The organism is Enterobacter soli (assembly GCF_964208575.1).
Lineage (GTDB): Bacteria > Pseudomonadota > Gammaproteobacteria > Enterobacterales > Enterobacteriaceae > Enterobacter > Enterobacter soli_A.
On record NZ_CAXOFU010000012.1, the window covers coordinates 57,672 to 153,326 of the forward strand.

Here is a 95,655-nt window from a genome sequence, read left to right on the forward strand (position 1 = left end):
GTCACGCTCATCACCACCAACGCGGAGGGAATTGAAGGCGGGAAAACCACCATCAAGAGCCGCAGCGTAGACGTGGGGGTTGTGGAAAGCGCGACCCTGACCGATGACCTGACCCATGTAGAAATCAAGGCGCGCCTGAATGCCGGAATGGAAAAGCTGCTGCACAGCGATTCCGTCTTCTGGGTCGTCAAACCCCAGGTGGGGCGAGAAGGGATCAGCGGCTTAGGTACGCTGCTTTCCGGGGCCTATATCGAACTGCAGCCGGGGAGCAAAGGCACCCAGCCGGGCCAGTATCAGCTTCTCGATTCGCCGCCGCTCGCGCCGCCGGATGCGAAAGGTATCCGCGTGATCCTCGACAGCAAAAAGGCGGGGCAGCTATCGCCGGGCGATCCGGTGCTGTTCCGCGGCTATCGCGTGGGGTCGGTTGAAACCAGCACCTTCGATGCGCAAAAACGCACCATCAGCTATCAGCTGTTTATCAATGCGCCAAACGATCGTCTGGTCACCAGCAACGTGCGCTTCTGGAAAGACAGCGGGATCGCGGTCGATCTGACCTCGGCCGGGATGCGCGTTGAGATGGGCTCGTTGACCACGCTGTTTGGCGGCGGCGTGAGCTTCGACGTGCCGGAAGGATTAGATCTGGGTCAGCCGGTGGCTGAGAAGACGGCGTTCAGGCTTTTCGACGATCAGAAAAGCATTCAGGATGCGCTCTACACCGACCACATTGATTACCTGATGTTCTTCAAAGATTCCGTTCGCGGCCTGCAGCCGGGGGCGCCCGTTGAGTTCCGCGGCATTCGCCTCGGTACGGTCGGCCAGGTGCCGTTCTTCGTGCCGGGCCTGCGCCAGGTGCTGGATGACGACTACCGCATTCCGGTGCTTATCCGCATTGAGCCTGAGCGTCTGGTGAATCAGATTGGCGAGAACCAGGATATCGGGGCGCATATCTCTGACCTGATGAATCGCGGCCTGCGCGGCTCGCTCAAAACCGGTAACCTGGTGACGGGTGCGCTGTACGTGGATATGGACTTCTATCCGAAAGCGCCGGCAATCACGGGCGTTCGCGAGTTCGGCGGGTATAAGATCATTCCAACCGTGAGCAGCGGTCTGGCGCAGATCCAGCAGCGTCTGATGGAGACTCTGGATAAGATTAACAATCTGCCGTTGAATCCGATGATTGAAGCGGCGACCGGTTCGCTGCACCAGAGCCAGGCGACCATGCAGCGTCTGCAAACCACGCTGGACAATATCAACAAGATCACCGCAAGCCAGTCCATGCAGCAGCTGCCGCAGGATATGCAAAAAACGCTGCGCGAGCTGAACCGCAGTATGCAGGGCTTCCAGCCGGGTTCAGCGGCGTACAACAAGATGGTGGCAGATATGCAGCGTCTTGATCAGGTATTGCGTGAACTGCAGCCGGTGCTGAAAACGCTCAACGAGAAGAGCAACGCGCTGGTGTTCGAAGCGAAAGATAAAAAGGATCCTGAGCCTAAGAGGGCAAAAGAATGAATAAGTGGCTATTGATGGTGGGCGCTCTGCTGTTAACGGCGTGCAGTTCAGGTGTAGATAACAAAAGCTACTATCAGCTGCCTGTTGCTACGCAAACCGCTGGCCAGAGCACGGCCAGCCAGGGAAACCGTCTGCTGTGGGTGGAACAGGTTAACGTGCCGGATTACCTTGCCGGTAACGGCGTGGTGTACCAGACCAGCGATGTGCAGTACGTTATCGCCACCAACAACCTGTGGGCCAGCCCGCTCGACCAGCAGCTTCGCAACACGCTGGTAGCGAATCTGGGCGGCCAGCTTCCCGGCTGGGTTGTGGCTTCCCAGCCGCTGGGCAGCGACCAGGATACGCTTAACGTCACCGTAACGGGCTTCCACGGCCGTTACGATGGCAAAGTGATTATCAGCGGCGAGTGGCTGCTGAATCATCAGGGTCAGCTGATCAAGCGTCCTTTCCATCTTGAGCTGAAGCAGCAGAAAGACGGCTACGATGAGATGGTCAAAGTGCTTGCTCAGGGCTGGGCGCAGGAGTCTGCCAGCATAGCCCGCGAGATTTCCCGGCTCCCATAAGTAAAATTCATAGTAAAAAGCCGCCTTCGCTTTCACGCTGATGGCGGCTTTTTTTTCGTTTTGAGTTCAGCTTGTTACTTGTGCCGCGTCACATTTTTTGTACAAATGATCTTCCGCATAGCTCACAAATATGACACCCGTATGAATTTCGAACGTTGACGCTGAGGCTGATTCGGGTTATTCGTTATCTGTGCTTGCACACTTTGCAATCACTGTTTTCTTTCCACCAGACAAAAGAATGAGGGAAACGAGGCATGAAGAGACAGAAACGAGATCGCCTGGAAAGGGCTCATCAACGTGGTTATCAGGCTGGCATCGCCGGACGTTCTAAAGAAATGTGTCCCTATCAGACCCTGAATCAAAGGTCTCAATGGTTAGGGGGCTGGCGAGAAGCCATCGGAGACAGGGCAGTACTTGCTTGATACCGTCTCTTTAAAAAAGAAACCTCCGCATTGCGGAGGTTTCGCCTTTCTTGCTCTGGTAAAAACAAAAATCAGAACGCGGAAGTATCCTGGAACAGGCCCACTTTTAGATCGTTCGCGGTGTAGATCAGACGACCGTCTACCAGCACTTCACCATCCGCCAGACCCATGATCAGACGACGGTTAACGATGCGCTTGAAGTGGATGCGGTAGGTAACTTTCTTCGCAGTTGGCAGAACCTGACCGGTGAATTTCACTTCACCCACGCCCAGCGCGCGACCTTTGCCTTCGCCGCCGAGCCAGCCCAGATAGAAACCAACCAGCTGCCACATGGCATCGAGGCCCAGGCAGCCTGGCATTACCGGATCGCCAATGAAGTGGCAACCGAAGAACCACAGATCTGGATTGATATCGAGTTCCGCTTCTACGTAGCCCTTATCGAAGTTGCCGCCGGTTTCGGTCATTTTCACGACACGGTCCATCATCAGCATACTTGGTGCCGGTAACTGTGGGCCTTTAGCGCCAAACAGTTCACCGCGACCAGAGGCAAGAAGGTCTTCTTTTGTATAGGATTCGCGTTTATCTACCATGTTCTCAGTAAGCCTTATTTTAGTGAAGCACGCAGGATAGCTAACACGTGTACGCTGAACAAGTCCGATCAGTTCGGACTGAACCAGCTCAGCCAGCGTAACGGCCACGGATAACGGTGACGCGCATCCTGCTGCGTCGCCTGAGCAATACGCTCCTGGATAGTCTGCATCAGGGTTGTCTGGCCTTCGCCGTCCCAGACCAGATTTGTCAGTAAGGGTAGCGCATCCTCAATGCCTTCGATGGCCCAGACGGCAAATTGTTCCTGCTCAACCGCGTCAAGAAGCGCCTGGCTCAGGCTCAAATGACGCGCATTTGGCGCAGGAATAATAACGCCCTGTTTGCCGTTCAAACCGCGCTGCTGACAGATAGCGAAGAAGCCTTCGATTTTCTCGTTCAGGCCGCCCACGGGCTGCGCGCGACCAAACTGATCGACAGAGCCGGTGATGGCGATGTTCTGATTAATCGGCACCTCGGCAAGGGCGCTGATTAACGCGCACAGTTCCGCCATGGAGGCGCTATCACCGTCGACTTCGCTGTAGGACTGCTCAAAGGTCAGCGAGGCAGAGAAGGGGATTTGCTGCTCAAGCTGCAGCTCAGACATCAGAAACGCCTGCATGATCATCATGCCTTTAGCGTGAATGTTGCCGCCGAGCTCGGCTTTGCGTTCAATGTCCGTGAATTCGCCATCGCCAATGTGCACGACGCAGCTGATACGCGACGGTTCACCAAACGCGCGCGGATGCCCGGGGAATTCAATGACCGACAGGGCGTTGATCTGCCCGATGCGTTCCCCTTCGGTTTCCACCAGGATTTGTTCCAGCAGAATTTCATCCTGCATACGCTCGGCCAGATAGCCTTCACGCCATTCGCGCTGCATCAGCATCTGGGTGAGTTGTTCGGCGTTAAAGCGCCCGTCACCGCTGATGACGCCCACTTCGCGCAGCTGTCTGCTAACCCAGAGCGGGCAGAGCGGCAGCGTTTCTTGATCGCCGGTGTAGCGCACCGCTTCACGGATCAGGCCCGCCCAGGCGTCAGCCGCCGGCGTTGGCAGTTCGTAGCGTGCCGCGACGTCGAGGATCCATTGGCACCACTGCGCCATGTCATCCGCGTCGGCAATCTGGATGTTATCTTCGTATTCGCTGTAGATGGCCTGTTCGGCCAGCTCCGGCTCCATCTCCTGGAAATCGGCCAGCGATTCGCGATCGCCGGTCAGCACTACGGTCAATGACATAGGCATTGACGGCACGGAAACCGGAAGCGGGCGAGACTCGTCGTATCCGACCCAGTCGAAACGCTGCTGGCTGACGATCGTTTTCAGACGCATCCACAGCAGCGGCTGCGCGAGCAGGGTTCTCAGGGAAACGATCAGCACGCCGCCGTTGGCGCGGTGGACGAGCCCGGGCTGAAGCGACAGCTCGCCGTTGAACTGACGAAGGCAGCCAAACAGCTGCTCTGCTTCAACCCAGTTAGCCGTAACGACCTCGCCCTGCGCGGCAAAGCGGTCGTCCGCCTGCTGGGCGGGTTCGAAAGTGATGTGTTGACCTGCGATACGATATTGGCCGCCATACACCTCATCGGTTTCTGGCTGCAGCTGGCGCACGGCATCGCCCAGAAGCGTCAAATACTCGGCTTCTTCCGGGGCTTTGAGCAGCATGAAGGGAGATGTTGCCCACGGGCTTAACACCTGCTCCAGCGCATAATGCAAACGCGGTTGTGTATCGCTAAGTATGAATTCGTGTTCTTTTGCGAGATCGGGCTGTGCAAATAGCTCCTGATAGCTTTCTGTATCGGGAACCAGGTCACGCCATGCAAGTTTCGTAATGGTCAAAGTTGATGTTTTTTAGTCAGATGTAAAACCGTGGAGTATACCGTAAGCGGCAGGCTCTGCCCAAGCAGGATCGGGGATTTCCGCGGGGGAATCTGCCGTAATGATGCACAGGATATGATTTCTTTTCAGCAGATTGTCAAAAAACTGATATTCTGAACAGAGTTACGAGGTAACACTGAGATCGCAATGAAATATCAACAACTGGAAAATCTCGAAAGCGGCTGGAAATGGAAGTACCTGGTCAAAAAACATCGTGAAGGCGAGTTGATCACCTGCTACATCGAAGCCAGCGCTGCACAAGAAGCAGTGGATATGTTGCTGACCCTCGAAAATGAACCGGTTCAGGTTAACGGCTGGATTGAAAAGCACATCAATCCTGCGCTGTTAAACCGCATGAAGCAAACTATCCGTGCGCGTCGCAAGCGTCATTTCAACGCTGAGCATCAGCACACCCGCAAGAAATCTATCGATCTTGAGTTTATGGTCTGGCAACGGCTGGCAGGGCTGGCGCAGCGGCGCGGTAAAACGCTCTCGGAGACGGTGGTTCAGCTGATTGAAGACGCGGAGCATAAAGAGAAGTATGCAAACCAGATGTCGACACTGAAAACGGATCTGCAGGCGCTTCTGGGTAAAAAATAGTTTTCCGCTTTTCTTCAGATAATAAAAAACCCCGCATTGCGGGGTTTTTTTTAAGACGATAACTTATGCCGCTGGCTGAGTTACAACGTCTTTGATGCCTTTAACTTCGATCTCAACGCGACGATCTGGAGCCAGGCAGTCGATCAGTGCTGCGCGAGCTTTAACGTTGTCACAGGTAGAACCGGTAACTGGGTTAGCTTCGCCCATGCCACGTGGGGAGATCTTGTTAGCTGGGATACCTTTAGAGATCAGGTAATCAACTACAGACTGAGCACGTTTCTCAGACAGTTTCTGGTTGTATGCGTCAGAACCGATACGGTCGGTGAAGCCCAGAACCACTACGGAACCATCTTTAGGATCCAGGTTGCTCAGCTGGGTGTACAGCTGATCCAGTGCCTGCTGACCTTCTGGTTTCAGGGTAGCTTTGTTGAAGTTGAACAGAACGTCAGACTTCAGAGTGAAGTGCTTGGTCTGTACTTCTGGAGCTGGAGCCGGAGCTGGAGCTACGATTGGAGCTGCATCTTCCTGCTGACCGAAACGATAGGAAACACCTACGCTCAGCATGCCGTTGTCTGGACGAACACCAACGGTGTTGCCGTCGCCGATGTTGTTAACCCACTGGTATTCCAGACGGGTAGCGATGTCACGGGTCATAGCCCACTCAACACCACCAGCGAATACTGGGGAAACACCAGTGTCGTGGTTGTCACCATAAACGTTGTTGCTGGAGTCTGCACGCCATACCATGCCGCCCAGACGGGTGTACACGTCCAGATCGTCAGTTACTGGGTAACCCAGTTTAGCGGTCAGCTGAACGCCTTGAGCTTTGAAGGCGCCGTTTACTTCGTTGCCTTTGTATGGCATACGACCTAACCAGTCGTAACCCATTTCAAAACCAACATACGGGTTAACCTGATAGCCACCGAACGCACCTGCACCCAGCTGGCTTTCGTGAGTTGGGCCATCGTTGTTCAGGTCTTTGTTGTACCAGCCAGTGTCATGGAACTGAGACCAGCCCAGTTTACCACCTGCATACCAGGTATTATCTTTCGGAGCGGCCTGCGCTACGGTAGCGAAGCCAGCCAGTGCCACTGCAATCGCGATAGCTGTCTTTTTCATTTTTTGCGCCTCGTTATCATCCAAAATTTGCCATGAAAATCTTCATTAAGAAATCACGGTTAAATCCTTCACCGGGGGGCGTGGTCAAATATAACTCTACCGATATCTTCGGCTTAGGCCGAGCACCCCTGGCGATGTAAAGTCTACAACGTAGCTGAAAACTTACAAGTGTGAAGTCCGTCAGGCATATGAAAAAAAAAGTTCCGTATAGCTAATATTTAACATTTTTAGTACGGAATTTGTGCAGTAAAATTAACGAGAACCGCACCAGACAAGCCTTGCCAGAGATTTGGCGAATGGAACTATTTGTGCATATCACTGTCAAAAAAAATTCCAGGAAAAGTCCTAATTTCACTCAGTGATACAAATTTGAGTGAATTTTTAGCCCAGAAAGTTGTCCTCTGCGATGAGGATCGGCACTTACCGGGCGCATAATAAACCCGATTGCATTACCTTCTTCCGCCGCTTCAGACAGACGAGAATGTTCCTCTTCCGTCAGTTCATCTGACAACCATCCAATTACTACACTGTAGTTCCCGGTACGCAAAGCGCGAACCATCGACTCCACGGTGTCGCATGGCGACAGCTGGTTAATCTGCATCACTTTTGTCAGCGGCAGCCCTGCAGACTGAACCCATTCACGGCTCAGCTTCTGCTGTGGCGTCAACCAGAGTTGCCAGCGGGATTGCTGCCCAAGCTGCTGTAATAACGGCAGTAATAAGAGTTGCGTCAACAGAGGCTGGTCTTCGCGATAAACCACTTCACTGATAAGACCTGTTGAAACGCCCTCTACGGATTTCTGCGCGACATTGCCAGCGGTAGAAGAAAGAGAGGTTGAGCGATTTGCATAGCCTGAAGTGTACATATTCATTCCAGCCCTGTAGTTACTGTATGGATATACAGTAACCCCTGTATGGCTAAAGATCAACCCTAAATTCCTGAAAGCTTCTCGCAAAATTTGCTCATGATCTGCCTCTAACTCAAATTCATCTTGCTCCTTGACGATAAGTTCCCTATTTTCCTGCTAACGGATCCGGTAGTAAGAAAAATTCACTTTATCTATTGTTTTTTAAAGAGAAATACAATGAAAAAGATATCTTATGAGAGGATTTATCAATCTCAGGAATACCTCTCGGAGCTGGGCAATATTCATCACCGTGCTCTCTTTGGTGGCTACACGCTGGCCGTTGATGATGCCGTATTTGCGATGGTGTCAGACGGGGAACTTTACCTTCGGGCCTGTGAAGAGAACGCCACGTACTGCGTTAAACACGCCTCTTCCTTTTTAACGCTCCTGAAGCGTGGTCGTCCGGTGCTGCTGAACTACTTCCGCGTCGATGAAGGTTTATGGCAGGACAGGGAAAAATTACTCCAGCTTTCCTCATACGCACTGGCGGCGGCCAGGCAGGAGCGTTTCCAGCGGTATCATCGCAACCGGCTTAAAGATCTGCCAAACCTGACCTTTCAGATCGAAGTTCTTCTCTATGAAGCCGGGATCACGAATGAAAAGACGCTACGGGAGCTCGGGGCGAAGGGGAGCTGGCTGAAAGTGCGCGCCCTAAATAAGCAGATCGGGATAAAAGTTCTGTTTGCGCTCGTCGGCGCTCTGGAAGGGCTGCATGAAGCGGCACTCCCGGCGGATACGCGCCGGGAGTTGACCGAATGGTTTAATGGGCTGCCTGACCCGAAGGAGAATCATTCCGCCATGTAGCGATGAGCTGCTGAAGACGGCAAATTTCCGGCAGCAAAGCGATGAGCAGGCCAATCTGCTGAAGCACCAGCGGTGCTTTGCTGTCGGAGCCGGGATCGAGATGGGCAATACGCTCTGCGAGCTCATCCAGCGCCTGACGAACGCGGGGTTCATCGGCCGGGCGATGGTGAAGCGCATCGTCAACGTAACACACGGCATCGTCCAACAAAGCAAGAATGCCCGGGTTGGTGAGCTTTTCACGGTGGGCGCCCAGCGTAGAGATATAGCTGGTGAACGTATGGTTCAGGCAAAGCAGGCGGAAGGCGGTTTCCCTGATCTCCGCGGTGGCGCCGGGCTCCGTCGACATATTCGACACAACGGAAGCCAGCTCCGCATCGCTATTGTGCGCATCGCGGCGGGCGATACGGTACGGGAGCCGGTTGTCCCGCCCCTGGTGATACTGCTCCAGGATGGCATCCAGATACCGGCAGTTTGCGTTCATCGCCCGGTCCAGCACGCGGGGTAGATTGCGAAAACGCCAGTCTGGCCAGATGAAGCTCACCGCGGCCCAGGCTATCGCACAGCCTATCAAGGTATCAATGACGCGCGGCAGGGCGACTTCGAAACCTTCACCCAGCAGGTTAAAGCAGAGCAAGACCAGCAGGGTAATGAACATGGTGGCGTGTGCGTACTGCACGTTGCGGAAGGCGAAGAACAGCACGCCGGTTATGACGATCAGGATAAGCTGTCCTTCTATAGAAGGAACGAAGTAAAGCACCGGCAGCCCGATGGCAACCCCGACCAGCGTACCGATGATACGCAGCGCGAGGCGGTGGCGGGTGGCGTTATAGTTTGGCTGGCAAACAAACAGGCTGGTCAGCAGGATCCAGTAACCGTGATGCAGCCCGGTTATCTGTATAAACGCATACCCCACGCAGAGCACCAGCGACATGCGCACCGCATGGCGAAACAGCGCCGACTCCGGCGTGAAGTTGCGGCTCAGGCGTAGCCACATATCGCTAAAGCTGTGGACGCTGTCGTCGGAAAGCTGGCTGTTCAGATCGTTGTTCGGCATCGCGATGGCCTGCTCGGACTCGATGGTCGCCAGCTGCGCATCAATTGCCCGCAGGTTATTGAGTAAAAACCCCAGCGCTTTTATCTGTTCAGGGGAGGTTCCGCTGGCCTGCACGCGATCGAGCGCCGCATCCAGATGAGTGAACGCGCGCTCGAAACGCTGATCGTGCTGATAAGGCGTGCGCAGCAGAATGGAGCGGGCGAGCTGCTGGCAGGCCTGAGACTGCATAGAGAGCAGGCGCTGGAAGCGGAACATCACGTCGCTGTAGCGGAATTTTTCACGCAGGGCCGCATACTGAACGTGGGAGGAGCTGGCACGCTCGTGAATATCCTGCGCGGCAAAATAGTAGTGCAGGGTGCGACGGGTGCCGCGCTGGCCGCGATCGCCGCGCAGTCGGGTCAGAAGGGAAGCCTTCGTCTGGTTTAAGGTCGCCACCAGCTGGCCGTTTGCCAGCGCCAGGTCGTAGAGCGGCGCCTGGCTCTCTTCTTCGATATCCGGATCGAACAGGCGGGATTTCAGCTCCAGATAATGCGCGAGCTGCTCGTAGCTGCGGGCAAGGTTGTCCTGCAATGGCCGCACGGGAAAGATAAGGTGCCCGGTCAAGGTGAGCAGGTTATACCAGATTGCCCCCAGCAGAAGCAGGACCGGCTGTTGATACCACTGGTCGTAAAGCGAAACGCCAAGCATGGTATAGACGGCGATCAGCAGCGCGCCAAACGCGATAGTGGCATAGCGCTGGCCCAAACCGCCCAGCAGGATAAAGCCGCTGGTGGACAGGGTAAGCCCGATCGCAAACATCCACGGCCACGGGAAGAGCAGCTCCACGGACGCCGAGGCGATGAAAAAACAGATAAGCGTAATGACGAGGTTGCGCAGGCGTCCGGCAAGACGGTCATCCAGATCCGCCAGCGCGCCTGCAACCACGCCCAGCGTCAGCGGGATCGTGAGCTTGACGTCGTCTATCCACCACGGCAGGGCAACCGTGCCGCACAGCGCGATAAAAATCCTGACGTTGTAAAGCCAGGTACTGTTCCATGTGTAGCGGCGAAGCAATGGGCTTAGCATGAGCAATGCCTGTCCTTAATTACTGAAAACGACGGCGGGCATTGGCTTCGCGCGCGGCTTGCGCCACTTCAACCGGGACTACGCGGCGTCCGACCGGCCACAGGGCGATGGCGGCGATTTTAAAATTCGCGATCCCGACCGGAATACCAATGATGGTGATGCACTGGGCGATACCGGCGAAAATGTGCATCAGGCACAGCCACCAGCCGAAGAAAACCAGCCACAGAATGTTCAGCAACGTCCCGCCCGTGTTCATCAGCGCGCTCTTTCTTTCCGGGTTCAGCTCGTCAACGTGAACGGCCTCATTACCATAAGGAAGCAGCGAGAGTTTGGTGATTTCCCAGCAGGAGCGGGTGAGAGGAAGCGTGAAAATGAGCACGATGCTCACCAGCGTGGCGAAAAGCCAGGACAGCGTGGTGGCAAAACCGCCAAGGACAAAATTCAAAATATTCAGAACGGTACGCATAAACCCTCAGTTCCTTTCGATATGATTAACCCCCGGTGATTGTAACGTTTTTTTAGGCTGGAGCACCTTAAAACTGGCAGTTAAACTATCAGACAAATTATCTCTTCGTGGATACGGCTGGACATGGAACTGAAAGCAACCTCATTGGGCAAACGCCTGGCGCAACACCCTTACGACAGGGTCGTCCTGCTTAATGCAGGGGTAAAAGTCTCTGGCGAACGCCACGAATACCTCATTCCGTTTAATCAGCTGTTGGCTATCCACTGCAAGCGCGGGCTGGTGTGGGGCGAGCTGGAGTTTGTCCTGCCCGCTGAAAAGGTGGTGCGTCTGCACGGCACGGAATGGGCCGAAACCCAGCGCTTTCATCACCATCTCAATACCCTGTGGCGCCAGTGGAGCGAAGAGATGAGCGTCGTTGCGGCGCAGGTTTTACAGCAGGTTGTTGATGAGATTGCCCACAGCAGCGAGCAGCAAAAATGGCTCACGCGTGCGCAAACGGCGGGACTCCAGCAAAAAATCAGGCAGGCGCTTGCGGCGCTGCCGCTGCCCGTATCGCGCCTTGATGAGTTTGAAAACTGCCGCGAGGCCTGGCGCCAGTGCCAGGCGTGGCTGAGCGATATCGATAAAAGCCGCCTTGCCCATAACCAGGCGTGGACGGAAACCATGCTCACCCGCTATGCCGATTTCTTTAGCCAGATTGAGTCCTCGCCGCTCAACCCTGCTCAGGCGCGGGCGGTGGTGAACGGCGAGCAGTCTCTGCTGGTGCTGGCAGGGGCGGGGAGCGGTAAAACCTCCGTGCTGGTGGCGCGGGCGGGCTGGCTCCTCACCACCGGCGAAGCCGTACCGGATCAAATTCTGCTGCTGGCGTTTGGTCGCAAGGCGGCCCAGGAGATGGACGAGCGCATTCAGGCGCGGCTGCATACCCGCGATATCACCGCCCGCACCTTCCATGCGCTCGCCCTGCACATTATCCAGCAGGGAAGCAAAAAAGTTCCTGCAATCAGTAAACTTGAAAACGACGCGCAGGCGCGACAGGCGCTGTTTATCAAAACCTGGCAGCAGCAGTGCAGCGAGAAAAAAGCTCAGGCGAAGGGCTGGCGCCAGTGGCTGGAAGAGGAGCTTAGCTGGGACGTGCCGGAAGGCAGCTTCTGGCAGGATGAAAAGCTCGCGCGGCGTCTGGCTTCGCGCCTCGACCGTTGGGTAAGCCTGATGCGGATGCACGGCGGCTCGCAGGCGGAAATGATTGAAAGCGCGCCGGAGGAGATCCGCGCCCTGTTTTCAAAGCGGGTTAAGCTGCTGGCACCGATGCTGAAGGCGTGGAAAACGGCGCTGAAAGAGGAGAACGCGGTCGATTTCTCCGGGCTTATCCACCAGGCGATTATCATCCTGGAAAAAGGCCGCTTTGTGAGTCCGTGGAAGCATATCCTCGTGGATGAATTCCAGGATATCTCGCCCCAGCGCGCCGCGCTGCTCTCGGCGCTGCGTGCGCAAAACAAACATACTTCGCTGTTTGCGGTGGGCGATGACTGGCAGGCTATCTACCGCTTCAGCGGGGCGCAGCTTTCGCTCACAACCGCGTTCCACCACTACTTTGGCGAAGGCGATCGCAGCGATCTGGATACCACCTACCGCTTCAACTCGCGTATCGGCGAAATCGCCAACCGCTTTATCCAGCAAAACCCGCACCAGCTGGCCAAGCCGCTAAACAGCCTGACTGCCGGGGATAAAAAAGCGGTCACCCTGATGGCAGACGATCAGCTTGAGCCGCTGCTGGACAAACTGAGCGGCTACGCAAAGCCCGACGAGCGTATTCTGGTGCTGGCCCGCTATCACCACCTCAAACCGGCGGCGCTCGAAAAAGCCGCGACCCGCTGGCCAAAGCTGCAGCTTGATTTTATGACCATTCACGCCAGTAAGGGGCAGCAGGCCGATTACGTTATTGTGCTGGGCTTAAAAGAGGGCAGCGATGGCTTCCCGGCCCCCGCGCGCGAGTCGGTGATGGAGCAGGCGCTGCTGCCCGCGCCGGAGGATTTCCCGGATGCGGAAGAGCGTCGTCTGCTGTACGTGGCGATCACCCGCGCCCGTCACCGCGTCTGGCTGCTGTTCAATAAAGACGAGCCGTCGTCGTTTGTGGATATTCTGAAGAGTATTGACGTGCCGGTGGCGAAGAAGCCGTAAAAGCATTGCCCGGCAAGCGCGAGGCTTCCGGGCAGCGTTTTACTTCAGTCTTTCCGCAAGATAGCGCTGATAGTCGGGGATGAGGATATCCACCGGGGAGCTGAACTGCGGCGATTCGATGATAAAGTCTGCGGTCGACAGGTTGGTCGCCACGGGAATATTCCACACCGTCGCCAGACGCAGCAGCGCCTTCACATCCGGATCGTGCGGGACGGCATTGAGCGGATCCCAAAAGAAAATCAGAACGTCGATTTTCCCTTCCGAGATCTGCGCCCCGACCTGCTGATCGCCGCCCATCGGGCCGCTCAGCATCGCGTTCACGTCTAACCCCGTTTCGCGCTGGATCAGATTGCCGGTGGTTCCCGTTGCCGAAAGGGTATGGTTTTCCAGCACCGACCGGTGATGGCGAACCCAGTTCAGAAGCATCTGTTTGCAGTGATCGTGTGCTACCAGCGCAATGTGTTTGCGCGCCGGGAGCGTGCGTGTTGTCAATTCCATAATCTTTTCCATCAGGTTAACTGGCTACAAGATGACGGGAAGCGCCTGATGCTGCAAGAGAAAGGGCATAAAAATGTGGATTAAGACGACGGCTGTTGCTTTGCCCACTGGAGGAACCGCGCCCGGGTATCGGCATCCGCCTGCTGGAACCAGAACTTCAGACGCTGCTCGGTGAGGGGCTGGGACTGGGGAGGAATCACGTCAAGCTCGGACACGCCGGACAGCAGCGTGCTGTCGTCGGCCATCATGGTGGCAAACTGCGGCAGCGACGCGCGTTTGCCCGCTTTGTTATAGATTTCCGTATCCGCCTCATAGTCTATGCCGTTTGGCGTGGTCGTCAGCGCCAGAATATCCAGCTTCACGGGGATGGTTATGGCGTCGCCATCCAGCAGCTCAAGCCGCGGCGCCGACTCAAACGCCTGTGCCTCTTTTTCTGTCTCCAGGCGGGGGAGGCTGAAATTAACCTGGCTGATGCGCTGGGTGTTAAAGCTCAGGATCAGCGGCGGGGAGATGTACATCCGCTGCTCGTGGTTGGCGGCGCGGATGGTCTTCTCGACCCGAAACACCACCTGGTGCGGCCCGTTGTCCAGCTCGATGCTGTCTGCACCGCGAAGCAGCGAGCTGGAGACCTTTTTGCCGTCCAGCACCAGCAGATCGATATCGGTGGAGAGCCGCAGCGTGGTGGCAAAGACGCAGACCGGCATCACTAATGCAATCACAGCGGAGGCAATGCCGGTTTTCATAGGGGGCTCCTGTTAAAAATAGCCTTTCTCAATAATGTATCTAAATTTTTCGATAATCACGTTTACTAACATATAGACATATTCTGCGAGTTTGCCCTCATACATCTGTATGGGATGGATGGTTGCGATGTCTGCTTTGACGTACACTTTGAAAAAAGCCTGGAGGAAGATTATGAAAGACAACGACATTGCCGACATTCTGACATCGACCCGAACCATTGCGCTGGTGGGCGCGAGTGATAAGCCCGACCGCCCGAGCTATCGGGTCATGAAGTACCTTCTTGACCAGGGCTATCACGTTATCCCGGTGTCGCCAAAAGTGGCGGGCAAAACGCTGCTGGGCCAGCAGGGCTATGCCACGCTGGCGGACGTGCCGGAAAACGTGGATATGGTGGATGTGTTCCGCAATTCCGAAGCGGCGTGGGGCGTTGCGCAGGAAGCCATCGCGATTGGGGCAAAAACCCTGTGGCTGCAGCTGGGCGTGATCAACGAACAGGCCGCGGTGCTGGCGCGTGAAGCGGGGCTGAACGTGGTGATGGACAGATGTCCTGCGATTGATATTCCCCGTCTGGGACTGGCGAAATAATAAAAAAGCCCGGTTGCGATACCGGGCTTTTTTTCACCTCAACGCGCTCGTGGCGGTGGCGAGCGTCAGGCTTTAGTTCCGCAGGCGCGGAGCCTGGAGCTGCTTGCGGATAGTCTGGGCAAGCTCATCCATCGTGGGTTGTTCCGGATGTTCGTCCTGAATTTCTCCGCTGAGCTGCGCTTCGGCAAGATAGGTATGGACAGGCTGCCCATCGTCATCTTCCATCACCACGTGGTACCAGGGGGCGGCGCGAAGCTCTGCATCAACCGCCAGCTCGTCGGCTGACGGTTCATCGAGGGAATATTCCGGGTCGATATCCACGACCACACCCAAATACCCAAGCAAGGTGTGGCGGACCTGCTGGCCGATACCGAATTTGCTGGCAATCATAGTCACCTCCCGGGAAACATCACTTACACTCTATGTGCGGGCAATATTTCTCTTTTCAAGTTACATGACGCGACAGGCAAACCCTTTCAGATACAGCCCTTCCGGGTAGGTGGCGATCACCGGGTGATCGGCGGCCTGACGGAACTGCTCTATAAATTGTACATCACGACCGGCATCTATAGCGGCGTCGGCGATGATTTTCTGAAATAAATCTGTGGTCATCAGGCCGGAGCAGGAGAAGGTCAGCAGGACGCCGCCCGGGTTCAGCAGCTGGATAGCCAGCATGTTGATATCTTTATAGCCGCGGCACGCGCCCATCAGCTGGCTTTTGTTCTCAACGAACTTCGGCGGATCCATCACGATAACGTCGAACTTCTCGCCCCCATCGCGATACTTGCGCAGCAGTTTGAACACGTCATCGCGAATAAACTCCGCTTTGCTCAGATCCAGCTTGTTCAGCTCGATGTTCTGTTTCGCCACGTCCAGCGCTTCCTGGGAGGTATCGACGCTGACAACCTGAGCGCAGCCGCCCATCAGGGCCGACACCGCAAAACCGCCGGTGTAAGAGAAGCAGTTCAGCACGCGCTTGTTTTCAACGTACTGACGGGTTGCCAGACGGCTGTCGCGCTGGTCGAGGTAATAGCCGGTTTTGTGGCCGCCCTGAATATCCACCAGCAGCTTCATGCCGTGCTCTTCGATAGGCAGCAGGGCAGGCGGCAGTTCGCCGGTTACCGGGCCCTGCGTCAGCTCCAGACCCTCTTTCTTACGCACCGCCACGTCGCTGCGATCGTAAATCGCGCATTCCGGGAAGAGGCTTTGCAGGGCGCTGATTAACGCCGCGCGCTGATATTCAGCCCCGGCGCTCAGCAGCTGGAGGACGAGGAAATTGCCAAAGCGGTCGATGGTGACCCCCGGCATCCCGTCGGATTCCCCGGCGATCAGACGATAGCTGTCCAGCCCGTCGCGTTTGGCCAGCCATTCGCGCCACTGCTGCGCCTGCTGCAAACGGCGGGTAAAGAAGGCGATATCGACAGTTTCGTCTTTGTCGAACGTCCAGACGCGCGCGCGGATCTGTGAGGCCGGCGAGTAGGCGCCGCGCGCTAACCATTTCCCCTGATGGTCAACGATATCGATGGTTTCACCGAGGCTGGCTTTGCCTTCCATACGGGCAACGGCGCCGGAAAAGACCCAGGGATGGCGGCGTAACAATGACTTCTCACGCCCTTTGGCTAACACTAAACGTACGCTCATAATTTGCTATTCTGTCGATTCCAATAAAATGGCCGCCATTTTCCCGAGTTCAGTAAGGAAATGCAACGCGCCAGTCGGATAAGGAGAAGGAAGATGTCAAAAGTCTGCACTATCGCCTGGGTTCACGGCATCGTTCAGGGCGTGGGGTTTCGCTACAGCACCCAGCGTGAAGCGCTCCAGCTTGGGCTGACGGGATACGCGCGCAATATGGATGACGGCAGCGTCGAAGTGGTGGCCTGCGGGGAAGCGGAGCAGGTTGAAAAGCTGGTAGCGTGGCTGAAAGCGGGCGGGCCGCGCAGCGCCCGGGTTGATAAGGTATTAACGGAACCGCATCAACCCGGCCGGGAATACGTGAACTTTGGCATTCGCTATTAAATGCACTTCACCGGTTTAGGCAGGCCGGCGATTTTGGTCGCCTGTTTTGCCGGGCCTTTCGGGAACAGGCGATACAGATAGCGGCTGTTGCCTTTCTCTTCGCCGAACGTATTCGCCATCGCCTTGACCAGCATACGGATCGCCGGAGAGGTATTAAATTCGAGGTAGAACTTGCGCACGAAACGCACCACTTCCCAGTGTTCGGGGGAGAGGGTAATGCCTTCGTTTTCGGCAATTTTCTCCGCCAGCGGTTCGCTCCAGAGGGTGGTGTCTTTCAGATAGCCTTCGCTATCGGTCTCAATTTCCTGGCCTGCAAAAATGAACATAGTGCTCTGTCGATTAAGTAAAAACCGCCCCCAGTGTAGCAAATAAGGGGCGGCGTGAGAAACCTCGACCTACAGGAGCAGCTGCAGCAGATTGCTGGCGTTGAGCTTCTTCAGCGCGTTGCATTTATGGGTCGAAACCTGTTTTTCAGACATCTGCGTCGCAATAGCAATGTGGCGTACCGGCAGCCCGGCAAGCATAAGATCGAGCACGTTGAATTCCGGATCGCTAAGACAGCAGTCCAGGCTTCGAATGCGGCGCGGCTCTTTTACCAGCAGATAGGCCGCATCCGCGACGGCGATCCGGTCATCGAGGATATACAGGGTGAGCGCCCCGAAACGCTTGCGTAAATGGGTCGCCAGCGCCCACCCCTTTTCGTTGCACACCAGATAAAGGCTCCCTTTCCAGCGGGCGGCCTCCAGCCGGAGTAAAATGTTGATCAGCGCCTGATGCGTAGCCGCCACGGAAAAGCGGCAGCGGACGACAATCACCCGGCGGGTCAGCAGCGTTGGCTGCCATTGCACGGTGTCGCTTTGCACCTCCAGCTGAACGCCCCGACGCAGCAGCGCATAGCGCAGCCCTTCGGCGTAAAATCGATTATTGTCGAGAATGGCGTAACTCACGGTAACCTCGTTATAACGTGCTGGGCGTATAGATAACGCGCAGCGTGCCGGTATAGTCCCCCGCGTTTTTGCTGCTGGCGGCAAACGCAGGGGTTTTCAGGATAATGGGCGCAGGAATGCACAGCACGCTCTCGCGTCCGCCGGGCAGCACAACCTGACGCAGATACTGTGGATCGTTGGTGCCTTGCCAGACCAGGGTTTTGCCGTTCGCGACGGTCTCGGTTGCGCCCGTGACGGGATGGGTGACGAGCACCTGGTAATCAAGACGATCCCGCGCGTCGGTCTGGCTTCCGCCGCGCCGGCGGATAGAAAACGCGCCCTCGGCACGTTCCGCGGACGGGAGCCCGTCATCCTCAAAGCGCAGATAGGCGCGGGTGCTGGTACTGTTTTTGCCGTCGTACAGGCACATATCCAGCGTGTTTTCGCCCTGGATCTCGCTGCCGCCTGGTCGCCCCGGGAAGTTGGTCAGGTTGAGGTTCACGATCGGCGTCGAGTGCGGGAAAGCCGGCAGATAAATCTGCTGGTTGCCCGGGTCGACCACCTCAATGCGAATATTTGCCTGCCAGCTGGCGATGGAGAGATAGCCCGGACAGCCAACATTCACGTCGTTGAAGTTCCCGCCGCAGTCGGCGCTTCCCCACTGACGCAGGTTTTGCTTTAGCGTGGCGGTCCAGATCCCCGGCAGGGCGAGCTTGTCCAGTTCGCTTTTCACGATGTAGTAATCGAAGTAGGGCTCCCGGTTCCAGGCTGCGGTATCGACCGTTCCCCCGGTCACGAAGCTGGCAAAGGTAAACACTTTGTTGTTGATAAACATGTAGTGATCGCCATACACCTTGATATCCACCGTCCTGGCGGTGAGGGCGTGGGTAAAACGTAAGGTGATGGCATAGGGCGAGGCCGGGTTCGCCGAGAACCAGACCGGTGCGGTCATGCAGGCCCCGTTAGCGGTGTCCGTGCGGGACAGGCAGGTCAGGGTGTTGCGCCCCCACTTTTGCGGATCGGCGGGGTCATAGCCGCTCGGTTCATGAAACCAGATATCGAAACGCGCGGGCGGTGCCGTGCGATCGAAGCTGATCCCTGCGCTGGTGTTTCGCCCCGCGGGGGCACCCGCCAGCGTCTGGCCAGCCCACAGGCTTAGGAGCAGTAAAATAAAGAGGCACGTTTTCACATCATTTCCCTTTCGTGAGGTTGTCGGCGTTCATGGCGGTCGGCCCCGTCGGAACCGTTCGTCCGGCGAGCATCAGCTGCGCCTGCTGCTGCACGGCATCCGGCAGGGCGGAGAAGGTGAGCTCCCGGCAGGGGATCGCCCCGACGTAACGCACAACGTCGCGCATGCTTTTCACGTTCAGCGCGCACTGATAAAACTGCTGCTGACGCACCAGGTAGAGGTTATGCAGCAGGGCGTCGCTTTGGGCGCTAAACCCGCCGTTGCCCAGATCGCTCCAGCCGTTCACGTTCAGCGGCACGCCGCCAATGAACGGCGAATGACTCTCGTCGGTTAACTGGCCGAGCCAGGTGTAGCTTGCGGTGGTTTGCACGTCCCGGCGCAGCAGCTTGCCCGGCACCATAAACAGCGTTCTGCTGCCTGAACCCTGCGTGATTTCGCTGCTGGCCCCGCGCGAAACGTCCAGCGATTCGTTGATCGTCAAGGTTGTCTGCTGGTAGCCCGGCACGGCGAAGAGGGCGCGGCTGTTCCCCGGAATGTTTGCGCTGCCGCCGTTATCCAGCGACACCGCGACGCCCGAATCCTGGGTATCTTCCGGCGTGGCAACCTTAACCGCGACGGCTGAAGCAGGACGCCCGTCGCTCCAGCGGCCCAGCCACAGGCCGGATCGCGACAGCGCAAGGGTCGAGCTGTAGTTGCCGCTGCTGCTCAGGGTATGGCGACCTTCGTTACGATCCCAGGCATCGCTGACGGTCAGGCTGCCGTTGCCATACCGTCCGCCCTGGCGCGTATAGGCCGAGGTGTTCAGCGAATCGCTGTTAATGCCCGACGCGCTCAGACCATACTCATTTTCACCCCGCGCATCGGCGTACCAGTTGTGCGCCACGCTGTAGCTCATCTGGTTCTTTTCGCGCTGCTGGTGCTGCCAGGTTGCGCCCATGGAGGTGTAGCTCGACGCATCGCCCCGACGGTTATGCGCCATGGACAGGCTCACGCTCAGGTAGCCGCCTTTATCCCTGCCAGCGCGGGAGTCATCGTCACGCATAAACAGGTTAATGCTGCTGTTAATGTTCAGGCCGCGGGTGCTAAACGCGTTGCTCAGCCCACCCTGCCACGCCCGGGTGCGGGAGCGGGTGACATAGACCGATTCCCACGGCAGGCCCGCATCGTGGCGATCGTCGCTGTCCGGGAGCGCCCGGCGTGAAACGTATCGTCCTTCGTTGCGGTTATCCGAATAGCCGAGGCTCGCATACCAGGCGCCGACGGGGACGGAGAACATCACCGAGAGGGTGCGGTAGCAGCCGTTAACGGCGTCAAACCCCGCGCTTCGGGTATTGCAGTTTTCCGCTGAAAGCGCGTTGCGATAGACGCTCAGCGAAAAGCCGTCGTTGTAGCTGATTTGCTGAATATTGCCGCGCTGGCCTTCGCTGCCGTAGAGGTAGCTAAAGCGGGTGCTCAGCACGCCGTCGATCGGCCCCGCGTTGAATCCCCGGCTCCAGTCGAGGGCATTTTCCACGAAGCGCTGGTTTTTCTTTATCGTTGCGCCGCTGGTGAGCGCCAGCGTTGGAGTGACGGGCAGGCGCACGCCCGCATGCGCAACCGCGCTGCGCGCTTCGTTTTGATCGCTGTTGTCGGTTTCACCCGCCTGCAGGAACCACTCGACGCGGTCGAAGGGCGTAATGCCGGTACGGGTAAACGGCACCTGCTCGGTGCGCGTCAGGCGGTTATTCTCATAGACGGAGAGCGTCACGGTGTAGCTCCCGTCCGGGAAGGATCGGGTGTCCAGGGTTTGCGCCCCGGCATTGAGGTAAAAGCTGGCCAGCAGCTGATTGCCCCGGCGGGCGTCGATACGCGCGTCGTGGGAAAGCAGCACGGTGATAGGCGTGCCCTTCGACTGCTGAACCGGATTCATCCACGCCCTTGTCGAACCGGTGCGCAGGCCGCGAATTTTGCCCAGCGGCAGCTGGCTGAGGTTGATATTCCCCCCGGCGTTGCTGAACAGGTCGCGGGTGTCCATCTCGCCGAGCTGGACATAGTACTGGCGCAGGATATCCTGGCGGAACCAGGCGTTGTTGACGGTGACCTCCTGCTGCTGCTGGTGCCTTGAGCGCTGTCCCAGCCAGGTCCAGTCGAGGTTCAAATAGCCGTCCTGGGTCAGCGCCAGCGCGCCGTTGCCCTGCACGGTGGCGGACTGGTAGTCCCTGTCGGCCACGAAATTGATATTCTGCTGATGGATGAGGGCATTTTCGGTGTCCTGCGTGGGCTGATACCACTGCTTTTCCGCATTGGGTTTAGGCAGAAATTTCTTGTCCAAAAACAGGCTAATGCGGGCGTTATTCTCGTCATAAATAATGGCCGCGCGGTCGGTATCAATGTAGTCGCATCCCGCGGCGGAGCCGTTGCTGCTGCAGGCCAGGTTGCCGTTACGGGCAAGCGGAACGGCCAGCGCGGCAGACACGGTGGCCACCAGCGCAGGATCGTCATTAAACCGGCGTTTGATGGCCGCTATCACGGTTTCAGGTGCGACAAAGCTTACCGTTTCAAGGGTAATATCCGTTTCAAAAAGGCCCAGCGACTCGCCGTAGAGGTTTACCTCTGTCCAGAGGCGCTGCGTTTTCGCCAGATCTTCAAAGCCCGGTGGGACGGCCATCCCGGCGCAGGCGAGTTGGATGGATGCGGGTAGCAAAGCAACAAAGAGGAGAGTATTTCTGTGAAACGCCATGAACGAGCCTCGACATCATCCTGACGTGAGAGGGTGGGCACCCTCTCACGTTATTCCTTAGGTGCTGTGGTGTTACGCACCGCCTTCCGTGGTAGTAGCCTGCGTCAGCATCAGGCTAACAACGCCGCTGTACTGACCGGTTTTCAGAATGCCTTTGGTGGTCTGAGAAATGGTCAGAGGCAGTACCGCTGAACCGTTTTCAACGCTCCCCGGGAACAGTTCGGTGCCGGTGAATTCAACATCGGCGGTGGACAGGGTTTTGTCGCCCAGCATTACCGTCATTGGCACGGACTCAGCGCCGTCGGCGTTCGCCAGCTTAGCCGCGCTAACCAGACGGACCTTCACGTTGCTGGTGGCGGAGTTAGACCATACCTTGGTGTTCAGGCGGTAGCTTTCCAGACCGCGACCAGGCAGGTACTGCATGTCGATGCTTGCTGGCAGCGGGGTGTTATCCGCCTGAGTCATATCCAGCTGTGAATCCACGCTGGCGTTAACGGTGATGTCTTTTTGAATCGCCAGCGCGCTCAGGGACGTGGTCATCGCGGCAACAATCAGCAGGGGTTTAAAATACTTACGCATTGATATCTCCATATTTACAAATGAGCACCTTGGCTCTTTAAACAAACCCAATGGGTTTTTACAGTGACGTCGTGTTATTGCACGACGGGTAAATCAGCTTCTTCAGGGGTTTTATTCACCCAGTTGAAGTAGCGGAATCTATATTTCTGGCCTTGTATATTTGTAAGCGTTTTTAATTTCCGGACGGTGTCCGGATAAATCGTCGCGTCTTCTTTAATCCATTTACACGACGCGTCTGCATTACAAATTCCAATCTCCCTGAGCGGTACCCGCAGCGTGCCGCTGTTTTTTAGCGTCCCCTTGAGGGGGTCTATCGACAGTGACACCACGCTTTTTTCCGGGGCGAGGTGGATCAGGGCGCCCCAAATAACGTTGACGCCCAGCGTCGCCGTTGCTGCCGGGGTTTCCGACTTGCCGGGAATAATGCTGTCAGGCTGCTTCACTCCCTCAAAATAGACGCGCCAGGTGGTCTCTTTTTCCGGAGGCGTAAGCGATACCAGACGAACCACGCGCATTGCGCCTGCCGCAAGGGCAAATTTTTCGGGGGTGACGACAACGCCACCTTCTTTCCACGAGGCCACATCAATCTCTTTTTCCTGAGCCGTGCCGGGATTAAGAATTTTCTTTTGCCTCACCCGAATGAACTGAATATCATCCGTTTTTGAAGCCACCTTAATTTGCGCCGCACCGGAGCTATCTACATTCAGCTCCATGGGGTACACGCTCATATTGGCCATTGTCATTTCTGAGAAAAATGGCAATGACAGCGCGGCGACATAAAAGGCGGTTTTCATGTTCACGCTATTTTTCTGTTTCACAATGTGTCTGCCTGCTCTGAATTTATCGGCGGTGCGTTAACACCAGCATGCCGTCTGCTTTCGTATCGCTTCAGGGCAGGGAAACTTTAACCAGAACAGCGGTTTGTGAAAATTTGTATTAATTAACTCGTAAAATACAGTTTTTTATCCTGTCTTTCTGGCTTTAAGGTTGTATAGTTAAGCGAAAATACCGCGACCAGGGATGGGGAGAAAATTCCTTCTGATTAAAAAAGAAGCAAGTCAGAAGGCGGTTTTCATGTCGATGTACCAGGGATTAAAAAAGCATGCGGTAACAGCCGAGAATAAAAGATGTTTTTTATATGCAATAATTCGTTGTTATTCGATCCTGAAGCACATGCAATAAGTCTTGTTGGACAACCAGAATCTGTATTAACGCTTTCGGCACCGGCCGTTCGGCTTTTGCAGGAATTTATTAAACACAAAGGACGCGACCTGAGTCGGGAGGAATTGATCACTCGCGTGTGGGAAGAATTTGGCTTTACGCCGTCGGGAAATAACCTTAATAAAGCGGTCAGCGAATTACGTAAAAACTTCCAGGCGCTGGGAGAAGGGCACGAATTTATCGTGACCGTGCCCCGGTTTGGATTCCGCTTTGAAGCCGACGTTATTTTCCAGCCCACCGAGAGCGCTCCTCCTGCCGTTCCGGAGGCGGCGCCTGAGCCAGCGGTTGAACAGCCGGCAGGATATAAACGTTTATCCAGAAAATGGTGGCTGGTTTTAGCGATATTAACCCTGTCGGCAATGATGGTTGGCCTGTATTTCAGCCGACGGCTTGAAATAACCGTACCGGCGACGCTAAAACCCGTGCAGGAAAAAATAGCCGGCTGCCGCTTCTGGCTGGTTAACGATCATGGCCGACCGCTGGTGCTATCGAAAATGGCCGAGCTGCTAAAGCAAAATAACGTGGCCTGCGATCGCGAGCAGTACAACATTTATTATTTCAGCGCCCATTTTTCGCTAGCCGCTGCCGATGAGGTGTTTATAGGTGCCTGTCCGGTAAGTGAAACCAGCCTGTGTAAAACGATTCGCTACAAAAGCGGGGCGGAAGAATGAAAATCAAACTTCTGTTCGGAGTGGGTGGTGCGCTCGTCGGCGGCGCGGTTGTTCTCTTTGTCTGTACGGGCGGAGTCTTTAAGCGCGATGCGCTGGCCTGCAGCACGGAGTTCAATTTTACGCGCAATGAAGGAAAGCCGAATGAAGTGAAGGTCAATGCCGTTGCCCAGTTCTATTTTCATCGCAACGGGACCGGGCTGACCACCTATAAAGGTGCGGCAAAGTATGAAGGCCGGAACCTGATCGTTGACAGGGATATCGATTTTACGTGGGCGCGACGGGACGATGATAAGGTCATTGTGTTGAGCTACACCAAAACCTGGCGTCGGCACAACGACAATACCCCTGATGCTCAGTGGGGCAGCTTTGCCTATCCCACCGCGCGTTACTATTTGACGATCGCTGAACTTTCGCCTTCCGTATGGCTGATTCAGGACCGGCATTATCCCACCTATATTTGCCGGGGTGAGTAGGGCATAAAAAAAGGAGAATGCCGGGGGCATTCTCCTTTTTATTTCAACGGGTCTGTTTAGTCGCGGCTGGCGAAGCCCAGGATGCTCAGCAGGCTCACGAAGATGTTGTACAGCGACACATACAGGCTCACGGTGGCGCGGATGTAGTTCGTTTCGCCGCCGCGAATGATGTTGCTGGTCTCAAACAGGATTGCGCCAGACGAGATCAGGATAAACACCGCGCTGATTGCCAGGTGCAGGGCAGGCAGCTGCAGGAAGATGTTCGCCACCATACCCACCAGCACAACCACGATACCCGCCATCAGCATACCGCCGAGGAAGGACATGTCCTTGCGCGTGGTCAGCACGTAGGCCGAGCAGCAGAAGAACACCAGCGCCGTACCGCCCAGCGCCATGCCGATAAGGTCACCCATACCCGCAGACAGATAGGCGTTCAGGATTGGCCCCAGGATGTAGCCCAGGAAGCCCGTAAAGGCGAAGGCGGACAGAATCCCTACCGGCTTATCGGCGGTTTTGTAGGTCAGGAACATCAGACCGTACATGCCCACCAGCGTCAGGATCAGCCCCGGGGAAGGCAGCATCAGCACGGTGCTGGCGGTTGCGGTGATCGCAGAAAACGCCAGCGTCAGGCTGAGCATGAAATAGGTGTTGCGCAGCACTTTGTGGGTGCTGAGTAGCGATGTGCGGTCGCGTGAAGAACTAATAATACGATCCATGAGTCACTCTCTTATGACAGATGTAATTAGCGGCAAGAATAGGAAAAGGTGCGGCAGTTACAAAGTGGTTTTACCCATCTTTACTCATCATCTTAGCGCTGAAGGCGGTTGTTTCTTCTGTAGAAATCAATTTCATCAGAATGAACCACGCTTTGACGCGTTTGTTCAGATCAACCTCTTATAGGTTACTGAAAAATATTGCGTTATTACAACCGGAGCGCTAAGAGTTATCACGGATCGTCCTAAAACAAACAACAAGGCGAAGGAAATGAAACCACAAGCACGCAACATCTTTACACTTTCTTTGTTAACCGCCGGCATTCTGTGCGCGAGCACGGCAGCCTGGGCGGCGAACGTGCCGGCAGGGACAGTGCTGGCAGAAAAACAGGAGCTGGTCAGGAATAATGGCAACGAACCGGCCTCGCTCGACCCGCACAAAGTCGAAAGCGACGTCGAATTCAATATTATCAGTGATTTATTCGAAGGGCTGGTCAGCGTTTCTCCGACCGGCGAAATCGAACCGCGCCTCGCCCAGAAGTGGGAAAACAAAGACAACACCGTCTGGACGTTCCACCTGCGTCCGGGCATCACCTGGAGCGACGGCACCGCCATCACCGCGCAGGACGTGGTGTGGAGCTGGCAGCGTCTGGTGGATCCGAAAACCGCCTCACCGTACGCCAGCTACCCGGACAACATGCATATGGTGAACGCCCACGAGATCGCCGAGGGCAAAAAAGCGCCGGATACGCTGGGGGTTAAGGCCATTGACGATGCCACTCTGGAAGTGACGCTCACCCAGCCGAATGCCGCGTTCCTCGCGATGCTCGCCCACCCGTCCCTGATCCCGATTGATAAAGTGCTGGTCAACCGGTTCGGCGAAAAGTGGACCAAGCCGGAGCACATCGTGACCAGCGGGGCGTACAAGCTGACGCAGTGGGTCGTCAATGAACGCCTCGTGGCGGAGCGTAATCCGCTCTACTGGGACAATGCCCATACGGTGATCAATAAAGTGACCTATCTGCCGATCGTGTCGGAAGCGTCAGACGTGAACCGCTACAAGGCGGGCGAGATCGATATCGTCTACACCGTGCCGATTAACCAGTTTGCCCAGCTCAAGAAAACGATGGGCAGCGAGCTGGACGTCTCTCCGCAGCTGGCGACCTATTACTATCAGTTCAACACCGCGCGCCCGCCGTTTAACGACGTTCGCGTGCGCAAGGCGCTGAATCTGGCGCTCGATAAAGACATCATTGCCAATAAGGTACTGGGGCAGGGGCAGCGCCCGGCGTGGCTCATCAGCCAGCCGGATATCGGCGGCGTCACGCTGAAAGCGCCGGACTACGCCAGCTGGCCGATGGACAAACGCATTGCCGAGGCCAAAAAGCTGCTGGAAGAGGCCGGGTACAACGCCAGCCATCCGCTGAGCTTCAACCTGCTCTATAACACCTCGGAATCGCACCAGCGCATCGCGATTGCCGCCAGCTCCATGTGGAAGAAAAACCTCGGCGTGGACGCGAAGCTGCAAAACCAGGAGTGGAAAACCATGCTCGACGCGATGCACACCCACAGCTTTGACGCGGTGCGCTACGCGTGGATTGCCGATTACGACGACGCCACCACCTTCCTGAACAACTTCCGAACCGGCGACAGCCAAAACACCACCCAGTACACCAACCCGGACTTCGACAAGGCGCTGGTTGAGGCGGCAAAAGCGAAAACCACGCAGGAGCGCGGCGCGTATTACCAGCAGGCGGAAGATCTGCTGGGGCGCGATGTCCCGGCGATCCCGCTCTATCACTACGTCCGCACGCACCTGGTGAAGCCGTGGGTCGGGGGCTTCACGCCGGATAAGCTGGGGTATTACTACACCAAAGATATGTACATCAAAAAACACTGAGCCGCCTGACCAGGATTTTGCGCTGGCAAAATAGCCAATTCGCTGTTGTTTCAACCGATTAAACGCGTTTTGGCTGTTTTTCAGGCAAATGAACAGGTCGCCTCTTTACAGGGGGCAAGGGGATGTTTATAGTGCGCCTCACTTAGGAAGCGTGGCCGAGCGGTTGAAGGCACCGGTCTTGAAAACCGGCGACCCGAAAGGGTTCTAGAGTTCGAATCTCTACGCTTCCGCCAAATTCGAAAACCCTGCGATAGCAATATCGCAGGGTTTTTTGCTTTTATGCAGCCTGAAACGCCGCAGATGAAATTTAGAAAAATTCCTGCTTTACAAGGCGCTAATAGATGTTTATAGTGCGCCTCACTTTGGAAGCGTGGCCGAGCGGTTGAAGGCACCGGTCTTGAAAACCGGCGACCCGAAAGGGTTCTAGAGTTCGAATCTCTACGCTTCCGCCAAATTCGAAAACCCTGTGATAGCAATATCACAGGGTTTTTTGCTTTTCCGGCGCGGCTAAATCACTCCAGCCCCAGCGTGTACTGCGCGATTTTGAAATAGATAATCAGCCCTGTGCCGTCGATAAGCGTCGCGATAAAGGGCGCGGAAACCACCGCCGGATCGATGCCGCAGCGCTTAAGCACCATCGGGATCACGGACGACACAATCGCGCTCCACAGCGTAATGCAGATTAACGTCAGGCTGACGATAAGCGTGATCTCAAGCCCGATCCCCATCATCCAGGCGCGGAGACAGCCCGCCAGCCCCAGCGTGACGGCAATCATCAGCGAGGTGCTCATCTCTTTGCGCAGCACGCGTCCGACGTCGCGCAGATGCACTTCCCCCAGCGCCATCGCGCGCACCAGGGTCGAGGTGATCTGCGTGCCGCTGTTGCCGCCCGTGCCAATCAGCAGGGGAATGAAGAACGCCAGGGCGATGGCGGACTCCAGCGCCTCTTCGAAATGCTGGATCACCGAGCTGGTGTAGGCTTCTGCGACGAACAGCAGCAGCAGCCAGACGGAGCGCTTTTTCCAAAGGCTGAACGCGCTGGTTTCCAGATACGGTTTTTCCAGCGGCAGCGTGGCGCCCTGAAGCTGGGCATCTTCCGTCACGTCATCTTCCAGCAGGTGCGCAATTTCGCGCTCGGTCAGGCAGCCGACCACCTTGCCGTGAGTAACCACGGGCACCACGTCCGCGCTGCCGTGGGCCAGCTGCACGGCGACGTCCGCGCGTTCATCTTCCGGCTTAACCTGTAAAAACTGCGACACCATCAGCGCCTTCACCGGCTGGAGCGTATCCGTGGCTTGTAATAATTTACGCACCGCAATCAGGCCCGCCAGGCGGCCATTATCCTCAATGAAAATATGCGACGGAATATCATCGTCTTTTAATTTCTGGAAAAACTGCTCGCGCGCCAGCGCCACGCATAATGAAATATCGAGGACGATAAAATCGGTATTCATATATTGCGCGATAGCGCTGTCGTTGAATGCCGGATTATTGTTGTGAATGGAGTAAGACATAGTAAATTCCCTTTGAATAATAAAATCTCTCAGGGGCGAGCAAGACAGGGCATGTCGAAGAGGAGATCCCCACGTCCTGGGTTCAGCACTGTACACCGTATCCTCAATGAGGAAGTTATACTGACAAAGCCTTGATTCGACAGTGCCTGTTTTACCCTGTGCCGGTTCTCTCGAACCCACCAGAGCGATAACGTGTATTTGTACAGGAGCCTCGCCATAACGAGATCGTTGTAAACCAGCGGAATAATACGCCTGTTTTATTTCTGCGTGATGAAATTTAAATAATGTTTAGGAAGTGTTTAGAGGATAATTATTTGAGGGCGCGTTGAGCTTTTATTTAGCCTTATTCACTTTTAATACAGGATTAAATGGCAATAAGGAGAGCGACGTGGCGTGGTTTGATACTCTGATGAATCACTTTGCGCAGTATCCGACACATCTCTTTGCGCTTCTTTTCGTGCTGGCGCTGAGTAAATCAACGGTGCTGATCTCCTCCGTGCTGCCGCCCGCCTCGGTAATGCTGATGACCGGGATTACCCTCAGCCAGGCGAGCCTGCATCCGGCGCTGGCGTGGCTGGCGGTGGTGCTGGGCGCGACCCTCGGCTCGCTGCTGAACTATCATATCGGCCAGCTGATGGGCCATACCCGGCTGGTGACGCGCATAACCTCGAAGTACGCCGATAAATTCTTGCGGGTGCAGCATCAGCTGCAGAAAAACGGCGTGCTGGTGCTGTTCACCGCGCGCTTTCTGGCGGTGCTGCGCTACATTGTGCCGCTGGCGGCCGGGCTGCTGCGGATCAACCCGGCGAAGGTTTACGCGGTGAGCCTGGCCTCAGCCGCCGCGTGGGCGGCGCTGTATGTCGGCATTGTCATCGGCATCAGCGCCTTTTGAACTACAAACTTCCCATACCGCCGTCAACCAGCAGCTCGGTTCCCACCGTGTAGCTCGACTCGTCGGAGGCCAGATAGACCGCGGCTTTCGCCAGCTCCGTCGTCGTGCCCATTCTGCCCAGCGGCACCAGCCTGATAACCTCTTCCACCATCGCGTTCAGCGAGTCTTCGCTTAAGCCGGTTTTGGTGAAGGCCGGGGTTTGCACCGGTCCGGGGCTCAGGCCGTTAACGCGAATGCCGCGCGGCAGCAGCTCGCCGGACAGCGTGCGCGCCAGCGACAGCAGGGCGGCCTTGCTTGCGGCATACGCGCTGCTGGTGGGCAGGCCGATGCGGGCGCTCACGGAGCCGCAGAGGATCACCGAGGACGGATTATTCAGCAGCGGGAGCAGCGCCTGCACGAGGAAGAACGGCCCCTTCAGGTTGATGCCCATCAGGCGATCCCAGGCATCTTCCTGCCAGGCTTCCAGGGGCGCGTGCGTGACGTCGCCGGCGTTGAGAAATACCGCGTCCAGGCGGGGCCAGCGGGTAGCGATGGTCTGCGCCAGGGCTTTTTGCGCGGCGATGTCTCCCGCATCGGTCGGAATGACCCAGGCGTTGTCGCCCAGAAGACGCTGCGCCTCGGCGAGGGTGTCCAGGTTGCGTCCGGTGACGGCGACGTGCGCCCCTTCGGCGATAAACGCCTGCGCGGTAGCCAGGCCAATGCCGCTGGTGCCGCCGGTAATCAGCGTATATTTATCTGTTAAACGACCCATGTTCTTCTCCTGAAATGTCTCTGGAGAAAGCACTATAGAAACGTTAGTATCGAAAGGAAACCAGGTACCAAATGGATACTAATGCGGCAAGAGGTGTGCTATGGCGGAAATACTCAATGTGCCCTGCGAAAAAAATTCTGAGCTTTACGTCTGCCCGATGACGCAGTTCGTAAACCTGATTTCCGGCAAGTGGGCGATCCCGATCCTTTATCGCCTTATTGTGATCAATTCGCCCGTGCGCTTTGGCGATCTGCTGCGGGCGGCGGCACCCATCACGCAAAAAGAGCTGACGAAGCAGCTTCGCCTGTTTGAGCAGCGCGGGCTGGTGACGCGCACCGTGTTTCCGGAGATCCCGCCGCGCGTGGAGTACCAAATCACCGCGCTGGGCTTAACCCTGCAAGGCGCGCTCTCTCCGCTGGCCGCCTGGATGAGTGAGTACGGCGACCAGCTGGAGCGTTAAGCTAGCGTTTGACGTAGCGCGGCGCCGGAATGCCGGTGCGCGCGCTGTTGAACAGCGCAAGGCGTGCCGTTTCGTAGGTCTCCCACAGGCCTTCGTCGTGCATCGGTGGGATAGTAATCAGCTCGCCCCGATCCAGTCCCGCCAGCGACGCATCCACCATATCGTCGGTGGTCATCACCGACCCTTCCGGCAGGTCGTTCACCGTCACGCCCGAATGGCTCCAGATCTCCGTGGCGGTGGCGGCTGGCAGCACCGCCTGAATACGCACGCCGCTGTCGGCAAACTCCTCCTGCAACCCGCGGGTAAAGCTCAGCACCCACGCCTTGGTGGCGCTGTACAGCGCGCTGCCTGCCCGCACGTGCAGGGCCAGCACCGAGGCAATGTTGATCAGCGTGCCGCGATTATTCTGCGCCAGGCGCGGGAGGATAGCGTAGGTCAACCGCATCAGCGCCGTGGTGTTCAGCGTGTTGATGGCCTGATGCTGCGCCACATCCCCCGCAAGGAAAGGGGCCATCTGGGCGGTGCCCGCGTTGTTGATCAGCGTATCGATCGCGGTATTGCTGCGCAGCGCCTCTTCGACGGCGCGGATCCCGGCATCATCCGTGAGATCGGCCACCAGAATCTCTACCGCCACGCCGTAACGCTCGCGAAGGGCGGCGGCCAGCGCCTGTAGCCGTTCTTCACGTCGGGCGACCAGCACCAGGTTGAGGCCACGACGGGCAAGACGATCGGCATAAACGGCGCCAATGCCGGAAGAGGCACCTGTGATCAGGGCGGTAGAGCGTTGCGTAGTCATTGTGTGTTACCTCGAAGCGATAGTGGGTTATTTGGTTTCAATATGAAACTGAATTAACTCTCGGCTATTTGGTTTTATAATGCAACCACTCTGGCGACAATTTTTTACTTTTGCCCAGGCGGGCGATCAGGAGGGGAGTTTAGGGACGATCTCGTCGGGGGTCAGCTCGCGGCCGTCGTCGGCGATCAACGCCAGCTTGCGCAGGGGCTTACGCTGTGCGGAATCCACCAGCGTGGTGCCGAATTCGTTCTCCGCAAACAAAAATTCATTGCCCCACTGCGACAGGGCCACCAGTACCGTTTGCAGCGCGCGCCCTTTGTCGGTCAGGACATACTCCTGCCAGGCGCTGCCGTCGGAGGCGGGCTGCAGGGTGAGAATGCCTTCATCCACCAGCAGCTTGAGGCGGGTGGTGAGCATGTTTTTGGCAATACCGAGGCTTTTCTGGAACTCGCCAAAGCGCCGGATCCCCCGCAGCGCGTCGCGAACAATCAGCAATGACCACCAGTCGCCGATAATATCCAGCGAACGGGCGACGGGGCAGGTGCTTTCTTCAAGGCGGGTGCGTTTCACGGTGAATTCTCCGGTGGGCGATGGTTTTATTATAAAACTATTCTCCCCATCGGGTAAGCCTGTTATTCATCAGTTTGAGAAATGCTTCCGGGAAAATTGTTATCAATCTGTCACACTTAACGAACTATTAAAACCGAGTGAGGATTTAGGGATGAGAAAAGCACTACTCGCTGTTGCTGTAGCAGGCACCCTTTCAATGACCTTTGGCGCGCAGGCGCAGGACGCACCGGACGGATACCAGCTAGAGCAAGTTTTGATCATGAGCCGCCACAACCTGCGCGCGCCGCTTGCCAATAACGGCAGCGTGCTGGAGCAGTCCACGCCGAAGCAATGGCCGGAATGGGAGGTGCCGGGCGGGCAGCTCACCACCAAGGGCGGCGTGCTTGAGGTGTACATGGGGCACTACATGCGCGAGTGGTTGGCCCAGCAGGGGATGGTGACCACCGGGGAGTGTCCGCCGGCCAACGCGGTATACGCCTATGCCAACAGCCTGCAGCGCACCGTGGCCACCGCGCAGTTCTTTATCACCGGGGCGTTCCCGGGGTGCGATGTTCCGGTCCATCATCAGGAAAAAATGGGCACTATGGACCCGACGTTTAACCCGGTCATCACCGACAACAGCCCTGAATTCCGCGATAAAGCCCTGAGCGCGATGACCGCCGAGCGGCAGAAAATGCAGCTCGACGAGAGCTACAGGCTGCTGGAGCAGATGACGAATTACGCCGGGTCGCCGTCCTGCAAGGAGAAAAAGGTCTGCTCCCTGACCGACGCGAAAGACACCTTTAGCGCCGATTACGAGAAAGAGCCGGGCGTGTCGGGCCCGCTGAAGGTGGGGAACTCGCTGGTGGATGCCTTTACCCTGCAATATTACGAAGGCTTCCCGACCGATCAGGTTGCCTGGGGTGAGATCAAAACCGATCAGCAGTGGCGGGTGCTGTCGAAGCTGAAAAACGGCTATCAGGATTCGCTGTTTACCTCGGGGGAAGTGGCGCGCAACGTGGCGAAGCCGCTGGTGAAGTACATCGACAACGCGCTGGTGACGGATCAGGCGAAAGCGTCGAAAATCACCCTGCTGGTGGGGCACGACTCCAACATCGCCTCGCTGCTGACGGCGCTCGATTTCAAGCCTTACCAGCTGCACGACCAGTACGAACGCACCCCGATTGGCGGCAAAATTGTCTTCCAGCGCTGGCATGACAAAACCGGCAATCGCGAGCTGATGAAAATCGAGTATGTCTACCAGAGTACCGAACAGCTGCGCAATGCGGACGTGCTGACGCTGAAAAACCCCGCGCAGCGCGTGACGCTTGAGCTCAACGGATGCCCGATTGATGCGAATGGTTTTTGCCCGGTGGATAAATTTAATACGGTGCTGAACAACGCGGCGAAATAGAAAATACCCCCCGCGCGAGCGGGGGGAAACGGTCAGACGTTTTTACGTTCGATGGTTTGCTCACCCCAGAAGAGGGAGTCTTTGTCGGTTTTCTCGAAGGCGCGTACCAGTACCTCGTCACTGCCTTCTTCCCAAATTTGCTCTGCCAGCTTCTCGTCATACTTCGCGACTTCAAAAATGGCTTCGGCGATCTCCGGGGAGGTATTGCGTAAGCTTGCCCATTCACCTACGTGATGAGCTTTAGATTCCTGAGTTGGCATGGTTGTCCTCCTGTTGGGTTAGCCGTTCAGTTTTTTGGCAAGACCCGCGACATATTCACCCTGATAGCGGGCGATAGAGAGTTCTTCATTGCTTGGCTGGCGTGAACCATCGCCTCCGGCAATGGTGGTGGCGCCGTATGGTGTACCACCGCGAACCTGAGACACGTCAAACAATTCCTGTGCGCCATAACCGATTGGCACAATCACCATCCCATGATGCGCAAGGGTTGTCCAGGTCGAGGTGATGGTTTGTTCCTGACCACCGCCGGTGCCGGTTGAGCTGAACACGCTGGCGAGCTTGCCGTACAGCGCGCCGGATGCCCACAGTCCCCCGGTCTGGTCGAGGAAGGTACGCATCTGGCCGGACATATTGCCGAAGCGGGTTGGGGTGCCGAAGATAATGGCGTCGTAGTCGGCCAGCTCCTGCGGGGTGGCGACCGGGGCGTTTTGGGTTTTGCCGCCGGCTTTTGCGAACGCTTCGGCCTGCATGGTTTCCGGTACGCGTTTCACCACAACCTCAACGCCATCCACCCGGTTTGCACCTTCTGCAACTGCGTGAGCCATGGTTTCAATGTGTCCATACATGGAATAATAGAGCACCAGAACTTTTGCCATTTTGCATCACTCCTCGTTTGTGTTTTCTGACAGCGGATCGCTGCGTTCATTTAAAGATAAGACCTGATAGCCAGACTGCAACTTTTACCGCCACTTCTTTGATTTATAACAATTTATTAACCAGCCTGCGCTGTAGCAAAATGAAACATATTTACGACAGTTATATTTTGGAATGATAAGAAAGACTTATGGATAAGCGGCAGGGACGCGATTAAGAATCGCCTGAATCATGTTGCAGGATATTACTTCTGGCTTGCCTGGTGGGCGCATTTTACTAAGCTTAGTTTCACGCGACGCAGATAAAGGCGCTGGCCTTTTGTCGCCAGGTGAAAGAATCCTCTTTTACTGAATGCAGTATGATGTCTAATGTTTCACACTCTGGAGGTTAGAGATGGCAAACCATCGTGGTGGTTCGGGTAATTTCGCTGAAGACCGTGAAAGAGCATCAGAAGCAGGTCGTAAAGGTGGCCAGCACAGCGGGGGTAACTTCAAAAATGACCCTCAGCGTGCATCTGAAGCTGGCAAAAAAGGGGGTAAAAACAGCCACGGCAGCAGTAGCAAGTAGTACGCCGGGTTGATACCCAGCCGCCGGGTCTCCCGGCGGTTTTTTTATGTTCGCAACATTGAACTGTAACCAAAGGCAACGCACACTAGAGCATTGTTCCCTGCTGCTGGTGCCCCATGTCGTCTTCTCGCTTCACATTCTCCGTTAAACCTCAGGAAGCCATCCTCATTCTGATCACCATGTTCTGGGGTGGAACCTTCCTCGCCGTCCAGTATGCGGTGACGCTGAGCGATCCGTTCTTCTTTGTCGGGTTGCGCTTTGCAACGGCGGCGGTTGCCGTGGCGCTGATTTCGCTGAAAACGCTGCGGGGGCTGACGCTGAAGGAGCTAAAGGCGGGGGTGGCGATCGGCGTTGCCATCGCGATGGGCTACAGCCTGCAAACTTGGGGGCTGCAAACGATCCCCAGCAGCAAGTCTGCCTTCATCACGGCAATGTATGTTCCGCTGGTGCCGCTGCTGCAGTGGCTGTGCCTGGGCCGAATGCCGGGGCTGATGTCCTGCATCGGCATCGTGCTGGCGTTCATCGGCCTGATTCTCCTCGCCGGGCCGGAAAACAACCTGCTGGCGCTGGGGCCGGGGGAAATCATCACCCTGGTGGGGGCGATTGCCATTGCCGCGGAGATTATTTTGATTAGCGCCTGGGCGGGCAAAGTGGACGTTAAGCGCGTCACCGTTGTGCAGCTGGCTACCGCCTCGCTGGTGGCGTTTGCGACCATGGTTCCGGCGGGCGAGTCCGTTCCGCCGATGTCCACCGGGCTGATTGTGGTGGCGCTGGGGCTGGGTATTTTTAGCGCCATTATTCAGGTCACCATGAACTGGGCGCAGCGCAGCGTGTCGCCAACCCGCGCCACGGTTATCTACACCGGCGAGCCGGTCTGGGCGGGGATTTTTGGCCGACTGGCCGGGGAACGTTTGCCGCTGCTGGCGCTGGTGGGCGCGGCGTTTATCATCGCCGGGGTGCTGGTGAGCGAGCTCAAGCTCAGAAGGAAGAAAAAAGCGCTGCCGCAAGACGACAGCGCCGTGGTCGATCACGGATCCTGACGGACAACCTCGCCCTGCGGTTCAGCGGCCATCCGGCGGCTCAGCAGGGCGTTAAGTAAAATCGCCCCAAACGTCGCCGTTCCAATCCCGCCGAGGGTGAACCCGCCGAGGGTCAACGCAAAATCCCCCGCGCCCAGCACCAGCGTCACCGCCACCATGATCAGGTTTCCGTTCTGGCTCAGATCGACATGGTGCTGCACCCAGATACGCGCCCCCGCAACGGCAATCAAGCCAAACACCACAATCGATGCGCCGCCGATAACCGGCGCCGGAATGGTGTGGATCAGCGCGCCAAACTTCGGCGAGAAGCCTAGCAGGATCGCCATCACCGCCGCCGCGACGAAGACCAGCGTCGAATAGACTTTGGTCACCGCCATGACGCCGATGTTCTCCGCGTAGGTGGTGACGCCGCTGCCGCCCACGGAGCCGGAGAGCATGGTCGCCAGCCCGTCGCCAACGAACGCCCGCCCCATATACGGATCCATATTGCGTCCGGTCATGCCTGCAACCGCCTTCAGGTGCCCGAGGTTTTCCGCCACCAGGATCACCGCCACCGGCGCGATAAGCATGATCGCCTGCCCGCTAAAGGTCGGGGAGGTGAGCTGCGGCAGGCCAAACCAGGCGGCCTGATGAACGAGGGTAAAATCCACCGGCTTGCCGAGCCCCATCACGTTGGCCAGCACGGCGTAAATCAGGCACGCGGCGATAAGCCCAACCAGGATCAGCAGGCGCTGGATCATCCCGCGGGTAAACACCGCCACCAGGCCGATGCACAGCACGGTGACCACCGCCATCCAGCTTTCAAACGGCGAGCCGGATACGCTCCTGACCGCAATCGGCGCCAGGTTCAGGCCAATCGCCATCACTACCGCCCCCGTTACCACGGGCGGCATCAGGCGTTCAATCCAGCGCGTTCCGGCCTTCATCACCACGAAGCCGGTCAGGGTGTAGACCAGCCCGCAGGCAACGATCCCCCCGAGGGCCACGCTCAGGTTCGGGTTGATCCCCTGTCCGGTAAACCCGGTGGCGGCAATCACCACGCCGACAAACGCCGCGCTGGAGCCGAGATAGCTCGGCACGCGCCCGCCGGTAACGAAAAAGAACAGCAGGGTGCCGATACCCGACATCAGAATGGATAAGTTGGGATCCAGCCCCATCAGCATGGGCATCAGCACCGTTGCGCCAAACATCGCAACCGCGTGCTGAACCCCCATTACCAGGGTTTGTACAGCCGGGAGTCTCTCATCCGGCGCGACCACGCCGCGTTCTGTAGAGGTCGATTTCAACTGCCAGTGGGGAAATCCGAACAAAGCCATGAGCGGTCTCCTTAAGGAGGGTTAACAGGCCGGGCGTATAAGTGCGTGATAGCCGCGGTCAAACCACACCAGCCCCTGCGGCGCGGGGTGGCGAACGATCGAAACGATGTCGCAAAACAGGATGTCGTGCGTGCCCACGCTCACCACCTGGCTGATGCGGCAGTCGAAGGAGGCCAGCGCCGCCTCCAGACGTGGGCACCCGGTATCGCCGGTCTGCCAGCGCGCGGCGGCGAAGCGCTCCGCCATCGGCGTTTTGCCGCCGAACAGGTTTGAGAGCGGCTCCTGCCCGGCGCTCAGCGTGTTAACGCACAGGGTGCGGTTCTCGCTGAACGTCGGCCAGACCGAGGCGCCGCGGTTGAGGCACACCAGCAGCGTGGGCGGGGAATCGGTAACGCTGCACACCGCGCTGGCGGTGAAGCCCGCCTGCCCGGCGGGGCCGTCGGTGGTGATGATATTGACCGCCGCGCCCACGCAGGCCATGGCGTCGCGAAAGGTTTGTTTATCCGGTGCGTTCATGGTTGCTCCTCAGGCCAGGCCGCAGGCGTCGTCAAAGGCCAGGCGCGGCAGGCGCCCGTAGAGTTTGCCGGTATCGCCATAGCCGATGTTGATCAGCAGATTGCTCTTTAGCGTGGTTCCGGTGAAAAAGGCGTCATCGACCTTTTGCCTGTCGAAGCCGGACATCGGCCCGGTATCGATCCCCAGGGCGCGGCAGGCGAAAATCAGATACGCCGCCTGCATTGCGCTATTGCGAAACGCGGTTTCCTCGGCGAGCGCCGGGCTGGAGGTAAACCAGCTTCGGGCATCGCCGTGCGGGAACAGTTCGGGCAGGCGCTCATAAAACTCGCCGTCCCAGGCGACGATGGCGGTCACCGGGGCGGTGAGGGTTTTCTCCAGATTGCCGCTGGAGAGCGCCGGGCGCAGCCTCTCTTTGCCCTCCGCGCTGCGGACAAACACGATGCGCGCGGGGGAACAGTTGGCGGAGGTCGGCCCCCATTTCATCAGGTCGTAGATCTTATGCAGGGTTTCATCGCTGACCGGAATATCGCGCCAGCCGTTATGGGTTCGCGCCTGTGTGAACAGCGTTTCCAGCGCGGTGGGGTTAATGGCTTCACTCATGACGGCTCCTTACAGCGCGTGTTCTGGGCTGTGCAGCAGGCTGGCAAGCCCGTTCAGCAGCAGGGTGTTAAAGGTGTCGGGTTCGGTCACGTTGCAGGCGTGTCCGCCGTGTCGCATCACCGCCTTGCAGCTGCCGGGGATGGCGGCCTGCAGTTCAGACGAACAGACGGCGGGCACCAGCAGGTCGTCCGCTGAGCAGATAATCTGTACCGGGCAGCGAACGCGGTCGGCATGGCGGCGAAAATCGGCCTGTTTAAGGGCGTTTAAGCGGCGAAGCAGGTTGGGTTTGCCCTGAAAATGCGCCAGTGCCAGCGACTCTTCGGCCTCCATGCGCGGGGCGCGGGCGGCCATCCAGTCGGCCGGGTAGAGAAACAGCGGCTGTGCCTCTACCCACGCCTGAGCGCCCCCGGCGTGAAGCAGGCGCTCGCGGATCTGGAAGCAGCGCCGGGTGTGGTGATTAAGGGTCAGCCAGCCGTTGACGCACACCAGCGCGGTCACCGCGTCGGGCGCATCCAGCGCCAGCTGTAGCCCAACCAGCGCCCCGAGCGCGTGGCCCACCACGCAGTAACGCGTAATGCCCGCCTCGGTCAGCGCCTGCGCAAGCTCCTCAGCCATCTGCGCCAGGCTGTACTCCTCCGGCAGCGCATCGGGGTTATTCCCCGTGCCCCGCTGGTCGTAGCACACCACCTGATACTCCTGCTCCAGCGTGGCGAGCTGCGGCAGCCAGTAGCTGCCGCTTCCGCCGAGCCCGGCGATGAGCACCACGGTGGGCGCGCCCGCAAAGGGGGGCGGTGATACGGATATTTTCACGGCAGCCTCACTTAGCGATGTGCGCAACGGTGGCGATTTCAACCAGCGCGTCGGGCTTCACCAGCCCGCACTGAATGCAAAACCGCGCCGGCTTATCGCCGGGGAAAAATTCCGCGTAGATCTCGTTAATCGCGGCGTAGTTTTTCCAGTCGGTGATAAAGATGCTGTTGAAGGTCACATCCTCCATCGTGCCGCCCGCCGTTTCGATAACGCTCCGGATGGTGTCGAGAACGTGGCGGGTTTGCGCCTTTGGGTCATTCGGGTAGACCACGTTGTTGTCCTTATCGAAAGGCAGCGTGCCGGACACGTACACCACGCCGTCGGCAAGCGTACCGGGGACGAACGGGGCAATCGGGGTGCTGGTGCCCGGGGGAATAATCACGGATTTAGGCATGGCGGCTCTCCTCAGGCGATACGGGCTAACGGGGGATTCAGCGCCGCGCAGAAGTCGCTCACGTTACTGACCCAGCCGAAAAAGGTTTCGATATTAAACAGCGCGGCCTTCTGGGCGAACTCCGGCCCGGCCTGGTGGGTTGCGTCTTCCAGCACCACGCCGAAATACTCCAGGAAGAAGCCGTCGCGCAGGGTCGATTCCACGCAGACGTTGGTGGCAATTCCGGTGAAGACCAGGTGGCGAATGCCCCGACTGCGCAGCAGGCTGTCGAGCGGGGTATTGAAAAAGCCGCTGTAGCGCGGTTTGGGCAGCACGATATCGCCCGCCTCCGGCACCAGTTCGTCCACCAGCTGATAGTCCCAGCCGCCTTTCGCCAGCAGCTTGCCCTGCAGCTCGGGCTGCTTGCGCATGGTTTTCAGCGCGTTGGACTTATGGAAGTTGGGCGAGCCGGGGCCGCCCGCCTCAACGTACTGGTCATCCCAGCCGTTCTGAAACCAGACGATCAGCATCCCCGCCGCGCGGGCGGCGGCAACGGCGGTTTTGATGTTCTCGATCACCGGTTTGGTGGCTGAGACATCAAAGCCCGCCAGATCCAGATAGCCGCCCTGGCTGGCGTAGGCATTTTGCATATCCACCACAATCAGCGCGCTGCGCTGGGCGTCAAAGGTGATGGCTTCCGGGCGTGCGGTGAGCGTGGTCATTACGCGACCTCCTGAGTTATTGCGGGTATGTGGGAGCGGCACTGCATCAGCGGCTGAATGCGCTCGCCGAAGGTCTCAACGCCCATAAGGAAGTCGTCAAAGGTCAGCAGGACGCCTTCGGCACCGGGCACGGCGGCGACTTCATCGAGCATTCTGGCCACGCTGGCGTAGGAGCCCACCAGCGTACCCATGTTGATATTGACCGCCGAGGTGGGGTCGGCCATCTGGCGCACGTTGGTGTCCGCGCCGGAGCGGGTGTCCTTCTGGCTCTGCTCGGTGAGCCAGCTCAGGGCTTCGTGGTCGGCTCCCGCTTTATAGCTCTCCCATTTGGCGCGGGCGGCCTCGTCGGTTTCGTCGGCAATCACCATGAACAGCACGTAGGAGCCAACGTCGCGCCCGGTTTTATCGGCGGCCTCTTTCATGCGCGCGGCGGTAGGGGCGAAGGCGGCGGGCGTGTTAACCCCTTTGCCAAAGCAGAAGTTGAAGTCGGCGTATTTCGCTGAGAATTCCATTCCGGCGTCGCTTTGCCCGGCGCAGATCACCTTCATCGGCGCCGACGGCTGCGGGCTGACGCGGCAGTCGTTCATGGTGAAGTAGTCGCCTTTGAAATCGCTTTTGCCCGTGCCCCACAGGTCGCGCAGCACCTGCACGTATTCGGTCAGGTAGTCGTAACGGCGCGAGAAATATTCATCGCCCGGCCACAGGCCCATCTGCTCGTATTCCGGCTTCTGCCACCCGGTCACCAGGTTTACGCCAAAGCGGCCGCCGGAGATGGAGTCGATGGTCGAGGCCATCCGCGCCACAATCGCCGGGGGCAGGGTGAGCGTGGCGGCGGTAGCGTAGATCTGGATGCGGGACGTCACCGCTGCCAGACCCGCCATCAGGGTGAAGGACTCCAGGTTGTGATCCCAGAACTCGGTTTTCCCGCCAAAGCCGCGCAGCTTGATCATCGAGAGCGCAAAGTCGAAGTGATAGTGTTCCGCTTTTTGCACGATGGCCTTGTTCAGCTCAAAGGTCGGCATGTATTGCGGAGCCGCGGTGGAGATAAGCCAGCCGTTGTTGCCGATAGGAACGAATACGCCAATTTTCATCACGAGCCTCTCTTTGTTACGTCGCAGGTGAGAAAGGTTTTGCAAAGCGAGTGCCAGTTTTGAAAACGCCATTGTTATTAATGTGTTAAGTAATGGTTGTGAAAATTCGCCCGATTAAAGTGGACTGAATGGTCAAAAACATTGCACACAAAGCAGGCAGCGCTGCCCGATGGCAGTGCAGGTGGCATCGGCGTCGCGCAGAAAAGGGCTGGGGCGGTGCCTGCGACCCCGGGCGGGAAGGGATCGCAGGACTTTCCTTTACAGGGACTTCATCTGTTCGCGCATATTTTTCGACAGCGGCACGTCCCCCGTATCATTCAGCGCCCCCGGAAACGTCGCCAGCCAGGCTTTCATCTTTGGCTTGTTGGTATAGGCAACGCTTAACCCCTCCAGGCAGCCCCACAGCTCGCGGGTATGTTGCGGTGTGATGACAATGCAATCCGGCATAACGCGGATCTTCACCGCAATACCCGCGGCAAATCCGGCGCGGGAGAGCCACTCCCCGGACAGCGGCAGATAGTTGCGCTCCATTCGCGTATACAGCTCCCCGCAGGCATTTCCCTCTTCATCCCTCGGGTGAACGCGTCCGAAATGTGTATGCTCCCCATGCAACGAGCGCGCGCTCTTTTTGCGTACCCGCTCGTGAATTTCTGCATCATTTTTAAATCCTGCATTTTCCGTTTGGGCAACAGCCCGCTCTGGCATAGAATTCTTCGCAGCCATATTCAACTCCTTATAAGTTGCTTTGTGGTTAGCGGTATAAAGGTGTTCCACCACCTTTATACCGCGATCTCGTTTACCTGATTTCTTCTCTACTATTCACAGCACACTCCGCTGGGTTTCAATGCGCCTATTATACCGATATGGATAAATGTACAGGGGGGATATTTTAGGGAAGTTTAATAAATGCGAGGCGGCTCGAGGAAAAATGGTAGGTGTGAGTAGTGTTTGCAGATACTGATATTTTGGGATATAAGTTTATAGATGATTTCAAAAGGTTTATTCAAATTTACTATTATCATTTGATCTGTAGATAATTATCGGAATGTGTTTTCAATGTTTTATCAAGAACCGCCAGTATTAGGAGGGCTGGGTGCCCTCCATCAGAAGTATCTACTATTGCACAACTCTGATAATTAATAACTGGAATCACCCTTATGCAATAATTTACAAAATTCTAAACTTCTAAATCATGCGATGAATTTTCATTTACTTCATAAATTAAACTAAAAGAAAATCCTTGTCTGGTACGGATCATACCAGCGTTTTCGTACTCTCTGGCATACCATGATTGATCATAATTTAGATGGTCAAATGTTTCATCAGTAGCAATGAACTTATTATTCAATGCAAATATAGCAGGCTTTCTTGATGTGATGGTATTTATAATATTAAAAATATTGCTGTCAATTTTACTGGCGAATTTAATGTCGGATATACCGCCTTTAGGTGGGTGGCGAATTTTATGATGGAACACCCGTTTCCCCCGGGAATATGATTTTATTTCATCAGTGGATTGTTGAGAAAATTCAAAATGCTGTCCAATAACATAACGGGATAGCTCATTTGCAGCATTATTTGCACCAGCAAGATATAATTGCTTTATGACAGCACCTCTAATGATGGCCTTGGATATATCTTCAGAAGAGATTGAAGAAATAATTTCGTTAAATTCATCCCAGTCAGGATCGCGAAAGTGCATTAATGCATGATCATGATTGTGATACTGAGGAATGAAAATTCCTCCTACTAGCCCAGTTTTGATTGGGCCACTAGGATTATCTGTGAGGTTTTTCTTTTGGGCAATTCCCTTTGTTATTGCTTTATGCAAATCCTTAACTGTGTTTTGTGTTCCTTTACATTCAAGTGCGACAATATTTCCAAAAGCATCCAGACCAATATAATCAGGAGTTTTTCCTTGACCATTTTTAGATTTTTTTAAAATAAGATGAGTCAAGTTCAGTGTTTCTAATAAATAAATTGAATCAACAAAACCCTGGAAGTGGAGGGTGTTGATTAAGGTAAAGGTTGTTGAGCCGACGCCTATTTCGTCACTTAAAATGGTCTTTTGATGGGGATCGATATCGAACCATTCTTTTCGAAGTCGTAAATCACTTGAATTTTTGGAAAAGGCGGGCAGGTATCTTAGCCATGCCCAAAAGTCAGCCAGATGGAAACCTGTGAGTTTAGGGGGGCGAGTCCACAACGCTGTGTGAATTAACATACAATTCACATTTATTTTGTCAATTTTGCTAAGTCGATTGTAATAGCGATGTTTATTTTTAGGGAACGAGTTTTTATCAATAGTAACTCTTATCTTTTTTTGCATAAAACATCCTTTTTCAAAAGTTATAATTTTAAGTGTAATGAGTGAAAGCCGTAGAAAGATAATGTATTACAGTTTTTAATTTTATTCTAGCTACTAATAATTAGTAAAAAATTAGCCTTGGTGATGTTTAAATAAAAGTAGTACTCGCACTTTTCGCTTTAGCTGTGTCCATAGCAGACTTAAGGAAAACTTTTATCCATTCTTATACTATTGTTTGAAGTCCCTTTGGATCAATCCCTATCGATTAAAGCTTTTGTGACATTAAGAATGTACTCGCCTGGCATAAACAAGTACCACGCTGTTACTCGAACATTTACGGCTTTTATGCCTGGTTTGAACTCAACCCCACGTCTTATTCTGCAAAACCACCCTGTATCCGTCGGCGTCAACGAACGTCCTGCCGTTTACGTCCCAGTAAGGGTTGAAGGAGGTGGTTAATTTAAAATCCGCCGCCACCATTCTTTCGCAGGCCTGGCGCCACTCCGTTTCGTCCGGATAATAAAGCACGAGTAAATCCTCTTCCGTGTGCAAAGGCTGAACGGGATGGTACTGGCACAGCGTGAACTCCAGGTGCCAGCCCAGGCCTTCTCTGCCCATCATGATCCCGTTGAAGCCGTCGTGATCGTTGAATTCCGCGATTTTTTGCAGACCCAGGCCCTGGCTGTACATCTGAAACGTTCTGTCGAGACGGGTGACGGGCCTGGCAATACGCATATGGCTAAACATCGGCGGTTCTCCTGAAGAAGGTATTTTTCGTTGAAATCCTGGCTGAGTTTACCTGCGATAAGGTTTTGCATTTGTCCATAAGGGCACTGGCACGCTTCAGCGCGGGCGCGTGAATGTCGAGACGCATCACGGGTTTTGCTATGCTATGCCAAACCAATAAGGAGAGCGCAGATGACACAAGGCGCAGTGAAAACAGCGGGTAAACGCTCGCGGGCGGTGAGCGCCAAGAAAGAGGCGATTTTGAGCGCGGCGCTGGATACCTTTTCCCAGTTTGGCATCCACGGCACGCGTCTGGAGCAGGTCGCGGAGCTGTCCGGGGTGTCCAAAACCAACCTGCTGTACTACTTCCCGTCGAAAGAGGTGCTCTACGTCGCGGTGCTCCAGCAGATCCTCGACGTCTGGCTGGCGCCGCTCAAAGCGTTCCGCGAAGAGTTTACCCCGCTGGTGGCGATCAAAGAGTACATCCGCCTCAAGCTTGAAGTGTCGCGCGACTACCCGCAGGCCTCGCGGCTGTTCTGCCTTGAGATGTTGCAGGGCGCGCCGCTGCTGAAGGCCGAGCTGACCGGGGATTTAAAACAGCTGATTGACGAGAAATCGGCGATCATCGCCGGGTGGATCGCCAGCGGCAAGCTGGCGCCGGTAGAGCCGCACCACCTGATCTTCATGATTTGGGCCTCAACCCAGCACTACGCTGACTTTTCGGCCCAGGTCGAAGCGGTGACCGGGAAGACGCTTCAGGACGAAACGTTTTTCCAGAGCACGCTGGAAAACGTCCAGCGGATGATTATCGAAGGGATCCGCGTGCGCTAGTCCCCTCACCCTAACCCTCTCCCCGTAGGGGAGAGGGGACTGTTCAGTGCGAGCATTATTTTGTGGGATCCCTTAGCCTTAAGGGTAAAGGGGACTGTGCTGTCTTTTCTCCCTCGCCCCTATGGGGAGAGGGCAGGGGTGAGGGGACTGTTCAGCGCGAACATTATTTTGTGGTTATCCCTCAGCTCCAAGGGCAGAGGGGACTGTGCTGTCTTTACTCCCTCTCCCCTATGGGGAGAGGGCAGGGGTGAGGGGACAGCTTAAGTCGCCTTCTTCGCACTGCATCAGCGAGGCCAGAAACGCCTCGCGCTCAACGGTTTTCTCCGTCATGCACTGGCTGACGATCATCGGCTGCACGCTGCCGCCTTCCGTACCGGATCCGATAAACGCGCAGTCGGCATCGCGCAAGGCAATCCACGCCAGCTGGGCCTTTTTCAGCAGCGCCTGCTGGGGCGCGGCGGCGCGCTTGAAGGCGGCCTGGTAGGTCTGGTTAAGCTTTTTATCTTCTGCCTGATACTGCTTTGCGGTGCAGGTGTTCAGCTCAAGCTGGGTGCTGGCGCTGGCGCACTCGTCCGCCAGCGCGCCGGTGCTAAGTAGCAGAGCGGCACTTGCCAAAAGATAGCGTTTCATCATTCTCTCCCTATAAAAAAAGCCGGATGCGCTGTGCATATCCGGCTTCTGATTTGTAGCCCCGGTAAGCGTAGCGTCACCGGGGAAAGTGTACACGATTAACCGATTGTCATCAGGCTGGCGTTGCCCCCCGCCGCCGCGGTGTTGACGCTCAGCGAACGCTCCACGTACAGGCGCTCCAGCAGCAGGTTGGTTTCGCCGCGGGCGAAGCCCTGCACCGAGACAATCGCGCCGCTGCGGGACGCGACCTGCTCGCACAGCTCGCGAAGCTGGTCGGAATCCCCGTGGTAGATCACCGCATCAAACGGCTGGGCCAGCAGGGCGTCGGCTTTGGCAAAGTGAATGCGCGAAGAGACCTCCTTCGGCAGCTGCTTCGCCAGGTCGCGGTGCAGGCCGTCTTCCGGCCACAGCACCTCACAGCCCGTTGCGGCCGCGGCGGCCAGTTGCACCAGCGCATCCTGCTCGTTATCCGCCACGCACAGCACGCGCTCGCGCGGCATCAGCGTCCAGGTGTTGCGCTCGCCGGTTGGCCCCGGCAGCAGACGCTGGGTGCCCGCCTGCGCCAGCTCGCCGTACTGCTTCGCCACGTCGCGAAGTTCCGGGCGTTTTTCGGCCCAGCGAATCAGCGCCTCCAGCGGCTGGGTCAGCACGCTCTTCAGCTGCGCGTCTACCGCATACTCGCTGTCCTGACGCGCCAGGGTAACGCCCAGCGCGTTTTCCGGACGGTTTGCCAGCAGGCGGTACAGATAGAGCGGGCCACCCGCTTTCGGCCCCGTGCCGGACAGGCCTTCGCCGCCGAACGGCTGCACCCCGACCACCGCGCCGACCATGTTGCGGTTCACGTACAGGTTGCCCACTTTGGCGCTGCCCGTCACCTGAGCGATGGTTTCGTCGATGCGGGTATGCACGCCGAGGGTCAGACCGTAGCCGGAGGCGTTAATCTGCTCGATCAGCTGATCCAGGTTGTTGCGGTTGTAGCGCACCACGTGGAGCACCGGGCCGAAGACCTCTTTTTTCAGCTCGTCGAAGCTTGCCAGCTCGATAAGCGTTGGCGGCACGAACGTCCCGGTCTGCCATTCGCGGGCGTCTTCACCGTTTTCACGCACCGCCTGGAACACCGGACGGCCCTTGGCGCGCATCGCCTGTATGTGGTTTTCGATATTGGCTTTGGCTTCTTCGTCGATAACCGGCCCGATATCGGTGGTCAGACGGCCAGGGTTACCCATGCGGCATTCGGCCATCGCGCCGCGCAGCATTTTCAGCGTGTGGTCGGCAACGTCATCCTGCACGCACAGTACGCGCAGGGCGGAGCAGCGCTGTCCGGCGCTGTCGAACGCCGAGGCCAGCACGTCCACCACCACCTGCTCGGTGAGAGCAGAGGAGTCGACGATCATGGCGTTCATCCCGCCGGTTTCCGCCACCAGCGGCGTCGGGCGACCCTGCGCGTCCAGGCGCGTGGCGATGTTGCGCTGCAGCAGCGTGGCCACTTCGGTGGAGCCGGTGAACATCACGCCGCGCACGCGGGTGTCGGACGTGAGCGTCGCGCCCACCGTTTCACCCCGGCCCGGCAGCAGCTGCACCACGCCCGGCGGCACGCCTGCTTCCAGCAGGATGTTGATCCCCTGAGCGGCAATCAGCGGCGTTTGCTCGGCAGGTTTCGCCAGCACGCTGTTGCCCGCCGCCAGCGCGGCGGCGATTTGTCCGGTGAAGATCGCCAGCGGGAAGTTCCACGGGCTGATACAGACCACCGGGCCAAGCGGGCGATGGGTTTCGTTATCGAAATCGTCGCGCACCTGTCCGGCGTAGTAGTGCAGGAAATCCACCGCCTCGCGCACTTCGGCGATGGCGTTGCTGAAGGTTTTACCCGCCTCGCGCACCAGAATGCCGATAAGCTGCTGCATCTGATCTTCCATCAGCACCGCCGCGCGTTCGAGAATGGCGGCACGCTCCTGCGGCGGGGTGGCAAACCAGATCGGCGCATTGTTTACCGCGCTGTCGATGGCCTGAGACACTTCCTCTTCCGTGGCTTCGCGCACGTAGCCGACGATATCTTTCGGCTCGGCCGGGTTAACCACCGGCTGCATTTCGCCGTCAGCCACCGGCATCTCGAGGATCGGCTTCGCCTGCCACTTCTGCAATGCGCTGTTGAGCAGGGCGGAGGAGAGCGACGCCAGACGGTGTTCGTTCGCCAGATCCAGACCCGCCGAGTTGACGCGGCCTTTGCCGTACAGCTCGCGCGGCAGGGCAATCTTCGGATGCGGCAGGCCGATCTGGCCTTCCTGCGCCGCCATTTTCTCCACCGCCTGCACAGGGTCGGCCACCAGCTCGTCCAGCGGCAGGGTGGTGTCGGCAATGCGGTTTACGAAGGAGGTGTTCGCGCCGTTTTCCAGCAGACGACGCACCAGGTACGCCAGCAGCGTTTCGTGGGTGCCGACCGGGGCGTAAATACGGCACGGACGGTTCAGCTTGCCGTCCGCCACTTTCCCGGTGACCTGCTCGTACAGCGGCTCGCCCATGCCGTGCAGGCACTGGAACTCGTACTGGCCCGGGTAGTAGTTCTGCCCGGCCAGGCTGTAAATTGCCGCCAGGGTGTGGGCGTTGTGGGTCGCAAACTGCGGGTAGATCAGGTTCGGCACGCCGAGCAGCTTTTTCGCGCAGGCGAGGTAGGAGACGTCGGTGTACACCTTGCGGGTATAGACCGGATAGCCTTCCAGGCCGTCCATCTGCGCGCGTTTGATTTCGCTGTCCCAGTAGGCGCCCTTCACGAGGCGGATCATCAGTCGACGGCGGCTGCGGGAGGCGAGGTCAATCAGGTAGTCGATCACGAACGGGCAGCGTTTCTGGTAGGCCTGGATCACGAAGCCGATCCCGTTCCAGCCCGCCAGCTCCGGCTCGAAGCACAGTTTTTCCAGCAGATCGAGGGAGATCTCCAGGCGGTCGGCCTCTTCGGCGTCAATGTTGATGCCGATATCGTACTGGCGCGCCAGCAGGGTGAGGGACTTCAGGCGCGGATAGAGCTCGTCCATCACGCGGTCGTACTGGGCGCGGCTGTAGCGCGGGTGCAGGGCGGAGAGCTTGATCGAGATGCCCGGGCCTTCATAAATGCCGCGGCCGTTAGAGGCTTTGCCGATGGCGTGGATCGCCTGCTGGTACGAGACCATGTACGCCTGCGCGTCGGCGGCGGTCAGGGCCGCCTCGCCGAGCATATCGTATGAGTAGCGGAAGCCTTTATCTTCCAGCTTGCGGGCGTTCGCCAGTGCTTCGGCGATGGTTTCCCCGGTCACGAACTGCTCGCCCATCAGGCGCATCGCCATGTCCACGCCCTTGCGGATCAGCGGCTCGCCGCTCTTGCCGATAATGCGGTTCAGGGAGCGGGAGAGGTTGGCTTCGTTGTGGGTGGAGACCAGCTTGCCGGTAAACAGCAGGCCCCAGGTCGCGGCGTTAACGAACAGCGACGGGCTGCGGCCAATGTGCGACTGCCAGTTGCCGTTGCTGATCTTGTCGCGGATTAGCGCGTCGCGGGTGGCTTTGTCAGGAATACGCAGCAGCGCTTCCGCCAGGCACATCAGCGCCACGCCTTCCTGAGAGGAGAGGGAGAACTCCTGCAGCAGGCCCTGCACCATCCCGGCGCGTCCGGTGGCGGTTTTCTGGTTGCGCAGCTTGTCGGCAAGCTGATACGCCAGGCTGTGGGCCTGGGCGGCAACGGCTTCCGGCAGGCGGGCCTGCTCCAGCAGCATCGGCACGGCGTCGGTTTCGGCGCGGCGGTACGCCCCGGTAATGGCGGCGCGGCTCACGGACTGCGGCAGGATCTGCTCGGCAAAGTCGAGGAACGGCTGGTGGTTCTCTTCTGCGGCCGCGGCGGCTTCTTCGCTTTCATTGGCGGCCCCCGCCAGCAGGGCAGGCAGCTCCGGCAGACCGTCTTCGCTTTCGAGTCTTTCCAGATAATTAAAAATGGCCTGCTTAATTAACCAGTGCGGTGTGCGGTCAATGCGGGTTGCTGCGGTTTTGATGCGTTCGCGCGTGGCGTCATCCAGCTTAACCCCCATGGTGGTCATGCCCATGCCAAAACTCCTGTTTATTTATTGTCGGCTTATATTGATAGCGTGAAATATCCACCATGTTGCAACTTTGTGCAACCGTGTTAAATGTGACACGGTTTGCAAGCTGGAAAATGAATGGATTGTTAACGCCTGGTTAGCTGGAAAAAATTGCTGGCTTATGTTTGTAAAGCCTGTTTTTATGCGGTGCTTAACACTTTTTAAAGGTGCAACCCGTAAAAGCGTGAGCGAGTGCAACCTATACGAAAGACGTATAAAACCAGGGATGAATTTGATGTAAATGCAGTGTTAAATCGTTTGTGTGCGGAGTCTGCTTACGGCAGGATACGCGCGGCCAACAGAAATACACATCTCATCACCCCGTTCCGGTGATGTAATAAAAGGCAGCCGGGAAGGTTGTCGATCAATATTTATTGGAGTCTTTAAATGGCAATTAGCACACCGATGCTGGTGACATTTCTCGTTTATATCTTTGGCATGATCCTGATAGGGTTTCTTGCATGGCGATCAACAAAGAACTTTGACGACTACATCCTCGGGGGGCGTAGTTTAGGCCCGATGGTAACGGCCCTTTCGGCGGGCGCGTCGGACATGAGCGGCTGGCTGCTGATGGGGCTACCGGGCGCGATTTTCATCTCCGGTATCTCCGAAAGCTGGATCGCCATCGGCCTGACCGTGGGCGCGTGGATCAACTGGAAGCTGGTGGCGGGGCGCCTGCGCGTTCACACCGAAGCGAACAACAATGCGCTGACGTTGCCGGACTACTTCACCGGGCGCTTTGAGGATAACAGCCGCATCCTGCGCATTATCTCCGCGCTGGTGATCCTCGTGTTCTTCACCATCTACTGCGCGTCCGGCATCGTGGCCGGGGCGCGTCTGTTCGAAAGCACCTTTGGCATGAGCTACGAAACGGCGCTGTGGGCCGGTGCTGCCGCCACTATCCTGTATACCTTCGTGGGCGGGTTCCTGGCGGTGAGCTGGACGGACACCGTGCAGGCGAGCCTGATGATTTTCGCCCTGATCCTGACGCCGGTGATCGTGATTTTCACCGTCGGCGGCTTCGGCGATTCGCTGGAAGTGATCAAGCAAAAGAGCATCGAAAACGTCGATATGCTGAAAGGGCTGAACTTCGTTGCCATCGTTTCCCTGATGGGCTGGGGCCTGGGCTACTTCGGCCAGCCGCACATTCTGGCGCGCTTTATGGCGGCGGATTCTCACCACACCATCGTTCACGCGCGTCGTATCAGCATGACCTGGATGATCCTCTGCCTGGCGGGGGCGTGCGCGGTGGGCTTCTTCGGTATCGCCTACTTCAGCAATAACCCGGCGCAGGCCGGCGCGGTAAACCAGAACGCCGAGCGCGTGTTCATCGAGCTGGCGCAAATTCTGTTTAACCCGTGGATTGTCGGTATTCTGCTCTCCGCGATCCTGGCGGCGGTGATGTCCACCCTGAGCTGCCAGCTGCTGGTGTGCTCCAGTGCGATCACCGAAGACCTGTACAAGGCCTTCCTGCGCAAAGGCGCGAGCCAGAAAGAGCTGGTGTGGGTAGGGCGCTTTATGGTGCTGCTGGTGGCGCTGGTGTCCATCGCGCTGGCCTCTAACCCGGAAAACCGCGTGCTGGGCCTGGTAAGCTACGCCTGGGCGGGCTTCGGCGCCGCGTTTGGTCCGGTCGTGCTGTTCTCCGTGATGTGGTCTCGCATGACCCGCAACGGCGCGCTGGCGGGGATGATCATCGGTGCGGTGACGGTTATCGTCTGGAAACAGTTCGCGTGGCTGGGTCTGTACGAAATCATCCCGGGCTTCATCTTCGGCAGCATCGGGATTGTGGTGTTCAGCCTGCTGGGCAAAGCGCCGTCTGCGGCGATGCAGAAACGCTTTGCGGAAGCGGACGCGCACTACCACTCCGCGCCGCCGTCTAAGCTGCAGCCGGAATAAGTTTTCTCTCTGGTCTGTAAGCCGGGTAAGCGGTAACGCCACCCGGCTTTTTCTTGCAAATTTTCTGGAATTACGCTGATATCGCTGCGCTTATAACAACGAGGATAGCGAACAATGATGATGAAGACAGGGTTAATGGCGGCAGCATTACTGATGCTGGCTGGCTGCACTGCGCCCTCGCAGCGCGCGGCGGTCGAAACCTGCAGCGCCGATAGCCAGATGCAGCAAACCACGCTCTATTTCGGGCTTAACCGTCCGGCCGGGGCGCAAATCACCGCTAACGAGTGGCAGCAGTTTGTTGACCAGGACGTGACGCCGCGCTTTCGCGATGGCTTAACGGTGTTTGACGCGCGCGGGCAGTGGCTGGGGAATGACGGAAAAGTCGCCCGCGAGCCGAGCAAGGCGCTGATGCTGATTCACGGGAAAGATGCCGCCAGCGAGAAGAATATCGAAGCGCTGCGCGGGATCTATAAATCACGCTTCGCCCAGGAGTCGGTGATGCGCGTTGACCAGCCGGTGTGCGTGCAGTTTTGATTGACTGGCTGGGGTGCGGGCTGATGCCCTCACCCTAGCCCTCTCCCACGGGGAGAGGGAACCGATCGAGCGTGAATGTAATGCAGCGATTCAGTTGCCAGCACAGAAGAAAAGCTAAAAGCGACACCCTGTTCCGGCTGAAAATCGCCGAAGCGTTTACGGAAGGCCGGGGCGACGCGCATGGATGCGCGTCGAGGGCGGCTTTACAGGGACGTTTCATCCGCCCGCCCCCGATTAGCCTGGAGCAAACGCTGAGGACATCGCGAAGCGACGATTTTCTTGCCGGGAGCCCGGGTTGTCAGGGCGGCGGCGACTGAGCCGCCCTGACACGTTCACAAGTGCAGTGATATCAGAGAAGCAGAAAACGTAAGGTGAACGGAACGACCTCTACAGCTGTATGTTCCCCTCACCCTAACCCGATATTATGCTTGAAGCGCCGCCGGGTATCTGTTTACAGCACCAGCCCCGCAAAGCTCGCCGACAGCAGGCTCACCAGGGTTGCGCCGTACACCAGACGCAAGCCAAAGCGCGACACCACGTTCCCCTGCTGCTCGTTCAGCCCTTTAATCGCCCCGGCGACAATCCCGATAGACGCAAAGTTAGCGAACGACACCAGGAACACGGACAGAATGCCCAGCCCGCGCGGGGTCATCTGATGGGCAATTTTCTGCAGCTCGATCATCGCCACAAACTCGTTGGCGACCAGCTTGGTGGCCATAATGCTGCCCGCATTTAAGGCGTCGCTCAGCGGAATACCAATCAGCCACGCCAGCGGATAAAACACGTAGCCGAGGATCTGCTGGAAGCTGATGCCAAATACGCTGGAGAAGAGGGCGTTCACCGCGCTAATAAGAGCGATAAAGCCAATCAGCATCGCCAGAATAATCATCGCCACCTTGAAACCGGCCAGAATATATTCCCCGAGCATCTCAAAGAAGCTCTGGGATTCGTGCAGTTTTTCCAGTTTGATATCCGGCTCCGCTTCCGGACGCGCCGGGTTGATGACGGTGAGAATAATAAAGGTGCTGAACATGTTCAGAATCAGCGCCGCGACGACAAATTTGGCGTCCAGCATGGTCATATACGCGCCGACAATCGACAGCGACACGGTGGACATTGCGGTTGCGGCCATGGTGAACAGGCGGCGGGAGGAGAGATCCCCCAGAATCCCCTTGTAGGCAATAAAGTTTTCCGACTGACCGAGGATCAGCGAACTTACCGCGTTAAAGGATTCCAGCTTGCCCATGCCGTTAAGCTTCGACAGGATTGTCCCGATCAGGCGAATAAAGATCGGCAGAATTCGCCAGTGCTGGAGAATACCGATCAGCGCCGAGATAAAAATAATCGGGCAGAGCACGCCGAGGAAAATAAAGGCCAGCCCTTTTTCACCCATTCCCCCAAAGACGAAATTCGTCCCTTCGGCGGCGAATTTAAGCAGCGACTCAAAGAAACCTGAAACGTATTTAATAATGAACAGGCCGCTTTCGGCGTGCAGGAAAAAGAACGCCAGCGCAATCTCAATGACAATCAGCTGTAAAACATAGCGAATACGAATTTTTCGGCGGTCAAAACTCACCAGCCAGGCAAGGGCAAGAATAATCACCAGCGCCAGCAGGAAATGGACAATGTTATACATAGTTTATTTTCGGTTGGTTTTTGAGGCGCATATTTAGCCACAGCCGTGATTAACCGTAAATGGGCATTTACGTTATAAGTTATAAACATACAAGTAACGTCTGAAACTATTAACCCGCGACGGGTTTACATCTCGTCATTAAAACTCAACACATTTCGCTTGTCTTTCTCTTCGCCGTAATGATAATCACTATCACAAGAATTTACCTTTCTTTGCAACAGTTGACCGCGACTAACATTTAAGGTGTCGGCATGTTTGTTCCATTTCTCATTATGTTACGTGAAGGACTCGAAGCGGCCCTGATCGTGAGTCTGATTGCCAGCTACCTGAAGCGCACCCAGCGCGGACGCTGGATTGGCGTGATGTGGGTCGGGGTTTTCCTCGCCGCCGCGCTCTGTCTGGGCCTGGGCATTCTCATCAACGAAACCACCGGGGAATTCCCGCAAAAAGAGCAGGAGCTGTTCGAAGGCATCGTGGCGGTGATTGCGGTGGTCATCCTCACCTGGATGGTGTTCTGGATGCGCAAAGTGTCCCGCAACGTCAAGGTGCAGCTGGAGCAGGCGGTGGATAACGCTCTGCAAAAGGGCAATCACCACGGCTGGGCGCTGATTATGATGGTCTTTTTCGCCGTGGCGCGCGAAGGGCTGGAGTCGGTGTTCTTTCTGCTGGCGGCCTTCCAGCAGGACGTGGGCATCTGGCCGCCGCTCGGGGCGATGCTCGGGCTGGCGACCGCGGTGGTGCTTGGTTTCCTGCTCTACTGGGGCGGCATTCGCCTGAATCTGGGCGTGTTCTTCAAGTGGACGAGCCTGTTTATTCTGCTGGTGGCGGCCGGGCTGGCGGCGGGGGCGATCCGCGCCTTCCACGAAGCCGGCCTGTGGAACCACTTCCAGGACGTGGCCTTCGATCTCAGCAACGTGCTTTCCACACACTCCCTGACCGGCACCCTGCTCGAAGGCATCTTCGGCTATCAGGAAGCGCCGAGCGTCAGCGAAGTGGCGATGTACTTTATCTATCTGGTTCCGGCGCTGGCGCTGTTCGCCATGCCGCCGCGTGCCAGCGCACAAACGTCGCGTATTGCGCCGTAAAATTTACTTTGAAAGGGAAGAGTCATGGCAATTCAGTTTCGTCGTAATGCGTTGCGCGCAGGCATTGCCGCGCTGATCGCTTCTGCATTTTCCGTGCAGGCCGCCGAGGTTCCGCAGGTGAAAGTCACCGTGAACGATAAGCAGTGCGAGCCGATGACCATTACGGTCAACAGCGGTAAAACCCAGTTTATTATTCAGAACCACAGCCAGAAGGCGCTGGAGTGGGAGATCCTCAAAGGGGTGATGGTGGTTGAGGAGCGCGAAAACATCGCCCCGGGCTTTAGCCAGAAGATGACCGCCAACCTCCAGCCGGGCGAATACGACATGACCTGCGGCCTGCTGACCAACCCGAAAGGCAAGCTGATTGTGAAGGGTGAAGCGACCGCCGACGCCGCGAAGGGCACCGCGCTGCTGAGCCTGGGCGACGCGATTACCGCCTATAAAGCCTACGTCACCAAAGAAACGGCGGACCTGGTGACCGGCACCAAAGCCTTTACCGACGCGGTGAAAGCGGGGGATATCGAAAAAGCGAAATCCCTCTACGCGCCGACCCGTCAGCACTACGAGCGCATCGAGCCGATTGCCGAGCTGTTCTCCGACCTCGACGGCAGCATCGACGCCCGTGAAGATGACTACGAGCAAAAGGCCGCCGATCCGAAATTCACCGGCTTCCACCGTCTGGAAAAAGCCCTGTTTGGCGATGGCTCCACCAAAGGCATGGAGAAGTACGCCGGGCAGCTGAACGCCGACGTGCTGGAGCTGCAAAAGCGCATCAGCGAGCTGGCCTTCCCGCCGTCAAAAGTGGTGGGCGGCGCGGCTGGCCTGATTGAAGAAGTGGCGGCGAGCAAAATCAGCGGCGAAGAAGATCGCTACAGCCATACCGACCTGTGGGACTTCCAGGCGAACGTCGACGGCGCGCAGAAAATTGTCGATCTGCTGCGTCCTCAGCTGCAGAAAGATAACGCCGCGCTGCTGGCGAAGGTGGATGCCAACTTCAAAAAAGTGGACACCATTCTGGCAAAATACCGCACCAAAGACGGCTTTGAAACCTACGACAAGCTGACCGATGCCGACCGTAACGCGCTGAAAGGCCCGATTACCACGCTGGCGGAAGATCTCTCCCAGCTGCGCGGCGTTCTGGGGCTGGACTAAGCACGATGAGCAAGCAAGATGAATTCGACGTGGCTGAACCTTCACGACGTCGTTTGCTGAAAGGGGTAGGGGCGCTGGGCGGCGCGCTTGCCCTGGCCGGCGGTTGCCCGGTGGCGCACGCGGCGAAGCCGCAGAGCGCTCCCGGCACTTTGTCGCCGAACGCGCGGATGGAAACCCAGCCGTTCTACGGCGAGCATCAGGCGGGCATTCTGACCCCGCAGCAGGCGTCGATGATGCTGGTGGCGTTCGACTCGCTGGCGAGCGACAAGGCGGATCTGGAGCGCCTGTTCCGCCTGCTCACCGCGCGCATCGCGTTTCTGACCGCGGGCGGCCTGGCTCCGGCCACGCCAAACCCGCGCCTGCCGCCGATGGACTCCGGTATTCTTGGGCCGTTTATCGCCCCGGATAATCTGACCATCACCGTGTCGGTGGGCAGCGCGCTGTTCGACGAGCGCTACGGTCTGGCGAAGCAAAAGCCGATATCGCTGCAAAAGATGACGCGCTTCCCGAATGATTCCCTGGATGCCGCCCTGTGCCACGGCGACGTGCTGCTGCAGATATGCGCCAACACGCAGGACACGGTGATCCACGCCCTGCGCGATATCATCAAGCACACGCCGGATCTGCTGAGCGTGCGCTGGAAGCGGGAGGGGTTTATCTCTGACCACGCCGCGCGCAGCAAGGGCAAAGAAACGCCGGTCAACCTGCTGGGCTTTAAGGATGGCACTGCTAACCCGGACAGCAGCGATGCGGCGCTGATGAAAAACGTGGTCTGGGTCACCGCCGATCAGGGGGAACCCGCGTGGGCGGTGGGCGGCAGCTATCAGGCGGTGCGGATCATTCAGTTCCACGTGGAATTCTGGGATCGCACGCCGCTCAAGGAGCAGCAGACGATCTTCGGTCGCGACAAGCAGAGCGGGGCGCCGCTCGGCATGAAGCACGAGCACGACGTGCCGGACTACCAGAGCGATCCCGACGGCAACGTGATTGCGCTCGACAGCCATATTCGGCTGGCGAACCCGCGCACCAAAGAGACGCAGTCCAGCCTGATGATGCGCCGCGGCTATAGCTACTCTCTCGGCGTAACCAACGCCGGGCAGCTGGACATGGGGCTGCTGTTTGTTTGCTATCAGCACGACCTGGAAAAGGGCTTCCTGACCGTGCAGAAGCGGCTCAACGGCGAAGCGCTGGAGGAGTACGTGAAGCCCGTCGGCGGCGGCTATTTCTTTGCCCTGCCGGGCGTGCGTGAGCCCAATGCGTATCTCGCCCAGGGGCTGATCGAAGCCTGATAATCGTCCCTGCGATAGTTCGCGGGGACATTATTTTTTTGTATGCCTATCTTCTTGTTATAATTCTGTAATATTCCTGTATGAGACTGATTTCAGCTGCAGGAGTTGTCTCAAAGTTGCGTTAAAGTAAAATAAATGTTGCATTTGTGATAACTCCTGATGTACTTAAGATAAGACAGCGGTAGTTCCCGGCAGTGATGCTGTATCACTATGGAGATCGCGAATGGTTGCGTCCTGTACTGGACAAGGTAAACATAACAACCGCAGCACCCGGCGCGGAGGCTCAGACTCCGGCAGCGATTTCTTCACCACTAAATTTACCCCCTCGACTCAATCTCCTCCTTCTACCGGTGTGCAAAATGGTACGCGTAGCCGTTCTGTATCGCCATCCGGAAAAGCAAGCAATGGCTTACAAGGAAGCCAAACCTCAGATGTTCGTGCGCATAATCGTGCCGAAGCAGGCACGTGTGATGAATACCAACAACTCAAGGTGCTATCCATGGGAAGACAAAAAGCAGTGATCAAAGCTCGTCGCGAAGCAAAACGTGTGCTGAGACGGGATTCACGTAGCCATAAACAGCGTGAAGAAGAATCGGTCACCTCGCTTGTGCAGATGAGTGGCGTAGAAGCAATTGGCATGGCGCGGGACAGCCGTGATGCATCTCCAATTGTGGCGCGCAATGAGGCTCAGGCGCACTACCTGAATGCTATCGAGAGTAAGCAGCTCATCTTTGCAACCGGTGAAGCCGGATGCGGGAAAACCTGGATCAGCGCCGCCAAAGCGGCGGAAGCGCTGATACATAAGGATGTGGAGCGGATTATTGTCACCCGTCCGGTACTGCAGGCTGACGAAGATCTCGGGTTCTTACCCGGCGATATTTCAGAGAAGTTTGCCCCGTACTTCAGGCCCGTCTACGACGTGCTGGTAAAACGTCTGGGTGCATCCTTTATGCAGTACTGCCTGCGACCAGAGATTGGCAAGGTGGAAATCGCGCCGTTCGCCTACATGCGCGGACGTACATTTGAAAATGCGGTCGTCATTCTTGACGAGGCTCAGAACGTGACCGCTGCGCAAATGAAGATGTTTTTAACGCGCCTCGGGGAGAACGTGACGGTGATTGTCAACGGCGACATCACCCAGTGCGACCTGCCGTCCGGCGTCAAATCCGGACTGAGCGACGCCATGGCACGTTTTGAAGAAGACGAGATGATTGGGGTGGTACGCTTCACCAAAGACGACTGCGTGCGCTCGGCGCTGTGTCAGAGGACGCTGCAGGCGTATTATTGAAAGTGTTGTTGCGCGCAAGGCCCGGGAAACCGGGCTTTGTTTTTTGTGCGGGCATGATGTCGGGTGGCGCTGCGCTTACCCGACCTACAAAAGCCATATTGAATCCCCTGGTGGCGATCCAAAAGAAAAAAGCCCGTACTTTCGTACGAGCTCTTTCTCAAATATGGCGGTGAGGGGGGGATTCGAACCCCCGATACGTTGCCGTATACACACTTTCCAGGCGTGCTCCTTCAGCCACTCGGACACCTCACCATATTGTATTGCTGCCTGACCGCTTGGGGGCAACGGGGCGCTACTATAGGGAGTTGCGCTAAAACGGTCAAGCAGATTTTCCGCTTTAGTGCTTGTTCGGTTAAGCAATAATCAGCTCCACGGTTTTTACACCGTGGAGCAGGTGATTAACGCTGAGAATCGAGCACTTCGCTGTTTTTCACCACATCCTGCGCTTTGCTGTAGCTTTCGATCAGCAGCTGATAAGCCGGGAAGATGTGGGTATAAACCTCAGCCCACGCCGCGGCATCTTCACGATTCCAGGTGCGCTGAATTTCAGAGGCCACCGCCGCGGTATCCATCGGGACAACGCCAGCCTGAACCACGCGCGCCAGTGTGATCTCTTGCGCCATTTTGCTGTAGGTGCCCGAGGCGTCAATTACCGCAAATACCTTATAGCCGTCAGCCACCGCGCTGATAGACGGGAACGCCATGCAAACGCTGGTGATGGTGCCCGCGATAATCAGCGTTTTACGCCCGGTGGCTTTGACCGCAGCCACGAACTCCGGGTTATCCCAGGCGTTGATTTCACCTTTGCGCGCCACGTATTGTGCATGTGGCGCGTTAGCGTGGATCTCCGGGATCAGCGGGCCGTTTGGCCCTTGCGGTACGGACGCCGTGGTGATCACCGGCATGTTTGCCAGAGTCGCGATTTTGGCCAGCGCCGCAGCGCGGGCGCGCAGTTCTGGCATCGGCATATCGCCCACGGTCTGGAACAAACCGCTCTGATGATCGATAAGCAGCATCACCGCATCGTTTGCATCAATGACCGGACGTGCTCCGTTAAAATTTGCAGGTGTGGACATCGTGTTTCCTTTATTAGCATCAGATCTGGCCGAAGCGGCCTGAGTTGAAATCGCTTATCGCCTGTGCGATTTCGGTTTTACTGTTCATCACAAACGGGCCGTAGCCAACGATGGGCTCATTCAGCGGCTCGCCGGCCATCAGCAGCACTTTGGTATCGCGGCTGGCTTCAAGATGGACTTTTCCACCTTCCTGGCTCAGGACCACCAGCTGCGCTTCACCCGCCTGCGCCGTGCCGTTTACCGTCACGTTGCCTTCGGACACCACCAGCGCGGTGCTCCAGCCTTCGGGCAGTTCGAGCGTAAGATGGCTCCCCTGGCGCAGCGCGATGTCCCAGACGTTCAGCGGCGAGAAGGTATGCGCAGGCCCGCTAACGTCACCGTATTGCCCGGCGATCACGCGCAGTTCGCCGCTGTTATCCGGCAGCGTTACGACCGGGATCGCCTCTTTGGTGATGCTCTGGTAGCCCGGGGCGGCCATTTTGTCTTTCGCAGGCAGGTTGACCCAAAGCTGCATCATTTTGAGTTCGCCGCCTTTTTGCGAGAATCCGCTGGAGTGGAACTCTTCGTGCAAAATACCCGCTCCCGCGGTCATCCACTGCACGTCGCCCGGGCCAATCACGCCCCCTTTACCGGTTGAGTCGCGGTGCTCCACTTCGCCGGAATAGACGATAGTGACCGTTTCAAAACCGCGGTGCGGGTGCTCGCCCACGCCGCGCTTCGCCCCATCCGCCGGGAAGGTATACGGGCCCGCGTAGTCCAGCAGCAGGAACGGACTCAGCGGCTCCCCGTGGGTCTGATACGAAAACATTGAGCGAACCGGGAAGCCGTCGCCGACCCAGTGCTGGCGCGGAGCGGTATAAACGCCTGTTACATTTTTCATTGCTTTCTCCTGATGTTCTGTTGATGTGTATTAGCTTATATTCAGGTTTAATATCCCGGTAGACGGTGAAAATGACACTCACTGTTCCATAAACAGAACGATGGGGTTTTATGCAGGATCTCAATGACTTTGCCTGGTTTGTGAAAGTGGTCGACTACGGTGGCTTTGCCGCAGCAGGCAGGGCGCTCGATCAGCCGAAATCTAAGCTAAGCCGCCGGATAGCGCAGCTTGAGGAGCGGCTGGGGGTCAGGCTGATACAGCGCACGACGCGACAGTTCACGGTGACCGAGGTGGGGCAGACTTTTTACCAGCACTGCAAGGCCATGCTGGTGGAAGCTGAAGCGGCGCAGGAGGCGGTTGCCGCTCTGCAGGCCGAGCCGCGTGGGATCGTCAGGATTACCTGTCCGGTTACGCTGCTGCACGTGCACGTCGGCCCGATGCTGGCGCGCTTTATGGCGCGCTACCCGGGCATCAACCTCCAGCTTGAAGCGACCAACCGACGCGTCGATGTGGTGGGCGAGGGCGTTGATATCGCGATCCGCGTGCGTCCCCGCCCGTTTGACGACAGCGATTTGGTGCTTCGGGTGCTTGCCGATCGCGGGCATTGTCTGGTGACCGGGCCGCAGCTTCTTGAGCGTCTGGGAACCCCTGTGAAACCCTCCGAGCTGAGCCAGTGGCCCGGACTGAGCACCGGCGCAGGAAAGCAGGTGCATAAATGGGAGCTGACCGGTCCGCAGGGGGCTAAAGCGGAGATCCACTACTCACCGCGGTTTATCACCACCGATATGCTGGCACTGCGGGAAGCCGCAGTCGCAGGCGTTGGCGTTGTTCAGCTTCCTATACTGATGGTCAAAGACCAGCTTGCATCCGGAGCTTTAGTCAGGGTGCTGAATGACTGGGAACCGCGCCGGGAAGTGATTCACGCGGTTTATCCGTCGAGAAGAGGGCTACTGCCATCTGTCAGAACGCTGGTGGATTTTTTGACGGAGGAGTATGCGCGGATGGTGGAGGAGTGATGGGGGATTACGGGTAGGGCTAGCGGAAAATATCATGGTATTTAGAGGCAAGGTGGAACTGCGAGGGGGCGGTAGCATCCTGCGGCTTCTCATCACGGTGACGTTATAGGCGGTGCAGATGCGTGCCGTCTGGGTAAGAGGTGCGGATGCAGCGCACGCCCGATGATGTCGGTTTCAGGGCTCGCTCAGTATGGTAGCTGTTGTTACCTTCCTGTTTCTACTCTAACCGGCTTTTATAGTAGCCTTTTAATATAAATTAACTCGTTTCTATAGAAAACTCATCTTACTTTCCCTGTGCTTATGAGTTTTATCTTATCATATATAAACAAGCAAGCATCATCTTCATGGATAAATTCAGTTAACCCAGTACGACAACCTCTTTCAGAATAATATACCATCCATTTTTCATTGTAATAATCCAGACAAAGTTTCTCATTAGGCAATCCACCATCTAAAGAGTACAATGATTTAGATATTTTTTCTGACTCTAATTTTTTAGATAATTCGATTTTGTTCATTTATTTAAAGCTTTACAAGCTTTCCGTTATTAATAAGGTTAATAACTGAATCAGGTAATTCATATTGTATGCCACCACCTTAGTAACCGAACCAGGGAGCAGTCTCACCAGAAGTAACTGTTATTGGTTCAATGACTTCATAAACATTATATGGTTTTCCATCTGTACCAAGTTTCAATGATCTTGCTCTATATGGGACACCTTGTGGTGATGTAAAAGTCCCATATTCACTGCCATACCGATCAATTCTTGTTCCAGGTAGTAATGTAAATTGAGATGGATCACCTCAAAGGCCTCTATTTGGTGGCCATTCATTGAAATTTTTAAAGTTAGAGGACTCTCCGTCATTTCTGCTGGCATTTATATTGCCTAATATTTTCTGCTTATTAAATAGATCTTTGCATAATCCCAACGGATCTATATATTTCAGTGGATTAGGTACGTATGCGTAAAGGTTTAATCCACCTCTTAGCCCTATCGGATCCGCACACAAATACTGACCCGAGTCCGCATCATAGTACCTGAAACGGTTGTAGTACAGTCCCGATTCTGCATCTTCGTACTGCCCCGGAAAACGCAGGCGGCAGGCGGGTGCTCCTTCTTTATTCCGGCTCAGCTCCTGTCCCCACAGCTGCTGCTCGCCGTGCCACGCAACCGTGCCGTCCTCGCACATCAGCTCCTGAATGCGCCCGACCGTGTCCGTCACCGCATAGTGCAGCTGCCCGTTTTCATACCGCGCCAGCGGCGTGAAGCTGCCCGGCTCGTACACCCAGCGAATGGCGTTTTCATCCACAGGAACGCCGTCAGCACCGACCGGGATTTCTCGGTGAGCTGGTCGCCGTTCCAGTGGAAGTCGGTGCCGGGTTTATCCCGGTTCGTGCAGCGCTTGCTGATGCGCCTGCCGAACGGGTCGTAACGGTACTCCCAGCGCTCACCGTCGGGAGTGTCCAGTCCGGTGAGCTGGCTTTTTGCATCCTACCGGTAGCGCCACAGGAGCGGGCGGTAGCCGCCTTTGTCGAGGCGCTTTTCCACCAGACGCCCGTTGACGTCGTACTTCCAGGTGGTCCGTTCATCCCGCACGACCCGGACAAACTGGCCCGCCTCGGGCAGCCCGCTGCCGAGGTTGATGCGGGAGGTGGTGTGCCGCCACGCCTTGTGGTCGCGGGAGGTGACGCGCCATGCTCATCGTGGGTTGTTTTGCCTTGGCAGTCCGGGAATTTGAACAAAAACCGAGAAGACCTTCTATATTCTCGGTTTTTATTTTTTAGATGCAGTATAAATGAATTTGGTCATCATCCACATAACAAACGTAGTCAAATTCATTATTAATTGCAGGCGAAATTAAGTAACTTCTTATATCATTTATAGCTCTTGATTTATTTAAAAAAGAAATTAATTTATCCCTTTTGGAAATAAATACGCGACCTTTAAATATTTTTTTATTTCCTTTTCTTATAATGAGGTTATGAGCAATATAGTAATCATTAAGGGAAAGTTTATTATACAGCTCATCTAGGCTGTTAAATGAGTGCTTAATTTTTCCTGTTTCGATAACATGTAACATTTTAAAATAAACAGACTCTTCTTTCTCGCTTGAAGGAAGTCTCTGTTTTTCTAAGAAGTTAAGAGAATATTCATTTTTCATAATTAATTAGGAGTATCATAAAATATATGACCATCCGTCCCATTATTGTACCATTTTATATGAGGTGAATCGCCAAATCCACCCTCCGGAGCCATATGCTGCTCATATCCTTTAGGATATTTAGGAACGCCATCAGGGCGCGCACTTTGCGTATGTGCTTTGTAACGATTCATATTTCCTTGTGCTTCCTGCAAGAATGCTTTGGCATCTGTGCTGGAATGAACTTTTACCTGGAATTTCTCGCCTTTAGCCAAAGCAGTTTGCATATCCTTAATAGCTTGACTCCATGCTTTAGAACCACGAACTAATGGAATCATTTCCGACGCTTTACCGGAAAGTTTACCACTGTAAAATGATTTACAGGACAGACCTAAGGGATCAATAAAACCTAAAGAATTAGGCACATATTGATAAAGATCTAATCCACCTTCCAGCCCCACCGGATCCGCACACAAATACTGACCCGACTCCGCATCATAGTACCTGAAGCGATTGTAGTACAGCCCCGATTCCGCATCTTCGTACTGCCCCGGAAAACGCAGGCGGCAGGCGGGTGCGCCTTCTTTATTCCGGCTCAGCTCCTGTCCCCACAGCTGCTGCTCGCCGCGCCACGCAACGGTGCCGTCCTCGCACATCAGCTCCTGAATGCGCCCGACCGTATCGGTCACCGCATAGTGCAGCTGCCCGTTTTCATACCGCGCCAGCGGCGTGAAGCTGCCCGGCTCGTACACCCAGCGAATGGCGTTTTCATACACGGGCACGCCGTCAGCACCGACCGGGATTTCTTCGGTGAGCTGGTCGCCGTTCCAGTGAAAGTCCGTGCCGGGTTTGTCCCGGTTCGTGCAGCGCTTGCTGATGCGCCTGCCGAACGGGTCGTAGCGGTACTCCCAGCGCTCGCCGTCGGGAGTGTCCAGTCCGGTGAGCTGGCTTTTTGCATCCCACTGGTAGCGCCACAGGAGCGGGCGGTAGCCGCCTTTGTCGAGGCGCTTTTCCACCAGACGCCCGTTGACGTCGTACTTCCAGGTGGTCCGTTCGTCCCGCACGACCCGGACAAAATGTCCCGCCTCGGGCAGCCCGCTGTCGGGGTTGATGCGGGAGGTGGTGTGCCGCCATTCCTTGTAGTCGCGGGAGGTGATGCGCCCGTGCGTCTGGCGCTGGTGCGCTTCGCTTTCCATCACCCCGTTAAGCCAGGTCTGGCATCCGGCGATGTTGAGGTTTTTGTCGTAGGTGAAGCGCTCTTCCCGCATGGGGATGCGGCTGCCGGTCCAGGTGGCGTGGCTAATCTGGTCGTTTACCGTGAGGCTGTTGACCAGGGTGCCGCGCAGGGAGTCGGCAACCATCGTCAGGTTGCAGGCCCTGTCATACAGCCACTGGCGGCTGAGGGTGTCCCCGGCCCGCTGCTCTGACAGCAGCCCCGCAGGGGTATAGCTCTGGCGGAGGCTGAACCCGGCGTCGCTCCGGCGGGAGACCTCCTGGCCGCGCAGGTCATACTCAAAGGCCAGCGGGGCGTGGTCAGCTATCTGCCACTGCGTGAGCTGTCCGGTAACGCCACGAATAAAATGCTCGGTAATCCCCGCCGTGGTGCGCCGGGAGACGGTATCGCGCTGCGCATCATACTGATACGCCGTCCGCCTGCCGTTAATGGTTTCGGCCACCATCCGTCCGGCGTCATCGTACTCATACGTGACGGTGGCCGCGTCGTTGCGGGCCTCCACCAGGCGGCAGAGCGCGTCGTAGCGGAAGAGGGTGGCGCTGAGGATGCGGTCGCTGTCGCCCCGGGTCACCTCCTCGTTCGTCACCTGGTCGGTGATGCTGTAGCGGCGGTTCAGGTGCGTGCCGTCCGGATAAGAGGTGCGGATGCAGCGCCCGGCGGCATCGTATGCATAGCGCAGCGTGCGCCCGGTGAAGTCGGTTTCGGCGATAAGCTGCCCGGCCATGTCATAGATCAGGCGGTACTTTTCCCCTTCGGCGTTGGTGATTTCCGTCAGGCGCAGCAGCCTGTCGTAGCGGCACTCGAGGCGTTCACCGTCTGGGCGGACCACCGCGGTCAGCAGGTCAAACGCGCCGTACTCATAGCGGGTGGTTTTACCTTCGCCGTCGGTGACGCTCTCAGGGAGCTTTTCGCTGTTCTGACGCATCAGCTCCCGCACGCCGTCCGGGCGGTGGATTTCTTCGACGCTGCCCTGCGGCCCGGCATGGTGCTGGCTGTGACGCAGCCGGGTGGTGAAGCCGAGCGGATCCTTCACGCTCAGCAGGCGGCCGAGGAAATCCGTGTCGGTGCGGGTCACGCCGCCGTCCGGGGCGGTGGTGGCCTGCAGGCGGTGCAGGGCGTCGTAATCCCACTGCCAGGTGGCACCGCCGGGAAGGATCTGGCGGAGCAGCTCGCCCTGTTCGCCGTAGCCGAACGTCTGCTCGCGCCCCTGCGGGTCGGTCAGGCAGACCAGACTGCCGTGGTCGTCATACGTCCACTGCCATACCCGGCTGCCCGGGGTGGTCAGGCGGGTAAGCTGGCCCCGGGCGTTGTAGTCGTAATACAGGCTGTAGCCGCCGGGCAGGGCCACCTGGCGGATGTCGCCTTCGTCGTTGTAGCGGTACTCCGTTTTGCGGCCCAGCGCATCGGTGCGGGAGTGAAGCTGCGTGTTCTCCCAGACCGTGAGTTCCTCGCGGCCCAGCGGGTCGAGGCTGCGGGTGACCAGGCCGTCATCGTTGTACCAGAAGAGGGATTCTCCGCCTTCGGCGTCCAGGTAGGTGGTGCACCGTTCGTCATTGTTATAGATGAAGCGGTCGTTGTAGTAGCCCTGCGGCGTGGTGACATGGGTCACGCGGCCTGATTCATCATAGCGATAGCTGACCTGCGTTTTATCCGTATCCCGCCAGCGGGTCATCAGGCCTTCCGGGGAATATTCATGCCACAGATGCGTGAACTGGAAGGTGTCGCACTCCGCCAGATAGCCATTGTCGTCGTACTGACAGGTGACCAGACGCTGCGCATGCGGAACGACCAGGTCAATATGCATCAGCTGCCGTTGCTGCCAGCTGAGCGCCAGCCTGTAGCCGTCGGTGTGGCAAACTTCGGTCAGCAGGCCGTCGGTGCGCAGGAAATCTATTCTGTTGTTGTAGCCGTCGTGAAGGGCGGTGAGGAGGTAAACGCCGGTACCTGCCGGGGAAAAGACCCGCGTTTGCTGTGAGCGCCTGTCGAAAACGGTCAGTTCGCTGCCCATGTCGCCAGACAGGCGGTAGCAGGGCTGGCGGGAGTTGGCGGCGCCGGTAAACTTCCCGTCCTGTGGGATGGAAAAGCTGAGCACCACGCCCTCGTGGTCGGTGAAGTGAAGGCTATCGCCGCATACGGTCAGCGATTGAGACCAGTCATCTGACCACATGTCGCCGAAAAGGCCCTGTTTGACCGAACGTGAGCGATAAAGCCGGGACAGCTCGAGCGGCAGGATGCCGGGGATATGAAGGACATTAAGCTGCTGGATCATACTGCCGGTTACTACGTCGACCGGGTCGGTACGGCATGTCAGGCTTTTACATTCGAATTCCTGACCTTTGTCGGGTTTTGCCTTTGATTTACCTTTAACGTTTGCGCCATCCATATGCACGCCACTATAGGTTCTGAGCGGTAATGCAATAAATACGCTTTGAGCGGCGGTCATCATTCCCTGATTTTCAGAAGTGCTCAACGTGTTAAAGGTTTCTAGCGCTTCCCCTCCAATCTGCTCCGCCATATTCTGCGCAGCTTCGGCCGATGTGTTGTAGTAGGCGGAGGCACTGAGCATGGCCCCGTGAATTGAGCTATTCATGACGCCGTCAGGTGTATGATCTGTGAAGAAATCCTTAAATGCGTTTGCACCATTCGACAGCGCTTGTGTTCCCTGATGTCTTGAATTCGCTTCATTTTCAAAGGAGCGGAAAAGCGTGTCCCACAACGACTCTTCCTCCTCGGTTTCAGGTTTAACCTCGGGATCGGCCTCCTTCGCCATTACTTCTGCCGCAGGCGGCTGCCCAATAATGATCCCGGTCGTATTCCTGGCGTTCATCCAGAAGGTATCAAAATGGCGCAGAACCGATTTGCCGCCGGCGAAAAAGGTTGAGCTGTGCGCCAGAGGCTCGCAAATATCGCCCACCGTGCCGCTTTTAATGCCTTTTGCCACGCCCGGCTCATCGCCTTTGGTTGAAGGCACAAAGCTTTGATCGAGAACCAGCACCGGACGGTCATTCGCGTTGACCGACGGCACCGTTAGCACCGCTTCATTGAGATTGGCGGTGACGGGGTAGGGGATCGGCGGTGTCACGGGGCCGATTGGGGTCTTACAGACATCCGGGGTCAGGCTGACGACGACCCAGGTTCCGTCCTGACGGGCAATGTAATTCTGCGCCATCATAATTCTCCTGAAATGTAATAGCGGGCTTCCATGACCCTGAGCGATGGCGCAACGGGCAACACGTAGCGGCAGGTCTGCTCGACAGTCAATTCATCGGTATCAACGAGTAGCGTATCGGTCCACATCATCTGGGGTATCAGTTCCCCTGACGTCATCCGCAGCAGGATCCCGGCCCGACTGGCGGGCAATGAAAACGAGATATCGCCATCGGAACGCAGCCCGCTCAGGGTGATTTTTGTGCCGGGAGCCAGAAAGGGGAGCTGCTGAGCCTGCGGCGCGCAGTTCCAGTAGCTGAATTCAAAATCGTCCGGCAGGGCAGGATGACGGTTGTTCAGCCACGCATCATCGTAGGTTCCTGCCAGCGGCAGACGGGGTAGCCAGGTACGTCCGATGACGCCAAAACCCGCGGGTCTAAACGCCGGGGCAGACCAGTCGGCTTTGCCGCTCACCGCATCGGTAAAATGGTGCAGGGTAAAGGGGGCGTCCACGGCGATTATGCGGGGCGCCTCAACCGACTTTATGCCGCAGGCGTCGAGATACCAGGGGGGCGAATAGCCCTGGCCTAAGGGATTCGTCGGGCAAAAAGCGTGCGCCAGCGGCGGGTTATTTTTATCGGGGTGCTCGCTGCGCTGCGCGTCAGTCAATCGATTTTCATTCGGAACCCGTTCAGCATATTCACTGTCCGCCTCGACCCGACATTCGCCGCCAAAAGCGGAACGATAGTCCAGCCGAAGAGAGGTAAAAGGTTCTGGCTTTGTTTCGTACCATTGCCCGGTCAACGCCTGCTGACGAAAATAACGCTGACCGGTTATCCGCAGCCTCTTGTCCAGTAAGACCGCGTCGGAAGATGTGCGCAGACATATTCCGGCGGTCATTTCCGACGTTGCGATGCCCCCTGGCGCCCGGGCGGTGCCGTTAACGATGATGTCGCAGGCGGGTTTGAAAGGGGCAAGATCGCTTTCGCACAATACAGGGGAACGATTTACCTCTCCCAGGAACACGTCTTTAACGCTTAACGGGAGAGCCGGATTTTCCATCAGCTGTGCCAGCCACTGGCCTTCTGCATCCTGCACAAGGCGATAGCCGATTTTCATCGCGATGACGTGATGGCGCTTGTTTTGTTTGTCATCCATCGCGTAGGCCATTACCGAGAACGGCGTCAGATTACGAAATTCCATTTTCGGGTCTCAGTTGATGTAGACGTCTTTGCCTTTGATGTTGGCCGGTCCGGAGGCTGAAAAATCAAACTCAGTGCCTGCGATGGTCACCTTTCCGCTGCTTTCCAGGGTGATGGAGCTCGCACCGCAGATCAGTTCGATTTTGTCGCCCGCATTAATGCTGGAAACGTTTGTCACATTCAGGGTGAAGTTTTTCTGCACCGTCACGCTCCGATCCTTCATCACCGTTTCCGTATCATTCCCCGCGATCGTTACCGTCTGGTTCCCGCCAACGCTCTTCTCGCGATCCTGCAGCACATCAAGCTTCTGGTTGTTTTCCACGGTGACCGTCTGGTCGTTAGCCACCGTCACCGTCTGGTCATGACCGCCTTCTTTCTTGCTGCCGACGTTGACCGTTTGACCCACCACTACCGTGACCGTCTGATTGTTTTTCACCGTTTCGCTATGGTCATGGTTCACCGTCGTCGTGCGGTCATTCAGCACTTCGGTCACCATGTCCTTCTGGGCGTGCATGTAGATCTGCTCGTTTGCCGTGGCGTCCTCAAAGCGCAGCTCGTTGAACCCGCTGCCCTTGTAGGTTTTCGAGCGGATGGTCATCTGCGTTTTTGTGCCGGGCAGGCTGCCGGGAGAGCGGTTGTCCTGGTGGTAGGTGCGTCCCATGACGATGGGCTGATCCGGGTCGCCGTTTAGGAAATCGACGATCACTTCCTGGCCCACGCGGGGGATCGCGAGATTGCCAAAACCGGCTCCTGCCCACGCCTGCGATACGCGCACCCAGCAGGAGCTGTCTTCAGGGTTTTTCGGGCTGTTTCTGTCCCAGTGAAATTGCACCCGGACACGGCCATGCTCGTCGCAGAAGATCTCCTCTCCGACGGGGCCGGTGACGATGGCGCTTTGTGGGCCGTCGACTTTAGGTTTTGCTAAAGGCTGAGAGCGCCAGGTTCGGTCTGCGGGGATGGCGGTAAACTGATTGTTTAACGTGGTGCCACGCCCCTTGCTGCCGTGCAGGGACTGAGGCTGATGCCCGGAAAGTACGCAGCTAACGACCTGCCACTCGCGATTCAGGGTCTCCTGCGGATGATTTCGCAGGGTGAAACGAGTACCCGGTGAAAGTTTCGGGGAATTGCTGCAGCCGCTGGCCCGCTCTGCATTGTTGCGCAGGCCGTCCATCTGATAGCGGCTGAAGGCTTGCCCGTGCGATTCATCCTTAAAGCGGCCGGGATAATCAAAGATTTCATACTGCGAAAGCTGGTTATTTAGATTCTCGCCGTTCTGGGCGTACTGACCCTGCCAGCCCGGCATTTTGAAGGTGTAATCCTGGCTGATAAGGGAAGATGGGCGAACGTTCGCTTCATACTGAAATACGCTGACGCAGGCCTCGGTCACTTCGGTTGAAACGTTGGGGTTGAAGGTCAATGCTTCAGCGATCTGATCCAGGCCCGACACATCATCACAGAGCGTCAGTTTTTGCTCAGCGCTGTCCGGCTGCAGCTTGTCATAAAAGAAAATGCCTTCCTCTGCCCACAAGCGCGATAAAAACACCAGGTCCGATTCGCCGTACTGCACGCAGAATTCCCGGGACGGGTGATCCTCATTGAAGGCGGGAAGCCATTCCGTTACGCCATTTTCATCGAGCAGGGTGGCTGAGATGGTTTTGATATCCTGCTGCTGGAAGATACGAAAGTTTTTGCGCAGACCACAGCGCCACAGCGGAGGCTGGATCCCGAAGCGATACTGAATCTGCCAGTCGCTGTTTTCTTTTATCTGGAAGCTCGAAACGATACCTTGCACTGAATGCAGGGCTTCCGGCCCTTGCCAGACGGTAAGCGTGGCATTTTTATCGAGCAGATCTTTCGCTTCCAGAGCAAATGACTGGCTGGCAACATCCACGCCAAGTACAAACGGGAAGGAGAGACTTTGATTTAAACGGAAACTGACGACAGCGAAGGTATCTGATTTCTGGCCATCCACATCGAGCGTAAAACGCAGGCCTTTTAAAAACATAGTAATTCCCCGATATTCAGGAAAAAACAGCACTTCGCCCGTCAGGACGAAATGCTGTGGATTTAATCTTAGGCTTCCAGCGGCGCACGCCAGTCGTCGGCACCGGAAGTGCCGGCGGAAACGTGTTCCCATTCGATTTTGCGATAGGCCAGTGAGACTTTAACCAGTTGCGTGAATTCGCGTTTGGTGTCGTCCTGGCAGTGCGGCATCGTGCAGTCGATATTCACGATGGTGGAGTCGGTCAGGCGAGTCGTGAAGAAATGCTCCTGCTTGCCTTCGATAGAGGTGCGGTACCAGTGCAGCTCGGTCGTTGGCAGCATTTCACCGGACGCCAGCGCGTTATACATCAGCGGAACGGCTTTGTTCAGCGCAACGGTGAAGATAAACGGCTTGTGCGCACGCTGACCGGAAGGCTGACCAGACTGCGGGTCGGTTGGGACGGTGACGTTATGGCTGAATTCCTGCACCAGCATTTCGTTTTCGTGACCCTGGACATAAATATTGCCCACAGACTCTGCGGTAAAGGCGCCGTCAGTAATCAATCCCTGGGTTTGGCCTTTAATTGAAATATAACATGGGGTTGGCATGTAAAACTCCTTTTCGTAATTAACGTGGTGTGAACTTTATTTCCTGAAGCCATTTTCATAGCGTCCATGACATAAGGTCGTATTTAATACGTCCTTTAAGAAAGGAACTCAACGTACGCAAACGGACATAGGTTTTATTAAATGGAGCTAGCTGGGGGGATTTTGGGTTTAAATCTAAGTCTATAATTTAAATTAATGCTTGAGAAAGGTCTGCAAAACAATCGTTGTCTTTATGAATTAGGTGGTGTTATTGCTCAGAACAATGTCTTGTTTTTGTTATCTTATGATGAGATGCAGGTATAATGACTGCCCGTTCATCCATGTAAACACAAGTATATTGATTTATAAAATGTGAAATATAGAATTCGAATGGAATGTAATAATATAAATCAAAGGAATGATAATGAAACCAGTCAGTGACGCGGTCAAAGAGCACATAGAGAACAGCGGATTTAGCCGAAGAGAGCTGCGGATGTTTAAACAAGAACTACAGACGGAAAATCCTGAACGTAAGATTACCGCAATCGATCTGCATCATAAGCTTTGCCGTTCCGCCTGGAAAGCATTCAGGGAATCAATCTTTGCACTGTCAGGGATGACCTTTTTTCAAATTCCCTTTTTCGCATCCCCAACGGCCAGCAGTCTCGACTGGGGATTTATATCATTCGGCGTAGTGTTTCAAATCTGTTTATCCATTTCTATTTCGGCCAGATTAAAGGATCAACCGGTATGGACACAGTTTAAGCTGGTTAAACTGGCGGTCGGGCTTATGTTTACCTTTCGTAGATGACGGCGGATGGGTTAGCTGATTGGGTTATCTGTTGCGCTCTTTTTTGATTGTTTTAATAACCTTTCTGGCTTTATATCCTTGAGCTAGTGGTGCAAGTATATGAAAAATCGAATACATAAATAATAGAAAACAGACGGAGAATATTATTCTTTCAGGAGCTGTTCTATGCTCCTCACCGAGCAGGAAATGGGCGAATAAAACAAAAAAGAACATTAGCACGTGCATAAATAATGATCGATAGAACCGTCTTGAGAGTTCATAGACTGTTTCGTGTAACGATGAGGAGTATCTATCTGACAGTTTTTTAAGTTTATCGATCTGTTTCTTTGAGAATTTCTCCTCAAACATTATCTTTATTAATTCTTTTTCATTCATCTCTTATTGTCTCTGGGTCGTATTATAAGTTATTTTTTTGAATAGTATCATTTAAATTAAGCGATTTTTTCACTGAGAGTTTCATTACATGACGTGATTAATATATTCTGTAACTTATTTGAATGTTGTTTTTCCCTTAATGTTTTTTATTACGTTTCTGGCTTTGTATGCATAGGTTATTGGTAAAATCATATTCAAAATAAAATATATTAAGCACAAGAAGCTAATGGAAAATAAAGCTCTCCCAAATGGAGTTCCATGATTCTCGCTGAGAAGAAAGTGTGATTGCAGCACAAAGAAAAACATTAATACATGAAGGAATAGGGATCTTAGGAAACGCCGTGAAAGTTCGTACACGGTGTCGTATAACATAATTGACTGTTGATCGGAGATTTTTTTTAATCTACAAATTTGATTTTTTGAAAATTTGTGTTTATACATTATTTTTATTAATTCGTGTTCATTCATATCTTATATCTTTCAATCGGATTAAGTATTTTAATTTAATAGGGTTGTAATAAATGTTTTTACACGTTTTTAACGAAACTCCATAATGAATCGTAATAATGGTTAGCATAAACTCATTTTTGAATTTTTTTATTCTTTATGACATTAATAACTTTCCTGGCTTTGTAGGCTTGCAGTAATGGAGCAAAAAAATCAAATATCACATATGCGACTCCTAGAGTACCAGCGGCAAGCAATACTCCGCCAAACGTATGCCCTTGATTTTTACTATGGTAGATGTAGGAATGAAAAACCATTAAAAATGAGAATATATGAACTAACAATGAGCGAAAGAAGCGATCTGCAAGTTCATGAACGGTAACATACAGCGAAGTTGAATATCGTTTCGAAAGTTTTTTTAAATTGTCGATTTGTTTTTTTGAGAAATTTTTCTCATACATTATTTCGATTAATTCACTTTCATTCATTTAAATCCCCAATATTAGATTGATAATTTAGAATAACAATTGGAATATATCACAATAATATATTATTGCAACTAATAATCACTAAGAGGAATCAGTGGATGCCTGGGCGAAGTAGGTTCAGATTCTGGTAATGATAATAAAATTTGAGTGCCTGAATATAAAGTACCTGCATCGGGAAAGAATTCTGCTAGCAATTCCATTTTACTCATTGTTCTGAAACCCATTGTATAGTCTGAAGGTAAATAACGAAACAATCTCCAGGCATCAGGAAGTAGTTTAACCGATAATAATGGGATCGCGGATAATGTGAGATCAATACCGGCAAATGCTAACTTACCGTATACTCTGTCAAAACCTAAAAACTCCGCAGTTTCTTCATATAAATAAGTCATTTTTCCTATAGCATTCTCATTTCCATAAAACAGACCGTTACCATTCTCATAAATATTATTTAACCCATGTGCAATGAGCATTATACCGATCACAGAACCTATAACAGTAGGTGAACCAGCCAGAATTAAAAAGCTACCCGACACAACTTGAAGCACTCCCCCGATCAACCCAACACTTTTTACAACATAAGATACCACCCCATTTATAATCCGTATCTCAACCGACGCCGCAGGTTGAACCTGCTTTGACTGCAACCAACCAATCTGCTTTTCAAGATAATCTTGTTCTTCTCGCAAATATGCCAGCGCCTGTGTTTTCTCAGTACGGGAACTATTACCGTTGATGCATTCTAGCTGTGCTTCGGTAAACGCTTCGACGTTTCTGATAAAGTCATAACGAACTTCATCATTATTAATAAAACCCGAGGCGGTGATAGTAATTTGCCTTAATGCGCCGGCCTCAAAGTTAGCCTGAGATCTAATAATATCCTCAAGGATCCCTCCATTGCCATTTCTCCCCTGAATATATCCACCCATCTCACTACTTCCTGACATTATCAATCAAAGGGCGAATTAAATACCGCCGTGGCTGCAAAATCTCAACGTACGCAATCGGACATGTTTAATCATCATCATTAACCGTATCATCCCGCCAGAATTACCCCTTATTTAACTGCCGTGAGAAAACTATCCGGGCTATTTTGCTGTGCGGATTATATCTATTTCTTATGGGCAAAATGGAATTCACAGATAACCAGACGGACACATCCTGATGAGCAACAATAAAGACGGCAGTATCGCCCCGAAAGAACGTATTAATATCCGCTACCTCCCGAAAACAGACGGTCAGATTGCCGAAGTGGAATTACCGCTTAATTTGCTGATCACGGGCGATCTGAAAGGCAAGGCCGACGACACGCCGCTGGATGAGCGTCAGCCGGTTTCCATTAATAAGAACAATTTCGATGCGGTGATCGCCGAGTCCGGCATTGCGCGTGAATTCTCCGTGCCGTCGGCGCTCAGCGAAGCGCCGGACGCCCGCATGGAGATCAACCTGAAGGTTAAATCGCTGGCGGATCTCTCCCCGGACAACGTGGCCGCGAGCGTGCCGGAGCTTAAAAAACTGCTGGAACTGCGCGAAGCGCTGGTCGCCCTGAAGGGGCCGATGGGCAACATCCCCGCGTTTCGCGCCCAGTTACAGGCGCTGTTAGCCAACGAAGAAACCCGCGAACAGCTGATTCAGGAACTGGGTATCGCCAGTCAGAAATAATTTGCACAAGGATTGCACTATGTCTTTACAGGAAGAAATCACTCCCGCCAGCGCGGCGCCGCTCGTCGCCGGTTCTCTGCTGGATAACATCATGGCCCAGAGCCGCTTTCAGCCGGAGTCGGAAAGCTACGACATTGCCCGCCAGGGGGTGACCGCCTTTATCGCGGCGCTGCTGCAGCATGAGGCGGAGTCCGTCGATATTCTGGCGGTCAACGCCATGATTGCCGATATCGACGAGCGCATGGGGCGTCAGATGGACCTGATTTGCCACTCCCCGGAGTTCCAGGAGCTGGAGTCATTCCTCCGCTCCCTGAAGCTGCTGGTGAGCCGCGCGGACACGCGTGAAAACATCAAAATCCATCTGCTGCACGTCACCAAAGAAGAGCTGCTCGACGATTTCGAGTTCGCGCCAGAAATTACCCAGTCCGGCTATTACAAGCACGTTTATTCCACCGGATACGGTCAGTTTGGCGGGGAGCCCGTTGCGGCTGTGGTCGGCAACTATGCCTTCGCCAATAACGCGGCGGACATGAAGCTGCTCCAGTACGTCAGCGCCGTCGGGGCGATGGCCCACGCGCCGTTCCTGTCATCGATTGCCCCTGAGTTCCTCGGGCTGGACTCCTGGACCGAGCTGCCGGGCATTAAGGATATCAGCGCGATATTCGAAGGCCCGGCCTACACCAAATGGCGCTCCCTGCGCGAAAACGAAGACTCCCGCTACCTGGGCCTGACGGCGCCGCGCTTCCTGCTGCGCCAGCCGTATGCGCCGGGCGACAATCCGGTGAAAAGCTTTAACTATCGCGAAGACGTCAGCCGCAGACACGACGACTACCTGTGGGGCAACACCGCGTTCCTGCTGGCGGCGAATATGGCCGAAAGCTTCGCCAAATACCGCTGGTGCCCGAATATCATCGGCCCGCAGAACGGCGGCGCGGTAAAAGATCTCCCGGTCCATCTCTACGAGGCAATGGGGCAGCTGCAGGCTAAGATCCCGACCGAAGTTCTCATAACCGACCGTCGTGAATACGAGCTGGCGGAAGAGGGCTTCATCACCCTGACCATGCGCAAGGGCAGCGACAGCGCGGCGTTCTTCTCAGCGAACTCGGTGCAGAAGCCAAAAAACTTCCCCAATACTCCGGAAGGCAAAGAGGCGGAAACCAACTATCGCCTCGGCACCCAGCTGCCGTACCTGTTCATCATTAACCGCCTGGCGCACTACATCAAAGTGCTGCAGCGCGAGCAGATCGGCTCATGGAAGGAGCGCGGCGATCTGGAAAACCAGCTTAACACCTGGATCCGCCAGTACGTTGCCGACCAGGAGAACCCGCCGGCGGACGTTCGCAGCCGCAAGCCGCTGCGCCAGGCAAAAATTGAAGTGCTGGACGTAGAGGGCGAGCCGGGCTGGTATCAGGTCGCGCTTTCCGTGCGTCCGCATTTCAAATACATGGGCGCAAGCTTCGAGCTGTCCCTGGTTGGCCGTCTGGACAAGGAGTAATCCGATGACGGAACGGCGTATCAGGGGAAGTTTGTTCGAGCGTATCGGCGACGCGGCGCAGACGTCGCCGCGCCGCGCGTCGAAGACGGCGCTGCTGTCGTCCATCCGGCACAACCTGCACAACATCCTCAATACCCGTTCCGGCAGCTGCTATGGCTCACCGGAGCTTGGGATCGACGATTTGAACGACGACGCGCTCTCCTCCAGCGATTTTCGCAAGGAGATTGGGCGCGGCATTCGCGACTGCATCCTGCGCTACGAGCCGCGGATCGCCCAGGTGGATGTCACCGCCGCCAGCGCGCAGGGCTACGCCCCTATGGAGCTGCGTTTTCACATTGTGGCGCAGGTGAATTTCACCCACGCCGCAGATGTCCTCGAGTTTGACATCCTGCTGGAGAACCACCAGCGCTATCGGGTTGAGTAACAGAATGGCTTTTGAAGAACGTTATTATCGCGAAGAGCTGGACTATCTGCGCCAGCTGGGAAAACTGCTGGCGCAGGAAAAGCCCTACCTGGCCCGTTTTCTGGCGGAGAAAGAGGGCGATCCGGACGTTGAGCGTCTGCTGGAGGCGTTCGCCTTTCTCTCCGGCGGCCTGCGGCAAAAGCTGGAGGATGAGTTTCCCGAGTTTACCCACGGCATTATCCGCATGCTGTGGCCTAACTATCTGCGCCCGGTCCCGGCCATGACGGTGATTGAACACACGCCTGAAAATACGCTGAAAGCGCCGGTTCAGGTTTTACGCGATGAGCTCATCACGACCCGCCCGAATGCCTCCGGCGCGTCAGTGCACAGAGGCGCGTTAACCTACGGGGCAGGGGACGGTGTGCCTACCTGCCACTTCACCCTGGCGCGCAATACCTGGCTGCAGCCGCTGCGGCTTGTGGATGTGCACAACAACAGCACCCTCAAAGAGGGCATCATCGACGTGGATTTCGTCATCGATGCGGGCGTGTCTCCCGGCGCGCTGGATCTGAATAAAATCACCTTCTGGCTCGGGAATGACGACGATTACACCCGGCATCAGCTCTATCTCTGGTTCAGTGAACGGTTGATGGATGCCGAACTGGTGACCAGTGAGCGCTGCATTCCGCTGCCGAACTTGTGGCTGAAGGCGGGCGGATTTGCCCGCGACGACGCGCTGCTGCCGTGGCCGAAGAACGTTCACAACGGCTACCGTGTGCTGCAGGAGTATTTCTGCTACCCGGAAGGGTTCTTTTTCTTTCACCTGCGGGACGTCGCGCCGCTGCCGGAGGACTTCCCTGGCGGTGCCTTCACGCTGCGCCTGCGCTTTAACCAGCCGCTGCCCGAGGACATCAAGCTGCGCCGCAGTTCGCTGCGCCTGCACTGTACGCCCGCGGTGAATCTGTTTGTTCACCATGCGGAGCCGGTCAGGCCGGACGGCAGCGCCGCGCAGTATCCGCTGCGCGCCAGCCATCAGCAGCCGGAGGCCTACGACATTTTCCGCGTCAAGTCCGTGTCCAGCAAGACCGCCGCCTCCGGGAATACGCTGCGCGACTGGCCGGAGTTTGAAAGCTTCAATCATCAGATTGAATACAGCCGCCAGCGCGAAGTCGTTTACTGGCACCACCGCACCAAAACGTCCCTGTTCCACCGGGGGCTTGACCACGCGATTGCCTTTGTGCACGCCGATGGCGAGGTGCCGGAAGCCTCCCGGATGAAAGGGGAGGTCATCACCGCTTCGCTGGTCTGCACCAACCGGATGCTGCCCGAGCAGCTTCACGCCGGGGATATCTGCGTGGCGATCGGGAAAAACCCGGCGGTCGCCTCGTTCAGCAACATCACGCGCCCGACGCGGCCGCTCTATCCGGTAACCGACGGGGACATGCACTGGTCGCTGATCTCCAGCATGAACCTGAACTATCTCTCGCTGCTGGACCGGGACGTGCTGGTGCAGATCCTGCGCACCTTCGATCTGCCGGGCATTCATCACCCGCAGCAGGCGCGGCTTTCCCGGCAAAAGCTGGACGCCATCAGGAGCATGGAGACCCGGCCGGTGGATCGCCTGTTTAAGGGCGTGCCGATCAGGGGGCTGGCCACCACGCTGTGTATCGATCCGGCGCCGTTCGTCTGCGAAGGGGAGGTGTATCTGCTGGGAACGGTGCTGTCGCAGTTTTTCTCGCTGTACGCCAGCATCAACTCGTTTCACTGTCTGAAAATCATTAACACGGAAAGTCAGGAGGCCTGGGAATGGCAGAACAACGGTCAGCACGACCTGATGTAGCGCACCCGACTGACGTGCGGGGCATCAATTTCTATGTGCTGCTGGAGTCGCTGTATCGCCGCCACGGCGGGCCGGGCCAGGAGCCTTCCCTGCGCACCGAGCCGGGGAAAGAAGTGGTGCTGTTCAACGCCGACGCCAGCATCGCCTTTCCGGGAAGCGATTTGGCCTCGTTGACGCGGGACGTGCGCGGACAGTTCACGCTGACCACCCGGTTTCTTGGCTTTTCCGGCAGCCAGTCGCCGCTGCCGGGCTACTACCTCGACCGCATGGCGCGGGAGTCGGCACAGCACGAAGAGGGGATGAAGGCTTTTCTCGATCTGTTCAGCCACCGCTGGACGCAGTTTGCATACCACGCCTGGCGCAAGTACCGCTATCACGTCTGCTTTCGTAACGGCGGCACGGACCGGTTTTCCCAGCGCATGTACGCCCTGGTGGGGCTGGGCAACCCGGCGGTGCGCAACAAGCTCGCCATCAACCACAGCAAAATGCTGGCCTATGCGAGCGTGCTGGCGACGCCGGGGCGCGCGCCGGACGTGGTATGCAACCTGGTTTCCCACTGTTTCGATCTGCCGGACGTCACGGTGGAGAGCTGGCAATTTCGCAAGGTTGCCATCGCGCCGTCGCAGCAAAACCGACTGGGAGAGCGCTACCCGAAGACGCGTACCGCCGGGCATGTGGCCGGGCGCTCCGTGCTGGGCGTCAACTTTACCCTCGGGGCGCGGGTGCCGGATCGCAGCGGCAAGTTTCTGCTGCGGATAGGCAATCTGTCGATGGATCGCTACCTGTCGTTTCTACCCGACGGCGAACACCATCAGGCGCTGCAGATGTTCATCTCGTTTCTGCTGCGCGACCAGTTTGCCTGGGATTTACAGCTGTGCCTCGCGCCTTCGCAGGCGATGGGAATGCAGCTGGGAGATAGCACGAATACCCGTCTGGGGCGCACCGCGTTTATCGGTCAGCCGCAGACGCCGCCTTACGTCACCCTCCACATCAGGGAGTAATTTTATGGAGCAGTCTGGGGTTGCGGAACACCATCAACGCGGCAAGGTATCACTGACCTTACAGGTGATGAATGGCAACGAGCTGGAAAGCGGACGCGCCGCGCGATGCCTCTTTTCCGACAACGGCGGTGAAATAGGCCATGCGGAAGGCTGCCACTGGCCGCTGCAGGATCGCGCCGGGTCGATTGCCGGGCGCGCCTGCGCCATCGTGCGTCACGACGGGGCCTTTTGCCTGCGCAGCCTGATGCCCGGGCTGATGATTAACCTCGCGCCGGTCTCAATGGATGCCGGGCTGGTGCGCCTGCGTCAGGGGGATGAAATCAGCCTCGGCGCGCTGGCGCTGAAAGTGTTCCTGCATGAGGGCAAACGCGTCAGCTACGACGAGCAGATGGCGACGCCGGAAAGCATCGTCACCCAGCGCGACGGTCTGGTGGACGCGCTGATTTCCACCGACGGGCAGCCGGAATATCCGGGAATGCAGATGCGCCACCAGCTGAACGCCACGGTGGTGAACGCCTTCTCCTCCGATCCGCTTCAGGTGCTGCAAAGCGAAAACCTGACGACCGTGGCCGCCGACGCGGACTACGGGCAACGCACCGTACCGCTGTCCGATCTCAAGGCCAACGGCGGGATCGACGTCGCCTTTATGGATCTGCCGCCGGTGTATGCCGACCCGCGGGATGAGGACGAATTTTCCCCGTCGGCGATGGCGCCTAAACATCTGGCGCTGTCGCCGCTGCTGCGCGGGCTGGGCAGTTCCCTCGTCGTCCACACCTCCGACGACGCCGACGCGTTTCTGGAGGAGACCGGGCGCGCCCTGCAGGCCGCTATTAAAGGGCTGCTGGATTTGCAGCACAGCCAGAACAGCCTGTCGGACAAACATCTGCGCCCGCTGGAGGATAACCCGCTGCGCCTCGGCCTGGACTACGCCACCGCGCTGGGGGTGATGTTTGCCGACGGCAAAAGCCCGGTGCATCTCGCCGCGCCTGCGGCCATTCGCGAAAGCCTGCGCAACATTCGCCACCACGAAGAGGCCAACCGCGCGGCAATCGCCGAGGCGCTGGGGGGGATGCTGGACGCGTTCTCGCCCCAGAGCCTGCTGCGCCGCTTCGTGCAGTACCGGCGCAGCCACGAACTGCGTCGCGAGCTGGACGACGCCGGGGCCTGGAGCATGTATCGCCACTATTACGATGAGCTGTCCTCGGACCGCCAGCAGGGTTTCGCCATGCTGTTTAACGAGGTGTACGCCCAGGTGTACGACCGGGTGCTGCGCGAAAAGCAGCGGGAGCCGGAAGCATGACACGGGTTTTCGCCATGCTGGTGGTGGTGCTGGCGAGCGCGTTGGGCGGCTGTGAGATGAGCAAGAAAATAGGCCAGGTCATTGCCGATCCCGGCATTCAGGTCGGGGACCGCAAGGATCAGCCCTCGGAGCTGACCGTCACCCTGCTCACCGAGCCGGACGCCAACCTCAACGGCGAGGGGGAGGCCGCGCCCGTCGACGTGCAGCTGATCTACCTGAGCGACGACTCGAAGCTGCTGGCGGCGGATTACGACCTGCTGGCGACCACGCCGCTGCCGGAGGCGCTGGGGAAAAACTATCTCGACCATCAGGATTTCACCCTGCTGCCGGACACCCTGAAAACCCTGCCTGCGGTCAAGCTGGAGGCAAAAACGCGGTTTATCGGCGTCGTCGCCTACTTCTCCGACGACCAGGCCAGCGAATGGAAACAGCTGGAGCCCGTGGAGGGCGGCGGGCACAACTATCGCCTGCTGGTCCACGTGCGACAGAACGGAATTGAATTGAAAACAGAGGACAACTGACGATGGCCACTATGAAAAACCGGGTGCTCTGGCAGGAGGGCATGTTTGCCCTGCCGCAGCACTTTCAGCAGCAGCAGCGCCATAACGACGCCATGCTGTGCGAACGGCTGGAGGCGCTGGGGGATTTTGCCTGGGGATTCACGGCGCTGTCGCTGAATATCGAGCTGCTGGCGCAGGGCAAGGTGATGATTGACCGCGCCGCGGGCTGTATGCCGGACGGCACCCTGTTCCGCATTCCCGACCAGGATCTGCTCCCGCTGCCGTTTCAGCCGCGCGAGCTCACCACGCCGGAAAGCCGCGATATCTACCTGGCGCTGCCCGTAGCCGTCCACAACATCAGCGAAGTGCAGGGGCTGCGCAGCGCGGGACAAAGTTCGGAGCGCTACAGCGCGACCCGCACCGACGTGCGCGACGTCCACACCGACGAGGGGGACGTGCAGTCGCTGACCCTGGGCCAGCTGGCGCTGAAAATTGTCAGCGGGGCGGACGATCTCAGCGCGATGGTGGTGCTGCCCCTGTGCCGGATCCGCAGCTATCAGCCCGGCGGCGCGCTGGTGCTGGACGACGAGTTTATCCCCACCTGCCAGACGCTGCGCGTCAGCCCGGTGCTGAACCGCTTTGTCGGCGACGTTCAGGGGATGATCGCCACCCGCGCCACCGATCTGGCGAAGCGCATCGGCTCGCCGGAGCAGAGCGGGATCGCGGACGTCGCCGAATTTATGATGCTCCAGCTGCTGAACCGCAGCCAGATGCATTTCTCGCACCGCGCGCGCCTGCACACCCTGCACCCGGAAAGCTTCTATCTGGATCTGGTGCGCCTGCTGGGCGAGCTGATGACCTTCACCGAGAACAGCCGTCTGCCCTGCGAGGTCGAGCCTTACGACCACCGCAACCTGACACGATCGTTCAAAACGCTGATTCCGGAGCTGCGTCGGGCGCTGAATATCGTGCTGCAGCCGCGCGCCCAGAACCTGCCGCTGATCTTCAGCGAAGGGGTCTATCTGGCGACGGTCAACGACGCCGGGCTGCTGCAGTCCGGAGCGTTCGTGCTGGCGGTTCGCGCGCGAATGCCGCACAGCCAGCTGATCCTGCAGTTCACCCAGCAGTCGAAAATCGCCGCGACGGACAAAATCCGCAACATGGTCAGCGTGCAGGTGCCGGGCATTCCGCTGCGCGCGCTGCCGGCGGCGCCTCGCCAGCTGCCGTATCACGACGGCTACGTCTATTTCGAACTGGAAAAAGGCACGGCCGCCTGGCAGGACGTGGTGAAGGCAGGGGCGCTGGCGATGCACATCTCCGGCACCTTCCCGGAGCTGGATATGCAGCTGTGGGCGATAAGAGGGTAAGGCAATGAGCGAGCATGTTCACCCGGGGAGCGCCGACGGCGTCTCGTCCGGCCGTCAGTATCGTCTGACGCTGCGCGGCAACAGCCTCAACCCGATGATCGACGCCGCCACGCCGCTGCTGGGCATGGTGATGCGCCTGTCGGGCATGAACAGCCAGACGATGCCGGAGCACCTGTTTGCCCAGGTGGTGACCGACGTGCAGGCCGTCGAGCAGCTGTTGCAGGAGCAGGGCTACGAGCCGGGCGTCATCGTGTCGTTCCGCTACATCCTCTGCACCTTTATTGATGAGGCGGCGCTCGGCAACGGCTGGTCGAACAAAAACGAGTGGATTAAGCAGTCGCTGCTGGTTCACTTCCACAGCGAATCCTGGGGCGGAGAGAAGGTCTTTATCCTGCTGGAGCGCCTGATGCGCGAGCCGACGCGCTACCGGGATTTGCTGGAATTTTTATACCTCTGCTTCTCGCTCGGCTTTCGCGGACGCTACAAGGTGGCGAACCAGGGGCAGGACGAGTTCGAGCAGATTTACCGCCGCCTGCACCACGTCCTGCACGGGCTGCGCGGCGACGCGCCGTTCCCGCTGCTGCACCAGAACCAGAAAACGGCGGGCGGGCGCTACCGATTGATAAAACGCCTGACCATCAAACAGATCCTGCTGGGCGGCACCGTCGTTCTGGCGCTGGTGTATCTGTTTTACCTGCTGCGTCTGGACGCGCAGACCCAGGACATTCTTCACCAGTTAAACCGGCTGCTTGCCCGGTAAGGACACCGAATGATTCAGATTGAGATCTCCACGCTGGTAAAACGGCTGAACGCGTTTTCCCGCCAGTCGCTGGAAATGGCGGCCACCGCCTGCATGAGCCAGCAGGCCACGGAAATCACCGTTAGCCACGTGCTGCTGCAGATGCTCGCCATTCCGCGCAGCGATCTGCGCGTCATTATTGAGAAAGCCGACATCGGCGTCGCCGAGCTGGAGCAGGCGCTGACGGTGGAGCATTACGCGACCCTGCGCCACAGCGACAGCTACCCGGCCTTTTCCCCGCTGCTGGTGGACTGGCTGCGCGACGGCTGGCTGCTGGCCTCGGCGGAAATGCAGTCCAGCGAGCTGCGCGGCGGCATTCTGCTGCTGGCCCTGCTGCATTCCGTTTCGCGCTACGTGCCCCCCGCGGCGGCCCGCCTGCTGACCGGCATTAACCGCGATCGCCTGCAGCAGGACTTCGCCGACTGGACGCGCGAGTCGGCAGAGTCGGTCGTACTCAGCGACGGCGAGCCTGCGTCGGCGCGTGCCGACGACAACCTGCTGGCCCGCTACGCCAAAAACATGACCGAAGAGGCGCGCAGCGGCAGGCTCGATCCGGTGCTGTGCCGGGATCCGGAGATCGACCTGATGATCGACATCCTCTGCCGCCGCCGCAAAAACAACCCGGTGGTGGTGGGGGAGGCCGGGGTGGGTAAAAGCGCCCTGATCGAAGGGCTGGCGCTGCGCATCGTCGCCGGACAGGTGCCGGACAAGCTGAAAAATACCGACATCATGATGCTCGATCTCGGGGCATTGCAGGCCGGGGCGTCGGTGAAGGGCGAGTTCGAGAAGCGGTTTAAGGGGCTGATGTCCGACGTTACGCACTCCCCGGTGCCGGTGATCCTGTTTATTGACGAGGCCCATACGCTCATCGGCGCGGGCAACCCGCAGGGCGGGCTTGATATCTCGAACCTGCTGAAGCCTGCCCTGGCGCGCGGTGAGCTGAAAACCATCGCCGCCACCACCTGGAGCGAGTACAAAAAGTACTTTGAAAAAGACGCGGCCTTGTCCCGCCGCTTCCAGCTGGTGAAGGTGAGCGAGCCGACGGTGGCCGAGGCGACGGTGATTCTGCGCGGGCTGGCGGCGGTGTATGAGCAGGCCCACGGGGTGCTGATCGACGACGATGCGCTGCAGGCCGCGGCAGGCCTGAGCGACCGCTATCTTTCCGGTCGCCAGCTGCCGGACAAGGCCATCGACGTGCTGGATACCGCCTGCGCGCGGGTGGCGATAAACCTCTCCTCGCCGCCGAGGCAGGTTTCGGCCCTGACCACGCAGTGCCACCAGCTTGCCGCGGAGATCCGTCAGCTTGAGCGGGAGCTGCGCATTGGCCTGCGCACCGACGGCGGGCGGCGGGATGAGCTTCAGGCGCAGCATGACGAGGCGCAGGCCGGGCTGCGCGCGCTGGAGGCGGCGTGGCAGCACCAGCAGACATTGGTGCAGGAGATTATCGCCCTGCGCCAGGCGCTGCTGGCAGAGGACGACGCCCCGCAGGACGCGTCCGCACGCCTCGCCGCGCTGGGCGCGGAGCTGGAGGCGCTGCATCAAAACCAGCTGCTGGTGTCCCCGCACGTGGACAGCACGCAGATTGCGGCGGTGATCGCCGAATGGACCGGGGTGCCCCTCAACCGACTGTCCCAGAGCGAAATGTCGGTCATCACCGATCTTCCGCAGTGGCTGGGCGAAACCATCAAAGGCCAGCCGCTGGCGATTGCGCACCTGCACAAACACCTGCTGACGGCGCGGGCGGATCTGCGACGACCGGGGCGTCCGCTCGGCGCGTTTCTGCTGGCGGGGCCTAGCGGCGTGGGGAAAACGGAAACCGTGCTCCAGTTGGCGGAGCTGCTCTACGGCGGGCGGCAGTATCTCACCACCATCAATATGTCCGAGTTCCAGGAGAAACATACCGTTTCGCGCCTGATCGGCTCCCCGCCGGGCTACGTCGGCTACGGGGAGGGCGGCGTGCTGACCGAGGCCATCCGCCAGAAACCCTATTCCGTGGTGCTGCTCGACGAGGTGGAAAAGGCCCATCCGGACGTGCTGAACCTCTTCTACCAGGCGTTCGACAAGGGCGAGATGGCTGACGGGGAAGGGCGGCTGATCGACTGCAAAAATATTCTGTTCTTCCTTACCTCCAACCTCGGCTATCAGGTGATTGTCGACCATGCGGATAACCCGTCGGCGCTGCACGACGCGCTCTGGCCGGTGCTGGCGGACTTCTTCAAGCCGGCGCTGCTGGCGCGTATGGAGGTGGTGCCGTACCTGCCGCTGTCGCGGGACACGCTCGCCACCATCATTGCCGCAAAACTGGCGCGGCTGGACGGCGTGCTGCGCACCCGCTTCGGCGCGGACGTGGTGATTGCGCCGGGCGTGAGCGACGAAATCATGCAGCGCGTCACCCGGGCGGAGAACGGCGCGCGCATGCTGGAGTCCGTTATCGACGGCGAAATGCTGCCCCCGCTCTCACTGCTGCTGCTGCAGAAAATGGCGGCGAATATCGCCGTTGCCCGCATCACCCTCGACGCGCGGGACGGGGCGTTTATCGCCGACGTGGAAGATCGGCTGACAGAGGAAGGCGAGGCGGTATGAGACTTTGCGCCCGCTGGCTGCTCCCTTTGCTGACCGGCGTTTCTGCGGCGTATGCCGCCGATCTCCCGGACGCCCGGACGCGGCTTGACGCCATGCAGGCGTGCCGGGAGACACCCGCGCCGCTGGAGCGTCTGGACTGTTACGACCAGATCCTGACCCCGGTGAAGGCCAGAGGCTTTGCCGGGGCGCTGGTGAAGGCGCGCTACGACGGCGAAGCCTGGACCCGCGCGCTGGCGCAGGAGAAGCAGCGCGCGGATAACTCCACAGGGCTGCGGCTGACGCGCACCGACGGCGAGCGCCCGATGGTGATCGTCACCGCGCCCGCCATCGGCAGCCTGCCGCCGCGCCCGGTGCTGATGTTCAGCTGCGTCGACAACATCACCCGGATGCAGATGGCGCTGAACTCGCCGCGGGAAGAGCACGACGTCGCGGTGGTGCTGAGCACGGAAAAACGCCAGCTACGCACCCGCTGGTTCGTGCGCGAGAACGGCGCGCTGCTGGAGTCCAGCCGGGGGCTGTCGGGCATCGACGAGATCAAGCAGCTGTTCGGCGCTAAAACCCTGACGGTCGATACCGGGACGGGGAGCGACGCGGGAAAATTCACCTTTAACATCGACGGGCTGGCGCAAACCCTCGCGCCGCTGCGAGAAGCCTGCCACTGGGCGGGAGAGTAACGCTATGGACAGACAAAACCCGGCGGCCTGGCTTTCAGCGCTGCTGGAAACCCTGCCGGAGGACAAGCTGGCGAGCAGGCTCGGCGATGACAACCCGGAGTGGGAGTACGTTGACGGCGAAATCGTCAAGCTCGGCTCGCTCAATCATGCCCAGCTTGACCTGCCGGAGCTGCAGCGCCGGGGGCTTCGGCTGCTGGCCTCTGAAAGCAAGGATTTTCGCCTGGTGTCGCACCTGCTGCGCACCCTGCAACACGCGGGGGATCACCTGCTGGCGGTGCAGATGCTGGCGCAGTACGTGAGCCATTACTGGGGCGCGGCCTGGCCGCAAAGCGCGGCGAATAAAACCCGCTTTGCCAGCCAGATCCTTAAGCGCTTTGAGCCGGGGATCGCGACCGTCGCCCCGGCGCTGCGCGACGACCTTTCCGGAGCGCTGGCGAAGCTGGCGGTGTGCTGGCAGGAGGCTGGGGAACCGGCGCTGGCGAGTGCCGTGGACGCGCTTTCCGCCCTCTGCCAGCGGGCGTTTCGCGACGCCGCGCCGCCGCCGGAAAGCGTCACCGCCGCACCTGCGCCCGCCGTTGCGGTTCAGGCCGCGCCGACGGTCTCCGTCGACAGCCATGACGAAAAGGCCTGGCGCGACACGCTGCTGAAGGTGGCCTCCATTCTGTGCGAACGCCATCCCGCCCAGGGGCAGGGGTATCGCCTGCGCCGCCATGCGCTGTGGCAGGGCATCACCAGCGCGCCGCTGGCGGAAAGCGACGGTCGCACGCCGCTCGCGGCGGTGTCTGCGGACAGGGTCGCGGACTACGAGGCGCGCTTCGCCCGCGCGGATATGGCGCTATGGCAGGAGGTGGAGCAAAGCCTGCTGCGGGCGCCGTACTGGCTCGACGGGCATCATCTTTCGGCGCGCATCGCCCAAAGCCTGGGATACCGCGAGGTGGCCCAGGCTATCCGCGACGAAGCGCGCGGGTTTCTCGCGCGTCTGCCCGGGCTGGTCGAACTGCTGTTTACCGATCGCACCCCGTTTGCCAGCGAGACCACCCGGCAGTGGCTGAGCGATGAGCCTGCCGCCGCGGCGGCGTCGGACGTGGCGCAGCAGGTCTGGCAGCGCCATCAGGAGCAGGGGCTGGAGGCGACGCTCGCGTGGCTGGAACAGCAGCCCGAGGGCAACCCGCGCGCGCGGTTTTACCGGGAATACCTGACGGCGCAGCTGCTGGACGCCTCCGGCATGGCAGCCCTTGCCCGTCAGCACTATCACACCCTCTACCAGTCTGCCCGGCACGTCGCGCTGGCGGAGTGGGAGCCAGAGCTGTTGCAGCAGCTGGAAGATCGGGTCAGAAAATAACAAGGAGCGTTTGTGTTCAAAATACCTACCCCCCGGATGTTCAGCGGGCTGAGCGCCATGCTCAAACCCGCCATGCCCCGGCTTAAGGTGTCCGCGGCCTGGCTGCTGGCGCTGGCATGGATTGTTCTGCTGGTGTGGATCTGGTGGAAAGGCCCGGCGTGGACCCTGTACGACCATCAGTGGCTAAAGCCGCTGGCGAACCGCTGGCTGGCCACCACCGTCTGGGGGCTGCTGGCGCTCGTCTGGCTGACCGTCCGGGTGATCAAGCGCCTGCAGGTGATGGAAAAACAGCAAAAGCAGCAGCGTCAGGAAGAGCAGGATCCGCTGGCGATTGCCGTTAACCGCCAGCAGCGCTACCTCGACCGCTGGCTGCTGCGCCTACAGCGCCATCTGGATTCACGCCATTATCTCTGGCAGTTGCCGTGGTATGCGGCGATCGGCCCGGCGGGCAGCGGCAAAACCGCGCTGCTGCGCGAAGGGTTCCCGGCTGACGTGATTTATACCCCGGACGCCCTGCGCGGCGCGGAGCAGAAGGTGTACATCACCCCCTACGTGGGAAAACAGGCGGTGATTTTCGACATCGACGGCGCGCTGACCGAAACCGGGGAGGGGGACGTGCTGCACCGCCGCCTGCGAGAGCACTGGCTCGGCTGGCTGCTGCAAAAACGCACCCGCCAGCCGCTGAACGGGCTGATCCTGACGCTGGATCTGCCCGATATTCTGGTTGCCGATAAGCATCGCCAGGAGCAGATGGTGCAGACGCTGCGCAGCCGCCTGCAGGAGATGCGCCAGACCCTGCATACCCGGCTGCCGGTCTACGTTGTGCTGACCCGGCTGGATCTGCTTACCGGATTTGCCGCCTGGTTCCGCGCGCTGGACAGGCGCGAGCGCGACCGCGTTCTCGGCGTGACCTTTACCCGTCAGGCTCATGAAAACGATGACTGGCGCCTCGAGCTGGAGGCGTTCTGGCAGGCGTGGGGAGGGCAGATGAACCAGGCGCTGGCAGACCAGATGCTGAGCCAGTCCGCCGCGGCGCGCGGCGCGGCGTTCAGCTTTTCCCGGCAGATGCAGGGGGCCGGAGAGGTTATCGCCTCGCTGCTGAATGCGCTGCTCGACGGCGAAAACCAGGACGTGATGCTGCGCGGGGTGTACCTCACCTCGTCCCTGCAGCGCGGGCAGATGGACGACATGTTCACCCAGTCCGCCGCGCGTCAGTATGGCCTGGAAAGCGGCTCGCTGAGCGCCTGGCCGCTGGTGGATTCGGTGCCCTATTTTTCCCGCAGCCTGTTCCCGCAGGTGCTGCTTGCCGAGCCGAACGCGGCGGGCGAGAACCGCCTGTGGCTGGCGGTGGCGCGCCGCCGCCGCACGATCTTCTGCGGCTGTGGGGCGGTGGCGGCGCTGCTGCTTATCGGCGGCTGGCACCACGGTTACAACGCGAACTATCGCGCCGGGCTGAAGGTGCTCGCTCAGGCGAAATCGTTCATGGACGTTCCGCCGCCGCAGGGCATTGATGAGTCCGGCCTGCTCCAGCTGCCGCTGCTGAACCCGGTGCGCGACGCGACCCTGGCCTATGGCGACTGGGGCGACAAGAGCTGGATTGCGGATATGGGGCTGTATCAGGGGCGTCGCGTGGGGCCTTACGTGGAGCAGACGTATCTGCACCTGCTGGAGCAGCGCTACCTGCCCGCGCTGTTTAACGGCCTGATTAAAGATCTCAACAATGCGCCGCCGGAATCGGAAGAGCGGCTCGCCATTCTGCGCGTGGTGCGGATGCTGGAAGACAAAAGCGGGCGCAACCCCGAGGTGGTGAAGCAGTTTATGGCTAAGCGCTGGAGCGAACAGTATCACGGCAAGCAGGGCGTGCAGACGCAGCTGATGTCCCATCTCGACTACGCCCTGCGGCACACGGACTGGTACGGAAAGCGGCAGCAGGGCGACGCGGATGCGATCCATCTCTGGACGCCGTACGACCGTCCGGTGGCGGCGGCGCAAAAAGATCTGAGCAAGCTGCCGGTGTATCAGCGCGTTTACCAGAGCCTGAAAACCCGCGCGCTGGGCGTGCTGCCGGCGGATCTCAGCCTGCGCGATCTGACCGGGCCGACATTCGATCGGGTGTTTGTGTCGGCTGACGATAATCGGCTGGTTATCCACCAGTTCCTGACCCGCTACGGCCTGCAAAGCTACTTTGTGAAGCAGCGCGACGAGCTGGTGGCGCTCACCGCCATGGACTCCTGGGTGCTGGCCCTGACGCGCAACGTCTCCTACAGCGACGCCGACCGCACCGAGATCCAGCGTCAGCTGACCGAGCAGTACCTCAGCGACTACACCGCCACCTGGCGGGCGGGGATGGACAACCTGAACGTGCGGGAGTTTGACTCCCTGACGGCGCTGACCGGGGCGCTGGAGCAGATCGTCAGCGGCGAGCAGCCGTTCCAGCGCGTGCTGACCGCGCTGCGCGACAACACCCGACCTCCGGTGCTGTCGGAAAAGCTCAGCGATAAAGAGCGCGCCGAGGCGCAAAGCGAGCCCGACTGGCGGCTGCTGAATCGCCTGGGGCACGAGTTTGCCCCGGAAAACGGCTCCCTCGAGGAGCAGAAAGACAAGGGCAGCACCCTGCAGGCGGTGTATCACCAGCTGACCGAGCTGCACCGCTATCTGCTGGCGATCCAGAATGCTCCGGTGACCGGGAAATCGGCCCTGAAAGCGGTGCAGCTGCGGCTTGACCAGAACAGCAGCGACCCGATTTTCACCACCCGGCAGATGGCGAAAACCCTGCCTGCGCCGCTTAACCGCTGGGTCGGCAAGCTGGCGGATCAGGCCTGGCACGTGGTGATGATTGAAGCGGTTCACTATATGGAGCTGGACTGGCGCGACAACGTGGTGAACACCTTTAACAGCCAGCTGGCGGATAAATATCCGTTTAACCCGCACGCGAAAGAGGATGCCTCGCTGGACGTCTTCGAGCGCTTCTTCAAGCCGGACGGGGTGCTGGATACGTTTTACCAGCAGAACCTGAAGCTGTTTGTGGGAAACGGTCAGGGGATGAACGGCGAGGACAGCGTGGCGATCCGCGAGGACGTGCTCAGGCAAATTGAGGTGGCGCAGAACATCCGCGACATCTTCTTTAGCCACCAGAACGGGCTGGGCACGCAGTTTGCGGTGGAAACCGTGTCGCTGTCGGGCAACAAGCGGCGCAGCGTGCTGAACCTTGACGGTCAGCTGGTGGATTACGCCCAGGGACGCAACTACACGGCGCATCTGGTATGGCCGAACAACATGCGCGAAGGCAACGAAAGCAAGCTGACGCTGATTGGCGCGAACGGCAGGGCGCCGCGCAGCATCACCTTTAACGGCCCGTGGGCGCAGTTCCGCCTGTTCGGTGCCGGACAGCTGACCAGCGTGCAGGAGGGCAGCTTTACCGCCCGCTTCAGCGTAGACGGCGGCGCCATGACCTACCGGGTTCACACGGATGCGCAGGACAACCCGTTTGCGGGCGGACTGTTCAGCCAGTTCCGGCTGCCGGAAACGTTGTATTGAGGATATTTATATGAGCAGGGATGTCCAGACTATCGTCACCGGGCAGGATCCGCGCGGCCTGCCGGAGTTCAGCGCCATGCGCGATGAAATTAACAAAGCCAGCCATCCCGCCCAGCCGGCGATGGACTGGAAGCTGGTTGAAGCGCTGGCGCTGCGCATTTTCGCCAGCAACGGGGTGGATCTGCATACCGCCACCTATTACACGCTCGGCCGAACCCGCACCCAGGGGCTGGCGGGATTTTGCGAAGGCGTGGAGCTGATGGCCGCGCTGATTGGCCGGGAGTGGGATAACTTTTGGCCGCAGGAGCCGCAGGCGCGAACGGAAATGCTCGACTGGTTCAACGCCCGGACCGGCAACATCCTGCGCCAGCAGCTCTCCTTTTCGAAGGCCGATTTGCCGCTGCTTTACCGCGTAGAGCGGGCGCTGCAGGCGATCTGCGACACGCTCCAGCAGGCCGGGCTGAAGCGGACGCCGCGAGTCGAAAATCTGCTCTATTTTGTGCAGAACACGCGTAAACGCGTTGAGCCGCCGCCCGCGTTGAGCGCGGCAGCGGAGGCGGCAAACGCGCCGGTGCGCACCCTGGTCTATATGCCGGATGGCGCCGAGCCGGTGAGTATTCCTGAGCCGCCTGCTCGGCGTGTCAAACCGGGGCGGATGTCGATCGGCGTGGCTATCGGGGCGCTCTGCGTGGCGGCCGTGGCGGCGGCCGTCTGGTGGGGGCGGGCCTTTCCCCTCCCGCAGGAGACCCCGGCGCAGCGGATTGCCACCCTGCAGGCGCGGGCGGCAAACAGCCCGCAGATGCTCGGCTGGCAGCAGACGCGGGACGACCTTCGCGCTTTCGCGGAGCTGCTGGTGGAGCGTGAAAAGGCGAAATCCGGCTTCACGCTCTCGTATATCAAGACCGTGATTTATCAGGCCGAGCGCACGCTGAATCAGGAAATCCCGCTGGAGTATCTGCTCACGCAGTACCAGCGGGCGCGCGCCGCCGGGCAAAGCACCGGGATGCTGGAAAACCAGATTAACGAACGGCTGGATGGCGTTGTCAGCCGCTGGCAGTTGCTGACGCAGAACCCGCAGCCGGATGCCCCGGGCGGTGAAACAGGGAATGAATAAAGGAGTATTACTATGGCAAATGTTGTTTATCTGACGCTTAACGGCCAGTCGCAGGGACTGATTTCCGCCGGGTGTTCGTCGCTGGCGTCCATCGGCAATAAGGCGCAGATATCCCATCTGGATCAGATTATGGTCACCAGCCTGACGCACGGCCTGAGCCGGGCGCAGAACGTCAATCATCAGACGCTGGATATTACCAAGCCGGTGGATAAATCCACCCCCTTATTAAGCAAAGCGATCAATGAAAATGAGTGTCTGCTTTGCGAGTTTGAGTTTTATCGCACTAACCGCTTTGGTATTAACGAGGTGTACTACAAGATTAAACTGATCAACGCCCGAATTTCGCGCATCAGTTTACAGGTGCCCCATACCATTCAGGACAGCAAGGGGCAGCCGGAAGAGGCCATTTCCTTCAGCTATGAGAGCATTACGCAGGATCACTGCGTGGCGGGAACCAGCGCGTTCAGCCTGTGGAACGAGCGGATCTTTTAACGATGACTACCGCCGTAAATGACTGGCGGTAGACTGCGTTTATTACTGATAGCGATTCACCAGGTCTTTGACCATTGCCGCATAGCTTTTTTGCTTAAGCTCAGAAATATGCTCTTCAGTGGTATCTGAAGCTGGCTGGATATCTGCAAGCGGTGAAAGCACTTTATACTCATGATTGACGGGCGACCAGGTGGCCCATTCACCCGTTGCCACGTCGACCAGCGTAAAACGCACCAGATAACGCAGCGATGTGCCGTCGGTGAGTTTTTCATTTTTATAATCTGACCAGATAACGCTTTTGGTCGCGCCATTATATTTACCCGCCTGTAGGGTATCGTGATAAACAATAATCGCCTTCTGATGGCCTTTTGCCGCGACGTAACGCAGCGCCTGCATCCAGTTCATATTCTCCGCAGCGCCGCTTTCCTGCTCGTCATCTTTATTCTTATTACAGCTCAGGGGCTTTTGCCTGTCCGGAATGCCGGAGAAGGTGGCGACGGTATAATATTTACTCATCTCCTGCTGCATTAATACGTCCGGCGCCCGGTTGCCGGACTGCACCAGAATAACCGGCGAATTTACCGGTACGCGAAATTCGTCGCTCTCCAGCGCTGCCTGAATATCGTCTTCGGATACGGCAAGCGTGGTTTCGTTGCCGAAAATATCTTTATCGGTGAGCTGCGCGGAGAGAGAGGGGCGGGGGTGATGTTCCGCGCGGGTAACGCCTTTCTTTTTGTCGTCTATGGGGGAGTTAGTGCATCCATTAAGGAAAAACAGGGCGGCGAGGGAAAGTAATATTGTCGTGTGAGCTGTTTTTTTCATGGGGTAGAGGTTTGTGTAATTGCTGATAGGGCAATTTTCCCATGCGGGGACGTAGGGTAACAAATGAAGATGCCAATAACTCCGGAAACATAGCAATTGGGTGGGATGGGTTGTCAGAACCCCGGTATGAAATGGGGGACAGGTGATTTTCTTTAAAGAAGCGATAGAGATTTTACATAAGGATAATCACTGACAGCGAC

Annotated in this window: 87 protein-coding genes, 3 tRNA genes, 2 pseudogenes and 1 riboswitch (1 of these 93 cut by a window edge); of the genes and pseudogenes, 42 read left to right on the forward strand and 50 right to left on the reverse strand. The window is 57.4% G+C overall.

Annotated elements, in window-relative coordinates:
* The 3 genes from pqiB to rmf form a co-directional block, all read left to right on the forward strand.
* Window positions 1-1,509, forward strand: partial view of an intermembrane transport protein PqiB gene (gene pqiB / locus AB6V08_RS13780; protein WP_368543420.1) — the 3' portion only. 132 nt of this gene lie to the left of the window's left edge; the window shows 1,509 of its 1,641 coding nt (coding positions 133-1,641); its start codon lies off the left edge, out of view; its stop codon occupies window positions 1,507-1,509.
* Window positions 1,506-2,072 carry a membrane integrity-associated transporter subunit PqiC gene (gene pqiC, locus AB6V08_RS13785; RefSeq protein ID WP_368543421.1) on the forward strand — a complete coding sequence of 189 codons (567 nt, stop codon included), beginning with the start codon at window positions 1,506-1,508 and terminating at the stop codon, window positions 2,070-2,072. The genes pqiB and pqiC overlap by 4 nt, the downstream gene beginning before the upstream one ends.
* 254 nt (window positions 2,073-2,326) lie before the next feature.
* Window positions 2,327-2,494: a ribosome modulation factor gene (gene rmf / locus AB6V08_RS13790; protein WP_010429337.1), complete on the forward strand. Its 168-nt coding sequence runs from the start codon at window positions 2,327-2,329 to the stop codon at window positions 2,492-2,494.
* Between the two features lie 71 nt (window positions 2,495-2,565).
* Here rmf and fabA read toward each other — a convergent pair whose 3' ends face one another.
* Together fabA and AB6V08_RS13800 are read right to left on the reverse strand one after the other, a co-directional pair.
* Window positions 2,566-3,084 carry a bifunctional 3-hydroxydecanoyl-ACP dehydratase/trans-2-decenoyl-ACP isomerase gene (gene fabA / locus AB6V08_RS13795; protein WP_010429339.1) on the reverse strand — a complete coding sequence of 173 codons (519 nt, stop codon included), beginning with the start codon at window positions 3,082-3,084 and terminating at the stop codon, window positions 2,566-2,568.
* A gap of 68 nt (window positions 3,085-3,152) precedes the next feature.
* On the reverse strand, window positions 3,153-4,913 hold the full coding sequence (locus tag AB6V08_RS13800; protein ID WP_368543422.1) for an AAA family ATPase: 1,761 nt from the start codon (window positions 4,911-4,913) through the stop codon (window positions 3,153-3,155).
* A 186-nt stretch (window positions 4,914-5,099) separates the two neighbouring features.
* Here AB6V08_RS13800 and matP point away from each other — a divergent pair, with 186 nt between their 5' ends.
* On the forward strand, window positions 5,100-5,552 hold the full coding sequence (matP, locus tag AB6V08_RS13805; RefSeq protein WP_368543423.1) for a macrodomain Ter protein MatP: 453 nt from the start codon (window positions 5,100-5,102) through the stop codon (window positions 5,550-5,552).
* 63 nt (window positions 5,553-5,615) lie between these two features.
* On the opposite strand, the gene ompA is transcribed toward matP, so the two are convergent.
* Window positions 5,616-6,671: a porin OmpA gene (ompA, locus tag AB6V08_RS13810; protein ID WP_368543424.1), complete on the reverse strand. Its 1,056-nt coding sequence runs from the start codon at window positions 6,669-6,671 to the stop codon at window positions 5,616-5,618.
* Window positions 6,672-7,026: 355 nt separating this feature from the next.
* A complete protein-coding gene (gene sulA, locus AB6V08_RS13815; protein WP_368543425.1) occupies window positions 7,027-7,536 on the reverse strand; it encodes an SOS-induced cell division inhibitor SulA in 510 nt (169 codons plus the stop codon).
* 219 nt (window positions 7,537-7,755) lie between these two features.
* Between sulA and AB6V08_RS13820 the strand changes: the two genes are divergently transcribed.
* On the forward strand, window positions 7,756-8,382 hold the full coding sequence (locus tag AB6V08_RS13820) for a TfoX/Sxy family DNA transformation protein (protein ID WP_368543426.1): 627 nt from the start codon (window positions 7,756-7,758) through the stop codon (window positions 8,380-8,382).
* Here AB6V08_RS13820 and yccS read toward each other — a convergent pair.
* Both yccS and AB6V08_RS13830 read right to left on the reverse strand, forming a co-directional pair.
* On the reverse strand, window positions 8,339-10,501 hold the full coding sequence (yccS, locus tag AB6V08_RS13825) for a YccS family putative transporter (protein ID WP_368543427.1): 2,163 nt from the start codon (window positions 10,499-10,501) through the stop codon (window positions 8,339-8,341). The two genes, AB6V08_RS13820 and yccS, sit on opposite strands and share 44 nt — an antisense overlap.
* 19 nt (window positions 10,502-10,520) lie before the next feature.
* Window positions 10,521-10,967, reverse strand: a complete 447-nt coding sequence (locus AB6V08_RS13830) for a YccF domain-containing protein (protein WP_368543428.1) — start codon at window positions 10,965-10,967, stop codon at window positions 10,521-10,523.
* A gap of 123 nt (window positions 10,968-11,090) precedes the next feature.
* Here AB6V08_RS13830 and helD point away from each other — a divergent pair, with 123 nt between their 5' ends.
* Window positions 11,091-13,145, forward strand: a complete 2,055-nt coding sequence (gene helD, locus AB6V08_RS13835) for a DNA helicase IV (protein WP_368543429.1) — start codon at window positions 11,091-11,093, stop codon at window positions 13,143-13,145.
* Window positions 13,146-13,184: 39 nt separating this feature from the next.
* Here helD and mgsA read toward each other — a convergent pair whose 3' ends face one another.
* A complete protein-coding gene (mgsA, locus tag AB6V08_RS13840; protein ID WP_368543430.1) occupies window positions 13,185-13,643 on the reverse strand; it encodes a methylglyoxal synthase in 459 nt (152 codons plus the stop codon).
* Window positions 13,644-13,723: 80 nt separating this feature from the next.
* A complete protein-coding gene (gene csgI / locus AB6V08_RS13845) occupies window positions 13,724-14,386 on the reverse strand; it encodes a curli synthesis inhibitor (protein WP_368543431.1) in 663 nt (220 codons plus the stop codon).
* A gap of 172 nt (window positions 14,387-14,558) precedes the next feature.
* On the opposite strand from csgI, the gene AB6V08_RS13850 reads away from it, so the two are divergent.
* Entirely contained in the window at window positions 14,559-14,972 is a 414-nt protein-coding gene (locus tag AB6V08_RS13850; RefSeq protein WP_368543432.1) for a CoA-binding protein, read from the forward strand.
* Between the two features lie 72 nt (window positions 14,973-15,044).
* Here AB6V08_RS13850 and hspQ read toward each other — a convergent pair whose 3' ends face one another.
* Together hspQ and rlmI are read right to left on the reverse strand one after the other, a co-directional pair.
* Window positions 15,045-15,362, reverse strand: a complete 318-nt coding sequence (gene hspQ, locus AB6V08_RS13855) for a heat shock protein HspQ (RefSeq protein ID WP_368543433.1) — start codon at window positions 15,360-15,362, stop codon at window positions 15,045-15,047.
* Between the two features lie 60 nt (window positions 15,363-15,422).
* Window positions 15,423-16,613, reverse strand: a complete 1,191-nt coding sequence (gene rlmI / locus AB6V08_RS13860) for a 23S rRNA (cytosine(1962)-C(5))-methyltransferase RlmI (protein WP_368543434.1) — start codon at window positions 16,611-16,613, stop codon at window positions 15,423-15,425.
* A gap of 93 nt (window positions 16,614-16,706) precedes the next feature.
* On the opposite strand from rlmI, the gene yccX reads away from it, so the two are divergent.
* On the forward strand, window positions 16,707-16,988 hold the full coding sequence (gene yccX, locus AB6V08_RS13865) for an acylphosphatase (protein WP_368543435.1): 282 nt from the start codon (window positions 16,707-16,709) through the stop codon (window positions 16,986-16,988).
* On the opposite strand, the gene tusE is transcribed toward yccX, so the two are convergent.
* The 6 genes from tusE to AB6V08_RS13895 all read right to left on the reverse strand — a co-directional run bounded on the left by tusE (window position 16,985) and on the right by AB6V08_RS13895 (window position 23,219).
* Window positions 16,985-17,314, reverse strand: a complete 330-nt coding sequence (gene tusE / locus AB6V08_RS13870; protein WP_368543436.1) for a sulfurtransferase TusE — start codon at window positions 17,312-17,314, stop codon at window positions 16,985-16,987. The two genes, yccX and tusE, sit on opposite strands and share 4 nt — an antisense overlap.
* A gap of 69 nt (window positions 17,315-17,383) precedes the next feature.
* Window positions 17,384-17,935, reverse strand: a complete 552-nt coding sequence (locus AB6V08_RS13875) for a helix-turn-helix transcriptional regulator (RefSeq protein WP_368543437.1) — start codon at window positions 17,933-17,935, stop codon at window positions 17,384-17,386.
* Window positions 17,936-17,945: 10 nt separating this feature from the next.
* The gene (locus tag AB6V08_RS13880) at window positions 17,946-19,103 is read right to left on the reverse strand and encodes a CfaE/CblD family pilus tip adhesin (protein ID WP_368543438.1); all 1,158 of its coding nucleotides are present in this window, start codon (window positions 19,101-19,103) and stop codon (window positions 17,946-17,948) included.
* A 1-nt stretch (window position 19,104) separates the two neighbouring features.
* Window positions 19,105-21,822, reverse strand: coding sequence for a TcfC E-set like domain-containing protein (locus tag AB6V08_RS13885; protein ID WP_368543439.1), 2,718 nt, complete (start codon window positions 21,820-21,822; stop codon window positions 19,105-19,107).
* Window positions 21,823-21,894: 72 nt separating this feature from the next.
* Window positions 21,895-22,401 carry a CS1 type fimbrial major subunit gene (locus AB6V08_RS13890; RefSeq protein ID WP_368543440.1) on the reverse strand — a complete coding sequence of 169 codons (507 nt, stop codon included), beginning with the start codon at window positions 22,399-22,401 and terminating at the stop codon, window positions 21,895-21,897.
* 74 nt (window positions 22,402-22,475) lie between these two features.
* Window positions 22,476-23,219 carry a fimbrial protein gene (locus AB6V08_RS13895; protein ID WP_368543441.1) on the reverse strand — a complete coding sequence of 248 codons (744 nt, stop codon included), beginning with the start codon at window positions 23,217-23,219 and terminating at the stop codon, window positions 22,476-22,478.
* A 309-nt stretch (window positions 23,220-23,528) separates the two neighbouring features.
* On the opposite strand from AB6V08_RS13895, the gene AB6V08_RS13900 reads away from it, so the two are divergent.
* Together AB6V08_RS13900 and AB6V08_RS13905 are read left to right on the forward strand one after the other, a co-directional pair.
* A complete protein-coding gene (locus AB6V08_RS13900) occupies window positions 23,529-24,293 on the forward strand; it encodes a transcriptional regulator (protein ID WP_368543442.1) in 765 nt (254 codons plus the stop codon).
* A complete protein-coding gene (locus AB6V08_RS13905) occupies window positions 24,290-24,766 on the forward strand; it encodes a hypothetical protein (protein ID WP_368543443.1) in 477 nt (158 codons plus the stop codon). Before AB6V08_RS13900 ends, AB6V08_RS13905 begins: the two co-directional genes overlap by 4 nt.
* A gap of 56 nt (window positions 24,767-24,822) precedes the next feature.
* Here the strand turns inward: AB6V08_RS13905 and yccA are convergent, their stop codons facing one another.
* Window positions 24,823-25,482: an FtsH protease modulator YccA gene (yccA, locus tag AB6V08_RS13910; protein WP_234673923.1), complete on the reverse strand. Its 660-nt coding sequence runs from the start codon at window positions 25,480-25,482 to the stop codon at window positions 24,823-24,825.
* Window positions 25,483-25,750: 268 nt separating this feature from the next.
* Between yccA and AB6V08_RS13915 the strand changes: the two genes are divergently transcribed.
* From AB6V08_RS13915 to AB6V08_RS13925, 3 genes are all read left to right on the forward strand, one after another.
* Window positions 25,751-27,379, forward strand: a complete 1,629-nt coding sequence (locus tag AB6V08_RS13915) for an ABC transporter substrate-binding protein (protein ID WP_368543444.1) — start codon at window positions 25,751-25,753, stop codon at window positions 27,377-27,379.
* A 145-nt stretch (window positions 27,380-27,524) separates the two neighbouring features.
* Window positions 27,525-27,612 (forward strand) — tRNA-Ser (locus tag AB6V08_RS13920).
* A 131-nt stretch (window positions 27,613-27,743) separates the two neighbouring features.
* Window positions 27,744-27,831, forward strand: a tRNA-Ser gene (locus tag AB6V08_RS13925).
* A gap of 60 nt (window positions 27,832-27,891) precedes the next feature.
* Here AB6V08_RS13925 and AB6V08_RS13930 read toward each other — a convergent pair.
* On the reverse strand, window positions 27,892-28,893 hold the full coding sequence (locus AB6V08_RS13930; RefSeq protein WP_368543445.1) for a magnesium transporter: 1,002 nt from the start codon (window positions 28,891-28,893) through the stop codon (window positions 27,892-27,894).
* Between the two features lie 60 nt (window positions 28,894-28,953).
* Window positions 28,954-29,124, reverse strand: a riboswitch (M-box (ykoK) riboswitch).
* A gap of 157 nt (window positions 29,125-29,281) precedes the next feature.
* On the opposite strand from AB6V08_RS13930, the gene AB6V08_RS13935 reads away from it, so the two are divergent.
* Entirely contained in the window at window positions 29,282-29,785 is a 504-nt protein-coding gene (locus AB6V08_RS13935; RefSeq protein ID WP_368543446.1) for a DedA family protein, read from the forward strand.
* A gap of 1 nt (window position 29,786) precedes the next feature.
* Here the strand turns inward: AB6V08_RS13935 and AB6V08_RS13940 are convergent, their stop codons facing one another.
* Window positions 29,787-30,536 carry an SDR family oxidoreductase gene (locus tag AB6V08_RS13940; protein ID WP_368543447.1) on the reverse strand — a complete coding sequence of 250 codons (750 nt, stop codon included), beginning with the start codon at window positions 30,534-30,536 and terminating at the stop codon, window positions 29,787-29,789.
* A 100-nt stretch (window positions 30,537-30,636) separates the two neighbouring features.
* Between AB6V08_RS13940 and AB6V08_RS13945 the strand changes: the two genes are divergently transcribed.
* The gene (locus AB6V08_RS13945) at window positions 30,637-30,996 is read left to right on the forward strand and encodes a winged helix-turn-helix transcriptional regulator (protein ID WP_368543448.1); all 360 of its coding nucleotides are present in this window, start codon (window positions 30,637-30,639) and stop codon (window positions 30,994-30,996) included.
* A 1-nt stretch (window position 30,997) separates the two neighbouring features.
* On the opposite strand, the gene AB6V08_RS13950 is transcribed toward AB6V08_RS13945, so the two are convergent.
* Both AB6V08_RS13950 and AB6V08_RS13955 read right to left on the reverse strand, forming a co-directional pair.
* The gene (locus AB6V08_RS13950; protein ID WP_368543449.1) at window positions 30,998-31,792 is read right to left on the reverse strand and encodes an SDR family NAD(P)-dependent oxidoreductase; all 795 of its coding nucleotides are present in this window, start codon (window positions 31,790-31,792) and stop codon (window positions 30,998-31,000) included.
* Window positions 31,793-31,918: 126 nt separating this feature from the next.
* Window positions 31,919-32,362 carry a winged helix-turn-helix transcriptional regulator gene (locus tag AB6V08_RS13955; RefSeq protein ID WP_368543451.1) on the reverse strand — a complete coding sequence of 148 codons (444 nt, stop codon included), beginning with the start codon at window positions 32,360-32,362 and terminating at the stop codon, window positions 31,919-31,921.
* 151 nt (window positions 32,363-32,513) lie between these two features.
* Here AB6V08_RS13955 and agp point away from each other — a divergent pair, with 151 nt between their 5' ends.
* Complete coding sequence (gene agp / locus AB6V08_RS13960; RefSeq protein WP_368543452.1) at window positions 32,514-33,755, forward strand: bifunctional glucose-1-phosphatase/inositol phosphatase; 1,242 nt, start codon at window positions 32,514-32,516, stop codon at window positions 33,753-33,755.
* A gap of 32 nt (window positions 33,756-33,787) precedes the next feature.
* On the opposite strand, the gene AB6V08_RS13965 is transcribed toward agp, so the two are convergent.
* Complete coding sequence (locus AB6V08_RS13965) at window positions 33,788-34,015, reverse strand: YccJ family protein (protein ID WP_047346821.1); 228 nt, start codon at window positions 34,013-34,015, stop codon at window positions 33,788-33,790.
* Window positions 34,016-34,033: 18 nt separating this feature from the next.
* Complete coding sequence (wrbA, locus tag AB6V08_RS13970) at window positions 34,034-34,630, reverse strand: NAD(P)H:quinone oxidoreductase (protein ID WP_006809323.1); 597 nt, start codon at window positions 34,628-34,630, stop codon at window positions 34,034-34,036.
* A gap of 391 nt (window positions 34,631-35,021) precedes the next feature.
* Between wrbA and AB6V08_RS13975 the strand changes: the two genes are divergently transcribed.
* Entirely contained in the window at window positions 35,022-35,195 is a 174-nt protein-coding gene (locus tag AB6V08_RS13975; protein ID WP_024909630.1) for a general stress protein, read from the forward strand.
* Between the two features lie 116 nt (window positions 35,196-35,311).
* Window positions 35,312-36,235, forward strand: a complete 924-nt coding sequence (locus AB6V08_RS13980; protein WP_368543453.1) for a DMT family transporter — start codon at window positions 35,312-35,314, stop codon at window positions 36,233-36,235.
* On the opposite strand, the gene rutG is transcribed toward AB6V08_RS13980, so the two are convergent.
* From rutG to AB6V08_RS14030, 10 genes are all read right to left on the reverse strand, one after another.
* Window positions 36,223-37,551 (reverse strand): pyrimidine utilization transport protein G, encoded by a 1,329-nt coding sequence (rutG, locus tag AB6V08_RS13985; RefSeq protein WP_368543454.1) that lies wholly within the window; start codon window positions 37,549-37,551, stop codon window positions 36,223-36,225. The two genes, AB6V08_RS13980 and rutG, sit on opposite strands and share 13 nt — an antisense overlap.
* Before the next feature lie 21 nt (window positions 37,552-37,572).
* Window positions 37,573-38,067 (reverse strand): NADH-dependent FMN reductase RutF, encoded by a 495-nt coding sequence (rutF, locus tag AB6V08_RS13990; protein WP_368543455.1) that lies wholly within the window; start codon window positions 38,065-38,067, stop codon window positions 37,573-37,575.
* Window positions 38,068-38,076: 9 nt separating this feature from the next.
* A complete protein-coding gene (locus AB6V08_RS13995; RefSeq protein ID WP_368543456.1) occupies window positions 38,077-38,667 on the reverse strand; it encodes a malonic semialdehyde reductase in 591 nt (196 codons plus the stop codon).
* Between the two features lie 9 nt (window positions 38,668-38,676).
* Window positions 38,677-39,477, reverse strand: a complete 801-nt coding sequence (rutD, locus tag AB6V08_RS14000) for a pyrimidine utilization protein D (RefSeq protein ID WP_368543457.1) — start codon at window positions 39,475-39,477, stop codon at window positions 38,677-38,679.
* Between the two features lie 7 nt (window positions 39,478-39,484).
* Window positions 39,485-39,871 (reverse strand): pyrimidine utilization protein C, encoded by a 387-nt coding sequence (gene rutC / locus AB6V08_RS14005; RefSeq protein ID WP_368543458.1) that lies wholly within the window; start codon window positions 39,869-39,871, stop codon window positions 39,485-39,487.
* 11 nt (window positions 39,872-39,882) lie between these two features.
* On the reverse strand, window positions 39,883-40,572 hold the full coding sequence (rutB, locus tag AB6V08_RS14010) for a pyrimidine utilization protein B (protein ID WP_368543459.1): 690 nt from the start codon (window positions 40,570-40,572) through the stop codon (window positions 39,883-39,885).
* Window positions 40,572-41,663 carry a pyrimidine utilization protein A gene (rutA, locus tag AB6V08_RS14015; RefSeq protein WP_368543460.1) on the reverse strand — a complete coding sequence of 364 codons (1,092 nt, stop codon included), beginning with the start codon at window positions 41,661-41,663 and terminating at the stop codon, window positions 40,572-40,574. Before rutA ends, rutB begins: the two co-directional genes overlap by 1 nt.
* A gap of 258 nt (window positions 41,664-41,921) precedes the next feature.
* Entirely contained in the window at window positions 41,922-42,386 is a 465-nt protein-coding gene (locus tag AB6V08_RS14020; RefSeq protein ID WP_368543461.1) for a SymE family type I addiction module toxin, read from the reverse strand.
* A gap of 454 nt (window positions 42,387-42,840) precedes the next feature.
* Window positions 42,841-43,992 (reverse strand): hypothetical protein, encoded by a 1,152-nt coding sequence (locus AB6V08_RS14025; RefSeq protein WP_368543462.1) that lies wholly within the window; start codon window positions 43,990-43,992, stop codon window positions 42,841-42,843.
* A 339-nt stretch (window positions 43,993-44,331) separates the two neighbouring features.
* Entirely contained in the window at window positions 44,332-44,718 is a 387-nt protein-coding gene (locus tag AB6V08_RS14030) for a VOC family protein (RefSeq protein ID WP_368543463.1), read from the reverse strand.
* 171 nt (window positions 44,719-44,889) lie between these two features.
* On the opposite strand from AB6V08_RS14030, the gene rutR reads away from it, so the two are divergent.
* Complete coding sequence (gene rutR / locus AB6V08_RS14035; protein WP_368543464.1) at window positions 44,890-45,528, forward strand: HTH-type transcriptional regulator RutR; 639 nt, start codon at window positions 44,890-44,892, stop codon at window positions 45,526-45,528.
* 228 nt (window positions 45,529-45,756) lie between these two features.
* Here rutR and AB6V08_RS14040 read toward each other — a convergent pair whose 3' ends face one another.
* Both AB6V08_RS14040 and putA read right to left on the reverse strand, forming a co-directional pair.
* Window positions 45,757-46,158: a lysozyme inhibitor LprI family protein gene (locus AB6V08_RS14040; RefSeq protein ID WP_368543465.1), complete on the reverse strand. Its 402-nt coding sequence runs from the start codon at window positions 46,156-46,158 to the stop codon at window positions 45,757-45,759.
* A gap of 98 nt (window positions 46,159-46,256) precedes the next feature.
* Complete coding sequence (putA, locus tag AB6V08_RS14045; RefSeq protein WP_368543466.1) at window positions 46,257-50,219, reverse strand: trifunctional transcriptional regulator/proline dehydrogenase/L-glutamate gamma-semialdehyde dehydrogenase; 3,963 nt, start codon at window positions 50,217-50,219, stop codon at window positions 46,257-46,259.
* 423 nt (window positions 50,220-50,642) lie between these two features.
* On the opposite strand from putA, the gene putP reads away from it, so the two are divergent.
* Window positions 50,643-52,151 carry a sodium/proline symporter PutP gene (putP, locus tag AB6V08_RS14050; RefSeq protein ID WP_368543467.1) on the forward strand — a complete coding sequence of 503 codons (1,509 nt, stop codon included), beginning with the start codon at window positions 50,643-50,645 and terminating at the stop codon, window positions 52,149-52,151.
* Window positions 52,152-52,265: 114 nt separating this feature from the next.
* A complete protein-coding gene (locus tag AB6V08_RS14055) occupies window positions 52,266-52,685 on the forward strand; it encodes a DUF3574 domain-containing protein (protein WP_368543468.1) in 420 nt (139 codons plus the stop codon).
* Window positions 52,686-53,136: 451 nt separating this feature from the next.
* On the opposite strand, the gene AB6V08_RS14060 is transcribed toward AB6V08_RS14055, so the two are convergent.
* On the reverse strand, window positions 53,137-54,321 hold the full coding sequence (locus AB6V08_RS14060) for a NupC/NupG family nucleoside CNT transporter (RefSeq protein WP_368543470.1): 1,185 nt from the start codon (window positions 54,319-54,321) through the stop codon (window positions 53,137-53,139).
* Window positions 54,322-54,572: 251 nt separating this feature from the next.
* Here AB6V08_RS14060 and efeU point away from each other — a divergent pair, with 251 nt between their 5' ends.
* The 4 genes from efeU to phoH all read left to right on the forward strand — a co-directional run bounded on the left by efeU (window position 54,573) and on the right by phoH (window position 59,135).
* Window positions 54,573-55,406 (forward strand): iron uptake transporter permease EfeU, encoded by an 834-nt coding sequence (gene efeU / locus AB6V08_RS14065; protein WP_368543471.1) that lies wholly within the window; start codon window positions 54,573-54,575, stop codon window positions 55,404-55,406.
* Window positions 55,407-55,430: 24 nt separating this feature from the next.
* Window positions 55,431-56,558 carry an iron uptake system protein EfeO gene (gene efeO, locus AB6V08_RS14070; protein ID WP_368543472.1) on the forward strand — a complete coding sequence of 376 codons (1,128 nt, stop codon included), beginning with the start codon at window positions 55,431-55,433 and terminating at the stop codon, window positions 56,556-56,558.
* A gap of 5 nt (window positions 56,559-56,563) precedes the next feature.
* A complete protein-coding gene (efeB, locus tag AB6V08_RS14075) occupies window positions 56,564-57,847 on the forward strand; it encodes an iron uptake transporter deferrochelatase/peroxidase subunit (protein WP_368543473.1) in 1,284 nt (427 codons plus the stop codon).
* 499 nt (window positions 57,848-58,346) lie between these two features.
* Window positions 58,347-59,135 carry a phosphate starvation-inducible protein PhoH gene (phoH, locus tag AB6V08_RS14080; protein ID WP_368543474.1) on the forward strand — a complete coding sequence of 263 codons (789 nt, stop codon included), beginning with the start codon at window positions 58,347-58,349 and terminating at the stop codon, window positions 59,133-59,135.
* A 164-nt stretch (window positions 59,136-59,299) separates the two neighbouring features.
* Here phoH and AB6V08_RS14085 read toward each other — a convergent pair.
* The 3 genes from AB6V08_RS14085 to AB6V08_RS14095 all read right to left on the reverse strand — a co-directional run bounded on the left by AB6V08_RS14085 (window position 59,300) and on the right by AB6V08_RS14095 (window position 61,091).
* A tRNA-Ser gene (locus AB6V08_RS14085) sits at window positions 59,300-59,387 on the reverse strand.
* A 146-nt stretch (window positions 59,388-59,533) separates the two neighbouring features.
* Window positions 59,534-60,211, reverse strand: coding sequence for an isochorismatase family protein (locus AB6V08_RS14090; protein ID WP_368543475.1), 678 nt, complete (start codon window positions 60,209-60,211; stop codon window positions 59,534-59,536).
* Between the two features lie 19 nt (window positions 60,212-60,230).
* On the reverse strand, window positions 60,231-61,091 hold the full coding sequence (locus AB6V08_RS14095; protein ID WP_368543476.1) for a pirin family protein: 861 nt from the start codon (window positions 61,089-61,091) through the stop codon (window positions 60,231-60,233).
* 110 nt (window positions 61,092-61,201) lie between these two features.
* On the opposite strand from AB6V08_RS14095, the gene AB6V08_RS14100 reads away from it, so the two are divergent.
* Complete coding sequence (locus tag AB6V08_RS14100) at window positions 61,202-62,107, forward strand: LysR family transcriptional regulator (RefSeq protein ID WP_368543477.1); 906 nt, start codon at window positions 61,202-61,204, stop codon at window positions 62,105-62,107.
* A 278-nt stretch (window positions 62,108-62,385) separates the two neighbouring features.
* On the opposite strand, the gene AB6V08_RS14105 is transcribed toward AB6V08_RS14100, so the two are convergent.
* The 8 genes and pseudogenes from AB6V08_RS14105 to AB6V08_RS14145 all read right to left on the reverse strand — a co-directional run bounded on the left by AB6V08_RS14105 (window position 62,386) and on the right by AB6V08_RS14145 (window position 72,424).
* On the reverse strand, window positions 62,386-62,625 hold the full coding sequence (locus AB6V08_RS14105) for a hypothetical protein (RefSeq protein WP_368543478.1): 240 nt from the start codon (window positions 62,623-62,625) through the stop codon (window positions 62,386-62,388).
* Between the two features lie 79 nt (window positions 62,626-62,704).
* Window positions 62,705-62,881: pseudogene (locus tag AB6V08_RS14110) on the reverse strand (TNT domain-containing protein); the annotation flags it as partial.
* Between the two features lie 147 nt (window positions 62,882-63,028).
* Window positions 63,029-63,280, reverse strand: a pseudogene (locus AB6V08_RS23240) (RHS repeat-associated core domain-containing protein); the annotation flags it as partial.
* Window positions 63,281-63,889: 609 nt separating this feature from the next.
* Window positions 63,890-64,270: a hypothetical protein gene (locus tag AB6V08_RS14125; protein WP_368543480.1), complete on the reverse strand. Its 381-nt coding sequence runs from the start codon at window positions 64,268-64,270 to the stop codon at window positions 63,890-63,892.
* A gap of 2 nt (window positions 64,271-64,272) precedes the next feature.
* Window positions 64,273-68,652 carry a PAAR-like domain-containing protein gene (locus AB6V08_RS14130; protein ID WP_368543481.1) on the reverse strand — a complete coding sequence of 1,460 codons (4,380 nt, stop codon included), beginning with the start codon at window positions 68,650-68,652 and terminating at the stop codon, window positions 64,273-64,275.
* Window positions 68,652-69,833, reverse strand: a complete 1,182-nt coding sequence (locus AB6V08_RS14135) for a DUF2169 domain-containing protein (RefSeq protein WP_368543483.1) — start codon at window positions 69,831-69,833, stop codon at window positions 68,652-68,654. The genes AB6V08_RS14130 and AB6V08_RS14135 overlap by 1 nt, the downstream gene beginning before the upstream one ends.
* Before the next feature lie 9 nt (window positions 69,834-69,842).
* Window positions 69,843-71,837, reverse strand: a complete 1,995-nt coding sequence (tssI, locus tag AB6V08_RS14140; RefSeq protein ID WP_368543484.1) for a type VI secretion system tip protein TssI/VgrG — start codon at window positions 71,835-71,837, stop codon at window positions 69,843-69,845.
* Between the two features lie 68 nt (window positions 71,838-71,905).
* On the reverse strand, window positions 71,906-72,424 hold the full coding sequence (locus AB6V08_RS14145) for an Hcp family type VI secretion system effector (protein WP_368543486.1): 519 nt from the start codon (window positions 72,422-72,424) through the stop codon (window positions 71,906-71,908).
* Window positions 72,425-72,827: 403 nt separating this feature from the next.
* Between AB6V08_RS14145 and AB6V08_RS14150 the strand changes: the two genes are divergently transcribed.
* Complete coding sequence (locus AB6V08_RS14150) at window positions 72,828-73,214, forward strand: hypothetical protein (RefSeq protein ID WP_368543487.1); 387 nt, start codon at window positions 72,828-72,830, stop codon at window positions 73,212-73,214.
* Window positions 73,215-74,170: 956 nt separating this feature from the next.
* On the opposite strand, the gene AB6V08_RS14155 is transcribed toward AB6V08_RS14150, so the two are convergent.
* Both AB6V08_RS14155 and AB6V08_RS14160 read right to left on the reverse strand, forming a co-directional pair.
* Window positions 74,171-74,524 carry a hypothetical protein gene (locus AB6V08_RS14155; RefSeq protein WP_368543488.1) on the reverse strand — a complete coding sequence of 118 codons (354 nt, stop codon included), beginning with the start codon at window positions 74,522-74,524 and terminating at the stop codon, window positions 74,171-74,173.
* A 71-nt stretch (window positions 74,525-74,595) separates the two neighbouring features.
* Window positions 74,596-75,453 (reverse strand): DUF4225 domain-containing protein, encoded by an 858-nt coding sequence (locus AB6V08_RS14160; protein ID WP_368543489.1) that lies wholly within the window; start codon window positions 75,451-75,453, stop codon window positions 74,596-74,598.
* Window positions 75,454-75,688: 235 nt separating this feature from the next.
* On the opposite strand from AB6V08_RS14160, the gene tssB reads away from it, so the two are divergent.
* The 15 genes from tssB to AB6V08_RS14235 are packed head-to-tail and all read left to right on the forward strand — an operon-like array spanning window position 75,689 to window position 94,633.
* Window positions 75,689-76,186 carry a type VI secretion system contractile sheath small subunit gene (gene tssB, locus AB6V08_RS14165; RefSeq protein ID WP_368543490.1) on the forward strand — a complete coding sequence of 166 codons (498 nt, stop codon included), beginning with the start codon at window positions 75,689-75,691 and terminating at the stop codon, window positions 76,184-76,186.
* 19 nt (window positions 76,187-76,205) lie between these two features.
* Complete coding sequence (gene tssC / locus AB6V08_RS14170; RefSeq protein ID WP_368543491.1) at window positions 76,206-77,681, forward strand: type VI secretion system contractile sheath large subunit; 1,476 nt, start codon at window positions 76,206-76,208, stop codon at window positions 77,679-77,681.
* Window positions 77,682-77,685: 4 nt separating this feature from the next.
* Complete coding sequence (tssE, locus tag AB6V08_RS14175) at window positions 77,686-78,105, forward strand: type VI secretion system baseplate subunit TssE (RefSeq protein WP_368543492.1); 420 nt, start codon at window positions 77,686-77,688, stop codon at window positions 78,103-78,105.
* 4 nt (window positions 78,106-78,109) lie between these two features.
* The gene (gene tssF, locus AB6V08_RS14180) at window positions 78,110-79,924 is read left to right on the forward strand and encodes a type VI secretion system baseplate subunit TssF (protein ID WP_368543493.1); all 1,815 of its coding nucleotides are present in this window, start codon (window positions 78,110-78,112) and stop codon (window positions 79,922-79,924) included.
* Window positions 79,891-80,925, forward strand: a complete 1,035-nt coding sequence (gene tssG, locus AB6V08_RS14185) for a type VI secretion system baseplate subunit TssG (RefSeq protein ID WP_368543494.1) — start codon at window positions 79,891-79,893, stop codon at window positions 80,923-80,925. Before tssF ends, tssG begins: the two co-directional genes overlap by 34 nt.
* Before the next feature lie 4 nt (window positions 80,926-80,929).
* Window positions 80,930-82,225 carry a type VI secretion system-associated FHA domain protein TagH gene (gene tagH / locus AB6V08_RS14190; protein ID WP_368543495.1) on the forward strand — a complete coding sequence of 432 codons (1,296 nt, stop codon included), beginning with the start codon at window positions 80,930-80,932 and terminating at the stop codon, window positions 82,223-82,225.
* Entirely contained in the window at window positions 82,222-82,746 is a 525-nt protein-coding gene (gene tssJ / locus AB6V08_RS14195) for a type VI secretion system lipoprotein TssJ (RefSeq protein WP_368543496.1), read from the forward strand. The genes tagH and tssJ overlap by 4 nt, the downstream gene beginning before the upstream one ends.
* A gap of 2 nt (window positions 82,747-82,748) precedes the next feature.
* On the forward strand, window positions 82,749-84,092 hold the full coding sequence (gene tssK / locus AB6V08_RS14200) for a type VI secretion system baseplate subunit TssK (RefSeq protein WP_368543497.1): 1,344 nt from the start codon (window positions 82,749-82,751) through the stop codon (window positions 84,090-84,092).
* Window positions 84,093-84,096: 4 nt separating this feature from the next.
* Window positions 84,097-84,852 carry a type IVB secretion system protein IcmH/DotU gene (gene icmH, locus AB6V08_RS14205; protein WP_368543498.1) on the forward strand — a complete coding sequence of 252 codons (756 nt, stop codon included), beginning with the start codon at window positions 84,097-84,099 and terminating at the stop codon, window positions 84,850-84,852.
* A gap of 9 nt (window positions 84,853-84,861) precedes the next feature.
* Window positions 84,862-87,474: a type VI secretion system ATPase TssH gene (gene tssH / locus AB6V08_RS14210; RefSeq protein WP_368543499.1), complete on the forward strand. Its 2,613-nt coding sequence runs from the start codon at window positions 84,862-84,864 to the stop codon at window positions 87,472-87,474.
* Complete coding sequence (gene vasI, locus AB6V08_RS14215) at window positions 87,471-88,148, forward strand: type VI secretion system-associated protein VasI (RefSeq protein ID WP_368543500.1); 678 nt, start codon at window positions 87,471-87,473, stop codon at window positions 88,146-88,148. Before tssH ends, vasI begins: the two co-directional genes overlap by 4 nt.
* Window positions 88,149-88,152: 4 nt before the next feature.
* Window positions 88,153-89,490: a type VI secretion system protein TssA gene (gene tssA, locus AB6V08_RS14220; RefSeq protein WP_368543501.1), complete on the forward strand. Its 1,338-nt coding sequence runs from the start codon at window positions 88,153-88,155 to the stop codon at window positions 89,488-89,490.
* 12 nt (window positions 89,491-89,502) lie between these two features.
* Window positions 89,503-93,027 (forward strand): type VI secretion system membrane subunit TssM, encoded by a 3,525-nt coding sequence (tssM, locus tag AB6V08_RS14225; protein ID WP_368543502.1) that lies wholly within the window; start codon window positions 89,503-89,505, stop codon window positions 93,025-93,027.
* A gap of 10 nt (window positions 93,028-93,037) precedes the next feature.
* The gene (locus AB6V08_RS14230; protein ID WP_368543503.1) at window positions 93,038-94,141 is read left to right on the forward strand and encodes a type VI secretion system ImpA family N-terminal domain-containing protein; all 1,104 of its coding nucleotides are present in this window, start codon (window positions 93,038-93,040) and stop codon (window positions 94,139-94,141) included.
* Between the two features lie 12 nt (window positions 94,142-94,153).
* Window positions 94,154-94,633, forward strand: a complete 480-nt coding sequence (locus AB6V08_RS14235) for an Hcp family type VI secretion system effector (RefSeq protein ID WP_368543504.1) — start codon at window positions 94,154-94,156, stop codon at window positions 94,631-94,633.
* Window positions 94,634-94,675: 42 nt separating this feature from the next.
* On the opposite strand, the gene AB6V08_RS14240 is transcribed toward AB6V08_RS14235, so the two are convergent.
* Window positions 94,676-95,455, reverse strand: coding sequence for a hypothetical protein (locus AB6V08_RS14240; RefSeq protein ID WP_368543505.1), 780 nt, complete (start codon window positions 95,453-95,455; stop codon window positions 94,676-94,678).
* Between the last annotated feature and the right edge of the window lie 200 nt (window positions 95,456-95,655).

Coding starts and splice junctions, on each gene's coding strand:
- pqiC (WP_368543421.1), top strand. CDS start 1,506: ATGAATAAGTGGCTATTGATGGTGGGCGCTCTGCTGTTAACGGCGTGC.
- rmf (WP_010429337.1), top strand. CDS start 2,327: ATGAAGAGACAGAAACGAGATCGCCTGGAAAGGGCTCATCAACGTGGT.
- fabA (WP_010429339.1), bottom strand. CDS start 3,084: ATGGTAGATAAACGCGAATCCTATACAAAAGAAGACCTTCTTGCCTCT.
- matP (WP_368543423.1), top strand. CDS start 5,100: ATGAAATATCAACAACTGGAAAATCTCGAAAGCGGCTGGAAATGGAAG.
- ompA (WP_368543424.1), bottom strand. CDS start 6,671: ATGAAAAAGACAGCTATCGCGATTGCAGTGGCACTGGCTGGCTTCGCT.
- sulA (WP_368543425.1), bottom strand. CDS start 7,536: ATGTACACTTCAGGCTATGCAAATCGCTCAACCTCTCTTTCTTCTACC.
- AB6V08_RS13820 (WP_368543426.1), top strand. CDS start 7,756: ATGAAAAAGATATCTTATGAGAGGATTTATCAATCTCAGGAATACCTC.
- yccS (WP_368543427.1), bottom strand. CDS start 10,501: ATGCTAAGCCCATTGCTTCGCCGCTACACATGGAACAGTACCTGGCTT.
- AB6V08_RS13830 (WP_368543428.1), bottom strand. CDS start 10,967: ATGCGTACCGTTCTGAATATTTTGAATTTTGTCCTTGGCGGTTTTGCC.
- helD (WP_368543429.1), top strand. CDS start 11,091: ATGGAACTGAAAGCAACCTCATTGGGCAAACGCCTGGCGCAACACCCT.
- mgsA (WP_368543430.1), bottom strand. CDS start 13,643: ATGGAATTGACAACACGCACGCTCCCGGCGCGCAAACACATTGCGCTG.
- csgI (WP_368543431.1), bottom strand. CDS start 14,386: ATGAAAACCGGCATTGCCTCCGCTGTGATTGCATTAGTGATGCCGGTC.
- AB6V08_RS13850 (WP_368543432.1), top strand. CDS start 14,559: ATGAAAGACAACGACATTGCCGACATTCTGACATCGACCCGAACCATT.
- hspQ (WP_368543433.1), bottom strand. CDS start 15,362: ATGATTGCCAGCAAATTCGGTATCGGCCAGCAGGTCCGCCACACCTTG.
- rlmI (WP_368543434.1), bottom strand. CDS start 16,613: ATGAGCGTACGTTTAGTGTTAGCCAAAGGGCGTGAGAAGTCATTGTTA.
- yccX (WP_368543435.1), top strand. CDS start 16,707: ATGTCAAAAGTCTGCACTATCGCCTGGGTTCACGGCATCGTTCAGGGC.
- tusE (WP_368543436.1), bottom strand. CDS start 17,314: ATGTTCATTTTTGCAGGCCAGGAAATTGAGACCGATAGCGAAGGCTAT.
- AB6V08_RS13885 (WP_368543439.1), bottom strand. CDS start 21,822: ATGGCGTTTCACAGAAATACTCTCCTCTTTGTTGCTTTGCTACCCGCA.
- AB6V08_RS13890 (WP_368543440.1), bottom strand. CDS start 22,401: ATGCGTAAGTATTTTAAACCCCTGCTGATTGTTGCCGCGATGACCACG.
- AB6V08_RS13900 (WP_368543442.1), top strand. CDS start 23,529: ATGTTTTTTATATGCAATAATTCGTTGTTATTCGATCCTGAAGCACAT.
- AB6V08_RS13905 (WP_368543443.1), top strand. CDS start 24,290: ATGAAAATCAAACTTCTGTTCGGAGTGGGTGGTGCGCTCGTCGGCGGC.
- yccA (WP_234673923.1), bottom strand. CDS start 25,482: ATGGATCGTATTATTAGTTCTTCACGCGACCGCACATCGCTACTCAGC.
- AB6V08_RS13915 (WP_368543444.1), top strand. CDS start 25,751: ATGAAACCACAAGCACGCAACATCTTTACACTTTCTTTGTTAACCGCC.
- AB6V08_RS13930 (WP_368543445.1), bottom strand. CDS start 28,893: ATGTCTTACTCCATTCACAACAATAATCCGGCATTCAACGACAGCGCT.
- AB6V08_RS13940 (WP_368543447.1), bottom strand. CDS start 30,536: ATGGGTCGTTTAACAGATAAATATACGCTGATTACCGGCGGCACCAGC.
- AB6V08_RS13945 (WP_368543448.1), top strand. CDS start 30,637: ATGGCGGAAATACTCAATGTGCCCTGCGAAAAAAATTCTGAGCTTTAC.
- AB6V08_RS13950 (WP_368543449.1), bottom strand. CDS start 31,792: ATGACTACGCAACGCTCTACCGCCCTGATCACAGGTGCCTCTTCCGGC.
- agp (WP_368543452.1), top strand. CDS start 32,514: ATGAGAAAAGCACTACTCGCTGTTGCTGTAGCAGGCACCCTTTCAATG.
- AB6V08_RS13965 (WP_047346821.1), bottom strand. CDS start 34,015: ATGCCAACTCAGGAATCTAAAGCTCATCACGTAGGTGAATGGGCAAGC.
- wrbA (WP_006809323.1), bottom strand. CDS start 34,630: ATGGCAAAAGTTCTGGTGCTCTATTATTCCATGTATGGACACATTGAA.
- AB6V08_RS13975 (WP_024909630.1), top strand. CDS start 35,022: ATGGCAAACCATCGTGGTGGTTCGGGTAATTTCGCTGAAGACCGTGAA.
- AB6V08_RS13980 (WP_368543453.1), top strand. CDS start 35,312: ATGTCGTCTTCTCGCTTCACATTCTCCGTTAAACCTCAGGAAGCCATC.
- rutG (WP_368543454.1), bottom strand. CDS start 37,551: ATGGCTTTGTTCGGATTTCCCCACTGGCAGTTGAAATCGACCTCTACA.
- rutF (WP_368543455.1), bottom strand. CDS start 38,067: ATGAACGCACCGGATAAACAAACCTTTCGCGACGCCATGGCCTGCGTG.
- AB6V08_RS13995 (WP_368543456.1), bottom strand. CDS start 38,667: ATGAGTGAAGCCATTAACCCCACCGCGCTGGAAACGCTGTTCACACAG.
- rutC (WP_368543458.1), bottom strand. CDS start 39,871: ATGCCTAAATCCGTGATTATTCCCCCGGGCACCAGCACCCCGATTGCC.
- rutB (WP_368543459.1), bottom strand. CDS start 40,572: ATGACCACGCTCACCGCACGCCCGGAAGCCATCACCTTTGACGCCCAG.
- rutA (WP_368543460.1), bottom strand. CDS start 41,663: ATGAAAATTGGCGTATTCGTTCCTATCGGCAACAACGGCTGGCTTATC.
- AB6V08_RS14020 (WP_368543461.1), bottom strand. CDS start 42,386: ATGGCTGCGAAGAATTCTATGCCAGAGCGGGCTGTTGCCCAAACGGAA.
- AB6V08_RS14025 (WP_368543462.1), bottom strand. CDS start 43,992: ATGCAAAAAAAGATAAGAGTTACTATTGATAAAAACTCGTTCCCTAAA.
- AB6V08_RS14030 (WP_368543463.1), bottom strand. CDS start 44,718: ATGTTTAGCCATATGCGTATTGCCAGGCCCGTCACCCGTCTCGACAGA.
- rutR (WP_368543464.1), top strand. CDS start 44,890: ATGACACAAGGCGCAGTGAAAACAGCGGGTAAACGCTCGCGGGCGGTG.
- AB6V08_RS14040 (WP_368543465.1), bottom strand. CDS start 46,158: ATGAAACGCTATCTTTTGGCAAGTGCCGCTCTGCTACTTAGCACCGGC.
- putA (WP_368543466.1), bottom strand. CDS start 50,219: ATGGGCATGACCACCATGGGGGTTAAGCTGGATGACGCCACGCGCGAA.
- putP (WP_368543467.1), top strand. CDS start 50,643: ATGGCAATTAGCACACCGATGCTGGTGACATTTCTCGTTTATATCTTT.
- AB6V08_RS14055 (WP_368543468.1), top strand. CDS start 52,266: ATGATGATGAAGACAGGGTTAATGGCGGCAGCATTACTGATGCTGGCT.
- AB6V08_RS14060 (WP_368543470.1), bottom strand. CDS start 54,321: ATGTATAACATTGTCCATTTCCTGCTGGCGCTGGTGATTATTCTTGCC.
- efeU (WP_368543471.1), top strand. CDS start 54,573: ATGTTTGTTCCATTTCTCATTATGTTACGTGAAGGACTCGAAGCGGCC.
- efeO (WP_368543472.1), top strand. CDS start 55,431: ATGGCAATTCAGTTTCGTCGTAATGCGTTGCGCGCAGGCATTGCCGCG.
- efeB (WP_368543473.1), top strand. CDS start 56,564: ATGAGCAAGCAAGATGAATTCGACGTGGCTGAACCTTCACGACGTCGT.
- phoH (WP_368543474.1), top strand. CDS start 58,347: ATGGGAAGACAAAAAGCAGTGATCAAAGCTCGTCGCGAAGCAAAACGT.
- AB6V08_RS14090 (WP_368543475.1), bottom strand. CDS start 60,211: ATGTCCACACCTGCAAATTTTAACGGAGCACGTCCGGTCATTGATGCA.
- AB6V08_RS14095 (WP_368543476.1), bottom strand. CDS start 61,091: ATGAAAAATGTAACAGGCGTTTATACCGCTCCGCGCCAGCACTGGGTC.
- AB6V08_RS14100 (WP_368543477.1), top strand. CDS start 61,202: ATGCAGGATCTCAATGACTTTGCCTGGTTTGTGAAAGTGGTCGACTAC.
- AB6V08_RS14105 (WP_368543478.1), bottom strand. CDS start 62,625: ATGAACAAAATCGAATTATCTAAAAAATTAGAGTCAGAAAAAATATCT.
- AB6V08_RS14125 (WP_368543480.1), bottom strand. CDS start 64,270: ATGAAAAATGAATATTCTCTTAACTTCTTAGAAAAACAGAGACTTCCT.
- AB6V08_RS14130 (WP_368543481.1), bottom strand. CDS start 68,652: ATGGCGCAGAATTACATTGCCCGTCAGGACGGAACCTGGGTCGTCGTC.
- AB6V08_RS14135 (WP_368543483.1), bottom strand. CDS start 69,833: ATGGAATTTCGTAATCTGACGCCGTTCTCGGTAATGGCCTACGCGATG.
- tssI (WP_368543484.1), bottom strand. CDS start 71,837: ATGTTTTTAAAAGGCCTGCGTTTTACGCTCGATGTGGATGGCCAGAAA.
- AB6V08_RS14145 (WP_368543486.1), bottom strand. CDS start 72,424: ATGCCAACCCCATGTTATATTTCAATTAAAGGCCAAACCCAGGGATTG.
- AB6V08_RS14150 (WP_368543487.1), top strand. CDS start 72,828: ATGAAACCAGTCAGTGACGCGGTCAAAGAGCACATAGAGAACAGCGGA.
- AB6V08_RS14155 (WP_368543488.1), bottom strand. CDS start 74,524: ATGAATGAAAGTGAATTAATCGAAATAATGTATGAGAAAAATTTCTCA.
- AB6V08_RS14160 (WP_368543489.1), bottom strand. CDS start 75,453: ATGGGTGGATATATTCAGGGGAGAAATGGCAATGGAGGGATCCTTGAG.
- tssB (WP_368543490.1), top strand. CDS start 75,689: ATGAGCAACAATAAAGACGGCAGTATCGCCCCGAAAGAACGTATTAAT.
- tssC (WP_368543491.1), top strand. CDS start 76,206: ATGTCTTTACAGGAAGAAATCACTCCCGCCAGCGCGGCGCCGCTCGTC.
- tssE (WP_368543492.1), top strand. CDS start 77,686: ATGACGGAACGGCGTATCAGGGGAAGTTTGTTCGAGCGTATCGGCGAC.
- tssF (WP_368543493.1), top strand. CDS start 78,110: ATGGCTTTTGAAGAACGTTATTATCGCGAAGAGCTGGACTATCTGCGC.
- tssG (WP_368543494.1), top strand. CDS start 79,891: ATGGCAGAACAACGGTCAGCACGACCTGATGTAGCGCACCCGACTGAC.
- tagH (WP_368543495.1), top strand. CDS start 80,930: ATGGAGCAGTCTGGGGTTGCGGAACACCATCAACGCGGCAAGGTATCA.
- tssJ (WP_368543496.1), top strand. CDS start 82,222: ATGACACGGGTTTTCGCCATGCTGGTGGTGGTGCTGGCGAGCGCGTTG.
- tssK (WP_368543497.1), top strand. CDS start 82,749: ATGGCCACTATGAAAAACCGGGTGCTCTGGCAGGAGGGCATGTTTGCC.
- icmH (WP_368543498.1), top strand. CDS start 84,097: ATGAGCGAGCATGTTCACCCGGGGAGCGCCGACGGCGTCTCGTCCGGC.
- tssH (WP_368543499.1), top strand. CDS start 84,862: ATGATTCAGATTGAGATCTCCACGCTGGTAAAACGGCTGAACGCGTTT.
- vasI (WP_368543500.1), top strand. CDS start 87,471: ATGAGACTTTGCGCCCGCTGGCTGCTCCCTTTGCTGACCGGCGTTTCT.
- tssA (WP_368543501.1), top strand. CDS start 88,153: ATGGACAGACAAAACCCGGCGGCCTGGCTTTCAGCGCTGCTGGAAACC.
- AB6V08_RS14230 (WP_368543503.1), top strand. CDS start 93,038: ATGAGCAGGGATGTCCAGACTATCGTCACCGGGCAGGATCCGCGCGGC.
- AB6V08_RS14235 (WP_368543504.1), top strand. CDS start 94,154: ATGGCAAATGTTGTTTATCTGACGCTTAACGGCCAGTCGCAGGGACTG.
- AB6V08_RS14240 (WP_368543505.1), bottom strand. CDS start 95,455: ATGAAAAAAACAGCTCACACGACAATATTACTTTCCCTCGCCGCCCTG.